The sequence below is a fragment of the Xanthobacter tagetidis genome, from assembly GCF_003667445.1.
GTDB lineage: Bacteria > Pseudomonadota > Alphaproteobacteria > Rhizobiales > Xanthobacteraceae > Xanthobacter > Xanthobacter tagetidis.
This window is the reverse complement of the sequence record NZ_RCTF01000021.1, coordinates 1-100,943: the sequence shown is the minus strand read 5'-3', so window position 1 is coordinate 100,943 and position 100,943 is coordinate 1. Positions and strand designations below refer to the sequence as shown.

Annotated in this window: 96 protein-coding genes, 1 tRNA gene, 1 pseudogene and 1 riboswitch; of the genes and pseudogenes, 49 read left to right on the top strand and 49 right to left on the bottom strand. The window is 69.7% G+C overall.

Annotated elements, in window-relative coordinates; genetic code table 11:
- The first annotated feature begins 424 nt into the window (after positions 1-424).
- Positions 425-523, top strand: a riboswitch (TPP riboswitch).
- The 4 genes from thiO to D9R14_RS20015 all read left to right on the top strand — a co-directional run bounded on the left by thiO (position 512) and on the right by D9R14_RS20015 (position 3,416).
- Positions 512-1,723, top strand: coding sequence for a glycine oxidase ThiO (thiO, locus tag D9R14_RS20030; RefSeq protein WP_121625132.1), 1,212 nt, complete (start codon positions 512-514; stop codon positions 1,721-1,723). (Overlaps the previous riboswitch by 12 nt.)
- Before the next feature lie 5 nt (positions 1,724-1,728).
- The gene (gene thiS, locus D9R14_RS20025; protein WP_245420912.1) at positions 1,729-1,950 is read left to right on the top strand and encodes a sulfur carrier protein ThiS; all 222 of its coding nucleotides are present in this window, start codon (positions 1,729-1,731) and stop codon (positions 1,948-1,950) included.
- Positions 1,951-2,001: 51 nt separating this feature from the next.
- Positions 2,002-2,781 (top strand): thiazole synthase, encoded by a 780-nt coding sequence (locus D9R14_RS20020; protein WP_121625124.1) that lies wholly within the window; start codon positions 2,002-2,004, stop codon positions 2,779-2,781.
- Between the two features lie 8 nt (positions 2,782-2,789).
- Complete coding sequence (locus tag D9R14_RS20015) at positions 2,790-3,416, top strand: thiamine phosphate synthase (protein WP_121625123.1); 627 nt, start codon at positions 2,790-2,792, stop codon at positions 3,414-3,416.
- Here D9R14_RS20015 and D9R14_RS20010 read toward each other — a convergent pair.
- Entirely contained in the window at positions 3,406-3,900 is a 495-nt protein-coding gene (locus D9R14_RS20010) for a GDSL-type esterase/lipase family protein (protein WP_245420911.1), read from the bottom strand. The two genes, D9R14_RS20015 and D9R14_RS20010, sit on opposite strands and share 11 nt — an antisense overlap.
- A 119-nt stretch (positions 3,901-4,019) precedes the next feature.
- Entirely contained in the window at positions 4,020-5,207 is a 1,188-nt protein-coding gene (gene zapE / locus D9R14_RS20005) for a cell division protein ZapE (RefSeq protein ID WP_121625121.1), read from the bottom strand.
- Between the two features lie 279 nt (positions 5,208-5,486).
- Between zapE and D9R14_RS20000 the strand changes: the two genes are divergently transcribed.
- The 4 genes from D9R14_RS20000 to D9R14_RS19985 are packed head-to-tail and all read left to right on the top strand — an operon-like array spanning position 5,487 to position 8,412.
- Complete coding sequence (locus D9R14_RS20000) at positions 5,487-5,651, top strand: Flp family type IVb pilin (RefSeq protein ID WP_121625120.1); 165 nt, start codon at positions 5,487-5,489, stop codon at positions 5,649-5,651.
- A gap of 10 nt (positions 5,652-5,661) precedes the next feature.
- Positions 5,662-6,147: an A24 family peptidase gene (locus D9R14_RS19995; protein ID WP_121625119.1), complete on the top strand. Its 486-nt coding sequence runs from the start codon at positions 5,662-5,664 to the stop codon at positions 6,145-6,147.
- Between the two features lie 55 nt (positions 6,148-6,202).
- Positions 6,203-7,573, top strand: coding sequence for a leucyl aminopeptidase family protein (locus D9R14_RS19990; protein ID WP_121625118.1), 1,371 nt, complete (start codon positions 6,203-6,205; stop codon positions 7,571-7,573).
- The gene (locus D9R14_RS19985; protein WP_121625117.1) at positions 7,570-8,412 is read left to right on the top strand and encodes a C40 family peptidase; all 843 of its coding nucleotides are present in this window, start codon (positions 7,570-7,572) and stop codon (positions 8,410-8,412) included. The genes D9R14_RS19990 and D9R14_RS19985 overlap by 4 nt, the downstream gene beginning before the upstream one ends.
- A 25-nt stretch (positions 8,413-8,437) precedes the next feature.
- On the opposite strand, the gene D9R14_RS19980 is transcribed toward D9R14_RS19985, so the two are convergent.
- Positions 8,438-10,066, bottom strand: coding sequence for a sensor domain-containing diguanylate cyclase (locus D9R14_RS19980; RefSeq protein ID WP_121625116.1), 1,629 nt, complete (start codon positions 10,064-10,066; stop codon positions 8,438-8,440).
- A gap of 116 nt (positions 10,067-10,182) precedes the next feature.
- Between D9R14_RS19980 and D9R14_RS19975 the strand changes: the two genes are divergently transcribed.
- The gene (locus D9R14_RS19975) at positions 10,183-10,893 is read left to right on the top strand and encodes a YggS family pyridoxal phosphate-dependent enzyme (RefSeq protein ID WP_121625115.1); all 711 of its coding nucleotides are present in this window, start codon (positions 10,183-10,185) and stop codon (positions 10,891-10,893) included.
- Between the two features lie 342 nt (positions 10,894-11,235).
- Positions 11,236-11,311: transfer RNA gene (locus D9R14_RS19970), tRNA-Glu, on the top strand.
- Between the two features lie 83 nt (positions 11,312-11,394).
- On the opposite strand, the gene D9R14_RS19965 is transcribed toward D9R14_RS19970, so the two are convergent.
- The gene (locus tag D9R14_RS19965) at positions 11,395-12,879 is read right to left on the bottom strand and encodes an ATP-binding protein (protein ID WP_121625114.1); all 1,485 of its coding nucleotides are present in this window, start codon (positions 12,877-12,879) and stop codon (positions 11,395-11,397) included.
- Positions 12,876-13,595 carry a response regulator gene (locus D9R14_RS19960; protein ID WP_121625113.1) on the bottom strand — a complete coding sequence of 240 codons (720 nt, stop codon included), beginning with the start codon at positions 13,593-13,595 and terminating at the stop codon, positions 12,876-12,878. The genes D9R14_RS19965 and D9R14_RS19960 overlap by 4 nt, the downstream gene beginning before the upstream one ends.
- A 380-nt stretch (positions 13,596-13,975) precedes the next feature.
- Here D9R14_RS19960 and D9R14_RS19955 point away from each other — a divergent pair, with 380 nt between their 5' ends.
- Positions 13,976-14,233 carry a hypothetical protein gene (locus tag D9R14_RS19955; protein ID WP_121625112.1) on the top strand — a complete coding sequence of 86 codons (258 nt, stop codon included), beginning with the start codon at positions 13,976-13,978 and terminating at the stop codon, positions 14,231-14,233.
- A 112-nt stretch (positions 14,234-14,345) separates the two neighbouring features.
- On the opposite strand, the gene soxA is transcribed toward D9R14_RS19955, so the two are convergent.
- The 15 genes from soxA to D9R14_RS19880 all read right to left on the bottom strand — a co-directional run bounded on the left by soxA (position 14,346) and on the right by D9R14_RS19880 (position 28,437).
- The gene (gene soxA, locus D9R14_RS19950; protein WP_245420910.1) at positions 14,346-15,140 is read right to left on the bottom strand and encodes a sulfur oxidation c-type cytochrome SoxA; all 795 of its coding nucleotides are present in this window, start codon (positions 15,138-15,140) and stop codon (positions 14,346-14,348) included.
- Entirely contained in the window at positions 15,127-15,447 is a 321-nt protein-coding gene (soxZ, locus tag D9R14_RS19945) for a thiosulfate oxidation carrier complex protein SoxZ (protein WP_121625110.1), read from the bottom strand. Before soxZ ends, soxA begins: the two co-directional genes overlap by 14 nt.
- A complete protein-coding gene (locus D9R14_RS19940; RefSeq protein WP_184759552.1) occupies positions 15,444-15,914 on the bottom strand; it encodes a SoxY-related AACIE arm protein in 471 nt (156 codons plus the stop codon). Before D9R14_RS19940 ends, soxZ begins: the two co-directional genes overlap by 4 nt.
- Positions 15,915-15,950: 36 nt before the next feature.
- The gene (soxX, locus tag D9R14_RS19935) at positions 15,951-16,406 is read right to left on the bottom strand and encodes a sulfur oxidation c-type cytochrome SoxX (protein WP_121625109.1); all 456 of its coding nucleotides are present in this window, start codon (positions 16,404-16,406) and stop codon (positions 15,951-15,953) included.
- Positions 16,403-17,710, bottom strand: a complete 1,308-nt coding sequence (locus tag D9R14_RS19930) for an NAD(P)/FAD-dependent oxidoreductase (protein WP_121625108.1) — start codon at positions 17,708-17,710, stop codon at positions 16,403-16,405. Before D9R14_RS19930 ends, soxX begins: the two co-directional genes overlap by 4 nt.
- Positions 17,661-17,972, bottom strand: a complete 312-nt coding sequence (locus D9R14_RS19925) for a c-type cytochrome (RefSeq protein ID WP_245420908.1) — start codon at positions 17,970-17,972, stop codon at positions 17,661-17,663. The genes D9R14_RS19930 and D9R14_RS19925 overlap by 50 nt, the downstream gene beginning before the upstream one ends.
- Positions 17,969-20,161, bottom strand: a complete 2,193-nt coding sequence (locus D9R14_RS19920; protein WP_121625106.1) for a xanthine dehydrogenase family protein molybdopterin-binding subunit — start codon at positions 20,159-20,161, stop codon at positions 17,969-17,971. The genes D9R14_RS19925 and D9R14_RS19920 overlap by 4 nt, the downstream gene beginning before the upstream one ends.
- An 11-nt stretch (positions 20,162-20,172) precedes the next feature.
- Positions 20,173-20,634: a (2Fe-2S)-binding protein gene (locus tag D9R14_RS19915; RefSeq protein WP_121625105.1), complete on the bottom strand. Its 462-nt coding sequence runs from the start codon at positions 20,632-20,634 to the stop codon at positions 20,173-20,175.
- Between the two features lie 211 nt (positions 20,635-20,845).
- On the bottom strand, positions 20,846-23,560 hold the full coding sequence (locus D9R14_RS19910; RefSeq protein WP_121625104.1) for a bifunctional diguanylate cyclase/phosphodiesterase: 2,715 nt from the start codon (positions 23,558-23,560) through the stop codon (positions 20,846-20,848).
- A gap of 28 nt (positions 23,561-23,588) precedes the next feature.
- A complete protein-coding gene (locus D9R14_RS19905) occupies positions 23,589-24,689 on the bottom strand; it encodes a TRAP transporter substrate-binding protein (protein WP_121625103.1) in 1,101 nt (366 codons plus the stop codon).
- Positions 24,690-24,817: 128 nt separating this feature from the next.
- The gene (locus D9R14_RS19900) at positions 24,818-25,690 is read right to left on the bottom strand and encodes an amidohydrolase family protein (RefSeq protein ID WP_121625129.1); all 873 of its coding nucleotides are present in this window, start codon (positions 25,688-25,690) and stop codon (positions 24,818-24,820) included.
- Positions 25,691-25,716: 26 nt separating this feature from the next.
- Entirely contained in the window at positions 25,717-26,103 is a 387-nt protein-coding gene (locus D9R14_RS19895) for a RidA family protein (protein ID WP_121625102.1), read from the bottom strand.
- A 7-nt stretch (positions 26,104-26,110) separates the two neighbouring features.
- Complete coding sequence (gene hpaH / locus D9R14_RS19890; protein ID WP_121625101.1) at positions 26,111-26,944, bottom strand: 2-oxo-hept-4-ene-1,7-dioate hydratase; 834 nt, start codon at positions 26,942-26,944, stop codon at positions 26,111-26,113.
- Entirely contained in the window at positions 26,941-27,804 is an 864-nt protein-coding gene (locus D9R14_RS19885; protein WP_121625100.1) for a fumarylacetoacetate hydrolase family protein, read from the bottom strand. The genes hpaH and D9R14_RS19885 overlap by 4 nt, the downstream gene beginning before the upstream one ends.
- 21 nt (positions 27,805-27,825) lie before the next feature.
- Positions 27,826-28,437, bottom strand: coding sequence for a flavin reductase family protein (locus D9R14_RS19880; RefSeq protein WP_121625099.1), 612 nt, complete (start codon positions 28,435-28,437; stop codon positions 27,826-27,828).
- Positions 28,438-28,752: 315 nt separating this feature from the next.
- On the opposite strand from D9R14_RS19880, the gene D9R14_RS19875 reads away from it, so the two are divergent.
- From D9R14_RS19875 to D9R14_RS19865, 3 genes are all read left to right on the top strand, one after another.
- On the top strand, positions 28,753-29,727 hold the full coding sequence (locus tag D9R14_RS19875) for a Bug family tripartite tricarboxylate transporter substrate binding protein (protein ID WP_121625098.1): 975 nt from the start codon (positions 28,753-28,755) through the stop codon (positions 29,725-29,727).
- Between the two features lie 109 nt (positions 29,728-29,836).
- Complete coding sequence (locus D9R14_RS19870; RefSeq protein ID WP_121625097.1) at positions 29,837-30,286, top strand: tripartite tricarboxylate transporter TctB family protein; 450 nt, start codon at positions 29,837-29,839, stop codon at positions 30,284-30,286.
- Between the two features lie 37 nt (positions 30,287-30,323).
- The gene (locus D9R14_RS19865) at positions 30,324-31,835 is read left to right on the top strand and encodes a tripartite tricarboxylate transporter permease (protein ID WP_121625096.1); all 1,512 of its coding nucleotides are present in this window, start codon (positions 30,324-30,326) and stop codon (positions 31,833-31,835) included.
- A 6-nt stretch (positions 31,836-31,841) separates the two neighbouring features.
- Here D9R14_RS19865 and D9R14_RS19860 read toward each other — a convergent pair whose 3' ends face one another.
- On the bottom strand, positions 31,842-32,690 hold the full coding sequence (locus D9R14_RS19860) for an IclR family transcriptional regulator (RefSeq protein WP_121625095.1): 849 nt from the start codon (positions 32,688-32,690) through the stop codon (positions 31,842-31,844).
- A gap of 90 nt (positions 32,691-32,780) precedes the next feature.
- Between D9R14_RS19860 and hpaI the strand changes: the two genes are divergently transcribed.
- Positions 32,781-33,560: a 4-hydroxy-2-oxoheptanedioate aldolase gene (hpaI, locus tag D9R14_RS19855; RefSeq protein WP_121625094.1), complete on the top strand. Its 780-nt coding sequence runs from the start codon at positions 32,781-32,783 to the stop codon at positions 33,558-33,560.
- Positions 33,561-33,569: 9 nt separating this feature from the next.
- On the opposite strand, the gene D9R14_RS19850 is transcribed toward hpaI, so the two are convergent.
- The 6 genes from D9R14_RS19850 to D9R14_RS19825 form a co-directional block, all read right to left on the bottom strand.
- Positions 33,570-34,760: an alpha-hydroxy acid oxidase gene (locus D9R14_RS19850; RefSeq protein WP_121625093.1), complete on the bottom strand. Its 1,191-nt coding sequence runs from the start codon at positions 34,758-34,760 to the stop codon at positions 33,570-33,572.
- A complete protein-coding gene (locus D9R14_RS19845) occupies positions 34,760-35,767 on the bottom strand; it encodes a Bug family tripartite tricarboxylate transporter substrate binding protein (RefSeq protein ID WP_210210882.1) in 1,008 nt (335 codons plus the stop codon). Before D9R14_RS19845 ends, D9R14_RS19850 begins: the two co-directional genes overlap by 1 nt.
- Before the next feature lie 147 nt (positions 35,768-35,914).
- Positions 35,915-37,081 carry a mandelate racemase/muconate lactonizing enzyme family protein gene (locus D9R14_RS19840; protein WP_121625092.1) on the bottom strand — a complete coding sequence of 389 codons (1,167 nt, stop codon included), beginning with the start codon at positions 37,079-37,081 and terminating at the stop codon, positions 35,915-35,917.
- The gene (locus tag D9R14_RS19835; protein ID WP_121625091.1) at positions 37,078-38,070 is read right to left on the bottom strand and encodes an NAD(P)-dependent oxidoreductase; all 993 of its coding nucleotides are present in this window, start codon (positions 38,068-38,070) and stop codon (positions 37,078-37,080) included. Before D9R14_RS19835 ends, D9R14_RS19840 begins: the two co-directional genes overlap by 4 nt.
- Positions 38,067-39,674 (bottom strand): AMP-binding protein, encoded by a 1,608-nt coding sequence (locus D9R14_RS19830; protein ID WP_121625090.1) that lies wholly within the window; start codon positions 39,672-39,674, stop codon positions 38,067-38,069. Before D9R14_RS19830 ends, D9R14_RS19835 begins: the two co-directional genes overlap by 4 nt.
- Complete coding sequence (locus D9R14_RS19825; RefSeq protein ID WP_121625089.1) at positions 39,671-40,450, bottom strand: enoyl-CoA hydratase/isomerase family protein; 780 nt, start codon at positions 40,448-40,450, stop codon at positions 39,671-39,673. The genes D9R14_RS19830 and D9R14_RS19825 overlap by 4 nt, the downstream gene beginning before the upstream one ends.
- A 102-nt stretch (positions 40,451-40,552) precedes the next feature.
- Here D9R14_RS19825 and D9R14_RS19820 point away from each other — a divergent pair, with 102 nt between their 5' ends.
- From D9R14_RS19820 to D9R14_RS19755, 14 genes and pseudogenes are all read left to right on the top strand, one after another.
- Positions 40,553-41,482: a LysR family transcriptional regulator gene (locus D9R14_RS19820; protein ID WP_121625088.1), complete on the top strand. Its 930-nt coding sequence runs from the start codon at positions 40,553-40,555 to the stop codon at positions 41,480-41,482.
- A 138-nt stretch (positions 41,483-41,620) separates the two neighbouring features.
- Positions 41,621-43,483: a putative bifunctional diguanylate cyclase/phosphodiesterase gene (locus tag D9R14_RS19815; RefSeq protein ID WP_121625087.1), complete on the top strand. Its 1,863-nt coding sequence runs from the start codon at positions 41,621-41,623 to the stop codon at positions 43,481-43,483.
- Between the two features lie 361 nt (positions 43,484-43,844).
- Positions 43,845-44,147, top strand: coding sequence for an urease subunit gamma (locus D9R14_RS19810; protein ID WP_121625086.1), 303 nt, complete (start codon positions 43,845-43,847; stop codon positions 44,145-44,147).
- 20 nt (positions 44,148-44,167) lie between these two features.
- Positions 44,168-44,578 (top strand): urease subunit beta, encoded by a 411-nt coding sequence (locus tag D9R14_RS19805; protein WP_121625085.1) that lies wholly within the window; start codon positions 44,168-44,170, stop codon positions 44,576-44,578.
- Positions 44,579-44,611: 33 nt separating this feature from the next.
- Entirely contained in the window at positions 44,612-46,330 is a 1,719-nt protein-coding gene (locus D9R14_RS19800; RefSeq protein WP_121625084.1) for an urease subunit alpha, read from the top strand.
- 58 nt (positions 46,331-46,388) lie between these two features.
- Positions 46,389-46,772, top strand: coding sequence for a fluoride efflux transporter FluC (locus D9R14_RS19795; protein WP_121625083.1), 384 nt, complete (start codon positions 46,389-46,391; stop codon positions 46,770-46,772).
- A 10-nt stretch (positions 46,773-46,782) separates the two neighbouring features.
- A complete protein-coding gene (locus D9R14_RS19790) occupies positions 46,783-47,166 on the top strand; it encodes a CrcB family protein (RefSeq protein WP_121625082.1) in 384 nt (127 codons plus the stop codon).
- Between the two features lie 22 nt (positions 47,167-47,188).
- Positions 47,189-47,878: pseudogene (locus D9R14_RS19785) on the top strand (urease accessory protein UreE); the annotation flags it as partial.
- A gap of 164 nt (positions 47,879-48,042) precedes the next feature.
- Positions 48,043-48,723 (top strand): urease accessory protein UreF, encoded by a 681-nt coding sequence (locus tag D9R14_RS19780; protein WP_121625080.1) that lies wholly within the window; start codon positions 48,043-48,045, stop codon positions 48,721-48,723.
- Between the two features lie 27 nt (positions 48,724-48,750).
- Positions 48,751-49,398 carry an urease accessory protein UreG gene (gene ureG / locus D9R14_RS19775; protein ID WP_121625079.1) on the top strand — a complete coding sequence of 216 codons (648 nt, stop codon included), beginning with the start codon at positions 48,751-48,753 and terminating at the stop codon, positions 49,396-49,398.
- Between the two features lie 4 nt (positions 49,399-49,402).
- A complete protein-coding gene (locus tag D9R14_RS19770) occupies positions 49,403-50,338 on the top strand; it encodes an urease accessory protein UreD (RefSeq protein ID WP_121625078.1) in 936 nt (311 codons plus the stop codon).
- A gap of 79 nt (positions 50,339-50,417) precedes the next feature.
- On the top strand, positions 50,418-51,440 hold the full coding sequence (yut, locus tag D9R14_RS19765) for an urea transporter (protein WP_121625077.1): 1,023 nt from the start codon (positions 50,418-50,420) through the stop codon (positions 51,438-51,440).
- 108 nt (positions 51,441-51,548) lie between these two features.
- Positions 51,549-52,790 carry an ammonium transporter gene (locus D9R14_RS19760; protein WP_121625076.1) on the top strand — a complete coding sequence of 414 codons (1,242 nt, stop codon included), beginning with the start codon at positions 51,549-51,551 and terminating at the stop codon, positions 52,788-52,790.
- A 185-nt stretch (positions 52,791-52,975) separates the two neighbouring features.
- Positions 52,976-54,202: an ArsB/NhaD family transporter gene (locus tag D9R14_RS19755; protein WP_121625075.1), complete on the top strand. Its 1,227-nt coding sequence runs from the start codon at positions 52,976-52,978 to the stop codon at positions 54,200-54,202.
- 12 nt (positions 54,203-54,214) lie between these two features.
- On the opposite strand, the gene arsB is transcribed toward D9R14_RS19755, so the two are convergent.
- From arsB to D9R14_RS19730, 5 genes are all read right to left on the bottom strand, one after another.
- Positions 54,215-55,276: an ACR3 family arsenite efflux transporter gene (gene arsB, locus D9R14_RS19750; RefSeq protein WP_121625074.1), complete on the bottom strand. Its 1,062-nt coding sequence runs from the start codon at positions 55,274-55,276 to the stop codon at positions 54,215-54,217.
- Positions 55,277-55,293: 17 nt separating this feature from the next.
- On the bottom strand, positions 55,294-55,716 hold the full coding sequence (arsC, locus tag D9R14_RS19745; RefSeq protein WP_121625073.1) for an arsenate reductase (glutaredoxin): 423 nt from the start codon (positions 55,714-55,716) through the stop codon (positions 55,294-55,296).
- 8 nt (positions 55,717-55,724) lie between these two features.
- The gene (locus tag D9R14_RS19740; RefSeq protein ID WP_121625072.1) at positions 55,725-56,264 is read right to left on the bottom strand and encodes an arsenate reductase ArsC; all 540 of its coding nucleotides are present in this window, start codon (positions 56,262-56,264) and stop codon (positions 55,725-55,727) included.
- A complete protein-coding gene (locus D9R14_RS19735; RefSeq protein ID WP_121625071.1) occupies positions 56,257-56,643 on the bottom strand; it encodes an ArsR/SmtB family transcription factor in 387 nt (128 codons plus the stop codon). The genes D9R14_RS19740 and D9R14_RS19735 overlap by 8 nt, the downstream gene beginning before the upstream one ends.
- A gap of 102 nt (positions 56,644-56,745) precedes the next feature.
- Positions 56,746-57,735 (bottom strand): LacI family DNA-binding transcriptional regulator, encoded by a 990-nt coding sequence (locus tag D9R14_RS19730; RefSeq protein ID WP_245420906.1) that lies wholly within the window; start codon positions 57,733-57,735, stop codon positions 56,746-56,748.
- Positions 57,736-58,510: 775 nt separating this feature from the next.
- On the opposite strand from D9R14_RS19730, the gene D9R14_RS19725 reads away from it, so the two are divergent.
- The 10 genes from D9R14_RS19725 to D9R14_RS19680 all read left to right on the top strand — a co-directional run bounded on the left by D9R14_RS19725 (position 58,511) and on the right by D9R14_RS19680 (position 69,675).
- The gene (locus D9R14_RS19725; RefSeq protein WP_121625070.1) at positions 58,511-59,302 is read left to right on the top strand and encodes an SDR family oxidoreductase; all 792 of its coding nucleotides are present in this window, start codon (positions 58,511-58,513) and stop codon (positions 59,300-59,302) included.
- A 72-nt stretch (positions 59,303-59,374) separates the two neighbouring features.
- The gene (locus tag D9R14_RS19720; RefSeq protein ID WP_121625069.1) at positions 59,375-60,574 is read left to right on the top strand and encodes a CaiB/BaiF CoA transferase family protein; all 1,200 of its coding nucleotides are present in this window, start codon (positions 59,375-59,377) and stop codon (positions 60,572-60,574) included.
- A 5-nt stretch (positions 60,575-60,579) separates the two neighbouring features.
- Positions 60,580-61,725, top strand: a complete 1,146-nt coding sequence (locus D9R14_RS19715; RefSeq protein WP_121625068.1) for an extracellular solute-binding protein — start codon at positions 60,580-60,582, stop codon at positions 61,723-61,725.
- Between the two features lie 9 nt (positions 61,726-61,734).
- Positions 61,735-62,505, top strand: coding sequence for an enoyl-CoA hydratase/isomerase family protein (locus D9R14_RS19710; protein ID WP_121625067.1), 771 nt, complete (start codon positions 61,735-61,737; stop codon positions 62,503-62,505).
- Between the two features lie 48 nt (positions 62,506-62,553).
- Positions 62,554-63,729, top strand: a complete 1,176-nt coding sequence (locus D9R14_RS19705) for a fumarylacetoacetate hydrolase family protein (RefSeq protein ID WP_121625066.1) — start codon at positions 62,554-62,556, stop codon at positions 63,727-63,729.
- A gap of 28 nt (positions 63,730-63,757) precedes the next feature.
- A complete protein-coding gene (locus D9R14_RS19700; protein ID WP_121625065.1) occupies positions 63,758-65,353 on the top strand; it encodes an aldehyde dehydrogenase (NADP(+)) in 1,596 nt (531 codons plus the stop codon).
- 48 nt (positions 65,354-65,401) lie between these two features.
- Positions 65,402-66,634, top strand: coding sequence for an extracellular solute-binding protein (locus tag D9R14_RS19695; RefSeq protein ID WP_121625064.1), 1,233 nt, complete (start codon positions 65,402-65,404; stop codon positions 66,632-66,634).
- A gap of 60 nt (positions 66,635-66,694) precedes the next feature.
- Complete coding sequence (locus tag D9R14_RS19690; protein WP_245420905.1) at positions 66,695-67,636, top strand: carbohydrate ABC transporter permease; 942 nt, start codon at positions 66,695-66,697, stop codon at positions 67,634-67,636.
- 5 nt (positions 67,637-67,641) lie between these two features.
- Positions 67,642-68,463, top strand: a complete 822-nt coding sequence (locus D9R14_RS19685; RefSeq protein WP_121625063.1) for a carbohydrate ABC transporter permease — start codon at positions 67,642-67,644, stop codon at positions 68,461-68,463.
- Between the two features lie 42 nt (positions 68,464-68,505).
- Positions 68,506-69,675: an ABC transporter ATP-binding protein gene (locus tag D9R14_RS19680; RefSeq protein ID WP_121625062.1), complete on the top strand. Its 1,170-nt coding sequence runs from the start codon at positions 68,506-68,508 to the stop codon at positions 69,673-69,675.
- Positions 69,676-69,790: 115 nt separating this feature from the next.
- On the opposite strand, the gene D9R14_RS19675 is transcribed toward D9R14_RS19680, so the two are convergent.
- The 6 genes from D9R14_RS19675 to D9R14_RS19650 form a co-directional block, all read right to left on the bottom strand.
- On the bottom strand, positions 69,791-70,495 hold the full coding sequence (locus D9R14_RS19675) for an ABC transporter ATP-binding protein (protein ID WP_121625061.1): 705 nt from the start codon (positions 70,493-70,495) through the stop codon (positions 69,791-69,793).
- Positions 70,488-71,273 carry an ABC transporter ATP-binding protein gene (locus D9R14_RS19670; RefSeq protein WP_121625060.1) on the bottom strand — a complete coding sequence of 262 codons (786 nt, stop codon included), beginning with the start codon at positions 71,271-71,273 and terminating at the stop codon, positions 70,488-70,490. Before D9R14_RS19670 ends, D9R14_RS19675 begins: the two co-directional genes overlap by 8 nt.
- Complete coding sequence (locus D9R14_RS19665) at positions 71,270-72,220, bottom strand: branched-chain amino acid ABC transporter permease (protein WP_184759550.1); 951 nt, start codon at positions 72,218-72,220, stop codon at positions 71,270-71,272. Before D9R14_RS19665 ends, D9R14_RS19670 begins: the two co-directional genes overlap by 4 nt.
- A 2-nt stretch (positions 72,221-72,222) precedes the next feature.
- Positions 72,223-73,098: a branched-chain amino acid ABC transporter permease gene (locus D9R14_RS19660; protein WP_121625059.1), complete on the bottom strand. Its 876-nt coding sequence runs from the start codon at positions 73,096-73,098 to the stop codon at positions 72,223-72,225.
- Positions 73,099-73,161: 63 nt separating this feature from the next.
- On the bottom strand, positions 73,162-74,310 hold the full coding sequence (locus D9R14_RS19655; protein ID WP_121625058.1) for an ABC transporter substrate-binding protein: 1,149 nt from the start codon (positions 74,308-74,310) through the stop codon (positions 73,162-73,164).
- Positions 74,311-74,390: 80 nt separating this feature from the next.
- A complete protein-coding gene (locus D9R14_RS19650; protein WP_121625057.1) occupies positions 74,391-75,767 on the bottom strand; it encodes an enoyl-CoA hydratase/isomerase family protein in 1,377 nt (458 codons plus the stop codon).
- A 399-nt stretch (positions 75,768-76,166) separates the two neighbouring features.
- On the opposite strand from D9R14_RS19650, the gene D9R14_RS19645 reads away from it, so the two are divergent.
- From D9R14_RS19645 to D9R14_RS19620, 6 genes are all read left to right on the top strand, one after another.
- Entirely contained in the window at positions 76,167-76,580 is a 414-nt protein-coding gene (locus tag D9R14_RS19645; RefSeq protein ID WP_121625056.1) for a thioesterase family protein, read from the top strand.
- A 3-nt stretch (positions 76,581-76,583) separates the two neighbouring features.
- Entirely contained in the window at positions 76,584-78,725 is a 2,142-nt protein-coding gene (locus D9R14_RS19640; RefSeq protein ID WP_121625055.1) for a thiamine pyrophosphate-dependent enzyme, read from the top strand.
- Positions 78,722-80,272, top strand: coding sequence for an indolepyruvate oxidoreductase subunit beta family protein (locus D9R14_RS19635; RefSeq protein ID WP_170168689.1), 1,551 nt, complete (start codon positions 78,722-78,724; stop codon positions 80,270-80,272). The genes D9R14_RS19640 and D9R14_RS19635 overlap by 4 nt, the downstream gene beginning before the upstream one ends.
- 46 nt (positions 80,273-80,318) lie before the next feature.
- Positions 80,319-81,977: an AMP-binding protein gene (locus D9R14_RS19630; protein WP_245420904.1), complete on the top strand. Its 1,659-nt coding sequence runs from the start codon at positions 80,319-80,321 to the stop codon at positions 81,975-81,977.
- A gap of 36 nt (positions 81,978-82,013) precedes the next feature.
- Positions 82,014-83,072, top strand: coding sequence for a winged helix-turn-helix transcriptional regulator (locus D9R14_RS19625; protein ID WP_147453077.1), 1,059 nt, complete (start codon positions 82,014-82,016; stop codon positions 83,070-83,072).
- 419 nt (positions 83,073-83,491) lie between these two features.
- The gene (locus tag D9R14_RS19620; RefSeq protein ID WP_121625051.1) at positions 83,492-84,892 is read left to right on the top strand and encodes a site-specific integrase; all 1,401 of its coding nucleotides are present in this window, start codon (positions 83,492-83,494) and stop codon (positions 84,890-84,892) included.
- Between the two features lie 22 nt (positions 84,893-84,914).
- Here the strand turns inward: D9R14_RS19620 and D9R14_RS19615 are convergent, their stop codons facing one another.
- From D9R14_RS19615 to D9R14_RS19580, 10 genes are all read right to left on the bottom strand, one after another.
- Positions 84,915-85,205: a helix-turn-helix domain-containing protein gene (locus D9R14_RS19615; protein ID WP_121625050.1), complete on the bottom strand. Its 291-nt coding sequence runs from the start codon at positions 85,203-85,205 to the stop codon at positions 84,915-84,917.
- 2 nt (positions 85,206-85,207) lie between these two features.
- A complete protein-coding gene (locus tag D9R14_RS23210) occupies positions 85,208-85,372 on the bottom strand; it encodes a hypothetical protein (protein WP_170168688.1) in 165 nt (54 codons plus the stop codon).
- A 1,206-nt stretch (positions 85,373-86,578) separates the two neighbouring features.
- Positions 86,579-88,321 carry an AICE element replication initiation protein gene (locus tag D9R14_RS19610; protein WP_121625049.1) on the bottom strand — a complete coding sequence of 581 codons (1,743 nt, stop codon included), beginning with the start codon at positions 88,319-88,321 and terminating at the stop codon, positions 86,579-86,581.
- Between the two features lie 70 nt (positions 88,322-88,391).
- On the bottom strand, positions 88,392-90,281 hold the full coding sequence (locus D9R14_RS19605; RefSeq protein WP_121625048.1) for a phage tail tape measure protein: 1,890 nt from the start codon (positions 90,279-90,281) through the stop codon (positions 88,392-88,394).
- Positions 90,282-90,357: 76 nt separating this feature from the next.
- On the bottom strand, positions 90,358-90,714 hold the full coding sequence (locus tag D9R14_RS19600) for a phage tail assembly protein (RefSeq protein WP_121625047.1): 357 nt from the start codon (positions 90,712-90,714) through the stop codon (positions 90,358-90,360).
- Positions 90,715-90,782: 68 nt separating this feature from the next.
- A complete protein-coding gene (locus D9R14_RS19595) occupies positions 90,783-91,655 on the bottom strand; it encodes a hypothetical protein (RefSeq protein ID WP_147453076.1) in 873 nt (290 codons plus the stop codon).
- A complete protein-coding gene (locus tag D9R14_RS19590; protein WP_121625045.1) occupies positions 91,652-91,867 on the bottom strand; it encodes a helix-turn-helix transcriptional regulator in 216 nt (71 codons plus the stop codon). Before D9R14_RS19590 ends, D9R14_RS19595 begins: the two co-directional genes overlap by 4 nt.
- A gap of 129 nt (positions 91,868-91,996) precedes the next feature.
- Complete coding sequence (locus tag D9R14_RS22975) at positions 91,997-92,869, bottom strand: hypothetical protein (RefSeq protein WP_147453075.1); 873 nt, start codon at positions 92,867-92,869, stop codon at positions 91,997-91,999.
- Positions 92,860-93,189, bottom strand: a complete 330-nt coding sequence (locus D9R14_RS22970) for a type II toxin-antitoxin system HicB family antitoxin (RefSeq protein ID WP_147453074.1) — start codon at positions 93,187-93,189, stop codon at positions 92,860-92,862. Before D9R14_RS22970 ends, D9R14_RS22975 begins: the two co-directional genes overlap by 10 nt.
- 11 nt (positions 93,190-93,200) lie before the next feature.
- Complete coding sequence (locus D9R14_RS19580; RefSeq protein ID WP_121625043.1) at positions 93,201-93,467, bottom strand: helix-turn-helix domain-containing protein; 267 nt, start codon at positions 93,465-93,467, stop codon at positions 93,201-93,203.
- 88 nt (positions 93,468-93,555) lie between these two features.
- On the opposite strand from D9R14_RS19580, the gene D9R14_RS19575 reads away from it, so the two are divergent.
- Genes D9R14_RS19575 through D9R14_RS19560 form a run of 4 tightly spaced genes read left to right on the top strand, consistent with a single transcriptional unit; the run spans position 93,556 to position 95,258 of the window.
- Positions 93,556-93,924 carry a hypothetical protein gene (locus D9R14_RS19575; protein WP_121625042.1) on the top strand — a complete coding sequence of 123 codons (369 nt, stop codon included), beginning with the start codon at positions 93,556-93,558 and terminating at the stop codon, positions 93,922-93,924.
- A gap of 15 nt (positions 93,925-93,939) precedes the next feature.
- Positions 93,940-94,263 carry a hypothetical protein gene (locus D9R14_RS19570; RefSeq protein ID WP_121625041.1) on the top strand — a complete coding sequence of 108 codons (324 nt, stop codon included), beginning with the start codon at positions 93,940-93,942 and terminating at the stop codon, positions 94,261-94,263.
- Between the two features lie 30 nt (positions 94,264-94,293).
- Positions 94,294-94,581, top strand: coding sequence for a hypothetical protein (locus tag D9R14_RS19565; RefSeq protein WP_121625040.1), 288 nt, complete (start codon positions 94,294-94,296; stop codon positions 94,579-94,581).
- Positions 94,578-95,258, top strand: coding sequence for a hypothetical protein (locus D9R14_RS19560; protein WP_121625039.1), 681 nt, complete (start codon positions 94,578-94,580; stop codon positions 95,256-95,258). The genes D9R14_RS19565 and D9R14_RS19560 overlap by 4 nt, the downstream gene beginning before the upstream one ends.
- Before the next feature lie 201 nt (positions 95,259-95,459).
- Here D9R14_RS19560 and D9R14_RS19555 read toward each other — a convergent pair.
- On the bottom strand, positions 95,460-100,943 hold a 5,484-nt coding region (locus D9R14_RS19555), incomplete at its 5' end, for a cadherin-like domain-containing protein (protein ID WP_121625038.1).

Here is a 100,943-nt window from a genome sequence, read left to right as displayed (position 1 = left end):
GGGGGGAATGGAGATGACCACGCTCTGGCCCCCCTAACAGCCGTCATGCCACGGCTTGTCCGGGGCATCCACCGGGCCGCCGGCGCGGCGCCAGGAAAACGAAGCGCGGGGCGAGCCGTTGGGTGGATCCCCCGGACAAGCCGGGGGATGACGGTGGTGAAACAAGCCGGAGGCGTGACGGGGGGGAATGGAGATGACCACGCTCTGGCCCCCCCAACCGCCGTCATGCCCCGGCTTGTCCGGGGCATCCACCGGGCCGCCTGCGTGGCGCCCGGAAAACGAAGCGCGGGGCGAGCCGCTGGGTGGATCCCCCGGACAAGCCGGGGGATGACGGCGGCAAGAGCAGGCCGGCGACGCGATGATCCATTCCCGCGGCCAAAGCCGGCTCAGGGCCTTGCGCGCGAGGGCCGGGTATGGATAATACCGGAACGGCCTGGGGTGCCGTGCATGTGCACGGCTGAGATCATACCCATCGAACCTGTCTGGATCATACCAGCGTAGGGAGATGCCGATGAGCGCGAGCTTATCGACCTTCGCTTCGTCTTCACCTGTATCCGCTTCGCCTGAAAGCCCCGCGCGCACGAGCGGCTCGCGGCCGCGCGTCGCCATCGTCGGCGGCGGTGTCATCGGCCTCGCCATCGCCTGGCGGCTCGCCAAGGCCGGCTGCCCGGTGGACGTGTTCGAGGCCGGCGCCGCCGGCGGCGGCGCGAGCCATGCCGCCGCCGGCATGCTCGCCGCCTGCGCCGAGGCGGAGCCGGGCGAGGATGTGCTCCTCGCGCTCAACCGGGCGAGCCAGGCGCTCTGGCCCGGCTTCGCGGCCGACCTGGAGCAGGCAGCCGGCATCCCGGTCGACCTGCGCACCGAGGGCACGCTCTCCATCGCGCTGACCGCCGACGATCTCGGCCGGCTGCGGCACCTGCACGCGCTCCAGACGTCGCTCGGCCTGCCGGTGGAGTGGCTCGGCGGCGCCGAGGTGCGCCGTCGCGAGCCCTATCTCGCCACCAAGGTGGCTGGCGCCATCCTCACCCCGGAAGACCACCAGGTGGACAACCGCAAGGTCGCCGCGGCGCTGGAGGCGGCGGCGCAGGCGGCCGGCGCGCGGCTGCACGAAGGCCGCCCGGTGGAGCGCATCGAGACCGCCGCGGGCCGCGTCACCGGCGTGGTGGCGGGCGGCACGTTGCATGCGGCGGACGTGGCGGTGCTCGCCGCCGGCGCCTGGAGCCGCGGCATCGGCATCGACCCCGCGGCCCCCCTGCCTGTGCGCCCCATCAAGGGCCAGATGCTGGCGCTGCAGATGGACCCGGCGGCGCCCCTGCTCAATCACGTTCTGTGGGCGCCCGGCGCCTATCTGGTGCCGCGCCGCGACGGGCGCCTCATCATCGGCGCCACCACGGAGGAGAAGGGCTTCGACACCACCCTCACCGCCGGCGGCCTGCTGGCGCTGCTCACCAATGCCTGGCGCGCGCTGCCGGCGCTGGAGGAACTGCCGATCATCGAGCAGTGGGTGGGCTTCCGCCCCGGCAGCCGCGACGACGCGCCCATCCTCGGCCCGAGCGCGGAAGTAGAGGGGCTGATCTACGCCACCGGCCACCACCGCAACGGCATCCTGCTGCTGCCGGTGACCACCGAGGCCATCGTCGGGCAGATTCTCGACGGCCGTATGGACGCGGTGGCGGCGCCCTTCACCGCTGCCCGCTTCGCGCCGCGCGCGGCGGCGGAGTGAGCGCCATGACGCTCGCCATGACGCTCGCCCTCACCGTCAACGGCGCGCCGGAGCGGCACCAGGTCGCCACCGTCGCCGAGCTGCTGCGCGAGAAGGGCGTGGAGGACGCCCGCAAGGGCATCGCGGTGGCGCTCAACGGCGCCGTTGTGCCGCGTCGCGCCTGGGGCGACACGCCCCTTGCGGCCGGCGACCAGGTGGAAATCATCGAGGCGAAGCAGGGGGGCTGATCCCCCGCCCCGGGGAGGGGGCGCTTCGCCGGAAAACAAACGAGAACAGCCATGACCGCGTTCAACGATCCTCTCGTCATCGCCGGGCGCAGCTTCGCCTCGCGCCTGTTCCTCGGCACCGCGGGCTATCCGAACCAGAAGGTGTTCCTGGATGCGCTGGAGGCCTCCGGCTCGGAAATGGCCACCGCCTCCATCCGCCGCATCAGCCTCAAGGGCTACGAGGAGAGCCTGACCGACCTGCTCTCCGGCCGCGTGCACATATTGCCCAACACCGCCGGCTGCCAGACCGCCAAGGACGCGGTGCTCACCGCCGAGCTGGCGCGCGAGGCGCTGGAGACCGACTGGGTGAAGCTGGAGGTGATCGGCGACCGGGAGCTGCTCTATCCCAACGTGGAAGAGCTGCTGAAGGCCACCGAGGAGCTGGTGAACCGCGGCTTCGTGGTGCTGCCCTATTGCAACGACGATCCGGTCACCTGCCAGAAGCTCGCGGACCTTGGCGCCGCCACCGTGATGCCGCTTGGCTCCATGATCGGCACCGGGCTCGGCATCGCCAACCCGCACATGATCGAACTGATCTGTGCGCGCTCGCCGGTGCCGGTGGTGCTGGACGCGGGGCTGGGCACCGCCTCCGACGCCGCGCTCGCCATGGAGCTGGGCTGCGCGGCGGTGCTGCTCAACACGGCTGTCTCCAAGGCCCACGATCCGGTGCGCATGGCCTTGGCCTTCCGCCACGCGGTGGAGGGCGGGCGGCTTGCCCGGCTGTCGGGCCGCATCCCCAAGAAATTGCACGCCGAAGCGTCGAGCCCCGAATTCGGCCTCGTCGGCAGCTGAGGCGGGGGATGCTCGCCGCCCCGCCGGTGCTGCTCATCACCGACCGGTCGCAGGCGAAGCGCGGCCTCGCGGATGTGGTGGCGGAGGCCTGCGCCGGCGGCTGCCGCTGGATCAGCCTGCGCGAGAAGGACCTGCCGGAGGCGGAACAGATCGCGCTGTTCGCCCGCATCGCCGCGGCCGCCCGGCCGTTCGGCGCGCGGGCGACGCTGCACGGGCCGGCGGCCCTTGCCCAGGCGGCGGGGGCGGACGGGGTTCACCTTGCGGGCGGCGGCGATCCGGCGGCGGCGCGCGCGCTGCTCGGGCCGCGCGCGCTGGTGGGCCTCTCGCTCCACACGCTCGGGGAGGCGGCGCGGGCCGATCCGGCCGCGCTCGACTATGTCACCGCGAGCCCGGTGTTCCTCACCGCCTCGAAGCCCGGCTACGGCCCGGCGCTGGGGGTGGAGGGCCTCGCCGCGTTCGCGCGGGCCTGCCGCGTGCCGGTGCTGGCGCTCGGCGGGGTCGGCGCCGCCGAGGCCGGCAGTTGCCGGAGCGCCGGGGCGGCGGGGCTCGCCCTCATGGGCGGCGTTATGCGGGCGGATGACCCGGCGGCGGCCTTTCGCGCGGCGGCGCAAGCGTTCGGTGCCACTACTTCTTGAGATAGGCCGCCACCTGCGACACCAGCTGGGCGGCGAGCGCGCGATAGCCATCCGCCGTCAAATGCTGGCCATCCGCCTGGCGCGGGAGACCGGCGAACATCTGGTTGGGCACCATCACCACCGGGATGTTACGGGCGGCGAGGGTCGCCTTGATGGCGGCGATGTTGGCGGCGGTCTCGGCTTCGGAGACGCCCTTCAGCCGGTCGTTGCCGCCGGGCTGGAGGATGACGAGCACCGTGTCGGAGGTCAGCGCGCCGGGCAGGCGCGCGCGCATGCCCGTGGTGGTGTCGCCGTTCACGCCGGCATTGGCCAAGCGGACCGAATAGCCTTGGGCGCGCAGCATGGCCTGGAGCTGGGAGGGAAAATCCGCGCCGCGCGCGACGCCCTTCCCATAGGTCTGGCTCGCGCCCAGGGCGACGACGGTCGCCGCCACGGCGCCGCCTGCGGCAGAGCCGACGAGCAGCGACGCAAGCGCTGCCGACACAATCAGGGCCCTCACTCTCCTGCCAAGCATGTCTTCGTCCCCCCAGAGCGTTGATCGATCCTGACACCAATGGCGCCCGCGATCAAAGACTGGATTGGGGCGAAAAGCCGTGCGGCACCTTACGTTTCGACAAGGCCCGTGGTGTTGCCGGAGGCGGTCGAATCGCCCCGGCCGTGGGGCTTCGCCAGGTATTCGTCGGAGCGCATCTCGTGCAGGCGCGAGACCGTGCGGGCGAACTCGAACGCCTCCGCCCCGTCGGTGCCGAGATAGAGGCCCTCGGGCTCGGCGGCGGCCGAGGCGACGAGCTTCACATTGGCGTCGTAGAGCGTGTCGATCAGCGAGATGAAGCGCTTGGCCTCGTTGCGCTGGTCCGGCCCGAGGATCGGGACGTGCTCCAGCACCACGGTGTGGAACATGCGCGCCAAGGCGAGATAGTCCGGGTTCGGGCCGAGCGGCGCCTCGCACAGGTTGGCGAACGAGAAGCGCGCCGCGCCGTTGGCCATGGCGGGGATGGCGAGGTGGCGGCCCTTCAGAACGATCTCGCTCGGCACCCCGCCGGCCGGCCCCGCGAGCCGCTTCCAGGCGGCGTTGACCGCCGCGTCCGCTTCCGGTCCGAGCGGGGTGTGCCAGGTGGAGACGCCCTCCAGCTTCTCCATGCGGTAGTCGGTGCGCGAATCGAGGCTCAGCACCTCCATGCGCTGCTTGATCTCGGCGATGAAGGGCAAAAACAGCGCCCGGTTGAGCCCGCCCGCATAGAGGTCGTCCGGGGCGACGTTGGAGGTCGCCACCACCACCACGCCGTCGGCGAACAGCTTCTCGAACAGCCGGCCGAGGATCATGGCGTCGGCGATGTCGGTGACGTGGAACTCGTCGAAGCACAGCACCTTCGCCTCGTCGGCGAGCTGGGCGGCCACCGGGGCGATGGGGTCGGCGGTCTTGCGCTCGCCCTTCTTCTGCGCCTCGCGCTCGCGGAAGATGCGCTCGTGCACGTCGCCCATGAATTCGTGGAAATGGGCGCGCCTCTTGCCCTTGGCCGGCAGCGCCGCGAAGAACAGGTCCATGACCATGGTCTTGCCGCGGCCGACCTTGCCGTAGACGTAGAGCCCCTTCGGCGGCACCGGGGCGCGGCGATGGAACAGCCAGCCGAGCGCGGAGGACTTCTGCGCCATGGCGCGCTGGCGCAGCTCCAGCTCCAGCCGGGCGAAGGCGGCCACCACCTCGGCCTGCGCCGGATCGGGGGAGATCTCGCCCGCCGCCAGCTTCTGCGCATAGAGCTCCGATACCCGCGCCGTGGTCTCCGACCCCATCAACCCGCCTCCGCTGCCGGCGCGCCTGCGCCTCGCCCCGGCCGAGCGGCGGGAGCGTCCATCCAGGGGCCGGTATAGTCCCCCGGCGGCGTGCGCATCAATGCGCGCCGGCGCGCCGGGTTCCGCGGCGGGCGCAAGACGGACCGTTAACCCTTACCGCAGAGGCCCCGCCGCCGACGGTATCGAAATGACGCCGCTTTACTTCCCCGCAACGGCCGCCCCCTAGCGTTGCCGTGTCGCGGCGCTTCCGTCGCGTGCAGGACAACCGGATCGGACGCGATGAAGCTCCTTATTGCCCGCTTCATTCGGGAGGAAGACGGCTCGACCGCCCTGGAATACGGGCTCATCGCCGCCGGCCTCTCCATCGCCATCGTCACCGTGCTGGCGCAGGTGGCGACCACCTTCTCCCGGCTCAAGGCGACCGCCGCCATCGCCGGCCAGTAGGACGCGGCGCGTGACGGCCCCGGCGCTCCAGGAACTCATCCTCGTCGGCCTCTATCCCACGGTGCTGTGCGCCGTGATCGGCACCGACATCGCCCGGCGCGTCATTCCCAACCTGCTGGTGGCGGCGCTGCTGCTCGGCTTCGCCGCCATGGCGCTGGTCGCGCCGCTGCCGGACCTCTCGCTGCGCCTGCTGGTGGCGGGGGCGGTGACGGCGCTCGGCTTCTCGCTGTTCTCGCAGGGCCTCGTCGGGGCCGGCGACGTCAAGCTCGCCGGCGCCCTCATGCTGTGGCTCGATCCGGTGCAGCTCCCCTTGTTCGCGCTCTTCGCCGGGCTGATCGGCGGCGGCCTCTCCCTCGCCCTCGCGGTCAGGCTGCAGCGCCGGGCGGCGGGCGGCCCGGCGGCCGCGCCGGTGGAGGCGAGCCTGCCCTATGCGGTGGCGCTCGCCGGCGCGGGACTGCTGCTGCATCCCTATTCCAGCCTGATGCTCGGCGCCTGAAGCGCTTCTCCAACCGCGCGCCGGCATGCTACCTCGCAAGGCGAGGAGCAACCACATGCGTGAAGTGATCGTGAGCGCGCCGGCCGAGAGCCGGCCCATCTGGTGCGTCACCCGGAAGAGCCTGCCCCAGGCCGATCTGCCCGAGCCGGGACGGCGCTTCGCCGAGAGCGCCGGCTTCGAGGGCGCCGCCGGCAAGCACCTCCTGGTGCCAGGTGCCGACGGAATGCTGGCCGGCGTTCTGTTCGGCCTTGCCGAGGGCGGCGACCCGTTCGCGCCCGGCGCGTTGCCCGCGATCCTGCCCGCCGGCACCTACCGGCTCGAAGGCGCGCTGGACAATCCGCGGCTCGCCGCGCTGGGCTTCGCGCTCGGCGCCTACCGCTTCGCGCGCTACCGCAAGACGCCGGAGCGCAATGTGCGCCTCGCCGTCCCGGCCGGCATCGACGCCGACGATCTCGCGCGCACCCTCGCCGCCGTGGCGCTGGTGCGCGACCTCATCAACACCCCCACCAACGACCTCGGCCCGGCCGAGATCGAGGATGCCGCCCGCGCGCTCGCCGCCGAGCACGGCGCAGCGGTGCGGGTGATCCGCGGCGAGGACCTGCTGGCGCAGAACTTCCCGCTGATCCATGCGGTGGGCCGCGCCTCCGCCTCCGCGCCGCGGCTGATCGAGATCACCGCCGGCGACCAAAGCCTGCCCAAGGTCACGCTGGTGGGCAAGGGCGTCGCCTTCGACACCGGCGGCCTCGACATCAAGCCCTCCTCGGCCATGCTGCTGATGAAGAAGGACATGGGCGGGGCGGCCTCGGCGCTCGGCCTTGCCCATCTCCTGCTGGCGCGCGGCGCCCGGGTGCGGCTGAAGGTGCTGATCCCGGCAGTGGAGAATTCCATCTCGGCGAGCGCCTTCCGGCCCGGCGACGTGCTCGCGAGCCGCAAGGGCCTCTCGGTGGAGGTGGGCAACACCGATGCGGAAGGCCGCCTGGTGCTGGCCGACGCGCTGACGCTCGCCTGCGAGGAGGAGCCGGACCTCCTGATCGACTTCGCCACCCTCACCGGCGCCGCGCGGGTGGCGCTCGGCCCGCAGCTTCCCGCCGCCTTCACCGCCGACGACGCGCTCGCCGCCGACCTCGCGCGCCACGCGAAGGCGGAGGCCGACCCGCTGTGGCGCCTGCCGCTGTGGCAGCCATATGCGTCGATGCTCGATTCGAAGATCGCCGACACCAACAACGTCTCCTCCGGCGGGCTCGCCGGCGCCATCACCGCCGCCTTGTTCCTGGAGAAGTTCGCCGCCCCCGCCGGCTCCTGGCTGCACCTCGACCTGTTCGCCTGGAACGCCTCGACCCGCCCCGGCCGGCCCGAGGGCGGCGAGGCGCAGACCATCCGCGCCCTCGACGCGCTGATCGCCGAGCGCTACGGCGCGGCGCGATGAGCGCCGGCCTCGATCCGCGCGTCACCCCGGCGCGCCCCGACCTCGCCTGGGACGGCCTGCGCGACCGCGTGGCCGCGCCGCGCTACGTGGCGGGCGAGTTGAAGCGCGTCGGCGTGCCGGTGGCGCCGCTGCGCCGGCATCCGGCCGGCGATGCCCCGCTCGACACCGAGGCGCTGTTCGGCGAGAGCGTGCGGGTGCTGGAGGAGGATGCCGAAGGCTGGGCCTGGGTGCAGCTCCTGGCCGACGGCTATGTGGGCTACCTGCCGGCCGAGGCGCTGGCGCCGCTGGGCGGGGCGCCCACCCACGCCGTGCGCGCGCTGCGCACCTTCCTCTTCCCCGGCCCGGACATCAAGCTGCCGCCGCTCGGCGCCTTGCCCTTCGGCGCCCAGGTTTGCGCGACCGGCGCGCGCGACCGGTTCCTCGCCACCGCCGGCGGCTTCGTGTTCGCCGGCCACCTCGCGCCGCTCGACCATCACGAGGTGGACCCGGTCGAGGTGGCGGCGCGCTTCCTCGGCACGCCCTATCTGTGGGGCGGGCGCTCCAGCCTCGGGCTGGACTGCTCGGGCCTGGTGCAGACCGCGCTCAATGCCTGCGGCATCGCCGCCCCGCGCGACAGCGACATGCAGGAGCGCGCGCTGGGCGCACCGGTGGCGACGGACGGCCCGTTCCGGCGCGGCGACCTCCTGTTCTGGCCCGGCCATGTGGCGCTGGTGGAGGCGCCCGACAGCCTGATCCACGCGAATGCCTTCCACATGGCGGTGGCGCGCGAGCCGCTCGCACCGGCTCTGGCGCGCATCGCGGCGGCGGGCACGGAATTGAGGTCCGCGCAGCGCCTGTGACCTCGCGCGGCCGGAGCCGGACGGCTCAGCCGCCGGCGGCGACGACGCAGTTCCGCCCGCGCCACTTGGCCTCGTAGAGCGCCGCATCGGCGCTCGCCACCAGCGCGTCGGGACCGCCGCCATTGGGCAGCACGCTGGCGACGCCGAGGCTGATGGTCAGCCTTCGGTTCGCCGCCTGCCGGTTCTCGATGCCCAGCGCCTCGACCTGGGCCCGCGCCTGCTCGGCGAAGGCGATGCCTTCCTCCACCTCCGCGCCCGGCAGCAGCACCACGAACTCCTCGCCGCCATAGCGGGCGATGAAGTAGCCCGAGCCGGTGGCCACGGCCGCGAAGGTGCGCGCCACCGCCCGCAGCGCGTCGTCGCCCGCCAGGTGCCCGTAGGTGTCGTTGAACGCCTTGAAGCTGTCCACGTCCGCCATCACCAACGTGAGCGGGCTGCCATGGTCGCGCGCCGCCACCCAGTCCTGGGAAAACTGGACGTCGAAGGTGCGGCGGTTCGGAAGATCGGTGAGGCCGTCCGTGCGCGCCAGCGCCGTGAGCCGGTCATTCAGTCCGCGCAGTTCGCGGTTGCGCTCCGACAGGCGCCGCGCCATCTGGTCGACCGCCTGCACCAGCGGCTCGAACTCGGCGACCCCCACGTCGGCGACGGTCTCCGCCTCCTCCTGCCCCACCGCCTTTACCGCGCTGGTGAGCCGTTCGATCGGTGCGATGATGAGCCGTTCGGCCGCGAACCAGGCAAGCGCGAGAAAGCAGGCCAGCGCCACCAAATGGGCGATGGCGGTGGCCAGGATCTTCTGATCGATCGGCGCGACGATGCGCTCGGCATCGACCCCGACCGCCACATGCACGTTGGTGCCCTCGAAGCGCATGAAGGCGAAGATGCGGTCGCGCCCGTCATAGCCGGCAACGCGCACCACCCCCTCGTCGATATCCGCCACCGAGCGCGTCAGCGGGTGGCTGGGGAAGCGTCGTCCGACGATTTCGGCGCCGATCGGATAGCGCGAGATCACCGCCCCGTCATTGCCGATCACGTCCACCACGGTTCCGGACCCGAGAGCGGTGCGGGCGGCGATGCGGGAGAACCATTGCAGGTCGATGCTCACCACCCCGACCGCCACCGGCTCGCCGGTCGAATCGCGCTCGGCCCGCGCGAGGAAGAGGGCGTCGCGGCCGGTCAGGCGGGACACGGTCAGTTCGCTCATCACCATGTCGACTGAGCCCAGCGCGGCCGTCAACCAGCGCTGGTCCTGGATCACGGTACCCACGGCCGCCGGCGCGCTGGCGCACGCCACGCGTCCGTCCGGCAGGATGATATCGAGCCCGGCGATGCCGATGATCTCCTGGGCGAGGAGCGCGAGCTGCCGGTTGCAGGAGGCAGGGTTCTCCAGCAGGGCCGCGCTCTGGCGCGAGACCACGTCGAGCACCGCCTTGGCCGAGGCGAGGCCTTCCTGCTGCGCCAAAGCGGCGCGGTGGGCGAGATCGCGGACCTTGTCCTCGGCGGCGGCGATCTGGTTGTGGCGGTCGGTCAGCAGCGACAGGATGCGCTCGGCCGAGAGCGGCACGGCGGCAAGGCAGATCAAGGCGAGGATGCGCAGCCGAATGCTGGTGCGGCGCCCGTCCATCACCGTCGCGAGACCCTGCGTGCCCCCACCCATCGACCGGACCGCCCTCCTCTGCCAGCTTCGTCTTCGCCCGCCGATTCCTTACTAACCTCTTATTGATCCAATGGGGAGATCGGTCCATCACCGCCCTTTGGCAGCGGAGGAATGCGATGACGGACCCTGGTAACGACGCTGTCGCGCAGGGCACTGCGGCGAGCGCGGAACGTCTTGCAGCGGTGCGGCGCGAGATCGCCGATGCCTGCCGCCTCGCCGGGCGTGATCCGGCCAAGATTTGTCTGGTGGCGGTTTCCAAAACCTTCCCGGCGGCCGACATCGTGCCGGTCATCGCCGCCGGCCAGCGCACGTTCGGCGAAAACCGGGTGCAGGAGGCGCAGGCCAAATGGCCGCAGCTGCGCGAGACCTGCCCGGACGCGCGGCTGCACCTCATCGGCCCGCTGCAATCCAACAAGGCGCGCGACGCGGTGGCGCTGTTCGACGCCATCCACACCGTGGACCGGCCCAAGATCGCCGCCGCTCTGGCGGCCGAGATGGACCGCCTGGGGCGGCGCCCCGAGCTGTTCGTGCAGGTGAACACCGGCGCCGAGCCGCAGAAGGCCGGCGTGCTGCCGGAGGCGGCGGATGCCTTCATCGCCCAGTGCCGCAATGAATTCGGGCTCGCGATCACCGGCCTGATGTGCATCCCGCCCGCCGATGCGGTGGCGGCGCCGCACTTCGCGCTGCTGGCCGAGATCGCGGCCCGCAACGCCCTCGCCGGCCTCTCCATGGGCATGAGCGCCGACTTCGAGGCCGCCATCCTGCAGGGCGCGACCCATGTGCGCGTCGGCAGCGCCATCTTCGGCCACCGCCCCACGGCGGCGTGAGCGGGCGGCGGGAGCGGGCGGCGGGAGCGGGTGGCGGGAGCGGGTGGCGGGAGACGGCGCGGGGCGGCCTGGAAGGGGATTCGGCGGGACCGGGCCGGACTGCGCCAGGACCGGCCGGGACCAGGAGGGACCAGACGGGACTGGCGAGACCAGGCGGCACCACTGGCGAGGACTTTTTGCGCGGGACCAGGTCCGGCGCACCGCTCCCTGCGTCCCGCCTCGCCCCTCCGCCGCAGGTTTTCCGCCTTCCGGGACCAATCCACCGCAATGACGGTGGACCAGCGCCAGGGAAGGCTTGAACTCCCCCCCAATCGCCGCTATGAAGGCCGCCTTCCGCCAGATGCTCCCATCGTCTAGCGGTCTAGGACGTCGCCCTCTCACGGCGAAAACAGGGGTTCGAGTCCCCTTGGGAGCGCCATTCTTTTCAATGGCTTAGCCCCGCCCATCGCGGGGCTTTTGCGTTTCTGGGCGGGATCTTGGCCAGCCCGCCGCCGCTCCGGCCTAGCGCCCCGGCGCCGGCGCGAGCACCAGCGGGGGCGGCGCGGGGTCCTGGTCCGCCGCCGCGCAGATCGAGGCGGCGGCTTCCGAGGCCGGAAGGGTGAGCCGCACCGACAGGCCGCGGGCAAGGTTGGTGAGGATGACGTCGCCGCCATGGTGCCGGGCGATGGTGCGGGCGATGGCGAGGCCGAGACCGACGCCGCCGGTCTCCCGGTTGCGGGAATTCTCCAGCCGGTAGAACGGCGCGAACACCTGTTCGCGGAACGTCTCCGGAATGCCCGGTCCGTCGTCCTCGACCACGATGTCCACGTTCTGCGCGCCGGCCTCGATCCGCACCCGGGCGCATTCGCCGTAGCGGGCCGCGTTCTCGACCAGGTTGCGGCAGGCCCGGCGCAGCGCCGCCGGCCGGCAGCGGTAGCCGATCTTCGGCGCCTCGGTGAAGGCCACGGCGTGGCCAAGCTCCGCGAGGTCCTCGCACAGGCTCTCCACCAGCGCTGTGAGGTCGACAGTGCGGGTCGCCTCGGCGGTGCCCTCCTCGCGCATGAAGGCGAGGGTCGCCTCGGTCATGGACTGGATCTCGGCGATGGTGGACAGCATCTTGTCCCGCAGCTCGTCGTCGGCGACGAACTCGGCGCGCAGGCGCAGGGAGGTCAGCGGCGTGCGCAGATCGTGGCCGATCGCGGCCAGCATGCGCGTGCGGTCGTCCACGAACCGCACCAGGCGTTCCTGCATCCGGTTGAAGGCCTGGGCGGTGCGCCGCACGTCGTCGGGCCCGGTCTCCGGCAAAGGCTCCACCGGCTGGCCCCGCCCGAACGCCTCCGCCGCCCGCGCCAGGCGCCGCAGCGGCTGGGTGATGCCGCGCGCGGCAAACACGGCGATCCCCGTCAGCAGCAGCGCCGTCAGGCCGAGCGAGGTGAGCGACTGGGCGTTCCAGAACCCCTCCCCGGCCGGCTTGGCGAAGGCGGAATTGAGCCAAGTGCCGTTCTCCATCCGCACGGCAAGGCCCATTCCGGTGCCGCCGTCGAGGTATTGGAACTTGGCCGGACGATCGAGCGGCCAGGCCTCGGGGCGCACGGTGAGCCAGTCCGGCGAGCCGGTCGCGGCCGGCTGCGCCGGCGGATCGATGCGCGGCTCCGCCATCGGCCCGTAGCCGGGGAACACCACGCGCGGCAGCGGGCGGACCAGGTGCTCCCAGGCCTCCTTGCGCCAGGCGGCGGGATCGGCCGGCCCCTCGGACGAGACCCAATAGCGCGAACTCGTGGTGTTGCTGGCGGCGAGGATGTCGTCCTGCAGGTCCGGTGGCGTCGCCTCCAGCACCCGCACGAGGGAGGCGCAGCGGCTCAGCATCTCGCCCTTGGAGGCCTTGCGCATCACCTGGCCGTGCTCGTCCCAGGAGATGAGGAACACCGCCGCCTGCGACAGCACCAGCGAGAGCAGCGTGAAGGCGATGAAGCGCGCGGCGAGGCTGCCGCTCCACAGGCGGGTCATGCGCGTTCGACCTCCGCCTCGAGGCTGTAGCCGCCGCCCCAATGGGTCTTGATGAGGCTCGGCGTCTTGGGGTCGGCCTCCACTTTCTTGCGCAGGCGGCTGACCTGGTTGTCGATGCTGCGGTCGAACGGCTCCGCGCTGCGGCCCACCGTGAGGTCGAGAAGCTGGTCGCGCGAGAGCACGATGCCGGGATGATCCAGGAAGGCGCAGAGCAGGCGGAACTCCGCAGTGCTCAGCGGCACCGCCACGCCGTCCTCCGCGGTCAGCTCGCGCCGCCCGGCGTCCAGCGTCCAGCGGTGGAAGCGCAACGTCTTCGCAGCGAGGCGCCCCTTCTGCGGCGGCAGGCTGTTGACCCGCCGCAGCACCGCCTTGATGCGGGCGAGCAGCTCGCGCGGGTTGAACGGCTTGCCGAGATAGTCGTCCGCGCCGACCTCCAGACCGACGATGCGGTCAGTCTCCTCGGTCATGGCGGTCAACAGGATCACCGGCAGCTCGGTGGTGCTGCGCAGGTAGCGGCACAAAGAGAGGCCGTCTTCGCCGGGCATCATCACGTCCAGCACCACGAGGTCCGGCGCGCTCTTCTCCATGAGGCGGCGCAGCGCCGCGGCGCTGTCTGCCAGGCTGATGCGGTAGCCGTGCTGCGTCAGGTACTTGCCGACCAAGTCGCGGATGTCGCGGTGGTCGTCGACAACGGCGATGTGGGGTGAAGTGTCCATGCGTTGCGCTCCAGCGCGGACCATAGCGAAGACCCCGGCCCACCCCAGCCGAAAAAGTGTATCAGAATATCTCCGCGGCTTCCGGAGCGACAGTCGGCCACGATTTCGCGAGGTCCGGCGCCCCGCAGCGCCAGCGGTGCCATGGCTCGGGCGGCGCGGCGGCGCCGCGAAGACGGCCGCGACCCGGCGGGGATTCGCGCAGGCCCGGCGCGGCGATTTCGTATCAAGCTGTTCGGAAACCGGCCTGCCGCGACATTTGCCAACATTTATGGGGGTTTCGGGCGATAGTTTTGCGACAGGACGTCCCTATCTTCCTCGTCATCGCCGGCCGGGATGAAGTCTGACCCGGTCATCGACTGATGAATAAAAGGATAGATCACATGCGTTATACTGTCATTGCTGCGATTTCGGCCGCTCTTCTTTCCACGACCGCCTTCGCCCCGAGCGCCTTCGCCCAGGATACCTCTTCCAAGCAGCAGCAGACCCACCGGGCCTATGCACCGGTCGTGACCCCCACCACCCAGGCCCCCGCCTTCCCGGGCGAGCAGATCGACCGGCAGCGCAATCCCGCCTCGAGCATCTCGGAGGCGGATCGCCTGTTCCTGCTGCAGGGTGATCGCGGCCTCGGCAACGGCTGACGCCGCTTCGGCGCGCCCTCGGGCCGGAGCCGCCCCCTCCGCCCGAAGTCGCGCCGGACGCCCGGCCGCTCCCCCCTTCCGGGGCGGGAGCGGCCGGGTATTTGCGCGCGGCTCAGGGGCGCACGCCCGGCGTCTCCACCGGCAGCCCGGCGCCGCGCTCGGCAAGATAGGCCTCCAGGGCGATGAACTCGGGCGCGCCGGGTGCGAACGGCTCCGCCCGCACTCCGCTCATGCAGGCGCGCATCCGCCGCTGGAGCGAGCCGAGGCCCTGCCATTCCAGGCGGTAGATGGGATAGGCGCCGGCCTGCCCCTGGGTGATGGGGCTGCTGCCCAGCCGGTTCGCCCACAGCGCATCGTGGCATTCGGCACAGGACAGCCGGAGCTGGCCCATGCGGGTCTCGTAGAGGCGCCGCCCCTCTTTCCGCACCGCTGCCATGGGCGGATCCTGCGGCGGCGCAAGCGGCAGGCCGCGCGACTGGAAGCCGACGAAGGCCGCAAGGGCGAGCAGGCCGGGCTCCTCGGAGGCGAGCTGCGGCGCGTCCTGGTGGCGGGTGCGGCAGGCATTGATGCGGCCGGACAAATCGAGCGCGGCGCCCGATGCGGCGTCGAACGCAGGATAGCGTGCGGCGACGCCCCGCATGCTGTGTTCCGCCGCGCCATGGCAGTCCGCGCAGGCGCGTTGCGCGCTGCCCGCAGGCGCCTGCCAGAGCTGCGCGCCGTCCAGCACGAACAGCATGCCGGGATTGGCGGTGTCGTCCGCCTGCAGCCCTTGCGTCTGCGGCCCCGCGAAGGTGATGCCCGACCGCCGCTCGGCCGGCGTGATCGGCACGGGCTCGGCGGCGGCCGGCGCCGCCAGCGCCAGAGCCAGGACCACGGCGCGGGCGCGCACCACCTCAGTCCACCGCAATCTCGGCCGTGGCCGCATGGACCGCCCCGCCGTCCTCGATCCAGGTGAAGGTCAGCGTGCTGCTCTCGATCGCCACGGTGGAGAAGGCGACATAGGGATTGGCCCCGACCGCGGGATGGAAATCGGCCGCGAACACCTCCTCGCCCCCATAGGTGCAGGTGAAGCGGTGGATGATGCGGCGCGGGATCGCCGCCCCGTCCGGGCCATTGCGGTAGCCGGTCTCCATGGGGTGGGCGATCATGGCGCGGATCTCCACCACGTCGCCGCGCCGCGCGGTCTTCGGCACGTTCACCAGGGTGCGGGTCATGTCAGGTCCTCGATACAGGCGGCGAGCGTCACGATCACGCTGGCGCGGCTCGCCCAGAAGGTGCCGTCGCTCATCTGCGCCACCGCCAGCACCGTCTGCGAGGTGGCGAGGCGGATGCGCGTCGCCACCCGCGCCTGTCCGGCCCGCGGCCCGAGATGGAACACCGCCACCTCGGCCTGCGGGTTCTTCTCGTTGAACAGGGCGATGCGGGTGACGTGGTCGCTGGCGGCCATGGGGCTGTCGACGCTCACCGTGACGCCGACCGCGTTGCCGTTCTCCACCAGCGGGGGGATGTCGAGGCGCACCCGCCCATCGTGCACCGGCGCGCCGCCGGTGAAGGCGGCCAGCGCCGCCTCAAGGCTCGGGCGCGCCAGCGCCGCGCGGGGACGCGACAGGACGAGGAGGCTCGCGGCCCCGAGGGCGAGAACCCCGCGGCGCGGCAGGGACGACGGCACGCCTGAGGGCATGGGGCGCCGTTCGGAGATGGGGCGGTGCGGCACGGCTCAGCCTCCCAGGCTGGAGAGATAGGCGACGATGTCCTCCACCTCGGCAGCGGTGAGGACGGGCCGGTCGCGCCAGGCGGCGGCGACCCGCGGCGCGTCCGGGACCTGGTGGAAGGACGGCATCGGCGAGTTGGGGTTGAGGGCGCGCATGTCCACCACGCGCAGGCGGATCTGCGCGGCGGAAAGGCGCGCCCCTACCCCGTCCAGGGATGGGCCGATGTCGCCGGCGAAATGCGGCGCGGCGAACGGGCCGGCATGGCACAGCGCGCACAGGCTGCGGCTCCGCTCGCCCATCAGCGCGGCACCGCGCGCGGCGTCGCCCGGCTGACCGGTGAGGGAAGCGGCGATGGTGTCGCCGAGCACCGCATAGCGCAGCGCGGGCGCCGGCGCGCCGGTCTGTGCCGCCGCCTCGGCGGCGAGGACGGCGAGCAGCGCTGCGGCGAGGGTCATCCTCATGCGTAGACCCTCCGGGTCAGGGTCTCGAACCAGGCCGCAGCATAGGCCGCCTCGGCCGCCCGCACGGCCTCGGGCGCCCCGAGGGGGCTGGTGCCGCCCGCGCCCGCCACCTCCGCGAGCAGGCCGTCGCGCGGGCGGTAGACGCCGGCGATGGAGATCGCCGCGTCCGGCGCCACGAGGCTGTAGCAGGTGTTGACGAGCTTCGGCTCGGCGGACGCGCGTCCGGCCAGGAGGTCGGCCACGGCGGCGGCGCAAACCAGCGCCTGGCCGTTGGCGGTGAAGGCCGACTTGGGCATGGCCCCGCCGATCGCCGCGTCGCCGATCACATGGATTTCCGGCACCAGCCGCGATTCGAAGGTCACGGGATCGACCGGGCACCAGCCGCTCGCATCCGCCACGCCCGCCGCCGCCGCGATCGGGCCGGCGCGCTGGGGCGGGATGACGTTGGCCACGTCCGCGCGGTGCCGGCCGAACTCCGTCACCAGCGTGCGCGCGGCGGCATCCACCTCGATCACCCGGCCGCCGAAGGAGAGCGAGACCCATTCGATCATGCCGGGATAGCGCGCGGCCCACGCTTCCTCGAACAGCCGCTGCTTGGAGAAGGCGTCCTTGGCGTCGAGGATGAGGACCTTGGCGCGCGGCTTGTGCGTCTTCAGGAAGTGGGCGATCAGGCTCGCCCGCTCATAGGGCCCGGGCGGGCAGCGGAAGGGATTGGGCGGCGCGGCGATGACGACCACGCCGCCATCCGGCATGGCCGCGAGCTGCCGCCGCAGCGCCAGCGTCTGGGACCCCGCCTTCCAGGCGTGGGGCATGGCCTCGGCCGCTGCGGCGTCGTAGCCGGCGATGGCGTCGAGGCGCACCTCGATGCCGGGCGCCAGCACCAGGCGGTCGTAGGCGAGCTGCGTGCCGTCGTCGAGGCGCACCCGTCGGGCGTCCGCGTCCACCGCCACGGCGGCGCGGGGGGCGTGGGCGAGGCCGGGCACCCGTGCCAAGGCGGCGACCTCGAAGGTCTGGCGCCGCAGGTCCCGAAGCCCAGCGATCACGGCATTGGAGAACGGGCAGGCGACGTAATCGGCCGACGGCTCGACCAGGGTGACGGCGATGCCGCCGGCCCCGGCCAGCGCACGGGCGCAGCTCGCGCCGGCGAACCCGCCGCCCACCACCACCACCCGGGCCGGCGCCGCCGCGCGAACCGCCGGGGCGGCGAGGGCCGCCGGCGCAAGAGCGGCGGCACCGAGGCCGGCGAGCACCGCCCTACGGCTGGGCCGCGGCGAGCCAGTCCGCGATGGCGCGGGTCTCGTCATCGGAAAATCCCTTGGCGATGCGGTCCATGACGGTCGCGGGCCGGGCGCCGTCGCGGAACGCGCGCATGTCCGCCACGATGGTATCGGCGCTCCGCCCGCGAAGGCTCGGCACCGCGCCCTGCGGCGCGGGGGGATGGCAGCCGCCGCAGGCGAGAGCGCCGGGCGGCGGCGCGGCGGCGGGCGCGGGTGCGGCGAGGCCGATCACGCCGAGGACCACGGCGCCTGCCACCCCCAATGCCCGCCCGCCGCGTCCCCCGCTCATGCGAGGGAATGGTGCTTCAGCGGCAGGTCGCGGATGCGCTTGCCGGTGGCGGCGAAGATGGCGTTGAGCACCGCGGGCGCGGCGACCGCGATGGTCGGCTCGCCCACCCCGCCCCAGAAGCCGCCGGACGGCAGGATGATGGTCTCCACCGCCGGCATGGCGCCCATGCGCATGACCTCGTAGGTGTCGAAATTCTCCTGCTCCATGCGCCCGTCCTTCACGGTGCATTCGCCGTAGAGGCAGGCGGAGAGGCCGTAGACGAACGAGCCCTCCACCTGGCGCTCCACCTGGGCCGGGTTGACCACGTGGCCGGGGTCGGTGGCGGCGACGATGCGGTGGATCGTCAGCGTTCCGTCCGCGGCCACCGAAACCTCGGCGGCGGCCGCCACATAGCTGCCGAAGCCCATGATGTGGGCAAGCCCGCGGTGGACGCCTTCGGCCGGCTTGGTGTCCCAGCCGATGCGCGCGGCCACCGCCTCCAGCACCGCGCGGTGCTTCGGGCGGTCGGCCATCAGCCGGCGGCGGAAGGCGAGTGGATCGACGCCGGCCGCATGCGCCAGTTCGTCCATGAAGCATTCCACGTAGATCGCGTTCTGGTTGAGGTTCACGCCCCGCCAGAAGCCAGGCGGCACGGGCGGATTGCGCATGGCGTGGTCGACCAGCAAGTTGGGCACCGCATAGCCGAGATGGCCCTCGGGGTTCGTGGCGGTGAGACCCTGGAACACCACCGGGTCCATACCGCCCTGCATGCCCTCCGGCCGGACGGCGGCGAGGATGGACTGGCCGGAAATCCGCATGTGGAGCGCGACCAGATTGCCCTGCGCGTCGAGCCCCCCGGTCATGCGCGCCTGGGTGATGGGATGGTAGGCGCCGTGGAGCATGTCCTCTTCCCGGCTCCACAGCAGCTTCACCGGCACGCCGGGCATCTGCTTGGCGATGAGCACCGACTGGCGGGCATAGTCCTGGAAGTTGCCGCGCCGCCCGAAGCCGCCGCCGAGATGCAGCTTGTGGATCTCGCACCGCTGCACCGGCAGGCCGGAGGCCTCGGCCGCCACGGCGAGGCTCGATTCCCCGTTCTGGGTGGGCACCCACACCTCGCAGCGCTCCGCCGTGACCAGCGCGGTGGCGTTCATCGGCTCCATGGTGGCGTGGTTCTGGTAGGGCACGGCATAGTCGGCGGTGACGACGCGCGCCGCTCCCGCCAGCGCCGCCTTCGCGTCGCCCTGGCGGTTGCCCACGAACGCCTCCGGCGCGTCGAGGCCGGCCTTCAGCAAAGCGGCGATGTCGGCGCTGGAGAGGGCACGGTTCGGCCCCTCGTCCCAGGTGATCGGCAAAGCGTCGAGCGCGGTCTTGGCCTGCCACCAGGTATCGGCCACCACCGCCACCGCGGTGTCGTCCACCCGCACCACGTGGCGCACGCCGGGCATGGAGCGCACCTTGGCCGCATCATAGGCCACGAGCCGGCCGCCGAAGACCGGGCAGGCCTTCACCGCCGCGTTCAGCATGCCGGGAAAAGAGAGGTCGGCACCGTACACCTGCCGGCCATTCAGCTTGTCCGCCGTGTCGAGGCGCGCCAAAGGCTTGCCGATGATGGTCCAGTCCTTCGGCTCCTTCAGCACGACGGCGGACGGCGGCGGCATCCGCGCGGCGGCGTCCGCCACCTTGCCGTAGGTGGTGGTGCGGCCGGAGGGCGCGTGGGAGATGACGCTCTTCTCGGCCCGGCATTCGCCGGGGGGGACGCCCCACGCCTGCGCGGCGGCGGCGATCAGCATGGTGCGGGCCGCGGCGCCCCCCTCGCGGACATATTGGTGGGAATCGCGGATGCCGCGGCTGCCGCCGGTGGAATAGGAGCCCCACACCCGGTTGCGGGCGAGGTTGGCGCCCGGGCTGGGATATTCCGTCGTCACCTTGGACCAGTCGCAGCCCAGTTCCTCGGCCACGAGCTGCGCGAGCCCGGTCAGCGTGCCCTGGCCCATCTCCGAGCGGGCGATGCGGATCACCACCGTCTCGTCCGGGCGGATCACCACCCAGGCGTTCACCTCCGGCGCGGCGGCCGGAGCGGCCTGGGCGCGCGCCGCGCCGAGCGGCACGTGGAAGCCGAGGGAGAAGCCGCCCACCGCGGCGGCGCTGCCGACCACGAAGGCGCGGCGGGAGAGGCGGGAGCGCGGGATATCAGCGTGTGCGGTCATGGGTCGCCTCCTCAGCCGGCCTGCGTCTCGCCAGCGGCCTGCTTGATGGCCGCGCGCACGCGGTTGTAGGTGCCGCATCGACAGATGTTGGTGATCTCGGCGCTGATGTCGGCGTCGGTGGGCGACGGCGTCTGCTCCAGCAGCGCCGCCGCAGCCATGATCATGCCGCTCTGGCAATAGCCGCACTGGGGCACGTCGAGCGCGAGCCACGCCTTCTGCAGGGGGTGGCTGGAATCCGGCGACAGCCCCTCGATGGTGACGATCTTCTGGCTCTCCTCCACCGCGCCGACCGGCAGCACGCAGGAGCGCGTGGCGACGCCGTCCACATGCACGGTGCAAGCGCCGCACTGGGCGATGCCGCAGCCGAACTTGGTGCCGGTGAGGCCGACCTGCTCGCGGATCACCCACAGGAGCGGCGTATCGGGGTCCACCTCGACGGTGCGGACCTGGCCGTTGATGGTCAATCGCGCCATGTGCTTCTCCTGGCCGTATGCGGAAACGTCCGCCGCAGCGGACCCAGGGGAAGCTAGGCATCACATGTCGCAGACCTTTGCCCAGGCGGCACGGGTTTGTCGCAGAGTGTGCCAAAAGCGGGTTGCTGCGACGAAACACGACGATTGGCGCGCGTCTTTCTCCGTCCAGCGGAGCATTTCTCGGCATCGCCCGACCGCGCCGAGGGAGCGTTCAGGACCCCGGGGCGGGCAATCCTGCAGGCGTGCAGCCCGTGAAGGCCGGCGGGGCCGCGGCGGCCGCCGCGAGCGCCGCGGCCTCGCGGGCGGAGCACGGCCTGCCGAGCAGGAAGCCCTGGGCTTCGGTGCAGCGCGCCCGGCGCACCATCTCCCACTGCCCCTGCGTCTCGATGCCCTCGGCGGTGGTGGCCATGCCCAGCCGGGCGGCCAGCGCGGCGATGGCCTCGATGATCGCCTCGCTGGAGGATTGCGACCCGGCGTCGTGGACGAAGGACCGGTCGATCTTGATCTTGTCGAGCGGCAGCAGGCGCAGGCGCGCGAGGCTGGAATAGCCGGTTCCGAAATCGTCCAGCACGATCCGCACCCCTGCCTGTCTCAGGCCGTGGAGGATCTCGAAATTGGGCTGGTCTTGGGCGAACAGCGCGGTCTCCGTGATCTCGAGCTCGATCCGTCCCGGCGCCACGCCGGTGTCGGCCAGCGCGTCGCGCACGGTCGCGACGATGTCGCCGACGCCGATCTGGATCGGCGAAAGGTTGATGGCGAACCGCAGATGCTCGGGAAATCCCGCCGCGTCGGCCATGGCGCGCCGCATGGCCCAGGCGCCGATCTCGACGATGGCGCGCGATTCCTCCGCGAGCGGCACGAAGGCGGCGGGATCGATCAGCCCGCGGCGGGGATGGTTCCAGCGCAGCAGGGCCTCGAAGCCGCAGAGCCGGCCGGATGCCACCGCGAAGATCGGCTGGTAGGCGAGCTCCAGTTGCCCCTTGGCCAGCGCCTGGCTGAGGTCCAGCTCCATCTCCAGCCGGGCGCGCAGGTGGACATCCATCGCCGCCTCGAAGACACAATGGGTTCCGCGACCGCGCGCCTTCGCCTGGTAGAGGGCGAGGTCGGCGTGCTTCAGCAGCGTGTCGGCGTCCGCGCCGGCCCCGGGTGCGACCGAGATGCCGACGCTCACGCTGATGGAAATGGCGTGACCAAGAACGGCATAGGGCTCTGCCAGCACCTCGATGATGCGGCGGCTCAATTCCTCCGCCGCCTCCGGCTGTCGCGGGGCAAGGCTGATGACCGCGAACTCGTCGCCGCTGAGCCGGGCCACCAATTGCGGAGAGGCGACGCAGGCGATGAGCCGCTCGGCCGCCGCGCGCAGCAGCGCGTCGCCCACCGGATGGCCGAGCGTGTCGTTCACGTCCTTGAATCGGTCGAGGTCGAGATAAAGCAGCGCCAGCTGGCCGCCCTGATCGAACGCGCTGTCCAGGGCGTCCGCGACCCGCTCGCGGAACAGGACCCGGTTGGGCAGGCCCGTGAGGTCGTCATGGTGCGCCAAAAAGCGGATGCGACTTTCGCGCTCCCTGAGCGCGATGTTCTGGCGCCGCGCCTCCGCCGCCGCTTCGGTGGCCCTCGCATTGGCCTGCGCCAGGTCGGCGAGCGCCGTCTTCAGCTCCGTCACGTCGGTGCGGATGCCGACGATGCCGCCGTCGGCCGTCAGCCGCTCGGTCATCAGAACCCAGCGGCCGTCCGGCAGCAGGCGCTCGATGCCGCCGGTGCCGTTGCGGTGCCAATGGAGGCGCTCGGCGACGAACGCCTCCACGTCTGCCGCCGCCTCGGGATACTGGCCGACTTCTATCCCCTTGCGCAGGATATCCTCGAAGCGCTCGCCCGGCGTCAGGAAGTGGGCGATGCGCGAGAACAGGTCGCGGTAGCGCTGGTTGCAGGTGACGAGGCGGTCGTGCTCGTCCCACATGGCGAACCCGTCCGACATGGCCTCGACCGCATTGGCGAGGATGGCTGCCGACCGCGCGCGCTCCTCTTCGGTCCGCTCGCGCTGCCCGAGCGCAAGAACGAGGGCTCCAGCGAACGCCGCAACGAGCAGGCCGCCGATCACCGAGGCCACCACCACGCGCGCGCTGTCGCGCCGCCAGGGCGCGAGCACCCCGTCGAGCGGGGTCGTCAGAACCACCCTCAGATTGCCATGGAGCGAGGCGCGCACCACCGCCAGCAGATCGCCACCTCCGGGCATGGCAGCGACGAAGGCAGTTCCGTCCGGCTCGCGCATGCCGACTGCGTGGCTGCGGACCACGCCGGTCTCCACCTCGTCGTGCGGGAGCGAGCCGACGAGCTGGCCGTTGGGTCGCTCGACCTGGATGCGCACGCCGGGATCGACCCCGGTCTCCGCCAGAAGCTGCATCAGAGTCGGGACGGGAACTTCCGCTACGGCAAACACCTCGTTCCAGCCGGGGACCGTGCGCATGAGGTAGATCGACCAGTCCCCCGTGACCGGATTTCGGACCGGCCCGATGAGCGCGGCGGCCTCCCGCCCGCGCGGCCGTTCGGCGACGGGAAGGGTGCGGCGCCCGCCGCGCGCCCGCGCCGAGGCGAGGATGGTGCCGTCGGGCGCGACCAGCATCAAATCGCGGAACGCCAGGGTCTGGAAGTTGAGCCCGCGCAGCAGTTCCGCGGCAAGGGGACCCTGGGGCGACGCCTTGGCGGCGGCGAGCAGGGTCGGCAGGCTGGCGAGCGCGCCGTGCACCTGGAGCAGCTGGCGGTTCAGCGCATTCTCGACCGCACGCGCCGAGCGCTCCAGCGCCGCGTCCGCGGCGTGCCGCGTCGCGTCTTCCCAGCGGGCCACGAGGGCTGCCGTCGCGGCAGCCAGCACGGCCAGGATCAGGATCGTCCCGGCGACAACGGTCAGCTTGAGACGGTGCCAGATCATCGCGCGATATGAACCGGGAAACGCAAACTCACTCGGACTTGACACGCACTGAGTGCACCTTGGCAAGGTAGGCATTCCAGGCGGCCGCGCAAGCCGCCCCGCAGCGATCAACCCACTGCGGCAGCACGAATTCCTCGATCAGCCGGTGCCGACGCGCTTCATCCGCCGGCGATGCCGGTACCAGGGTCATCGGGCGAGCCGGCGGGTCGCCGCAGGTCGCCGCGCCCGTGTTGCAGGCAATGCCGCGTCCGGTGTCGATGTCGGCCTGAGCCCAGATCCTTTGCTCAAGCTGGGCGACACCGGTGCGGATGATCTGCCTGAGGTCTTCCGGCAGCGCCTGCCAGGCTGAGATATTGGCGCCGAAGAACGACAAGCCCCAGCTGATCGCCATGCCATGAACATGGCTGGTCACGTCCGGCAGGCCGATCTCGTAGCCGCTGAGGGTGCCGGTCACGGCGCAGTCGACCACATTGTCGCGCAGCGCCTGCACCGTCTCCGCGAAGGGCAGAACGACGGGTATGGCGCCGAGCGCCGTCATCAGGCTTGACTGGCCGACCGAGGAGGTACGAATCCTGCGCCCCCTCATGTCGTCCAGGCTGGAGAACGGCGCTTTGCAGAACAGCACCTGGGCCGGATACACGTAGATCCCCAGCAGCTCGATGTCGTAGCGCTCGCGCAGCACGGTCGCGAGGTGCCCCCGGTAGGCCTCGACGGTGCGGCGCAATGTCGGCATGTCGGGGCTCAGCACGGGAAGGTCGACCGCGTTGAGTTCCGGCTCGTCGCCTGCGACCACCGCCAGCAGCGCGCTGCCGAAGGGCACGACGCCGAGCCGCATGAGCTGGAGCATCTCCTGCCCGCGCAGACCGCCGCCGTCGAGCGGCGTGATGTCCGCGACGATACGCCCGCCCGAGCGCTCGGTGATCTCCTTCTTCCAGAACGGCTGCTCGAAGTCGGTGAACTGGGTCACGCGGGCAAGGCCGCCGACGATCTGCAGCCGCACGGTGTCGGCCGGCGCAGGCTGTCCATGGGCGAGCGTGCCGGCCAGCGCGGTCCAGGCCAATGCGACCGCCGCCACGACCCACGCACGGCGCGCCGCAACGCGGCGCGGCTTGTAGTCCCGAAACGGCATGACCGACTCTTCTACGCGACGCCCTGCCCCGCCAGCGAGATTGACGCCAGTGCGGCCTCAAGCGCAAGCCGCGCCGATCGGTCGCGGCGCTTTGCCAGATGACGCTGCGGCAGAAGAGCGGCGCCGGCTCAGGCCGGGAAGCCGAACAGCCGGGCCGGGTTCTCCACCAGGATCTTCCTGCGCTCGCCCTCGGACTGCGTGAAGCTGTACAGTAGTTCCAGCAGGGCGCCCTCGTTGGGCGGCTGCTTCACGGACACCGGGTGCGGCCAGTCGCTGCCCCAGATGATCCGGTCGGGCGCCGCCTCGATATAGGCGCGGGCGACGGGGATGAGGTCCGCCCAGGGCGGACCGGCCTTGGAGATCTTCTCGCCGAGCGAGAGCATGACGTAGAAATTGCCGCGCCGGAGCAGCTCCAGCACCTTGAGGACGCTCGGGTCCTCAAGGCCGCGGGCGACGTCGGGGCGGCCCATGTGGTCGATCACCACCGGGACATCGAGGTTCTCGAACGGCGCGATCTGCGCGGCGACGCCCGAGGCCTCCGGCTGCACCTTCACGTACCAGCCGAGTTCCCGCGTCTTCGCCAAGGCGGCCGTGAACTCCGCCTCGGAGAGGCTCGGCCCGAGGCCCTGGCGGGAGAAGCGCGCGCCGCGGATGCCGGCGGCATCGAGGTCGGCCAGCGCGTCATCGCTCGCAGCCGTGAACACCGCCGCATTGGCGCAGCCGCGATAGTTCGGGCCGGCCGCCTTCAGGGCGTCCACCACGACGCTGTGGTCGGGGCCGTAGGTGGTCGCCTGCACGATCACGCCGCGGGTGATGCCCAGCGTGCGGTGCATGTGGAGCCCGGCCGCGATGGTCGCGGTCGGCATCTCGTAGACCGCGCCGGGGCGCACCGGATAGCGCGCGGGATCGCCGAACACGTGGAACTGGCTGTCGCACGCATCGGCGGGCGGCGGCGTGTGAGGCGGGCGCGGATTGGGATCGAACGGAAGATAGTCGGGCACCAAAGCCTCCTTGCGCGGATGGCGCCTCAGGCGCCGATCACCGCCATGAAATCGAGCTGGATCAGCATGCCGTTGCCCAGCTCCACGGCCTGCATGGCCTGCCGCGCCGGCCGGCGCGCGGGATCGGGGAACATGGCGAGCCATTCCGTGTTGAGCGGCGCGCGGTTGGCGCGGTCCACCATCCACACGGTGATCTTGACGATGTCGTCCACCGTGCCGCCGCCCGCCTCCACGATGGTGCGCATGTGCGCGAACATCAGCGCGCACTGCTGTTCGAGCGTCGGCGCCACCTTTCCGGTCGCGGGGTCAAGCCCGTAGACGATGCCGGAGGTGAGGATGTTGCCCACCCGCGCCGCGGCGGGGATGGGGTTGGCGTGGCCGAAGGCGTCCACATAGATCGAAGTGCGTGCCATGGAAGCCTCACGCGAAATGGCAGGTGACCTGGCCGAGCGGGCCGTAGTCGGCATGGAAGGTGTCGCCCTTGCGCACGTCCACGGGGCGGATGAACGAGCCGGCAAGCACCACGTGCCCGGGCTCCAGCGCCACGTCGAACGCGGCGAGGCGGTCCACCAGCCAGGCGACGCCGTTGGCCGGATGGTTGAGCACGCCGGCGGAAACGCCGGTCTCCTCGATCTCGCCGTTGCGGTAGAGCAGGCCGGCCACCCAGCGCAGGTCCACGTCGAGCGGACGGACCGGACGGCCGCCGGTGACGATGCCGCAATTGGCGGCGTTGTCGGCGATGGTGTCGAATACCTTGCGGGTGGCGCCGGTCTCGGGGTCGACCCGCTGGATGCGCGCGTCGAGAATCTCGATGGCGGGCACAACGAAATCGGTGGCGTTGAGCACGTCGAAGACGGTGCAGCCGCGGCCGGCGAGCCGGCTTTTCAGGACGAAGGCCAGCTCCATCTCGATGCGCGGCTGGATCAGCGCGTCGAAGCGGACCGTGCCGCCCTCGGGCACGAACATGTCGTCCAGCAGCACGCCATAGTCCGGCTCGGCGATCTTCACTGCCGCCTGCATGGCCTTGGAGGTGAGGCCGATCTTGTGGCCGCGCACTATGCGGCCCTGGGACGCCTTCAGCTCCATCCAGGCGTGCTGGATGGCATAGGCGTCGGGGATGGTGATCTGCGGCCAGTCGAGGCTGAACTGGCGGATCTGGACCCGCGTCTCCTCCGCCACATCGAGGCGCCGGGCGGCGGCGGCGATGTCGGAGCAGGCGAGGGTGAGCGCCGGGCGGGTTGCGGCGGAGGTCATGGGCGCACCTCGTCGACGACGCCGTTGGCGAGGGTGCCGATGCCCGGAACCTCGATCTCCACCACGTCGCCGGGAACGAGCCAGCGCGGCGGATCGAAGCGTACGCCGGCTCCGGTGGGCGTGCCGGTGAGCACCACGTCGCCCGGCATCAGGGTCGCGAAGGTGGAGAGATAGGCGATGATCGCGTCGAACGGGAACATCAGCCGGTCGGTGGTGTCGTGCTGGCGCACCTCGCCGTTCACCCGCGTGGTGAGTTCCAGCGTGGCGAGAGGGTCGAGCTCGTCGGTGGTGACGATCCAAGGCCCCATGCTGCCGGAGCGGTCGAAGTTCTTGCCCTGGGTGACGTTGAACTTGCCGTGGCGCAGCCAGTCGCGGATCGTCCCCTCATTGGCCAGTGTGAGGCCGAAGATATGGCCTGCCGCAGCCTCGCGGGAGATATGACGGCCGCTCTTGCCGATCACGAAGGCGATCTCGCCCTCATAGTCGAGCTGGGTGGAGACGAAGGGGCGCTCCACCGGCACGCCGTGGCCCACGAAGGAGGTGGCGCAGCGCACGAATAGGCTCGGATACTTGGGCGCCTCGGAGCCGTCCTTGTATTCGGCGTTGCGGTCGGCGTAGTTCACGCCGATGCACCAGATTTTCTGCGGCGCGATCACCGGCGGCTCCAGCACCACATCGGCGAGGGCGAAGTCGGGCACCGCGCCGGCCGCGGCAGCGCGGGCGCGCTCCAGGCCGTCCGTGCGGATCAGGTCGAGCAGGGTCGGGCAATCGGGCAGCCGCCGGGCGAGGTCGATCACGCCGGCCGGCGTCACGATGCCGTAGCCGGGCGTTCCGGCGGCGGAATAGCTGGCGAGTTTCATCGGGTCTTCCTTCCGCCCGCGTCAGGATTTCGGGGTCTGGCCGATCGCGGCGAGGGTGACGATCTCGCCCAAAGTGGCGTAGTTCGGCCCGGCAATGCGGCAGATGGGATTGAGGGCGCGCGTGTCGATCTTGCCGGCGCGGACGAGGCCCTCGCGCAGATGGATCAGCACCACCTCGCCGACGATCAGCCGGCTCCTGGTCTCACCGAACTCCATGCAGTGGCGGAACTTGCATTCCAGGGCGATCGGCGCGGCGGCGAGGCGCGGCGGCGCCACCTTCTCGCTCGGCAGGGTTTCGAGACCCAGCACCTCCGCCTCGCTGACATGAGGCGGGTGCTCGACCGCGCTGCCGTGCACCGCGCCGGTGAGCGGCTGGTCGGCGATGTGCACCACATATTCCTCGGTGCGCAGGATGTTGACGGCGGTGTCCTTGTAGACCCCCGCCTTGTGACCGATGCTCACCGCCAGCATGGGGGGCTTGGGGGACACGAAAGTGAAGGCGCTGAAGGGCGCGAGGTTCACCGAGCCGGTCGCCGACAAGGTGGTGATCCAGGCGATGGGCCGCGGCACCACGATCCCGGTCAGCAGCTTGTAGGATTCCTCCGCTCCGAGCTCTTCCGGCCGGATCTGCATGGACGTACCCGCACTTGGACAACTGCATCCGGCCATAGGTCCGCGCGGCGGGCGCGGCAAGCCGGAGCGGCGGAAACTTCCATCATTTGGAAGTAGACGGTCGGCTCACGGCCCTGCCCACCGCCCCGAGGCCTTGGGTCAGTCGTCCTGCCCATCTCATCGCCGTTCCGCTTTCCATTATATGGAAGTTCCCGCAGGCGCCGATTGCCGCCCTGCCACCGAGGGCCTAAGTGCGGCTTAAGCAAGGACGCATCCGCGCGCCGCCGGCCCGGCATGGGCGAGCGACCGCAGAGAGCCGAACAAGGGAGGGAGATCATGCTTCGACATCTCATCCGCGCCTGCGCGGTGGCGACGCTCGCGGTGGCGGTGGCCGCCCCGGCCGTGGCGCAGAGCTGGCCCGACAAGACCGTCCGCCTCGTGGTGCCCTACCCGCCCGGCGGCAACGTGGACGGCGCAGCGCGCATCATCGCCGCCAAGCTCCAGGACGCCTTCGGCAAGCCGTTCGTGGTGGAGAACAAGCCCGGCGCCGGCGGCATGATCGCGGGCGAGACCGTGGCCCGCGCCGCGCCGGACGGCTACACCTTGTTCGTCGCGGCCAACGGACCGCTGCTGTTCAGCCCCATCATCTTCGGCCGCACGCCCTATGTGTGGTCGAAGGATTTCGAGACCATCAGCTCCATCTCCTTCACCCCCATGGTGCTGCAGGTCTACCCGTCGGTCCCGGCGAAGACGGTGGCGGACTTCATCGCCCTGGCGAAGACGAGCGACCCCAAGCTCATCATGGCCTCGCCGGGCGCCGGCACCACCAACCACCTCGCGAGCGAGCTGCTGCAGAAGCTGGCTGGCGCCAAGTGGACCACCGTGCACTACAAGGGCAACGCCCCCGCCACCACGGACGTGCTCGCCGGGCGGGTCCAGTTCAACTTCGACCAGGTCTCGGTCGCCCTGCCCTACGTCAAGGACGGAAAGACCCGGGCGCTGGCGGTGACCTCCGCCACCCGCGTGCCCCAGCTTCCCGACGTCCCGACCTTCCAGGAGGCCGGCTTTGCCGACTTCGAGGCCACCACCTTCACCGGGCTGTTCGCGCCCGCCAAGACCCCGGCCGCGGTGGTGAACGCGCTCGCCGACGCCCTGGCCAAGATCCTGGCCGAGCCCGAGGTGGTCGAGCGCTTCGCCACCATGGGCTCGGAGGCGCGCGCCATGAAGCCCGAGGCCTTCCACGCCTACGTCGCCAAGCTCGACGCGCGCTGGACCCAGGTCATCAAGGACGCCAACATCAAGGCGGAGTGATCGCGTGGGCGGAGCCCGGACCGCAAGCCGGAGCGGCCGCCCCGAAAGAGGCGGGATCGGTGCTGCACCGCCGGTCCCGCCTCACTCTTCGGACGTGGAAGGAAGCCCCATGGTGGCGAACGTGAGAGATGTCCTCGCCGGCCTCTTCTTCGTGGCCGTCGGCGTGGCGGTTTTCCTTTTGTCCCGCGGCTACGGCATCGGCACGCCGGCGCATCTCGGTCCCGGCGTCTTCCCCATGCTGCTCTCCGGGCTGCTGGTGGCGCTCGGCATCGCCATCGCGCTGGTCGCGGTGAGGGACAAGGTGGCGGCGGCCGTCGGCCTCTCCTGGCGCCCGCTGCTGCTCGTCACCGCCGCCGTGGGCGTGTTCGGCTTCGGCCTCGACACGCTCGGCCTGTTCGCGTCCGTGGCGCTCATGGTGCTGGTGAGCCGTGCGGCGCGCTCCGGCCAGTCGGTCATGGAGAGCCTCGTCATGGCTCTGGTGCTCGGGGCCGCGGCCTCGTTCCTGTTCTATTACCTGCTCGGCCTGCCGGTGCCGCTCTGGCCGGCCTTCGCCGCGTGAATGCGCCGGCGCCGCACGAGCCAAGGCTGGACCCGTCATGAGCTTTCTCGACAATCTGGCGCTGGGCTTCTCGGTCGCCCTCAGCCTGCAGAACCTCGCTTACTGCCTGCTCGGCACCGTGCTCGGCACGGCCATCGGCGTGCTGCCGGGCCTCGGGCCGGTGGCCACCATCTCCATGCTGATGCCGCTGACCTTCGGGCTCGATCCCACGACGGCGCTCATCCTGCTCGCCGGCATCTATTACGGCGCGCAATATGGCGGCTCCACCACGGCCATCCTGGTGAACCTGCCGGGCGAGACCAGTTCCGTCGTCACCGCCATCGACGGCTACCAGATGGCCCGGCAGGGCCGCGCCCGCGAGGCGCTGGTGGTGGCGGCGCTCGGCTCGTTCTTCGCCGGCACGGTGGGCACGCTGGCCATCGCCGGCTTCGCCCCGGCCCTGTCCGAGCTGGCGCTCGGCTTCGGCGCGCCGGAATACTTCTCGCTCATGGTGCTCGGCCTCATCGCCGCCGTGGTGCTGGCGCACGGCTCGGTGCTGAAGGCGGTGGCCATGGTGGTGCTCGGGCTGGTGCTCGGCCTCGTCGGCACGGATGTGAACAGCGGCGTGCTGCGCTTCACCTTCGGCATCTCCGATCTGTTCGACGGCCTCGATTTCGTCGCCGTCGCCATGGGCCTGTTCGGCATCGCCGAGGTGATCTCGAACCTGGAGCGCAAGGACGAGGCGCGCGCCGCCGTGACGCTCGGCGGCAAGGGATCGTTCCTGCTCTCGCGGGAGGATTTCCGTGCCGCCTGGCCGGCGGTGGTGCGCGGCACCGGGCTCGGCGCCATCCTCGGCATCCTGCCCGGCGGCGGCGCCATCCTCGGATCGTTCGCGAGCTACATGCTGGAGAAGCGCATCGCGCGCGATCCCTCGCGCTTCGGCAAGGGCGCCATCGAGGGCGTCGCGGGGCCGGAGAGCGCCAACAATGCCGGAGCGCAGACCTCGTTCATCCCCATGCTCACGCTGGGCCTGCCCTCCAACGCAGTGATGGCGATGATGATCGGCGCGCTCATCATCCACAACATCCAGCCCGGCCCGCAGGTGATGAACGCCAATCCCAGCCTGTTCTGGGGGCTGATCGCCAGCATGTGGATCGGCAACCTGCTGCTGGTCATCCTCAATCTGCCGCTGGTGGGCGTGTGGGTGCAGATGCTGAGGATCCCCTACCGGGTGCTCTATCCGGCCATCCTCGTCTTGTGCGCCATCGGCGTCTACAGCGTCTCGAACTCGACCGCTCTGGTCTATGTGATGGCGGCGTTCGGGGTGCTCGGCTACGTGCTCGCCAAGCTCCAGTGCGAGCCGGCTCCGCTGCTGCTCGGCTTCGTCCTCGGCCCGCTGATGGAGGAGAACTTGCGACGCGCGCTGACCATCTCCGGGGGCGATGCGAGCGTGTTCTTCACCCAGCCCGTGTCCCTGGCGCTGCTGCTGCTCGCGGCCGGCCTGCTGGTGGTGATGGCGATGCCGCGCGCCTCCCGCCTGCGCGACGCCGCGTTCGAGGAAGAGACCTGAGCGGCGTCAGCGCCGGCGGGCCATGGCGGCGAGCGCCTCCGACAGTTCCGCGGCGCCGCGGCGGAACAGGGTGACCAGCGGGCCGATGCGGCTCGCCGGCAGGCGCCGGCGGATGGCGATGGTGCTGATCGCGCACGCCGGATTGCCCACCGCATCATGAACCGGAAAGGCCAGCGCCCGGGTGCTGCGCACGATCGCCGGATCGGCATAGACGAAGCCCTGCTCCCGCGCCTTGGCGAGGCGCGCGGCAAGCGTCTCCAGCGTGGTGTTGTAGGGCTCGAACCGCGCGGCATTGGCGGCGAGGATCGCGCTCGCCTTCGCGGCCGGCAGAGCGGACAGGATCGCCATGCCGCCGACGCTGACCCCGAGTGGGCGGCGCGAGCCGACGCCGATCGACAGCACCTGCACCGGATAGGTGCCGATGCGCCGGTCCGCGCACACGGAATCGAAGCCCGAGCGGACGGTGAGGAACACGGCGTCCCCCACCTCGCCGCACAGGCGCGTGAGGATCGGCTCGGCGATCTCCTGCAAGCCCACGCGCGAGCGGATCGAGAGGCCGAGCAGCGCCACCTCGGCGCCGACCACGTAGCGCCGCTCCGCGCGCAGGCGCTCGACCGCGCCCTCCTCCATCAGCACCTGGAGGATGCGGTAGGCGGTCGGCGGGGTGAGGCCGAGATCCTGGGCGATCTCGGTGAGGCGCATGCCGCCGGCACCGGCATTGGCCAGCAGGCGCAGCACCCCGAACGCGCGGTGAATGCTCTGCGCGCCGGTGACGGTCCTGGTCGGCGCCCGGCCGGCGCTGCGCGGCTCGCGTTCGAGACCGGCGGCGGGAGCCGTGTCAGCGGTTTTTTCCATATGGTGGAATTTGCCGCGGCTCGACCTTGTCTTCAAGACCTACGCGCCTCCCATGGGCGGGAGAGCCAGAGAGCTGACAGGAAGCGCGCCATGGACCTGCCGTCGAACCCCTTCAAGCATGCCATCGCCGCAGGCAAGCGGCAGGTCGGCCTGTGGTGCACCCTCTCCAATCCCTATGCGGCAGAAGTGGTGGCCGGTGCCGGCTTCGACTGGCTGCTGCTCGACACCGAGCATTCCCCCAACGAGATCGACACCGTGCTCGGCCAACTCCAGGCGGTGGCGCCCTACGCGACCGCGCCCGTGGTCCGGCCGGCCTGGAACGACCCGGTGCTCATCAAGCGCTATCTCGACATCGGCGCGCAGACGCTGCTGCTGCCCTACGTCCAGAACCGGGCCGAGGCCGAGCACGCGGTGGCGGCCACGCGCTACCCGCCCGAGGGCATCCGCGGCGTCGGCGGCACCTCCCGCGCGACGCGCTTCGGGCGCGTGAAGGACTATCCCGCGCGCGCCGCGCAGGAGCTGTGCCTGCTGGTGCAGGTGGAGACAAAGACCGCGATCGACGACCTGGAGAATATCGCCGCCGTCGATGGCGTGGACGGCATCTTCATCGGCCCGGCGGACCTTGCCGCCAGCATCGGCCATCTGGGCGCGCCGTCCCATCCGGAGGTGGTGGAGATGGTGTGCGACGCCATCCGCCGCATCCGCGCTGCCGGCAAGCCGGCCGGCGTGCTCACCACCGAACCGCATCTCATCGACCGCTACCTGGAGGCGGGCGCGGTGTTCATCGCCGTGGGCGTCGACATGGGCCTGCTGGCGCGGGCGACCGACCAGCTCGCGGCGCGCTACGGGGCGAACGGCGTGGGGGCCTGACCTCCGCCGTTACGGGGACGGAGCCACCGGGGCCAGCACAGATTCGTCGAGGCTGCGGACGTCCCTGACGCCGAGCAGCGCGAGGTCGCGGGCGATCTCGGACCGCAGGATTTCGTGGACCCTGAGCGCGCCCGCCGCGCCCGCGACCGCCGCGCCGTAGAGGAAGGGCCGGCCCAGGAACACGAGCCGCGCACCGAGCGCGAGCGCCTTGATGACATCGGTGCCGCGCCGGAAGCCGCTGTCGATCATCACCGGAAATGCCGCGGGCACGCTCTTCACCACGTCCGCCAGGGCGAGGATCGACGGCACGGCGCCATCGAGCTGACGCCCGCCATGGTTCGACACGATGATGCCGTCCGCGCCGCAGGCCACCGCCGCGTGGGCATCGGCCGGGTGGAGGATGCCCTTCACCACGAGCCGCCCAGCCCAGCGCGCGCGGATCCAGGCCATGTGCTCCCAGGTGAAGAGGTCGCGGCCGCCGCGGAAGCCCTGCTTGGGCTCGGTGGTGATCGCCGGCCCCACCTCCTCGTAGAGGTTGGCGAAGCGCGGCACGCCGGACGTGGCGAGAGTGCGCGCCAGCACCTCGATGAGCCAGCGGGGATGGGCGAGGCCGTCGAGCGCCAGCCGCAGCGAAGGCCGGAATGGAATGGAAAAGCCGTTGCGGATGTTGTTCTCGCGGTTGCCCGCCACCGGCGTGTCGCAGGTCACCACCAGCACCTCGATGCCGGCGCGCTCCAGCCGGGCGAGGATGCGGCCGAGCCGGTCCGTGTCGCCCGGCAGGTAGCCTTGGTACCAGGTGCCCGGCACCTGCCGCTCCAGGTCCTCCAGCGGAAAGGTGGAGACGCCGCTGAGGATGAAGGGCATGCCGGCCGCGCGGGCGGCGCGGGCGAGTTCCAGGTCGCAGTCGCGGCGGCAGATGGCGGCGACGCCCATGGGCGCGATACCGATGGGGGACGCATAGCGCCGCCCCCACAGTTCCACCTCCTGGCGGATGTTGGACACGCCCGCAAAGCCGCGCGGGCGCAGCATCAGGCGATCGAACGCGGCGCGGTTGGCGCGCAGCGTCACCTCGTCCTCGACGCCGCCCGAGACGAAGGCGTGAACGAGGCGCGGGAGGCGGCGCGCCGCCGCCCGCTCCATGTCGGCGACGCTCAGGAAGCGGGCGAGCGCCCGCTCCCCCGCCGCGCCGGAGGCTGGCATCACTGGATCTTCAGGCCGGAGGCCTTGACGATCTTCTCGTACTTGGCGAGTTCGGACTTGATGAAGGCGCCGTACTGGGCGCCGCTCATGCCGTCCGGCTCCAGGCCCATGGCGGCGAGCTTCTCCTTGATCTCCGGCAGCGCCACGATGCGGCGCAGCTCGGTGGAGATCTTGTCCGCCACCGGGGCCGGGATGCCGGCCGGACCGACGATGCCGTACCAGGTCCCGGTCTCGAAGCCGGGCAGGATGGTCTCGGCGATGGTCGGCACCTCCGGCAGCGCGCCCGAGCGCACCAAAGAGGAGACGGCGAGCGCCTTCAGCTTGCCCTGCTTCACGTAGGGAACGAGCGTGACCATGTTGTCGAACTGGGCATCGGTGATGCCGGCGAGGAGGTCGGTTGTGGCCGGCGCCGAGCCCTTGTAGGGGACGTGCGCCAGGTCGAGCTTGGCCTCGCCCGCGAGGTAGACGCCGCCCATGTGCTGGGCGGTGCCGTTGCCGCCGTTGCCGACGTTCACCTTGCCGGGGTTGGCCTTCACGTAGGCGACGAACTCCTTGATATCCTTGACCGGAAGGTCCGGCTTCACCACCAGAAGCAGGGGCGCCTTCACCAGCAGCGTCAGCGGCGTGAACTCGGCCGGATTGTAGGACAGGTTCGGATAGACCCACGGATTGACCGACATGAATCCGGCCGCCGAGAGCAGCAGCGTGTAGCCGTCGGGGTCGGACTTGGCGACGAAGTCGGCGCCGATGTTGCCGCCGGCGCCCGGCTTGTTCTCGACCACCACCGGCTGGCCCCAGGCCTCCTGCATCTTCTGGCCGACGAGGCGGGCGAGGGCGTCGCTGGCGCCGCCGGCGGCGAACGGGACGATGATCCGGATCGTCTTCTCCGGATACTTGGTCTGCGCCGCCGCCGGGGTGGCGAAAAGCGCTGCGGCGCCGAGCATGGCGAGCGGAAGGGCGAGGACTGTCCGGCGGAGCCAGGGCCGGACGGCGGTGCGGTCTGTCATTGCGATCTCCTTGTGTTTCCTGTTGATTTTTTGGTTTCTTGGTCTTGGTCCTGGTGCAATCCCGGGCCGGTCCCGGCGATCGGCGCCTGGTCCCGGCCAGATCCCGCGAAATCCCGCCCTATCCCGCCAAATCCGGTCCCGGCCGGATCAGGCGATGGCGTGGCGCTCGGCGAACGCTTCCCGCACGGTCACGCCGAGGCCCGGGCGGTCGGGGATGTCGAGCATCCCGTCGACCACCGTGAATGTCTCCTCGGCCAAATCGTGCAGCAGCGGATTGGCGCCGAGCGAGTATTCGAGAATCCACCCCGCCGGCGAGGCGGCGGAGACATGGAGGCCGGCGGCGAAGGCGAGCGCGCCGGTCCACAGATGCGGCGCGAGCCGCAGGTTGAAGGCCGAGGCGATGGCGCCGATGCGCATGGCCTCGGTTATGCCGCCGCAGATGGCGAGGTCGGGCTGGAACACGTCGGCGGCCCGCAGCTCGGCCAGGTCGCGGAAGTCGAAGCGGTTGAACTCGCTCTCGCCCGCGGCGATCGGCACCGAACTGGACACCCGCACCTCGGCCATGCCGCGCTTGTCGTCGGCGGTCACCGGCTCCTCGAACCACATCAGGTTCTGGTCCTCCACCATCCGGCAGAAGCGCTTGGCCTGCGCCACCGTGTAGGTGCCGTGGGCATCGCAGGCGAGGCCGATGTCCGGGCCGAGCGCTTGGCGGGCGGCGCGCACCCGGCGGGCGGAGTTCACCGGGTCGCCGTCGATCACGCCGACCCGCATCTTCACCGCCTTGAAGCCGCCGCGCTCCACATAGCCCATGAGCTGGCGCCCGATGCCGTCCTCGTCCGCCCAGCCGCCCGAGGCATAGGCCGGCATGCGCGCGGCCTTGCGCCCGCCGAGCAGCCGCCACACCGGCGCGCCGAGGCTCTTGCCGAGGATGTCCCACAGAGCGAGGTCGACGCCGCTGATGGCGGAGACCGAGACGCCGCGCCGCCCGAGGATCGGGAACACATGCCCCTCGGCCAGCGCGTAATGGGCGCGGCAGCCGTTGTACATCACCTCCCACAGCCGGGAGATGTCGCGCGGGTCCTCGCCCACCAGAGCGGGGGCATACTTGTTGTTGATGAGCGCCACCAAGGCATGACTGTTGCCCTCGCTGCCCACCTCCTCCTTCGCCTCGCCATAACCGACAAGGCCGCACGCGGTCTCGATGCGCACCAGCACGCAGTCGAACGAGGCGACCCGGCCGAAGTCGGAGACGTGCTGCTGCTCGTAGGGGATGGGCACATGCACCCAGCGGGCGAGGACGGACTTGATCTTCATCTCGGTCCCAATTCTTGCAGGCGGGCGCGGATGGCCACTTCCGCCTCAGGGTTGAACAGATGGCGGGGCAGTTCGCCCCTGAGGAGCTGGAGCGCCTGGTCGACCGCCCCCTCCCCCATGCGCCGCATGGCGTCGTCGGTGAGGCCCGCGAGGTGGGCGGAGAGGATCACGTGCGGCATGGCGAGGAGCGGCGAGGCGGCCGGCAGCGGCTGCTCGGCGAACACGTCGAGTGCCGCGCCGGCGAGCGGCCCGTCGGTGAGCGCCGCGATCAGCGCCGCCTCGTCCACCACCGGCCCGCGCGCCACGTTGACGAGGTAGCTGCCCGGCTTCATGCGCCCGAACAGGCCCGCGCCGACAAGGCCGCGCGTGCTCTCGTTCAGGGGGCAGGCGAGCACCACCACATCGGAGCGGGCGAACAGGTCCTCCAGCGTCTCCGGCTCCACATGATCGGGCATCGGCGCGTCCGAGCGCCGGGCGCCGAGCACCTTCGCGCCGAGGCCGAAATGGCAGATGCGCGCCACCTCGCGGCCGATGGCGCCGAGGCCGACGATGCCGATGGTGCGGCCCGCGACTTCGTGCGTGCCGTCGGTGAGGGCGCGGGCGGCAGCCCAGCCCTCGGCGCGCAGCGTCGCGTCGATGCGGCGCAGCCGGTGGGTCAGCGCGATGATCTGGCCGACCGCATATTCCGCCACCGAGACAGCGTTGACGCCGGGCACGTTGGCGACCGCGATGCCCAGCCGGCTCGCCTCCTCGACTGGGATCATGTCGACCCCGGCGCCGTGGCGAATGGCGCCGCGCAGCCGCGCGCCGGCCAGCGCCTCCGGCGGCAGCGGCGCGCGCACGATGACGATGTCCGCATCCAGCGCCGCGCGGGCCAGCGTCTGCGCGTCGGTGGCGGGTGCGAGGCGCACGTCCGCGTGGGCCGCGAGCCGCGCCTGCGGCTCCGGATGCATGGGATTGGTGAGCAGGACCAGCGGCCGGGCGCTCATGCCAGCTCCTTCAGGAGCGCGCCGCGGATCACCTTGCCCGACGCCGTCATGGGCAGGGCGTCGCGGAAGGCGATGCGCTGGGGCACCTTGTAGGGCGCCATGTTGTCCCGGCACCAGGCGGCAAGCGCCTCGGCGGTGAGGCCCGCCCCCTCGCCGCGGCGGATCACCACCGCGTTCACCACCTCGCCCTTGGTGGGATGCGGCACGCCGAGCACGGCGGCCCGCTCCACCTGAGGGTGGCGCATGAGGATGATCTCCACGTCCTCCGGGAAGACGCTGTAGCCGGAGACCTTGATGAGTTCCTTGTAGCGCCCGAGCCAGGAGAGGTAGCCGTCCGCGTCGAGGGTGCCGATGTCGCCGGTATGGACCCAGCCGTCGCGCAGGGTCTCGCGCGTCTTCTCGGGCTGGCGCCAGTAGCCGAGGAAATTGCCGGGGCTCTTCAGCAGGATTTCGCCCTCGGCGCCCGGCGGCATGTCGCGGCCGGTGGCGGGATCGACGATGCGGCAGCCCACGCCGGGCATGAGCGTGCCCACCGGCCCCCATTTCACCGCGTCGCGCGGCATCATGGCGTCGAAGGTGTGGGTCTCGGTCATGCCGTAGCCGGATTCGCTCACGGTGCAGCCGCCGGTGAAGGCGGCCCAGCGCGCCGACATCTCGGGCGTCGCGCGCACGCCGAAGCTGGTGGCGGTGGTGATGCGCAGCGAGGAAAGATCCCAGCGCTCCCCCTCATGGCCCATGCAGGCCACCAGCATGGGGGAGATGCTCTTCCAGTAGGTGACCTTGTGGCGCGCGATGGAGGCCATGGCGGCCGCCGCATCGAACCGGAAATGCAGCACCAGCGTCGCGCCCGAGATCAGCGGGATGTCGAAGCCGCAGAGCATGCCGGAGATGTGGTAGAGCGGCGGGATCGACAGGTGCACGTCGTCCGCCCGCATGTCCATGAAGGCCACCGCGCCGGCGCTTTTGAAGACGACGCTGCGGTGGCCGATCATCGCCCCCTTGGGCCGGCCCGTGGTGCCGGAGGTGTAGATGATCATCGCCACGTCGTCCGGCGCGATGGACGGTGCCGGGGGCGCGTCCGCCTCGGCCGCGATCAGCGCGAGGAAGTCCTGCTCCGGCGGGATCGCCCGCGCTGCGGCCTGGAGCTGCGGCGGCACCGGGTAGGTCGGCGCGTCGGGCAGAAGGTCCGCGTGGTTCACCAGCAGCACCTGGCCGACCGGCGTCTCGGCGGCGACCGCCGCGACCACCGGCAGCAGGTCGTCGGCGGCGATGAGCGCCTTCGGCTCCAGATCGGCGATCTGGTAGGCGAGTTCGTGCGCCTTGTAGAGCGGGCTGCACGGGCAGACGATGGCGCCGAGGCGCTGGATGCCGAAATGCGCGACGATGTATTGCGGGCAGTTCTGCATGAACAGCACCACCCGGTCGCCCTTGCCGACGCCGCGGCGCGCGAGCAGCGCCGCGCAGCCCTCGATCAGCCGGTGCAGCGCGCCGTAGGTGATCGTCTGCCCGTACCAGACGATGGCCGGCTTGTCCGGCTGGGCCGCGGCATGGGCCGCGATGCAAGCGTGCAGCAGATGGTCGTCGGGGCGTGGGGCGCGGGTCATCGCGCGCGCTCCGCGAGGCGCGCGGCGAGCACGCGCTGGGGCACGCCGGCGGCGAAGCATTCGGCCTGGGCGCGCGCGCCGGCCGCGCAGGCGGCGTCGAAGCCGGCCTGCGTCATCTCCCGGAAGCGCCGCTTGGAGAGGCGGAAGGCAAGCTCGGGCAGGTCCGCCATCTCGCGGGCGATGCGGCGGGCCGTCGGCAGCACCTCCTCGGGCGCGACCAGCTCGTGCACGAGCCCGAGCGCCTGCGCCTCGGCGCCGCCGATCAGCGCGCCGCGCAGGGAGAGGTCCACGTTCCTCGACAGGCCGAGATGGAGCGTCATGAGATAGGACCCGACGATGCTGGCGATGCCGGCCTTCACCTCCGGCTGGCCCATGCGCACGCCGGCATGGGCGACGCGGATGTCGGCGCACAGCGCCACCTGGAAGCCGGCGCCCGCCGCCGCCCCGTTCAGCGCCGCGACGCACGGCTTCTCCAGGTCGCGGATGGACTGGAACATGGCCTTCTGCGCCGCCTGCCACGCCGGCACGCGCGCGGCGTCCAGCGCCGCCGCCTCGCGCAGGTCCTGGCCGGCGCAGAAGCTGCGCCCGGTGCCGGTGAGGACCACGGCCGCGACGGCCGCGTCCGCCGCCAGCGCCCGCAGGGCGGCGGTGAAGTCGCGCCGCACCGCGTCGTCGAGGGCGTTGCTCGCTTCCGGCCGATCGATCGCGAGGGTGGCGATCCCCCCGTCGACCGCGACCGCCACCGTGCTGGTCACATTCTTCTCATTCTGCCGCATGGGCACGTTTCCTCTGGGCCGTGAGTTTTACGATGGCCCGGGGGCACGTGAAGTGTCAGGATTGCGATTTCAGATGTCGAAAAATCAGAATTCCGGTGACCGATGGACCTTAAGCGGTGGCAGTATTTCAGTGCGGTTGCGCGCGTGGGCAGCCTCGCCAAGGCGGCCCAGCTTCTGGAGATCGCCCCCTCCGCCTTGAGCCGGCAGATCGCCCTCCTGGAGGAGGAGTGCGGCGGCATGCTGTTCCACCGCACCGGACGCGGCGTGGTGCTGACGCGGCTCGGCGAGATGGTGGAGCCGAAGGCGCGCGCGCTGCTCGACCAGGCCGAGCGGCTCGCCATGGAGGCGCGAGAATCCGCCAACGTGCCGACCGGCATCGTCAAGCTGGGCGTGCTGCATTCGGTGGGGCGCCCGCTGGTGAGCGAATTGTTCGAGCACCTGCGCGAGAGCGCCCCCGGCGTGCACCTGCACGTGATCGAGGCGTTCTCCGGCCTGATGGACGAATACCGCAACGTGGGCCGCATCGATCTGACCGTGCTCAACCGCTACAAGCGCGCGGACATCCGCGAGGAGCAGCTCGGCCGCTTCGACATGCACCTCGTGGGGCCGGCGGGCGACCCGGTGACGAGCGCGCGCACCATCGACTTCCGCAACCTCGACGGCCTGCCCTTCGTGCTGCCGGGCCTGCCGAGCGAACTGCGCATCCGCCTCGACCAGCACGCGCGCCGGTTCGGCTTCACGCTCGACATCCGGATCGAGGTGGAGACCATCATCACCATGAAGGACGTGTGCGCGCGCAGCCGGCTCTACACCATCCTGCCCACCTATGCGGTGGCCGAGGAGGTGAGCCGGGGCGAACTGTCGGTGAGCCGCATCGTGCGCCCCGAGATCCGGCGCCTGCTGTGCCTCGGCGTGACCTCGGTGCGGCCCATGAGCCTCGCCATGAAGGAGGTGTCGAAGGCGCTGCGCGTCATCAGCCGGCGCCTGATGGCGGATGGCACCTGGCCCACCTCCATCGACCAGCCCCCGTAGGGCCGGCGGACCCCAGAAGGTCCACCTAGCGGAACGCAGCCCAGGGTTGTCAATCGCGGCGGCGGGGATTTATTATTCTCATCCATCGTGCTGCGGCGGGTGGGGGCCGTCTCGCGACAGAAGCTGGGAGCCAATCCCATGAGATGCCCGGTCCTACCCCCGAGCGAGGCGGAACGCCTTGTCGCCCTGCGCCATTACGGTTTCGCCGACGAGCGCCCCTTGCCCGAACTCGAACCGGTGGTTCGGATCGCCGCGCGCATGTTCGACGCCAAGTTCGCATTGGTGAACATGATCGGCCACGACCACGTGTTCTTTGCCGCGAGCACCGGCATCGACGAGGTGGACATGAGCCGCGACGTGTCGTTCTGCGCCCATGCGATCCTGCAGCAGGGCGTCATGGTCGTGCCCGATGCCCGTACCGACGAGCGCTTCCACGACAATCCCCTGGTTACCGGCGACGATGGCATCCGGTTCTATGCCGGCATCCCGCTGCGGTCACTGGACGGGCACGCGCTCGGCGTGCTGTGCGTCATCGATTCCAAGGCGTCCCGCATCTTCACCGCCGAGGACGAGGCGCGCCTCGTCGAGCTGGCCCGCATGGCGGAGGACCGGCTCGAGCTGCGGCGCATCGACGTCTGCGCCAGCGAGGCGCCGCTGCCGGAGAACCGCCCCGACCCCGCCGCCTTCGGTCCGCCCCGGACGGCGGGCATCGATCCCCTGACCGGCCTCGACGACCGCGCGCAATTCTACCGAAAGGTCGAGCAGGCGCTGCTGCACGGCACGGCGGCGGCGGTCATCCTCGTGGACCTCGACGGCTTCAAGGACATCAACAGCATCCTCGGGCCGGACCTGGGCGACGAGATTCTCCAGCTGGCCGCACATCGGCTGCGAGACGGCGCCGACGCTGACGCCCTCGCTGTCGCCCGGCTCGGCGGGGACGAGTTCGCGGTCCTCGCCCCCCTGGCGCAGGACGCCGCGGCCCTGGCGCTGGCGGCGCGCCTCCAGGAGGCCATCGCCATCGCCGTCCCGCTCACCGGCCAGGAAGTCCGCGTCACCGCGAGCTGCGGCGTCGCGCTGTCGCCGGCGCACACTGTGGAGCCGGTCACGCTCATCGGCAATGCCGACCTGGCGCTGAACCAGGCCAAGGCGGGGGGCGCCGGAGGGCGCGCGGTCTATACGCCGGACCTGCGCTCGGCGGCGATGGAGCGGCGCGTCTATTGCCTGGACCTGCACCGGGCGGCGGCGCGCGGCGAGTTCGTGCTCTTCTACCAGCCGCAGGTGCGGCTGGCCGATGGCGCGCTGACCGGCGCCGAAGCGCTGATCCGCTGGATCCACCCCACCCGCGGGCTGCTGACCCCGGCCGCCTTCCTGCCGCAGCTTGAGAAGGGACGCCTCGTGGGCGCCGTGGGCACCTGGGTGATCGACGAGGCCTGCGCCCAGGCCGCGCGCTGGATGCGCAGCGGCGCCGGGGATTTCCGCATGGCGGTGAACATCTTCGGCGCCCAGTTCCACGCCGGCGACCTTGTCCGCGACGTGAGCCAGGCGCTCGGACGGCACGGGCTCGCGCCCGAGGCCCTGGAGCTGGAACTCACCGAGAACATCGTGCTGTCGGGCGACGACGCGGTGCTGGAGGCCCTGCACCGGCTCAGGGCGATGGGCATCGGCATCGCCTTCGACGACTTCGGCACCGGCTATGCATCGCTCAGCATGCTGACCCAGTATCCCCTGACCCGCATCAAGATCGACCGGAGCTTCGTCGGCCGGATGCTCCAGTCGCCGCGGGAGGCCGCAGTCGCCGGCGCCATCATCGGCATCGGGCGCGAGCTTGGCCTCTCCATCACCGCCGAGGGCATCGAAACAGAGGACCAGCGGGCGCACCTCGCGGCAAGGCGGTGCGCGGAAGGCCAAGGCTACCTGTTCGGCAGGCCGATGCCGGCGGGCGCCTTCGAGGCCGCCTTCGCGCTTGAAGCCCCGGCCGAGCGGCGCGCCAGCAGCGGCTGAACCGGCCTCGGCGCGGGGTGGCGGCGCTGGCCCTGCAACTCCTGGCGGCGCCCCGCCGCCGCGGCAATCGCGTCAAAGTATGAAGCAATGATGAAATCATCATACGCTATTACTTGTGGACGCAGGATAATCATATCCCAGACGGGGTATGGATTTTCCCGGCCGATGGGCTCATTCCAACGATGATTGCGACATTTGATGTGTCGCAACGCGTGAATATCGCTTAAATGATTGAAAAATGGGTGGGATGAACCCACTGGGAGGACATCCAGACGGTGCCCTGTTATACTACGTCAGCTTTCGGCGACATGCGCGCGCAAGGCGCGTACCGCAACCGCAGGTAAACAAGAGGAGGCGGCCGGTGCATTTTACCCCCCGAGAGATCGATAAGCTTATGATCTACATGCTCGCCCAGGTCGCGCAGAAGCGGAAGGACCAGGGCCTGAAGCTGAATCATCCTGAGACGGTGTCGCTGATCTCCGTCGCTGCGCTGGACGGCGCCCGCGCGGGCAAGACCGTGGAGGAGGTGATGGAGATCGCCAGCAAGACCATCACCCGCGACGACGTCATGGACGGCGTCGCCGAGATGATCCCCTACGTGCAGGTGGAGGCGGTGTTCACCGACGGCAGCCGCCTCGTCACCGTGCACGACCCGATCAAGTAGACCAGCGGGAGCGGCGCACCATGAACAGCGATTCGAAGAAGACCCCGGTCGGCGGCCTCGTTCTCGCGGCGGGCGACATCGAGCTGAACGCCGGCTATCCGACGACGACCCTCAAGGTCCGCAACACTGGCGACCGTCCCATCCAGGTGGGCTCGCACTTCCATTTCTTCGAGGTGAACGCCGCGCTGGAGTTCGACCGCGAGCAGGCGTTCGGCAAGCGCCTCGACATTCCCGCGACCACCGCGCTCAGGTTTGAGCCGGGCGACGAGAAGGAAGTCGTGCTCGTGCCCTTCCAGGGCAAGCAGCGGGTGCTCGGCTTCAACGGTCTCGTCAACGGGTGGGTCGGCGACGAGAACTACAACGACTATCGCCCGCGCCTGGCGGATGCTCTGGAGCGCGCCAAGCGCTACGGGTTCAAGAGCAAGTCGTGACGCGCCGCAATAATCAGGGAATGGAGCGTTGAGATGGCGAAGATCTCGAGGCAGCAATATTCGGACCTCTACGGCCCCACGACGGGTGACAAGATCCGCCTCGCGGACACCGATCTCTACATCGAGATCGAGCAGGACCTGCGGGTCTATGGCGAAGAGGCGGTCTATGGCGGCGGCAAGACGCTGCGCGACGGCATGGGCTATGACAACGAGCTGACCAGCGCGGCCGGCGCGCCCGATCTCGTCATCACCAACGTCACGATCGTCGATGCCCGCCAGGGCATCATCAAGGCCGATCTCGGCATCAAGAACGGGCTGATCTGCGCCATCGGCAAGGCCGGCAACCCGTCCACCATGTCGGGCGTCACCCCCGGCCTCGCGCTCGGCCCGGGCACCGACGCCATCTCCGGCGAGCACCTCATCCTCACCGCCGGCGGCATCGACGCCCACGTGCACTTCATCTCGCCGCAGCAGGCCGAGGCCGCGCTCTCCAACGGCGTGACTACGCTGTTCGGCGGCGGCATCGGCCCGAGCGACGGCACCAACGGCACCACCATCACGCCCGGCACGTGGAACATCGAGATGATGCTCCGCTCGTTCGATGCGTGGCCGGTGAATGCGGGCGTGCTCGGCAAGGGCAACGGCTCCGCCGCGCTGCCGCTGGAGGAGCAGATCCGCGCCGGCGCCATGGGGCTCAAGATCCACGAGGACTGGGGATCGACCCCGGCCGCGATCCGCGCCGCTTTGACGGTGGCGGACAATTACGACATCCAGGTCTGCATCCACACCGACACGCTCAACGAGTCCGGCTTCGTGGAGAACACCATCGCCGCCTTCGAGGGGCGCACGATCCACACCTACCACACGGAAGGCGCCGGCGGCGGCCATGCCCCCGACATCATCCGCGTGGCAGCGCTCTCGAACGTCATCCCCTCCTCGACCAATCCGACCCTGCCCTACGGGATCAACTCGCAGGCCGAATTGTTCGACATGACCATGATCTGCCACAACCTCAGCCCGAAGATCCCGACCGACGTGGCGTTCGCCGAGAGCCGCGTGCGGGCCGAGACCATCGCGGCCGAGAACGTGCTGCACGATCTCGGGGCGATCTCGATCCTCTCCAGCGACAGCCAGGCCATGGGCCGCGTCGGCGAGAACTGGGTGCGCACCATCCAGACCGCCGACCTCATGAAGCAGCGCATGGGCGCCTATGAGGGCGACAGCTCGGGCAACGACAACGAGCGCGTCCTGCGCTTCGTCGCCAAGGTCACGATCAACCCGGCGATCGCCCAGGGCGTCAGCCACGTGATCGGCTCGGTGGAGGTGGGCAAGATGGCCGACCTCGTGCTGTGGGAGCCGGCCTTCTTCGGCGCCAAGCCGAAGATGGTCATCAAGGGCGGCATGATCTCGTGGGCGCTCATGGGCGATCCCAACGCCTCCCTGCCGACGCCCCAGCCGGTGATCTACCGGCCGATGTTCGGCGCCATGGGCTCGGCGCTGCCCAAGACCCGGGTGACGTTCACCTCCCATGCGGGCGTTGAGGACGGCATCGTCGAGCGCTACCAGCTCAAGTCCCAGGTCGTCCCGGTCTACGGCACGCGCACCATCACCAAGAGCTCCATGGTGCGCAACACCGCCATGCCGGTGATCGAGGTCAATCCGGAGACCTTCGCCGTGACCGTGGACGGCAAGCACGCCACGATCGAGCCGGCCAAGCGCCTGCCGCTCGGCCAGCTCTATTTCTTCAGCTGAGCCACAATTGACCGCGGAGGGGTCCGCCCCTCCGCATCCGTCCGGGCGGCATCAGACGATGGAAACAAGCGACATCCTGTGGATCGGCGTGGGCGGGGGGACCGGCTCCCTGCTACGCTGGCAGGTCGGCCGCTTCGTCGACCGGTATATCGCCTCGCCGTTCAAGGCCGGGACCTTCCTCATCAATGTCTCCGGCGCATTCGTGCTCGCCTACATCTCGGCGTTGCTGGCCATCGGCTGGGAGCATCGCTACGGCGATGTCATCTCGTCGCTGGTGCTTACCGGCCTGCTCGGCGGCTACACCACCTTCAGCACCATGCAGCTCGATGCGGTCCAGATGGCATCGGCGCGGCGGCATGCTCTCGCCGTGGTCTATCTCGCCGCCTCGGTCGGCGCCGGCCTCCTGGCCGCCGCCGCCGGCGTCGCGCTGGCGCGGGCCTAGGGAGGAGAGCATGGGGCATCCGGCAGTCCTGGTGTTCGTCGGCGGCGGGCTCGGCGCCATGGGCCGCGAGATGTTCATGCTGTTGTTCGGGCGCTACAGCACGGCGTTTCCGGTCGACATCTTCGCCGCCAACATGCTCGCCGCGTTCCTGCTCGGCCTGGTCTTCGGCCTCCATGCGGCGCGCCGGGTGCCGGATCACGTGGCGCTGCTGATCTCGACCGGCTTCTGCGGTGGCATGTCCACCTTCTCCAGCTTCATCTTCGGCGCCTATTCGGAAATGCACCGGCCGGGCCAGCTCGGCCTGTCGCTGCTCTACATTCTCGCAAGTCTCGTCATCGGCTACGGCCTCACCTGGCTCGGCCTTCAGGCTGCCGCGCGCCTGCGCCGCGCGTGACGCCGGCCCCTCGGAGGAATTCATGATTCTTGTCGAAACCACGCTCGGAAACCTCAGCGATCCGCTGTGGCAGCAGCGCGCGCGCGGCGCCGCGGTGGACCTTCTGGTGCTGGAGCAGTGGGAGGCGCCGAAGAACCGGCTGCGCAAGGCGAGCGAGGGCGGCGTCGAGCTGGCCATCTCCCTGCCGCGCTCGGAGCACCTGCACGACGGCGACGTGCTGCATTATGACGAGGCGGCCGGGATCATCGTCGCCGCGCGCATCGCGCTGAAGGACGTGCTGGTGATCGAACTGGAGGGCCTTGAAAAGCTCTCGCCCACCGAGATTCTGCGCACCTGCTTTGAGCTCGGCCACGGCCTCGGCAACCAGCACTGGCCGGCGGTCATCAAGGGCTCCACCGTCTATGTGCCGCTCTCGGTGGACCAGAAGGTGATGGCCTCAGTGATGCGCACCCATGCCTTCGAGCACGTGAAGACCCGCTTCGCCCCCGGCGAGGAGATCGCCGCGAAGCTCGACGCCCGCGAGGTGCGCCTGCTGTTCGCCGGCGCCGACGCGACGCCGCACCACCATCACGGAGCCCATGGGTCCGCCGCCACACAGGCGGATGCGCACAGCCACGCGCATTCCCATTCTCACTCTCATTCTCATTCGCACGGCCATGAGCACGGGCACGCGCATTCGCACGTCCACGATCATGTGCATGCGCATGACCATGACCACACCCATGGCCACGACCACGACCACGATCACCACCACCACGATCACGATCACGACCATGCCCATGGCCACTCGCATGGCCATTCGCATTCCCACGGGCCTGCCAAGTCGCCGGTGAAGGGATGACGGCCCCAAGCGGGAAGCGCGGCGCCTCCTCCGGCATGGTGCATCTGGCGCGCCTGCTGCAGTTCTCGGATTCGACCCTCCCCATCGGCTCCTTCGCCTTCTCGAACGGCCTCGAATCCGCGCTCCAGACCGGCATCGTCCGCGATCCGGACAGCCTTCTCGCCTATGTGGAGCTGATCCTGCGCCAGAGCGCCCGGATGGACGGCATCGCCCTCCTTCACGCGCACCGCGCGGCGCTGGCCGGCGACGACGGCGCGATCGTCGAGATCGACCGCGAGCTCTACTGCCGGCGCGTGGGCGAGGAGCAGCAGATGATGCTCACCCGCGTCGGCAAGAAATTCGCCGAGCTGGTGCTGAAGATCATGCCCTCCCCCGGCCTCGCGCGCTGGCTCGACGCCATCAGGGCGGAGCAGACCCCCGGCTGCCTGCCGGTGGGCCAGGCGCTGGCGCTGGCGCACATGGGGGTCGACGAAATCGAGGCGTTCGTGATGCACCAGTACGGCATCGCCTCCATGATCCTCAGCGCCGCGCTGCGGCTGATGCGGATCGACCATCTCGACACCCAGCGCATCCTGTCCACGGCGCAGGGGCGCGTCGCGGACGACTATCAGGCGGTGCGCGACCTCGCGCTCGACGAGATGGCGTCCTTCGCCCCCGTCTTCGACGTGCTCGTCGCGCACCACACCACCACCCATGTCCGCCTGTTCATGAACTGAGCGCGGCATCGGCAAAGGAAACGTCTTATGAAGAAGATCACCCGCATCGGCATCGGCGGCCCGGTCGGCTCCGGCAAGACGGCGGTCATCGAGACCATCACGCCGCGCCTCATCGACCTCGGCATCAAGCCGCTCATCATCACCAACGACGTGGTGACGACCGAGGACGCCAAGCAGGTGCGCCGCACCCTGAAGGGCGTGCTGGTGGAGGAGAAGATCGTCGGCGTGGAGACCGGCGCCTGCCCGCACACCGCGGTGCGCGAGGACCCCTCCATGAACATCGCCGCGGTGGAGGAACTGGAGGAGAAGTATCCCGACAGCGACGTGATCCTGATCGAATCCGGTGGCGACAACCTCACGCTCACCTTCAGCCCGGCGCTGGCCGACTTCTACATCTACGTGATCGACGTCGCCGCCGGCGACAAGATCCCGCGCAAGAACGGCGCCGGGGTGTGCCAGTCGGACATCCTCGTCATCAACAAGAAGGACCTCGCCCCCTATGTGGGCGCGAGCCTGGAGGTGATGGACCGCGACTCGAAGCTGATGCGCGGCAAGAAGCCCTTCATCTTCACCAACTGCAAGACCGGCGAGGGCATCGACGACCTGATCCGCCTGATCCTCGACATGGCGCTGTTCGACGTGAAGGTCACGCCGCCCGCCAAGGCGGATGCCTGACACCATGGCGCTCCACGAGCACCTCGCCCGCCTGGATGCGGCCCGCGAACTGACCGGCTACCAGACCGAGCCGGCGCAGATGCGCGCCGCCGCGCCGGGCAAGGTGGGCGAGCTGCGGCTCGGCTTCCTGCTGCGCAATGGTCGCTCCGTGCTCGCCGACCTTTACCGCGTGACGCCGCTTCTGGTGCAGCAGGCGCTCTATTGGGACGAGGCGATGCCGGAGCTGCCGATCTGCTCCATCATCTCCATCGGCGGCGGCATCCTCCAGGGCGACCGCTACAAGATCGACATCCATGTGGGCGCCGGGGCATGCGCGCACGTCACCACGCAGAGCGCCAACCGGGTCCACCAGATGGACGCGAACTACGCCTCGCAGCACCAGACGGTGACGCTGGAGGCCGGCGCCTATCTCGAATACCTGCCCGACTTCACCATCCCCTACCGCAGTTCCCGCTTCATCAACCAGACCGACATCGTCATCGCCGAGGACGCGACGCTGCTCTATGGCGAGATGATGCTGGCAGGGCGCAAGCACCACCATGCGGATGAGCGCTTCGGCCTCGACCTCCTGTCGGTCGCCGTGGCGGTGCGCCGGCCGGACGGGCGCAAGCTGTTCGCCGAGAAGATCCTGATCGAGAAGGACGACCAGACCATCGACCTGCCGGCGGTGATGCGCGGCTACGACGCTTTCGCCAACATCATGTGCCTCGCGCCGCCGGACGTCGCCGCGCGCATCAAGGACCGCTTCGAGACCCATTTCCCGCCCGACGCGCCGCGCGCGATCTCCGGGGTGAGCCGCCTGCCGAATGGGGCCGGCCTGATGCTGCGCGCCGTGGGCATGGAGACCTACGACGTGCGCCAGGAGGTGCGCCGGTTCTGGAGCATCGTGCGCGAGGAGGCGCGCGGACGCGCGCTGCCGCAGCCGTCGCTGTGGCGCTGACCGGGATTTTTGACCTTGCGCATTCTCTTCATGTGAAACGGGAGCACCTTCGCTCAAAACCGCTCTAAGGGGGGCGACCATGTCAGAGCCGAAAGCCAACTTCGCAATCCAAGCGCTGCGCGGCACGAGCCAGGTCTTCTTCATGGAGAACGCGCTCACCGGCGTCCTGTTCTTCGCCGCGATGGCCTTTGCCTCCTACGCCTCCGGCGTGTGGGCAACCACCATCGGCGCGGCGCTCGGCGTGGTGGTGGCGACCGCCACCGCGCGGGTGATGGAGTGCGACGACGCCTCGGCCTCCTCCGGCCTCTACGGCTTCAACGGCGTGCTGGTGGGGGCGGCGCTGCCCACCTTCATCGCCGCCTCGCCGCAGCTGTGGGTCTATGTGGTGGTGGGCGCGGCGGCGAGCACGGTGTTCACCGCCGCCTTCAGCGCGACGCTGACCGCCAAGTGGGATATCCCCGGCTCCACCGGCCCGTTCGTACTCACCGGCTGGCTGATGGTCGCCGGCGCCTATTCGTTCGGCGGGCTCCATGTGACCGGCGACGCGCCGAAGCTCGCCACCGACTATGTGCAGGGCGTCGCCGCCATCCCGGCGCCGATGGAGCTGGTAGAGATCTTCTTCCGCAACATCGCCCAGGTCTATCTGCTCGGGAGCTGGATCAGCGGCGTCATCATCCTCGCCGGCATCCTCGTCGCTTCCGTGCCGGCCGGCATCGCCGCCATAGGAGGATCGCTGGTGGCCATGGCGGTTTCCATCGGCATGGGTGCCGACCCGGCGGTGGTGAGCCAGGGGCTCTACGGCTTCAGCCCGGTGCTGACCGCCATGGCGGTGGGCGTGATCTTCCTCAAGCCGCATCCCCGGGTCATCGCCTATGCTCTGCTGGCGACGGTGGTGACGGTGTTCGTGCAGGGCGCGCTGGACGTGATGGTGGCGCCCGCGGGCATCCCCTCCTTCACCGCGCCCTACGTGCTGACCATGTATCTGTTCATCGCGCCGAAGAAGCTCCTGGCGCCGCATCCGCACCGGCCGGTTTCCGGCCATATGGTCCACGACGCCACGGCCGGCACGGCCGCGGCGCCCGCGCAGCCCTCCGCGCACTGACGCGCCGGACGGGGCGGGCGCGCCCCGCTCCGTCCGGCCTCCCGCACCCGGTCATCCGCACCCGGTCATCCGCACCGCCGCACGGCGGCCTTCAGGAAGGAAACGCCCATGCCAAGCATCAGTGCCGGCAATACTGCCTTCATCCTCCTGTGCACCGCGCTGGTGTGCATGATGACCCCGGCTCTGGCCCTGTTCTACGGCGGCCTGGTCAAGCAGCGCGACATGCTGTCGATCATGATTCAGAACTTCGTCTGCATGGGCGTGGTCGGGCTGATCTGGGTGTTCGGCGGTTTCAGCCTCGCCTTCGGCCCCGACATCGGCGGCGTCATCGGCAACATCGCGCCCTATTTCGGCATGTACGGCGTGGGCGTCGCGCCCAACCCGGCGATGGGGCCGACCATCCCCTTCATCATGGTGTTCGCCTACCAGATGATGTTCGCCATCATCACCCCGGCGCTGATGACCGGCGCGTTCGTGGGGCGCTTCCGCTTCGGCGCCTACCTCGCCTTCGTCGCCTTGTGGACCATCCTGGTCTACCTGCCGGCGGCGCACTGGGTCTGGGGCGGCGGCTTCCTGGCCAAGCTGGGCGTCGTCGACTTCGCCGGCGGCATCGTCATCCACACCGCCGCCGGCTTCTCGGCGCTGGTGACGGCGGCGTTTCTCGGCAAGCGCAAGCTGGCGCCGGGCGAGAGCGAATCCGAGCCCGCGAGCCTTCCGCTGGTGGCGCTCGGCGCCGGCCTGCTCTGGTTCGGCTGGTTCGGCTTCAATGCCGGTGGCGCCTATGCGGCCGACGCGCTCGCGGCCTACGCCTTCACCAACACCATGCTGGCCGGCTCCATCGCCATGCTGGTGTGGATGTTCTGGGAGTGGCGCGAGAAGGGCCGGCCGTCCTTCTCGGGCGTGCTGGTGGGCGCGGTGGCGGGCCTTGCCACCATCACCCCCGCCTCCGGCTATGTGGAGCCCATGGCAGCGCTCGCCATCGGCGCCATCGGCGCCACCGTGTGCTACCACGCCAAGCACGTGCAGAGCTGGCTGAAGATCGACGATTCGCTCGAGGTCTGGCGCGCCCACGGCGTCGGCGGCATGACCGGCGCGCTGCTGATCGGCGTGCTGGCGAGCGCGCAGATCAACCAGGTGTCCGCCGGCGCGCACCAGCTCGGCGTCCAGGCGCTCGCGGTCGCCGTCGTCGCGGCCTATGCCTGCCTCGTCACCTTCATCCTGCTCAAGGTGCTGGACGGGATGGGCGTGCTCCGGGTGTCCGAAGCGCTGCAGGAGAAGGGCCTCGACACCGCGATGTACGGCGAGCAGGCCTTCAACTTCTGGAACATGGATCGCAGCGGCAGGGCCTGATCCCCGGCTTGGGCCGCGGCCTTGGCCGCCCCCGGATGGCCATGGGCGCCCAAGGCCTGACCTTCGACCTCTGGCGCCCCTCGGCGGCGGAGACCTGATCGCCATCATGCGGCAGCGGCCTGCATCCGGAAGCCTCCGGGGGCAGGCCGCTTGCGCGGTTCAATCCCTCTCCCGTCGCGGCGCCCATGGACCTGACCCTCACGATCTTCGTCCTCGTCTATGTCGCCATGGGGGTCGGCCACCTGCCCTTCTTCCGGCTCGACCGGACCGGCGCGGCGCTGGTCGGGGCGATGCTGCTCATCGCCCTCGGCATCATCGCGCCGGCGGCGGCCTGGCAGTCGATCGACTACAACGCCCTCGGCCTGCTGGCCGGCCTCATGATCATCTCCGCCGCATTCTCGGTCTCCGGCTTCTATGACTATGCGGCGCGGGCGGTCGGCGCCGCCAAGGTCGGCCCGCAGGCGCTGCTCGCCATCGTCATCGCCGTCTCCGCCGGCCTGTCGGCGCTGCTCACCAACGACGTGGTGGTGGTGGCGATGACGCCGATCTTCTGCCAGATCTGCCTCGCGCGGCGGCTCAACCCGGTGCCATTCCTGCTCGCCTTCTGCTTCGCCGCCAATGTGGGCTCTTCGGCCACCCTGATCGGCAGCCCGCAGAACATGATCGCCGCCGAGACGCTGCACCTCTCCTTCCTCGGCTTCATGAAGCTCGCGGCGCTGCCCTCGCTGGTCGGCCTGCCGGTGATCTGGGGCGTCCTGGTGCTGTTCTACAGGGGCCGCTGGGAGCTCGCCGGGACCGGCGCGACGCGCGTCGCCCCGCCGCAACCGCTCGACGTCGGCGAGACCGTGAAGGCGTTCGTCGTGACCGCCGCCGTGATCGTCGGCTTCGTGGCGACCGACTGGCCGCACATGCTGATCGCGCTTCTGGGCGCGAGCATCCTGCTGGTGAGCCGGCGCGTGGAATCGCAGAAGCTCATCGGCCTCGTGGACGGCGACCTGCTGGTGATGCTGATCGGCCTGTTCATCGTCAACGCGGCGGTCGCCGCCACCGGGCTGCCGCAGGAGCTGATCGGGTGGCTGCGCTCGGTCGGCTTCAACCTGCACGACCCGATGTCGATGCTCATCATCATGTCGGTGGTGTCCAACATCGTCGGCAACAACCCCGCCGTGATGCTGGCCGCCCCCTTCCTGACCGGCGCGGCGCAGCCCGAGGCGCTGGGCGCGGCCATCGCACTCGGCACCGGGTTCTCGTCCAACGCCGTGATCTTCGGCAGCCTCGCCGGCATCATCGTCGCCGAGCAGGGCAAGAAGAACGGCATCACCATCGGCTTCGCCGAGTTCGCCAAAGCGGGCGTGCCCACCTCGCTGCTGTGCCTGCTGCTGGCGGCCGGCTGGATCCTCTATCTGCAATGAGGCGCGGCGCGCTCAGGGCCGCGAGCGCGCGCCCTCGGCGCGGCGGGCCGGCGCGCCGGCCTCGTACCAGTCCTTCGAGCGGTTGACGATCCACACCACCGACAGCATCACCGGCACCTCGATCAGCACGCCCACCACGGTGGCGAGCGCGGCACCCGAGCTGAAGCCGAACAAAGCGATGGCCGCCGCCACCGCCAGCTCGAAGAAGTTCGAGGCACCGATGAGGGCCGAGGGGCCGGCGACGCAATGCGCCTCGCCCGCCATCCGGTTCAGCACATAGGCCAGGCCGGCATTGAAATAGACCTGGATCAGGATCGGCACCGCCAGGAGCGCGATCACCAGCGGCTGGGCGATGATCGCCTCGCCCTGGAAGCCAAACAGCAGCACCAAGGTCGCCAGCAGCGCCCCGAGCGAGAGCGGCCCCAGCCGGGCGAGCACCGCGTCGAGCGCCGCCTGCCCGCCGCGCGCCAGCAGCCCGCGGCGCAGCGCTTGCGCCGCGATCACCGGGATGACGATGTAGAGCCCCACGGACAGAACCAGCGTGCCCCACGGCACCGTGATGGCGGAAAGCCCCAGCAGCAAGGCGACGATAGGGGCGAAGGCCACCACCATGATGGCGTCGTTGAGCGCCACCTGCGACAGGGTGAAGTGCGGCTCGCCCTTGGTCAGGTTCGACCACACGAACACCATGGCGGTGCACGGCGCGGCGGCGAGGATGATGAGGCCGGCGATGTAGCTGTCGATCTCACCCGCCGGCAAGAGGGGGCGGAACAGCCAGCCGATGAACACCCAGCCGAGGAGCGCCATGGAGAACGGCTTCACCGCCCAGTTGACGAACAAGGTGACGCCGATGCCACGCCAGTGCCGGCCCACCTCGCCAAGCGCGGCGAAGTCGATGCGCAGCAGCATGGGCACGATCATCAGCCAGATCAGCACCGCCACCGGCAGGTTGACCTGCGCGATCTCCACGGCACCGATGGCGTGGAACACCGCCGGCATCAGGTGGCCGAGCGCCACGCCGACGACGATGCACAGGCCGACCCACACGGTGAGATACCGTTCGAAAAGGGACATCACAGCGCTCCGAGGGTTCAGCCGGTGATCTGGCGGCCGGCATCGTCCACCACCTGTTCGCCGTCCTCCTTCGCGAATGGGCCCTGCTGCGGCGGCAGCAGGTCGAGGACCCGTTCGGACGGACGGCACAGGCGCACGCCCAGGGGCGACACGACGATGGGCCGGTTGATGAGGATGGGATGGGCCATCATCGCATCGAGCAGCGCGTCGTCGGAGAGCGCCGGATCGTCGAGGCCGAGCTCAGCATAGGGCGTACCCTTCTCGCGCAGCGCGGCGCGCACCGTGAGGCCGGCGCGGGTGATGAGGTCGGCCAGCACGGCGCGCGCCGGGGGCGTCTTCAGATACTCGACCACGCGCGGCTCGATGCCGGCATTGCGGATCATGGCCAGCGTGTTGCGCGAGGTGCCGCACGCCGGGTTGTGATAGATGACGACGTCCATGGCCGCGCTCACGCCACGTCCGGGCGGCGCGACGTCGCCCCGTCCAGCTGGCCGATCTCGCGCAGCCGGCTGCCGAGGGCGAGCCGGTCGAGCTTGGCGATGGGCAGCGCCGCAAACACCGAGATGCGGTTCTTGAGATAGCGGAAGGCGGCGTTGAAGGCGGCCTCCTTCTCCACGTCGCTGCCGTGCACCGCCGCGGGGTCCTCGATGCCCCAATGGGCGGTCATGGGCTGCCCGGGCCAGACCGGGCAGGCTTCGCCCGCCGCGCTGTCGCAGACCGTGAAGACGAAATCCATCACCGGCGCCCCCGCCTCGGCGAATTCCAGCCAGCTCTTCGACCGGAAGCCCTCGGCCGGATATCCGAAGCCCTTGAGGGTTTCGATCGCGAGCGGGTTCACCTGGCCCTTGGGGGCGCTGCCGGCGGAGAAGGCGCGGAACCGTCCCGCGCCGTCCTTCGCCAGGATGCCCTCTGCAAGGATCGAGCGGGCGGAATTGCCGGTGCACAGGAACAGCACGTTGTAGACGGGCGCGGCGGCGGGATCAGGCATTGGTGGCCTCTGGCTCAGGCTTTGACTTGGAACTGGAATCGCAGGCGCAGGCGAGCGCGGCCACGGCCGGCGCGCAGACTTCCGGATGCCCGTCGCAGCAGTCGCGCATCAGGAAGGCGACGAGCCCGGACAGCGTCGGATAGACCGCGCTGTAGATGATCGAACGCCCCTCGCGCCGCGAGCGCACGAGGCCCGCCTGTTCGAGGTGGGCGAGATGGAACGACAGGCGCGACGAGGACGCGCCGCCGAGCGCCTCGCCGACCGCGCCGGCGGGCATGCCCTCGGGGCCGGCGCGCACCAGCAGCCGCACGATGGCAAGCCGCGTTTCCTGGGAGAGCGCCGCGAAGGCGGCGAGGGCTTCGGCCTCGGTGACAGACATTTCAATATCTCATTACTTATTGAGATAATATCCCGCAACCCCGCTCCCCGCAAGCCCTGCCGGGCGACTTCCTCCGGGCCGCCGCGATCCCGCCCGGCGCGCTCAGGTGCTGCCGCGTGCCAGAAGCTGGAAGCCCACATCCACCATGCGCGCCGCCACCTCCTCGCCCTGCATGCGCCGCAGCAGCAGGCGCGCCGCCTCCATGCCGATGGTCCGGCTGGCGATGGCGATGGTGGTGAGGCCGGGCACCAGGTGGGCGGCGATGTCGTAATTGCCGAAGCCGGTGATGGCGAGGTCCTGCGGCACGCGCACGCCGAGCGCCGCGCACTTCAGCAGCGCGCCGGAGGCGAGCACGTCGCTGGCGAACACCACGGCGTCGGTTTCCGGATGGTCGCGGCGCACGCGCTCCAGAAGCTCCACGCCGGCCTCCATGACCATGGGCCCGGACGTGGTGGTGACGACGCGCGGCTCGACGCCGGGAAAATGCCGCCCGTGCGCATCGAGGAAGCCTTTCAGGCGGTCCTTGGCGCGGTGGTCGCCGGGCTTGATCATGCCGGCGAAGGTCAGCCGGCGATAGCCGCGCGCCACCAGGTGGTCGACCACCTCCATCATGGCCGCCGCGTTCGAGAAGCCGACCAGCAGGTCGATGGGGCGCGGCGTCCAGCTCCAGCTTTCCACAACCGGCACGCCGGTGCGCTTGAGGATATCGGTCGCCTCCTGGGTGTGCTTCGTGCCGATGATGAAGAAGCCGTCCGGCCGCCGCCCCGCGAGCGAGCGCACCAGCGCCTCCTCCCGCGCGGTGGTGTAGTCGGTGTGGCCGAGGAACACCTGGTAGCCCTCCGGCAGCAGCACGTCGGTCAGGCCCTGGATGGTCTCGGCGAAGATCGAGGTGGAGATGGTGGGGATGATCGCCGCCACCGTCATGGAGCGGTTCGAGGCGAGGTGGCTCGCGGCGTAGTTCTGTACGTAGCGCGTCTCGCGCACCGCCTTCTCGATCCGCGCCAGCGTCTCCGGCCCGACGCTGCGCGGGTCGCGCAAGGCGCGGGACACGGTCTGGGTGGAGACCTCCGCCGCCTGCGCCACGTCCGCCATGGTGACGGCGCGCGTGGCGGACCTGCGCCGGGAAACCGCTCTTGGCGCCGGCCCTCGCCCGTTCTCTGACACGTCCACCAAACCCCTTCCCGGTGCGAAACCCATGCGCGCCGCGCCGCCCGGGCGTGCTGCGGCGCAGCAGCGGCGGCAACGGAGATGTTAGCGGTGGCGTTATCGCTAATCCAGAGGCGCCAGGGGGCGTCTGCCTTCAAGCTTGGCGCGAACCCGCCCCCTCTCCCGCGTGCGGGGGAGAGTTGGGGAGGAGGAAGGCACGGCGGGGAAGACTGGTGAAGGGGGCCGGGAGGGTGCAGAATTCACCGGCGTCCGGCGTGCGCACAGGCCTGCCCCCTCCCTGCCCTCCCCCGCAAGCGGGAGAGGGTTCGGCGCCGCCGGCCGGTCGCGGTCCCCCGAAAATTCAATCCGAAGCACCGCCCCCATCGCGCGCCCCTTTCCCCGCGCGCCTGCTTGCCGTGGTGGCGCGCTCTCCCGGCGGGGAGAGGGTTGGGGGGACGGCACGCGACGTCTGACGCCACGATGTCCCTCCGCCGGCGGCGCCCCTCACCCCAACCCTCTCCCCCCAGGAGAGGGAGTTCAGGCGGCGCCTCCGCTTCGAACGGAGCCTTTCCCACCGCTCGCCTCTTGCGCTCCGTTCGGCCTGCATGTTATCGCTCACGTTAGCGGTCACTCTGCATCAATCAGACGCCCGGCACGGCCGGGAAGAGCCGCAGGACGCGCGGGCGGAATGCCGCCGCGCCGGGGAGAGGAAGATGCGGCCATGACGGCCACCGGCACGCTCAAAGGCAAGACCGCCTGGATCACCGGCGGCGGCAGCGGCATCGGCGAGGCGACCGCGCGGGCGCTGGCCGAGGCGGGCGCGCACGTGATCGTCTCCGGCCGCCGCGCGGCGGAACTCGACCGCGTGGCCGCCGGCATCCGCACGGCGGGCGGCCACGCCGACGCCCTTCCCCTCGACGTCGCCGACGCACAGGCCGTCGCCCGCGCCGGCGCCGAGATCGCCACAACGCACGGCACCTTGGACATCATGGTCGCGAGCGCCGGCATCAACGTGCCCAACCGCGCCTTCGCCGACCTCGACATCCCATCCTGGGACAGGATCGTCGCCGTCAATCTCAGCGGCGTGATGTATGCCGTCTCCGCCGTGCTGCCGAGCATGCGCAGCGCGGGCGGCGGGCTGGTGGTAATCGTCTCGTCCTGGGTCGGACGCCATGCGGTGAAGCTCGGCGGCCCGGCCTACAACGCCACCAAGCACGGCCTCGTCGCGCTCGGCCACTCGCTCAACATGGAGGAGTGCGCCAACGGCATCCGCGCCTGCGTGGTGATGCCGGGCGAGGTCGCGACCGACATCCTGGCGAAGCGCCCGGCGCCGCCGCCGCCCGAGGAACTGGCGCGCCTCCTCGACCCTTCCGACGTGGCGCGGATGATCCGCGCGGTGTGCGAGATGCCGCCGCGCGCCTGCGTCAACGAGATCCTCATCAGCCCCACCTGGAACCGCAATTTCATCGCCCCAAGCGAGGCCGCGACGGACACCCCGCGCACCGCCCCCTGAGGCGCCCCCTTCAAGAGATCACATCCTTGCCGGGGCGGACCCCAAGGATGACGAGGCCAAGGATTACGAGGCATGGACAGCAAGCGTAACGTTCTTTCCGGGTATCGCGTGCTCGACTGCTCGATCGCCATGGCCGGGCCGTTCGCCGCCCAGCGGCTGGGCGACCTCGGCGCCGACGTGGTGAAGGTCGAGCCGGTCACCGGCGAGTGGCAGCGCCATGTGGCGGCGGGCGGCGCGGGCGGCAACCGCATCAACGTCTCGTTCCTCTCGCTCAACCGCAACAAGCGCTCGCTGGCGGTGGACCTGAAGTCGCCCGAGGGCAAGGCGGTGCTGCTCGACCTCGTGAAGAGCGCCGACGTGTTCCTCCAGAACTACCGGCCCGGCGTCGCCAAGCGGCTCGGCGTCGACTACGAGACGCTGTCGGCGATCAACCCCAAGCTCGTCTACTGCTCGATTTCCGGCTATGGCGAGAGCGGCCCCTATACCCAGCGTCCGGGCCAGGACCTGCTGCTCCAGGGCATGTCCGGCGCCATGCTCTCGGCCGGCCGCGCCGGCGAGCCGCCGACCCCGGCGGGGCAGTATCTGGTGGATGCCGTCACCGCCTACACCGCGTTCGAGGGCGTGCTCGCAGCGCTCCTCCACCGCGAGCGCACCGGCGAGGGGCAGCTGGTGCAGGTCAACATGCTCGACGCCATCACCACGCTGCAGATGCAGGAACTGTCCGTGTTCACGGTGGCCGGCAAGCCGCAGGTGCGCTCCGCCGAGCCGCATGCCCACGTCTATATCCGCGCGCCCTACGGCGTGTTCGCGACCGCGGACGGCTTCATCGTCCTCGCCTTCCCTTCGCTCAAGCTCTTGGGCGAGCTGATCGGCGAGCCCGCTTTCCTCGCCATGAGCGACGAGGTGGACAGCTGGACGCAGCGCGACGACATCTTCGCGAAGACCCGCGCCAAGCTCACCGGCAAGACCAGCGCCGAATGGCTCGACATCTTCCGCGCCGCGGACGTGTGGGCGGGCCCGGTCTATGGCTACGAGGACCTGGTGAGCGACCCGCAGGTGGCCCACAACGGCACCTTCGTCACCTACGACCACCCAACCGAAGGCCGAGTGACGACGCCGGGCTTCCCGATCAGATTCTCCAAGACCCCCTCGCAGGTGGCGCGCGGCGCCCCGCTCGCCGGCGAGCACTCGCGCCAGGTTCTGGCGGAGGCGGGCTATTCGGAGGCGGACATCGCCCGCCTACTGGCCGCCGGCGCGGTGGCGGAGAGCTGAGCGCCATGGACTATCGCGGCCTCACCTGGGACCATCCGCGCGGCTTCAACGCGCTCGCCGCCGCGGCGGCGCGGCTCGACCCCGCGGGCGGCCTCTCCGTGACCTGGGAGAAGCAGCCGCTGGAGGGGTTCGAGGCCCATCCCATCGACGACCTGTGCGCCCGCTACGACCTCGTCGTCCTGGACCATCCCCATGTGGGCGAGGCGGTGGCCAAGGGCTGCCTGGTGCCGCTGCAGGACCTGTTCTCGCCCGAGGAGATCGCGGCGCTGGAGCGCGACAGCATCGGCCCCAGCCTGTCGAGCTACCGCTTCGCGGGCGTGCACTGGGCACTGCCGCTGGACGCGGCGACGCAGGTGATGGCGCGCCGGGCCGACCTCGTGGACGGCCCCGCCCCCGCCACCTGGGACGACGTCATCGCCCTTTCGGAGCGCGCGCCGGTGGCGCTCTCGCTCGCCGGCCCGCACGCCTGCCTCACCTTCCTCTCCATCGCCGCGGCGATGGGCGAGCCGCCGGCGGTGGCGGACCCGGACGTGCTGGTCTCGGACCAGACCGGCGAAACGGTGCTCGACCTAATGGCGCGCCTCGCCGCCCGCTCGCCGATGGTGGTGCGCGACAAGAACCCCATCGGCATCCTCGGCCACATGGCGGCGCACGACGACGTGGCGCTGTGCCCGCTGATCTACGGCTATGTGAACTACGCCGCCCCGCGCGACGGCGCTGCCCGGCCCATCGCCTTCTCCGACGCCCCGCGCGCGGCGGCGGGCGGCCGGCCCGGCTCGACGCTGGGCGGCACCGGCATCGGCGTCTCGCGCCGCTGCGCCGTGACCCCGGCGCTGCTCGACCATCTGCGCTGGCTGCTGGGGGCGAACGCGCAGGTCGGCTTCATCCCGGCCCACGACGGCCAGCCGAGCCGGCGCGAGGCCTGGCACGACGCCGAGGTGAACGCGCGCTGGGGCGGCTTCTATGCCGCGACCGCGCAGACCCTGGAGGCGGCCTATGTGCGGCCGCGCCATGATGGCTACATCGCCTTCCAGGCCGACGCGTCGCGCCTCATCCGCGACGGCCTCGCCGAAGGCCGCTCCCACCGCGACATCCTCGGGGACCTCGCCGCGCGCTATGCCCGCAGCCGCGTCCCCGGCACCGAACGATAGGCGAGCCCCATGACCGACGAAGTCACCTTCACCCTCGACGGCCACGTCGCCACACTCACGCTCAACCGGCCGCAGAAGCTCAATTCGGTGACGCCGGAGATGGCGAGCGCGCTGGTCGCGGCGGTGGCGCGGATCAACGCCGACGACGCCATCCGCTGCGTGGTGCTCACCGGCGCCGGGCCGAAGGCGTTCTGCTGCGGCTCAGACATCCGCGAACTGGACCGCTACGACACCGCCTGGAACTTCCGCAACCGCGAGGACTATTGCGACGCCATCCGCCGGCTGCGCAAGCCCGCTATCGCCGCGGTGAACGGCTACGCCTTCGGCGGCGGGCTTGAGACCGCCATGAGCTGCGACATCCGCATCTGCTCGGACAACGCCCAGTTCGCCGCGCCGGAGATCAAGCTCGGCTGGATCGGCGGCGGTGGCGTCGCGGCCTTCCTCTCCCACGCCATCGGCGCCTCGAACGCCGCGCTCATGATCCTCACCGGCGATCCCGTCGACGCGCAGAAGGCGCTCGCCTGGGGCCTCGTCAGCGAAGTGCTGCCGCAGGACCGGCTGCTGCCCCGCGCCCAGGAGCTGGCGGCGATCATCGCGAGCCGCGCGCCCATCGCGGCGGAGACGGCGAAGCTCAACCTCGCCGCGGCCCATACCCTGCCGGTCGAGCAGGCCATTGCATATGAGCGGGATTTGCAGACCATCTGCTTTGCGACCGAGGACGCCGCAGAGGGCCGCGCCGCCTTCAAGGAAAAACGGCCCCCGGCGTTCCGGCGCAAGTGAAGCCAATCCCCTGAGAACAAGAACGATCCGAGGAGGAAACATCCGGCCATGACCGACCCTGCCCTCACCCTCGATCCCGCCGCCGCGCTTCCCAAGCGCGGCCTTCTCGTCGGCCGCGCCTTCCGGCCCGGCATCGGCCCAAGCGTCGTCACCGTGCGCGGCGGCGAGGTGATCGACATCACCTGCTCCGCCGCCCCCACCGTGCGCGACCTGTGCGAAAGCACCGACCCCGCGGCGCTCGCCCGCGACCTGCCGGGCGTGCCGATCGGCGCCGTGGCGGACCTGCTGGCCAATTCCGATGAGGCCCTGCGCGGCGCGCCGTCGCCCCGCCTGCTCTCGCCCATCGACCTCCAGGCCGTGAAGGCCTCCGGAGTCACCTTCGTCATCAGCCTGCTGGAGCGGGTGATCGAGGAGCAGGCCCGCGGCGCGCCGGACAAGGCGCTGGCTATCCGCGCCGACATCGACCGCCTGATCGGCACCGACCTCTCGCAGCTCAAGCCGGGCTCGCCGGCGGCCATGGAGGTGAAGGAGGCGCTGATCGCGCGGGGCATGTGGTCCCAGTATCTGGAAGTGGGAATCGGGCCGGACGCGGAGATCTTCACCAAAGGCCAGCCGCTCTCCTCGGTCGGCACCGGCGCCCATGTGGGCATCCTGCCGTCCTCGGTCTGGAACAATCCGGAGCCGGAGATCGCCATCGTCGTCACCAGCCGCGGCGCCATCGTCGGCGCGACGCTCGGCAACGACGTGAACCTGCGCGACGTGGAGGGCCGCTCGGCCCTGCTGCTCGGCCGCGCCAAGGACAACAATGCGAGCTGCTCGATCGGCCCGTTCGTGCGCCTGTTCGACGCCGGCTTCTCGCTGGACGACGTGCGCACCGCCGAGCTGAGCCTGACCGTGGACGGCCCGGACGGCTACCGCCTGACCGGCGCAAGCTCCATGCGCCAGATCAGCCGCGATCCGGAAGAGCTGGCCGCCGCCACCATCGGCGCGAGCCACCATTACCCGGACGGCTTCGTGCTGATGCTCGGCACCATGTTCGCCCCGGTGGAGGACCGCGACCGGCCGGGCGAGGGCTTCACCCACAAGGTCGGCGACGCGGTGACCATCGCGACGCCCAGCCTCGGCGCCCTGTCCAACCGTGTGCGCCATTGTTCGGACTGTGCGCCATGGACATTCGGCGCCGCCGACCTCATGCGAAACCTCGCGGGACGCGGGCTCCTGTGAGCCGCCCCGCCACCAGATGGAGGTTCCCATGACCGCCGAAGTCACCGGACAGATGCTGATCGGCGCGAGCGCCGTGCGCGGCAGCCGCAGCGAGATCTTCGCCGTCGATCCCGGCACGGGCGAGACGCTCGCGCCCGGCTTTGCGGGCGGCTCCGCGCAGGACGTGGCCCGCGCCTGCACCCTCGCGGGCGAGGCGTTCGACGTCTACCGCGAGACCACGCCGGAAGCCCGCGCCCAGTTCCTGGAAACCGTCGCCGAGGCGATCCTCGGCCTCGGCGACGGCCTCATCGTGCGCGCCATGGCCGAGAGCGGCCTGCCGCGCGGGCGGCTCGAAGGCGAGCGCGGCCGCACGGTGGGCCAGTTGCGCCTGTTCGCGAAGCTGCTGCGCGAGGGCTCGTTCATCGAGGCGCGCATCGATCCGGCGCTGCCGGAGCGCCAGCCGCTGCCGCGCGCCGATCTGCGCCAGCGCCACATCGCGCTGGGGCCAGTGGTGGTGTTCGGCGCCAGCAACTTCCCCCTCGCCTTCTCGGTGGCGGGCGGCGACACCGCCTCCGCGCTCGCCGCCGGCTGCCCGGTGGTGGTCAAGGGCCATTCCGCCCATCCCGGCACGTCCGAGCTGGTGGGGCGCGCGGTGCAGCAGGCGGTCAACGCCTGCGGCCTGCCGGAAGGCGTGTTCTCTCTGCTGTTCGGGTCGGGCAGCGAGGTGGGCATCGCCCTCGTCACCGATCCGCGCATCAAGGCGGTGGGCTTCACCGGCTCGCGCCGGGGCGGGCTGGCGCTGGTCGCCGCCGCGCAGGCGCGGCCCGAGCCGATCCCGGTCTATGCGGAGATGGCCTCCATCAACCCGGTGGTGCTCCTGCCGGCGGCGCTTTCGGCCCGTGCCGAGGCGCTGGGCAAGGAGTTCGTCGGCTCGCTCACGCTCGGCGCCGGGCAGTTCTGCACCAATCCCGGCCTCGTCTTCGCGCTGGCCGGCCCCGACCTCGACCGGTTCGTCGCGGCCGCCGGCGCGGCGCTGCAGGCGAGCGCGGCTGCGACCATGCTCACCCCCGGCATCCATGCGGCCTATGAGGCGGGCGTCGCCCAGCTCGAAGCCAATGCCAACGCGCAGGCCCTCGCCCGCGGCACGGTCGGTGCTGGCCCGCACCAGGGCTGCGCCGCTCTGTTCCTCACTGAGGCGGCGGCGCTCGCCGGCGACCATGCGCTCACCGAGGAGGTGTTCGGCGCCTCGTCCCTGGTGGTGCGGTGCCGCGACCTCGACGAGGTGCGCGCCACCATCGCGCAGCTCGAAGGCCAGCTCACCGCCACCATCCATGCCGACGCGGCGGACGCCGAGGCCGCCCGCGCGCTGATCCCGACGCTGGAGCGCAAGGCCGGCCGCATCCTGTTCAACGGCTGGCCCACCGGCGTCGAGGTGTGCGACGCCATGGTCCATGGCGGCCCGTTCCCGGCCACCTCGGACAGCCGCACCACCTCGGTCGGCACGCTCGCCATCCGCCGCTTCCTGCGGCCGGTCTGCTACCAGGACGTGCCCGACGCCCTCCTGCCCGACGCCCTGAAGCGGGCCAACCCGCTGGGCGTGCCGCGCCGCATCGACGGCACGTTCCAGGGCGCAGCTCCGGGCTGAACTCACCCCATCCCCGCGCACACCCCAAGAACAAGACTGGAGGACGCCATGACCCTGAATCGCCTTCTGACCCCGCTCGCGGCCGCCGGAGCCCTGCTCCTGGCCGCGGGCGCGGCATCCGCCCAGACCAAGAGCGTGGTCACCTTCGCCGCCTCGCATTTCGCCGAGGTCGGCCGCGGCGACCGCCTGAAGGCCTGGGTGGAGAAGTTCAACAAGGAGAATCCGGACGTGGAGGTGAAGCCCATCACCATCCCGTTCTCCTCCTTCGCCACCACCATCTTCACCCAGATGGGCGGAGGCGGCGGGCCGGACATCATCCGCTTCGACCTGCCGGAATTCTATGCCGCGGTCGCGGCGAAGTCGGTGCTGCCGTGGGACGGCGTCATCAATGATGCCGACTACAAGTTCACCAGCGCCGACAAGTTCATGTTCGTCGGCGGCAAGCGCTACGGCATCGCCTTCGACACCGCGAACTACGCCATGGTGTTCAACGCCGCGCTGGTGCCCGGCGGCAAGGCGCCGGCGAACTTCGACGAATTCCTGGCCGCCGCCAAGGCCGCCACGAAGGACGGGAACTACGGCTTCGCGTTCCGCGCCACCATGGCCGAGCGCGGCGGCATGTGGTATGATTTGACCAATTTCGTCTATGGCTTCGGCGGCCGCTGGTCCAAGCCCGACGGCACGCCCACCTTCAACAGCCCCGAGGTGATCGCCGGCATCACGGCCTACAAGCAGGTCTACGACGCGGGCGTGACCCCGAAGGGCACCGACGCCGCCACCTACCGGCGGATGTTCTGGGAAGGCAAGATCGCCATGGAGATCGACAATGGCGGCGTCGCCACCATTCTCACCTCCGAGGGCAAGGCGCACCCGATCGGCGCCGCCCACTCGCCGTTCCCGCACCGCGAGCAGGGCATGATCCTCGCGCCCGCCACCATCAACGCAAACACCAAGGTGAAGGACGCGGCGGTGAAGTTCCTGCGCTGGGCGCTCCAGCCCCAGCAGCAGCAGGAGCTGCAGACCCTGCTCGGCGCCGCCAACGTCGCCACCGTGGTGCCGCGCACCGCCGCCGAGCTCGACGCCATGCCGTGGCTGAAGGTCTATGACGCGCAAACCCCCTACAGCGTGCCCGCTCTGCCGCAGGGCCTGGAGACCAAGGCGCCGGAGATCCAGCAGATCGTGGTGGCTCAGGTGCTCAAGGTGCTCCAGGGCGGCATGGCGCCGAAGGCGGCCATGGACGAGACCCAGCGCCTCGTCACCACCCGCGTGCTCGGCCAGTGAGCTGACAGAGACCTCGCCGGGGGCGGCCCGCACCGCCCCCGCTTTCCCCTTGGAAGCTTGATGATGACGCGCCCCGCCCAGAGCCAGCCCCAGGCCGCCGACCAAGCCGCAGCGCCGGACCGCAGCCGGTGGACCGCCGCGGTGTTCGTCGCGCCTGTCGTGCTCTATCTGCTCGCGTTCCAGTTCTACCCGCTGGCGCAGCAATTCTACCTCAGCCTGACCGACACCTCGCTGCTGAACCCCTCGCGCCAGACCTTCGTGGGTCTGGAGAACTACCGCGACATCCTGAGCGACCCCGAGTTCCACCAGGCGCTCCGGGTCACGGTGGTCTACACGCTGGTCTGCGTCGCCGGATCGATCCTGCTCGGCCTCGGCGCGGCGCTGCTGCTCGACCGGCCGTTCCGCGGCCGCGGCATCGCCCGCGCGCTCGTCACCATCCCCTGGGCCGCGCCGCCGGTGGCCGCCGCCCTCATCTTCGTGTGGCTCTACAACGCCCAATACGGCCTCGTCAGCCGCGCCTCGCAGGCGCTCGGCCTATCGGCGGGCGGCTTCAACTGGCTGGACGAGCCCTCCTTCGCGCTGCCGGCCATCCTCGTCACCACCCTGTGGCAGATCTTCCCGTTCTCGGCGGTGGTCATCCTCGCCGCGCTCCAGGGCGTGCCCTCGGAGCTGCGCGAGGCGGCGGTGATCGACGGGGCGGACCGCCTCAGCGTGTTCAAGGCGGTGGTGTGGCCCACCATCCGCCCCACCGTGGCGCTGCTCGCCCTGCTCATCACCGTGTGGTCGCTGCGCCGCTTCGACGTGATCTGGATCATGACCCAGGGCGGTCCGCTGGGCGAGACCAACACGCTGGTCATCGACCTCTACCGGCGCGCCTTCGTCTATCTCGACCTCGGCCGCGCCGCGGCGGTCGGCATCGTCGGCCTCGCCGTCGCGGTGCTCGTTACCCTGGTCTATTTCTGGGCTTCCCGGCGCGCGGAAGCCGCGAGCGGGAGGCGGTGAGCGCCATGGCCAGGTTCCGTCCCTTCCACGCCATCGCGGTGCTGGCCCTGCTCGGGGTCGCCGCGTTCCCGCTCTACTGGATGTTCGTCACCTCGCTGACGCCGTCAGCGCGCCTGTTCGGCGCCGCGCCGCAGATGCTGCCGGACCTCGCCCAGCTGCCGGTCTATCTGGACGCGCTCACCACCACCTCGCTGAGGCACTGGCTGTTCAACTCCATGGTGGTGGCGGTGGGCACCACCGTGCTCTCCCTCCTGCTCGCCGTGCTGCCGGCCTACGCGCTCTCGCGCCTCAAGTTCCCCGGCCTGCTGCTGCTCGGCTTCGTGCTGTTCCTGACCCAGATGCTGCCCGAGGCGATGCTGGTGGTGCCGCTCTACGACATCTTCGCGCGCCTGGGGCTGCTGAACACCCTGCTCGGCCTGATCCTCGCCAACACCGCCTTCACGGTGCCGGTGGTGACGTGGATCCTGAAGGGCGCCATCGACGCCGTGCCGGGCGAGATCGAGGAGGCGGCGCACATCGACGGCTGCTCGCGCCTCGGCATCGTGCTGACCGTGGTGGTGCCGCTGATCGCCCCGACGCTCGCGGCGGCGGCGGTGATCGCCTTCTTCCACGGCTGGAACGAATACGTGTTCGCCCAGACCTTCATCAGCGACGACCAGCTGCGCACCGCCTCGGTGGGGCTCGCGAGCTTCGTGGGCGAGCTGTCGACCCCGGTCCACACGGTGATGGCGGTGGGCTTCATCTACACCCTGCCCGCAGTGGTCTTCTATCTCTTCGTCCAGCGCTACGTGGTCGCCGGCATGACGTCCGGCGGCGTCAAGGGCTGACGCGCGCGCGTCTGCGCACCACACTTTCGAGGAACACGCCCCATGGCGCTCAAGCTCGCGAACGTCACCAAGTCCTTCGAGGCCCACAAGGTGATCGACAATGTCGACATCGAGGTGGGCGACGACGAATTCCTGGTGCTGCTCGGTCCCTCTGGCTGCGGCAAGTCCACCATCCTGCGCATGATCGCGGGCCTGGAGACCCTCACCAGCGGCGAGATCCACCTCGCCGGCAACCGCGTGGACCGGCTGCCGCCCAGCGAGCGCGACATGGCGTTCGTGTTCCAGTCCTATGCGCTCTACCCGCACATGACGGTGCGGCGGAACATCGCCTTCCCGCTCATCATGCGCCGGCACCGCTGGTGGTTCCACCTGCCGGTGATCGGCGGCCTCGCCAAGCGCCGCATCGAGCGCAGCCCCGAGGTGCGCGAGAAGGTGGAGCGCACGGCGGAGATGCTGGCGCTGACCAAGATGCTCGACCGCTATCCGCGCACGCTCTCCGGCGGCCAGCGCCAGCGCGTGGCGCTCGGGCGCGCCATGGTGCGCCAGCCCTCCGCCTTCCTGATGGATGAGCCCTTGTCCAACCTCGACGCCAAGCTCAGGACCGCGATGCGCGCGGAGATCACCCAGCTGCACCAGCGCGTCGGCGGCACCTTCGTCTATGTGACGCACGACCAGATCGAGGCGATGACCATGGGCACCCGCATCGCCCTTCTGCGCGACGGCACGCTCCAGCAGTTCGGCACGCCGCGCGAGATCTACGAGACGCCGGCCAACACCTATGTGGCGCGCTTCATCGGCACCCCGCCCATGAACCTGATCGCGGCGGAGGTGGCGGACGGCGCGCTCAAGGTGGGCGCGGTCGACCTGCCTCTGCCCGCTGGGTCGGTCCATCCTGCCTCCGGGAAGGTCTGGCTCGGCCTGCGCCCCGGCGCGATGCGGCTGACGGCGCCGGGCACGCCGGGCGCGCTCGCGGGCACGGTGAGCCTGGTCGAGCATATCGGCGCGGAATCGGTCATCGGCGTCGCGCTCGACGGCGTGAACACCGCCCATGACGACGACGGCGGCCTTACCCGCGAAGTGATGGTGACGCTGCCCGGCTATGCCGACACGCGGGCCGGCGCGGCGGTAGGCGTCGCCTTCGACCTTGCGGCCTTCTCGCTGTTCGACCGCGAGAGCGGCGCGCGGGTCGGCGGAGACGCCGCGCGCGGCTGATCGTGCGGCGCGCCCGGCCGCCGGGAAACCCCCAGGCGGCGCGGCGCTTCGTCGGCAGCCCCTGCGGCGGCGGAAAACCACGGCGGATCCGTGGCTTCAAGGGTCCGGCGGCGGGCTACATGCCGAGATAGGAGGAGGCCACTTCGGGGTCGGTCAGCAGATCGCTGGCGCGCCCCGCGATTTCGATGCTTCCCGTTTCCAGCACATAGCCGCGATCGGCGATGGAGAGCGCAGCCGAAACGTTCTGCTCGACCAGCAGGATGGTAAGCCCGCTCCGCTTCAGCTCGACGATGGTCGCCATCACCTGATCGATGAGCAGCGGCGCAAGGCCCATGCTGGGCTCGTCCAGAAGGAGCAGGCGCGGGCTGCCCATCAGCGCCCGGCCGATGGCGAGCATCTGCTGCTGCCCGCCCGAAAGCCCGCCGGCAACCGAAGCGCGTCGCTCCGCCAGCACCGGGAACAGGGCGAAGACCCGCGCCAGGTCCCGAGCGATGGCGGCCCCATCGGACCGCCGCCAGGCGCCCAGCCGCAGGTTGTCCTCCACCGAGAGCGCGGTGAAGATCTGCCGGCCCTCCGGAACCTGAGCGATGCCCCGTTCCACCCGCCGGTGCGGGGGCACGAGATCGAGCCGCTCGCCCTCGAAGCGGATCTCGCCGCCGGTGAGCGGGCAGATGCCGGAAATGGCGCGCAGCAGCGTGGTCTTGCCGGCGCCGTTGGCGCCGAGCAGTGTCACGATTTCTCCCTGTTCTACCGTCAGGCAGACCGAGTGGAGCACTTCGACGCGGCCATAGGCGCAGCAGACGCGATCGATCTCAAGCAACGTGGGCCTCCCGTGTTCCGTGCTGGCCGAGATAGGCCGCCTGAACCCGGCTGTCGCCGCGCACGACCGATGGCGGGCCGAGGCACAGCGACCGGCCCTGCTCCAGCACCAGGATGCGGTCGGAGATGCGCATCACGAGCTTCATGTCGTGCTCGACCAGAACCACGGTGATGCCGGCTCCGGCGATCTTGCGGATGATCTCCGAGATCTGGGCGGTCTCGGTGCCGTTGCAGCCGGCCGCCGGCTCGTCGAGCAGCAGCAGCTCCGGCTCGCTCGCGAGCGCGCGGGCGATCTCCAGGCGCTTGAGCGCGCCGTATGACAGGCCGCCGGCGGACCGCTCGGCGAGGTCGGCCAAGCCGACGAAATCAAGCTTCTCCCGGGCCTCCGCCGCGCTCCGCGCGTTCTCCCGGCCGACGCAGCGAAGGCCCAATATGTGCGACAGGGCGCTGGTGCGCTCGTGCCGATGGCGGCCGGCCATGACGTTCTCCAGCGCGCTCATGCCGAAGAACACCTGGAGGTTCTGGAACGTCCGGCACAAGCCGCGGCGGGCGAGCATTTCGGGAGGGCGCCCCGTCACGTCCTCGTCCTTGAGCATCACCCGGCCCTGCGACGGCAGATAGAGCCCCGATATGATGTTGAAGAAGGTGGTCTTGCCGGCGCCGTTGGGGCCGATGATGGAGAGGATCTCGCCCCTCTCCACCGCCAGCGAGACGCCGCTCACGGCCTTGATGCCTCCGAACGAGATGGAGATGTCCTCGGCTCGCAGCAGGATGCTCATGCGGTGCGCTCCCGGAAACGCGCGGTGAGCGCCGGCACGAGGCCCTGGCGCAGCGCGATCATGCAGGCCATCATCACGAGACCGAGGATCATGTGCTCGTAGTCGTGGAACACGGTGAGCGCCTGGGGCAGGATGACGAGGATGGCGGCCCCCGCCACCGGGCCGAGCACCGCTCCGGTGCCACCCAGCACCACCATTGTGATCAGCTCGATGGAGCGCAGGAAGCCGGAGGTGGAATCGGGCGTGATGTGCCCGTTGACGAAAGCGAGCAGCGAGCCCGCCACTGCGGCATAGGCCGCCGAGAGTACGAAGACGAACAGCTTCTGCCGCGCCACGTCGATGCCCACCACCCGCGCGGCGACCTCGCTGTCGCGGATCGCGCGCAGTGCGCGGCCGGTCGGGCTGAAGGTCAGATTGATGGCGAGCACCATGCCGATGACCAACGCCACGCCGCAGACATAGTACCAGGTCTGCACGCCGCGCACCGGCGCATCGAACAAGACCAGGCGCGGCACGCCCATGCCGTCCGGTCCGCCCGTCCACTGCGCCTCGTTGGTGAGCACCATCGAGATCAGCAGGCCGCAGCCCAGCGTCGCCACGGCCAGATAATAGCCCTTCAGCTTCAGGATCGGCCGGCCCATCAGATAGGCCAGCAGGCAGGAGAGCGCGACGCCGGCAAGGGCGGATGGAATGGCCGGCACACCGAGATGCGTCGGGCCGATCGCGACCGCATAGGCGCCGACGCCCATGAAGCCGGCATGGCCGAGGCTGACCTGCCCGGCAAGCCCCAGCAAGAGGTTGAGGCCCATGGCGGCGAGCGCGAACACGAACACCATGCTTGCCACCCGCAGATAGTAGGTGGACGGCAATACATAAGGCAGCGCCAGCATCGCCGCGAGCATCAGGAATGCCGGCAGGTAGCGAGAGCGCAGCATGCGGTTCAGCATCGTCATACCCTCTCGAGCGCGGCGCCGCCGAGCAGCCCCCGAGGGCGCAGCAGCAGCACGGCCAGCAGGATCACGAAAGCGATGGCGTCCTTGTATTGCGAGGAGATCAGGCCGGCGCCGAACGATTCCGCAAGGCCCAGCAGCAGCCCGCCCAGCACCGCGCCCGGGGGGTTGCCGATGCCGCCCAGCATGACGGCGGCGAAGCCCTTGAGTGCCAGGATGGTGCCGGCATCGTAGCTGGTCAGGGTGATCGGCGTGACGAGGATGCCCACCACCGCCCCCAGCAGGGAGGAAATGAGGAACGTCGCGGCCACGATCACCGGCACGTTGATGCCAACCAGCGTCGCGGCCATGGGATTGTTGGACGCCGCCAGGATCGCCCGGCCGAACAGCGTGCGGGTCATGAACAGCCAGAGGCCCACCAGCACCACCAGCATGCCGGCGAGCACCACGAGGCTCTGCGGCAGCACCGCCGCCCCGCCGATCACGATCGGCTCTGCGCCGAACCACGGCGGCAGCGAATGGAAGCGCTTGTCGAAAACGATCTGTGCGAGGCCGCGCAGGAAGATCGACGCGCCGATGGTGATGATGATGAGCGCGATCGGATCCGCGCCGCGCGCCGGAGCGATGGCGAAGCGATGCAGGGCCAGGCCGGCCACCATCGAGATGAGCACCGCGAGGATCATCGCCACGGGGAGCGGCAGTCCCGCCGCGGCGAGGAACACCGTCGACATCGCGCCCAGCATGACGAACTCGCCCTGGGCCAGATTGACCACGTGCGAGGCATTGTAGATCAGCGTGAACCCGAGAGCGACCGATGCGTAGACCGCGCCGACCGTCAGGCCCGAAAAGGTAAACTGAAGTAGTTCGGTGGTCATGGCACTCGCCCGCATCGGGAAGAGGAGGCTCCGGAGCGGATCGCTCCGGAGCCGGCGCGCGCGTCAGGGAACGGCGACCCAGTCGCCCTTGCGGATCTCCACCATCCGGAAGCCCGACAGATCGAGGCCCATATGGTCCTGCGGCGACATGTTGTAGATGCCGTCGACGCCCACGAAGCCCTTGGTCTTCTCGATCTCGTCGCGGATCGCCGCGGGCTTATTGCTCGGCGCGCGCTTCATGGCCTCGGCGACGATCATGAAGCCGTCATAGGCGAAGCCGCCGAACCCGGAGACCGGCTGCCCGGTCTTCTTCTCGTAGGCCTTGGTGTAGTCGAGAACGACTGGCCGCTGGGGATCGTCCGCGGCGAGCTTCTCGCCGAGCAGCAGGGCGGCGGCCGGCAGGCGCACGCCTTCCGCGCCCTCGCCGGCGAGGGCGATGAACTCCTTGGAGGCGACGCCATGGCTCACATAGAGCGGCACGGCGATGGCGAGCTGCTTGTAGTTGCGCACGCCGATGGCGGGACCCTGCCCGATGCCGGGGATGATGATGGCCTGCACGCCGGCCTTGTTCTTGATGTTGGTGAGCTGGGGCGTCATGTCCGCATCGCGCGGACCGTAGGTCTCCTCGTGCACCACCTCGATGCCGAACTTCGGCGCGGCGGCCACGCACTGGTCGCGCATGGATTTGCCGAAGCCGTCGGTTCCGGACAGAAATGCCACCTTGGAGAGCTTGCGCGCGTTGAGATCGGTGAAGATCTTCTCGCAGGCCATAAGGTCGGTGTGGGGCGTCTTGAAGACCCACTTCCGCACCGGCTTGATCACCTGGATCGCCCCCGCGAAGGACATGAAGGGGATCTCGGCATCCTCGAACACCGGCGCCATGGCCATGGTGGTGCCGGTGGTCGACCCGCCGATTACCACCGCGACCTTGTCCTCTTCCGCAAGGCGCGTGGCGAAGGTGCGGGCGGCGTTGGCGTCGCCTCCGTCGTCATAGAGCACGAGCTTCAGCTTGTTGCCCTTGATGCCGCCCTTGGCGTTGATGTCCTCGACCAGCATTTCCAGCGTGCGCTTTTGCGGATCGCCGAGCAGCGAGGCCGGCCCGGTGGACGACACCACCGAGCCGATGCGGATCTCCTCCGCGCGAGCGCCCGACCAGCCGCCCGCAACGAGCGTGGCCGCGATGGCGACGCTCCCAAGAATTCGTCCAACCATGGCGTTCCTCTCCTGTTTTGACGCGCCGGGCCGGGGGACCCGACGCGGCCCGGTTGACCCGGACCGTTTCTCTGCCGCCTTCAGGCGGCGCGCTTATCAGCGTTCCAGAAGCGTTCGAGATTGGAGATCAGCGCCGGCGAGAAATGGCAGTGCGCCTGCTCGCGGGCGTAGACGGCCATGTAGGCGCGGAAATGGTCCAGCGGCTCATGGGCGATGCGGAAGGCGCGCCGGTTGCTCGCCGCGCTCACCACGCCCGAATTGGTCAGCTGGTCCAGCACGTGGGTCAGCGCCTCTTCGAGCGCCTCCGGCGCGACGATCTCGTCGCAGATCATGCGCCCTTCGGGGCTGTCGCAATCAAGCCGGCGCTCGTACATCACCGCCTGGCGGGCCGTGCGATCGCCGACGAACCGGGGCAGGCGCATGTTGGCGACGCCGGGGATGATGCCCTCCTTGCGGGCGGGCAGCGTCATATAGGCGTCGCTCGCGGCGAGGACATAGTCGCAGGCGAGCAGATACTGGCAGCCGCCGCCGATGGCGAACTTCTCCACCGCGGCCACCCACGCCTTCTCCCGCGTGTTGCCGAACACTTCCTCCGGGCTTCCGTCGCCCGCAAGTCCTCTGAAGATCTTGTTGATAAATCCGAGGTCGCGCACCAGATACCAGAGGTAAGAAATCTTGCCCTGATAGAGCTGCGTCAGGTTGATGCCGGTGCAGAACACGCCCTGGCCGTCATACTTGCCGCCAGTGATCGGCGCACCGCGCAGCACGCAGATGTCGCTGTCCGGATCGAGCAGCGCGAGATCGACGGCGATCTCCACATTGTCGACTGTGCTGTCGTCCTCCGCATTCAGATAGCGCGGGTTCTTCATGGAGACGATCGCCGCCCGGCCATGCCTCTCGATCACCGCGGTGCCGAAATCGATCCGCCCGTCCTTGCGCAGGCGATCGAGCGCCTCCAGGGATTCGGCGCGCGGGCGCAGCATCGCGTGGCAGAGGTGCATGCCGGAAGCCGGCGCGCCGAGAAACTGGTTGAACAGCAGGCCCTGGTCGAACTCGTGGCCTTCCTTGTCCTTCTGCGTGCGCGCCGCCTCGGCCTGAACCTGGGCCTCGGTCGGCACCAGGCCGGGCACCAGCGCGGCGGCGCCATAGGCGAGTTCCTCCACCCGCACGAAGCGCGAGCGGCCGCCCGTGAGGCGCTCATACAGCTCCGCGCCGTGGCGGGTCAGGAAGCCGGCGCGGGCAGCGCGCGATGCGGCGAGGATGCGATCCGCGAGCGCCTGGTCGCCCACGGCGCGCCGGCCCTTTGCGGGCAAAGCGGACAGCAGATCGAACCCTTCCCGCCACCAGGCCGCATGGGTCGCGACGTCCTGCTCGAACACTCCGCCCAAGGCGGGCGCACCGTCGAACCACGCCGGTTCCTGCGACCCTGCCCAACCGGCAGATCGACCCTGCTCCATGATCCGCTCCCCAATTACTGATTTCCGTACCGCGCCGCTGCCCGCTCCCGCGCCTTCGATGGCGGAAGCCCGGCGGCGAACAAAAGCCTACATAAGTAGTTCATGAAAACAAGTGGATTTATACGCTGCATCGCAACATTTCACCCGCCAGCGATCCGTTTTTGCGATGGATCAATGCATTGGGCGAAAAAGCCCGATTATCCGCTGCCCGGCGCAAAATTCATTTATATATTTGTTTTAAAATGTTTTTTTCTAATTCACTCCCGCTCATGAACGCCTCGATCATGATCCCGGAGCGGAAAATTTTCGAAACGCCCCACGGTCAGATGCGCATCGTACTTGCTTTTATGAACCATTATGGTCATGGTGGATGCAAGGAAACGCTCCGGAGAAGGCGGAATGATTGCGGCAGGCGCTCGCGCCCGGCGCCGCGTCGTCGTGGACGATGCGCGCGCCATCACCTTCATGGGCCCGGCCCTGCGGGTCTACGGCACCCCGAACATGCTCCACGACGTGGAAATGGCTTGCCGGGACCTTCTTTTGGAGGTCGTCGCGTCGGGCCAGGACAGCGTGGGCGTGGAGGTCCATCTGGCCCATCGCGGCGCGGCCGTTCTGGGTGCCGAGGTCGAGATCGACGTCGCCATCTCGTCCGCCGAAGGCCGGCTGGTCTCCTTCGAAGCAACGGTGCGCTCAGGTGGCGAGGCCATCGGCACGGCACAGCACCTGCGCAGCGTGGTGGAGGTCGCACGGCTTGAGGCGCGGGTGCGCGACCTGCAGGCCGACCTCGCTACCGTCCAGTCCAGCGGGAGCTGATCCATGCCCGAACGGTCATTTCACGAAGAAGTCGCCCAGCTGAAGCTCGGCGAAGGCGAGTATTTCGAGGGCGAAGGCATCCTCGCGGTCACCAAGGCGCTCCTTCAATCGGGCGTGTCCTATGTCGGCGGCTATCAGGGCGCCCCCATCTCGGCCCTCGTGGACGTGCTGAGCGACGCGGGCGACCTTCTTGACGAGCTGGGCGTCCATCTCGACACCTGCGCCAACGAGGCCGGCGCGGCGGCGATGCTGAGCGCCTCCGTCAACTATCCCGTGCGTGGCGCCGTCACCTTCAAGTCGGTCGTGGGCACCAACGTCGCCTCCGACGCGCTCTCCAACCTGTGCTCGGCGGGGGTGACGGGCGGCGCGCTGATCATCGTCGGCGAGGACTACGGCGAGGGCTCCTCCATCATCCAGGAGCGCTCGCACGCCTTCGCCATGAAGTCGCAGTTCTGGCTGCTCGACCCGCGCCCCGAGCTTGGCAACATCGTCGATCTGGTGGAGCTTGGCTTCGAGCTGTCCGAGGCCAGCAACACCCCCGTGATGATGGAGCTGCGCATCCGCGCCTGCCACATGACCGGCCGCTTCCGCGCGCGGGACAACGTGCGCCCGCGCCTGTCCACGCGGACCGTGATCGAGACGCCGGTCTTCCACAAGGACCGCATCTCCCTGCCGCCCGCCACCTACGTCCAGGAGCGTCACAAGATCGACGTGCGCTGGCCTGCGGCGGTCGCCTACATCGCCGAACACAAGATCAACGAGCGCGTCGGCGGCGACATCGAGGAGGTCGGCTTCATCCTCCAGGGCGGCATGTACAACCATGTGATCGCCGCCTTGCGGGCGCTCGGCCTCGCCGATTCCACCGGCGCCTCGCGCATTCCGCTGCTCGTGCTCAATTGCGTCTACCCGCTGGTGCCGCAGGAGATTTCGGATTTCGCTGCGGGCAAGAAGGCGGTTCTGGTGATCGAGGAGGGGCAGCCCAACTTCATCGAGCAGCAAATCAAGGCGCTGCTCGCCGACGCCGAGGTCGCGACCCGCGTGCACGGCAAGAATGTCCTGCCCGAGGCGGGCGAATACGTCGCGGCCGTGCTCATGGACGGCATCGCCAAGTTCCTGTCGCGCGCCCGCGCCACGGGCGTCGACGCCCTCGATGCGGCGCAGAAGGTCCGCCGCATCGAGGAGAGCCGGCGCAAGGCGCTCGACATCCTCGGCGCGCCGGTTCCCGCCCGTCCGCCGGGCTTCTGCACCGGCTGCCCGGAGCGGCCGGTATTCAGCGCCATCAAGCTGGTTCAGGAACAGGTGGGGCAGGTCCACGTCAGCGCCGACATCGGCTGCCACAGCTTCGCGACGCTGGAGCCGTTCAAGGTGGGCAACACCATCCTCGGCTACGGCCTCGGCCTCGCCTCGTCGAGCGGGCTCTCGTCCATGATGCGCAATCCCGTCATCTCCATCATGGGCGACGGCGGCTTCTGGCATCAGGGCCTGACCACCGGCATCGCGAACCACGTCTTCAACAGGGACGAGGGCGTGCTGGTGATCCTCAAGAACGGCTATGCCTCCGCCACCGGCCATCAGCACATCCCGTCCACCGGCACCAACTCGCGCGACGAGGCGAGCGGCATGGCCATCGAGGCAGCGCTGAAGGGCGTCGGTGTGAAGTGGGTGCGCACCGTGGGCAGCTATCGCGTGGGCGCCGTGGTGAACGCGCTCAAGGATGCCATCCTCGCCCGCGGCAAGGGCCTGCGCGTCATCATCGCCGAGGGCGAGTGCATGCTCGCCCGCCAGCGCCGGGAGAAGCCGGTGATCGCCGCGAGGGCCAAGGCCGGCGAACGGGTCGTGCGCACACGCTACGGCGTCGACGAGGCGACCTGCACCGGAGACCATTCCTGCATCCGCCTGTCCGGTTGCCCGACGCTCACGGTGAAGCAGTCGTCCGATCCGCTGCGCACCGCCCCGGTCGCCCACGTCACCAACGGCTGCGTCGGCTGCGGCAATTGCGGAGAGGTGGCACACGCCGCCGTGCTGTGCCCCTCCTTCTACAAAGCGGAGATCATCCAGAACCCGACCCGCATGGACCGGATTCTGGCGGCCGTGCGCGGCGCCGTGATCGGCTTCTTCCTCTCGCGCCAAGGAACGCCCGCGTGATCGCCCGCAGCACCGACGACATCCCGCGCAACCGCGCCATCCTGGTGGCCGCGCTCGGCGGCGAGGGCGGCGGCGTTCTGGCCGACTGGATCGCCACCGCCATCCGCCGCGCCGGCCTCCTGTGCCAGACCACGTCCATTCCGGGAGTCGCCCAGCGCACGGGCGCCACCACCTATTATCTCGAATATTGCGAGATCCCCATCGACGAGCTCGGGGATCGCCGGGTGGTGTTCGCCCTGACCCCGGTCCCCGGCGACGTGGACGTGATGGTCGCTTCCGAGCTGGTGGAGGCCGCCCGCGCGGTGCAGAACGGCTATGTCACCGCCGACCGCACCACGCTCATCGCTTCCAGCCATCGGGTCTATGCCACGTCCGAGAAGATCGCCATGGAGGACGGGCGCTTCGACCCGGCGCGGGCGCTGAAGGCGGCTCACGACCTGTCGCACCGGGCCGTGATCTTCGACATGGAGCGCGCCGCGGAAGAGGCCGGCACCGTCATCAATGCGGTCCTGCTCGGGGCGCTCGCAGGATCGCGGGCGCTTCCCATCGATCCGGCCCATTTCGAAGCCGCGATCGAGGCCGGCGGAAAGGGCGTGGCCGCCAGCAAGCGCGGGTTCATGCTTGGCCTCGCCGCAGCGCGCGGCGAGGCGATCGGCGCGGCCGCGGCACCGGCCGAGCCCTTGCGGCCCGGCACAGGCGCCGCACCGCTGGCGGGCTTCCCTGTGGAGACGCGCTTCGTTATCGGCCATGGGCATGCGCGGGCGTGCGACTACCAGGACGCCGCCTATGGAGAGACTTATCTGGAGCGGGTTCGCGACCTGCTGGCCCTCGACCGCGCGCTCAATGGCGCAACCCGCGGCTGGCGCCTCACCATCGAGGGAGCGCGCAACCTCGCCTTGCGCATGACATATGAGGACGTGATCCGCGTCGCCGACCTGAAGACCCGGGCGGAACGCTTCGCCACAGTGCGGGCGGAAACGCGCGCGCAGGCGGACCAGCTGCTTCACGTCACCGAATACCTGAAGCCCGGCCTGGAAGAGGTCTGCGCGGTGCTGCCGCCCCGGCTTGGCGACCGGCTGCTGGCCTGGGCGCGCCGGCGCGGCATCGAGCACCGGCTGCATGTGGGGCTCCACGTGCGCAGCGATACGGTGTCCGGCTTCCTGCTGATGCGGCTGCTGGCGAGAATGCGTCGGCTGCGGCGCGGATCGTGGCGCTTCGCCCAGGAGAGCGCCCTCACCGCACGCTGGTACGAGGCCGTGTTGGCGGCCGCCCGGATCGACTACGATTTCGGGGTTGCGGTCGCCGATGCGGCGACGCTGGTGAAGGGCTACAGCGGCACCTATCGGCGCGGCCTGCGCAATTTCGACCTGCTGTTCGACGAGGTCGTGAAACCCGCCATCGCGGCTGGACGATCCGCGGCGCCTGAGGTGGCGGAAGCGCGCCGTGCCGCAGTGGCGGACCCGGACAGCGATGCGCTCGACGCGGTGATCGCGCGGCACCGCGCGGAGCGCGACACGGCGCGTCTGCCGCACGCCATGCCGGCCTGAACCCAAAGATTGCTATCCAAGGATTACGACCTAAGGGAGGAAAGACGTGGTCGCGCTTTCTGAGGTCCAGGGGGAAACCCGTCCCCCGCTGCTGGAAATGACCATCGGCGTCGCGCTGCGCCAGGCGGCGGAGCGATTTGCGGACAATCCGGCCATCTGCAGCGTGTTCCAGGGCCAGAGGAGCCTGACATATGCGGCGCTCGATGCCCTGAGCGACCAGGTGGCGGGCGCCCTTATCGCTCATGGAGTAAAAGCGGGCGACAGGGTCGCGATCTGGAGCGCCAACCGCTGGGAATGGCTGGTGGCGCACCACGGGGCGGTGCGCGCCGGCGCGATCCTGGTGCCGGTCAACCCCGCATTCCGCGCCGAAGAGGCGCGCTACATTCTCGCCGATTCCGGGGCCAGCATCCTGTTCTGTCCGCCGTCGTTCCGCGGCTATTCCTGCCTTTCCGCCTTGGAGTCCATCTCACACCAGCTTCCGGACCTGCGCACGGTGGTGGTCTTCGGCGAAGAGCCTGCCCCCGCCGCCATGACAAGATGGCAAGATTTTCTCGCCACCGCCGCGGCGATATCGCAGGACGACATCCGCGCCCGCGAGACGCAGGTGTCGTTCACTGCGCCGTGCCATCTACAATACACCTCCGGCACAACGGGCCGCCCCAAGGGCGCGCTGCTGACGCACCATGGCATTCTGAACAACGGGCACTGCGTGGGACTGCGCCAGCGGCTCGCGCCGCACGACAGCATCTGCCTGCCTGTGCCGTTCTTCCACTGCTTCGGCATCGTGCTCGGCGCACTCGCGGCGGTGACGCATGGCTGCGAGATCGTGCTGCCGGGCGAGAGCTTTGACCCGCTGGAGACCCTCAAGGCGGTGGAGGCGCGGCGGTGCACCTCCCTCTACGGCGTGCCGATGATGTTCATCGCCATGCTCGGCCAGCCCGACCTCGCCGCGCTCGACCTGTCCTCGCTGCGCACCGGAGCGATCGGCGCGGCACCCTGCCCGCTGCCGACCATGAACGCCATCATCTCCACGCTCAACATGCGGGAGATCACGGTGGTCTACGGCATGACGGAGACCTCCCCCATCTCGTTCCAGTCGCGCGCCGACGATAGCGTCGAGGTGCGTGTCTCGACGGTCGGTGCGATCCAGCCGCACCTGGAGGCGAAGGTGGTGGACCCGACGTCCGGCGCCACCGTGCCGCTCGGCGAGCGGGGCGAACTGTGCGTCCGCGGCTATTCCGTGATGCGCGGCTACTGGAACCGGCCGGACGCCACCGCCGAGGCGATCGACGCCGACGGCTGGATGCATTCCGGCGACCTCGCCGTGATGCGGCCGGACGGATACACCCAGATCGTCGGCCGGCTGAAGGACACCATCATCCGCGGCGGCGAAAACATCTATCCCCGCGAGGTGGAGGAGTATCTCCTCACTTTGCCGGAGGTGAGCGACGCCTACGTCTTCGGCGTGCCGTCGCAGGTCTATGGCGAGGAGGTCTGCGCCTGGGTGCGCCTGAAGCCGGGCTCGGCGGCGGTCGCGCCGCAGATCCAGGACCAGTGCCGAGGCCGCATCGCAACCTACAAGATTCCGCGCGTGGTGCGCATCGTGGCCGAGTTTCCCGCGACCGCCAGCGGCAAGGTGCAGAAGTTCCGCATGCGGGAGATGGAGCTGGAGCAGCGGGCTTTGGAGGAACGGCGGCCGGCATGATAGTGCTGGCCGCTCAAAAATGGAGCGCCGCGTCCGTTGAGCACCAAGCCAAACGCACCCTCCGAGCGCACGCCTTTTGCGGGACCGATGCTCAAGGGCCCTGATGCGCCGGCTTCGCTCCGCGCCGCGGCGGCGGCTTCCCGCCCGGACAAGTTCGCCCCGCCGGGGTGCGAGCGGGATTCGGAAATCTCCGACACGCTGCAGATTCTCGTCGATCCCTGGCGCTTCCTGATCATTCGCGAGGCCTTCTTCGGGGCCGAGCGGTTCAACGAGTTCGCCGCCCGACTGTGCATGCCGCGCGCGACGCTGACCAAGGCGCTAACCAACCTCGTCAGCAGCGGGCTGCTGGAGAGCGTTTCGCTGGGCTCCGGCGGGTCGTGGAAGCGCTACTTGCTGACGGACAGCGGGAGAGACCTGTTCCCGGCCTTGCTCGGGCTCATGTGGTATGGCGACAAGTGGCTGTGGGACGGCATTCCGCCGCTTGCCCTCTTCCACGAGCCCTCGCGCACCTGGTTCTCTCCGCTTCTGGTCTGGGAGCACGATCACTCGCCCCTCAACCCGCGCACCGTGAAATTCGAGATCGACCCAGGTTACTGGCGCGCGCGAGACGAGCCCCTCGCCCGCACCTATCGCATGGATCGGGCGCGGCAGGCCCGGGGACTAAGGCCCTGTTCCATGGAGCGGACCCTTGCCGTCGTGGGGGACCGGTGGACATTTATGATCTTCCAGGAATTCTTCCACGGGAACAGCCGCTTCGACGAATTCACCCACAATCTCGGAATCGCCTCGAACGTGCTGGCCTCGCGGCTGGAAAATCTCGTCTCGCACGGCTTCCTCGAAAAGCAGGGCGACGGCGGCGCCTACCGCCTGACCCCCAAGGGGCGCGACACCTACTGCCCCATGGTGCTGCTGAAGACCTGGGGCGACCGCTGGCTGCGGCAAGGCAGGGGCACGACCTCGCGCTTTGTCTCCGTGAGCACCGGCGAAACGACCCGGGCCATCGTCATCGTACCGGCCACCGGAGAGCCGGTCGACCCCGCAGATGTGCGCCTGGTTCCGCTCTATCTGCCTGAAGTTTCAGGCGAATCGTCCTGAGAACAGAATACGCCTCTGAAGATACGACCCTTCTTCTCTCGATCGCAGGACGGTGCGGTCGCACAAGCCAGCCTACATCAGGACGCCTACAGGCCTGCCTACATGCCGACAGGATTCAAGCGGACGAGATGGGATCAGGCTGGACTCCAGGAGCGCATATCGCTTTGATTTAACAGCCATACTGAACATTTTCGGATGTGCCAGGAAGGCGATTTGGTGTCCCGGAAGGGATTCGAACCCCTGACCTGCGGTTTAGGAAACTAAGTCGGGTCGATTTCTCACGATATACAGAAACGCCCGACAATGCACAAACCGTTCAAAACACTGGATTATTGATCTACCCTGATATCTGCTGCTATCCACCATTTTCATGCGCGGTGGCGACACGGTGGCGACACGGAATCAGGGGGAAAACGCTTATGGATGAACGATTCCGCATCACAAAACGCGCCGTTGATGCCCTCCCACAGGTCCAGAAGGCGCGCGTTTTCTATGATGCGGAGCTGAAAGGCTTCGGCATTCGCGTCATGCCATCCGGCGCCAAGACCTTTGTCGTGGAGTACCGGCCGAGCGATGGTGGACGCAGCGTGGCGAAGCGCCGCCACAAGCTCGGTGCCTATGGTGAGATCACGCCTGATCAGGCGCGTGACATGGCTCGCGACGTCCTCGCTGAGGTGCGCCTCGGCGGCGATCCCGCCGGCGCGAGGGCGGAAGAGCGCGCCGCGCCCACCGTGGCCGAGATGACGGCGCGGTGGCTGGCCGAAGAGGTGCGGTTGAAGAAGAAGCCGAAGACTGCGGTCGGATATGCCGCGCTCGTGCGAAACCACATCGTCCCGGCCATGGGCGCGCGCAAGGCGGCCGCTGTCACGGAAGCCGACGTGGCGCGGCTCCACCGTCGCGTGGGCACCACCGCCCGCGTGGGGGCCAACAGGACCGTTGCGGCGCTCTCGGCCGCGTTCTCATGGGCTCAGCGGGCCAGGATGGTCCCGAAAGGGCACAACCCCTGCCAGGGGCTCGCCAAGTTCCGGGAGACCCGCCGCGAGGCCTTCCTGACTGACGCGCAGCTTGAGGGCCTTGGCGCCGCCATCCGTGAGGCTGAGACAGACGGCATCCCATGGGAACCGGACCCAAGCGGCAAGGTGAAGCATGCGCCGAAGGAAGAGAACCGTCGCATACGGATCAGCCCGTTCGCAGCCGCGGCGCTGCGCCTGCTGATATTCACCGGGGCGCGACTTGGGGAAGTCCTCACTCTTCGATGGGAGCACGTCGATATCGCGCGCGGCGTGCTGCTGCTACCGGACAGCAAGACGGGGCGCAAAACGGTCATCCTCAACGCGCCAGCGCTCGCGGTTCTTGCCAACTTGCCGCGCCTCGGGCCGTTCGTCATCCCCGGCGACGATCCGAAGAGGCCGCGCGCGGATCTGAAGAAGCCGTGGGCGCTGGTGGCGCGCCGGGCGGGATTTATCGATGCGGTGGAGAAGCTGGGCGAGGACGGCAAGCCGCTGAAGGACCGTGCCGGCCGGCCATTGATGGAAGAGCGCGCCACCGTGCGGCTTCACGACCTTCGCCATACCCATGCCAGCGTCGGCGCAGGCGCGGGGCTGGGGCTACACATGATCGGGAAGCTTCTCGGCCACACCCAGGCCGCCACGACGCAGCGCTATGCGCATCTGGCGGACGATCCCTTGCGGCAGGCCTCTGAGACCATCGGCGCGCGCCTGGCCGCGGCCATGGGCGAGCCGGCGCGAGCGCAAGGGGAGGCCCAGGTCGTGCCCTTGCCGAAGGCCGCGCCAGGGCGCCGGAAGGCCCCGCGGGGCTGACCCGCACCGCGGCAGGCAGCAATCACCCCGCTGAAAGCGCCCGCTCTACCGCCTCCGGCTCGCGCTCGATCACCTTCAGCAGGACGCGTGTGCTGGGATCGGGCCGCTTGCGCGCCTGCTCCCAATCGCGCACCGCGCCGGCCGAGAAGCCGAAGCGGGCGGCGAAGGCCGCCTGAGACAGCCCCAGCCGCTTGCGGTTGCCCTTCGCGTCAATATCGGCCGGAACGAAGGCGCGCGCGGGCATGGCCTCGCCCTTGGCGATGGCCAGCGCCTCGTTGGTGCTCTCGATGAGGTCGCGTCCGAACGCCGCCATGGTCAGTTCTCCCTTCTTTCGTTCCGCAGCCCGGCGACCTGCCGCGCCGCGCCCGCACGATAGGCGGCCGCGATCTGCGGCAGCACCTTGGACAGTTCGTCGCGCTCGGCCTTGGAAAGGCTCCCGCGCGCCCCCTTGTCCACCAGCGCCAGGAGGAAGACGGGCACATCGGACGCATGCGCCGCAAGCCTGATGATGCGGCCTATCCCTAATCGTTTTCCCACCCCCTGTTTTCTCCGCTTCGCGCCGCACCGGCGATGGACGCCGCAGGCGCGGCGCGCAGGGAAGCGCAACAGAACGCGCAGCAGATCAGGGCCGCGCGGATCAACGGTCGGAAAGGCAGTCCGCGCGAGTGAAGCGTCCGCCGCCGCGGCCGGCGAGATGGCGGCCGGCGGGGCGGTGGTGATCCGTGCGGCCGAGGGGCACCGAGCGAGCGAGCACCCGCGGGAGCATGGCGGCCCGGCAACACATCTCGGGAAGGGCCGGCCTTACCCCAGGTGGGCGCGGGCGAAGGAGCCACCACCGCACCCGGGGAGTTCGGCAGCGCGGCGCCGCATCTCGGGAAGGGCCGGTGCTGCGCCACCATGTGGGCGCGCGCATGGTGATCGGGGCGGTGGTGGAGGCCGGAGCCGGCGGCAGGCGCAGCGCCAGGCGGCGCACGGCGAGGCAAATCCGGTGTCCCACGCGGGCGATGGTGAACCCGGAAGCCCACCGCAACGGCATTATGGCACCGAAAATGGGCGGTCTGCGACGACCTGCGACGACCTGCGACGACCTGCGACGGCTCCATTCAACGACTTACCACGGGCAACCCATTGATATTACAGAAGCGACGACGGCTCGACGACCTGCGACGGCTTTTTGCCAATCTTTTAAATGCGACATGCGTGCGCGCGCTGGCGCGAGCGCGTCTATGTGCGACACCTCTCTTCGTACCTTCTTAGATTCACGTATTAATAAAAGGCCGTCGCAGCCGTCGCAAGTCGTCGAAAGTCAATGAAATCAGTTGGTTGCCGAGGGGTTCGGAGCCGTCGCATGCCGTCGCAAGCCGTCGCATTTACCGCTGGGCGGTGCCGAGAGCGCAACCCAAGGATGCGAAAACGGTATTTCAGGGGGGGAAGGACAACGGTCGAGTCCCGACCGTTGACACCGTTGACCCAGTTTGAGCGAGGTGTGTCTAGCGGATTTTCGGGCTGCTGCCGCCGCGTGCCACCCTCCCCCCGGGGGGAAGGACCCGTGCACCGCCAGGGGCGGGCCGTGGGCGGGCGCGCGCTCTGCGCCCGCTACTCCCCCCAGCCGCCCGCCAATCACACCCACCGGCGGGCACGGGAATGGAAGTGAGAAGGGCCGCGGGTGAGGAAGGAAGGGGCGGATCACGTCGCGGGCGGCGGGGGGACGATGGCAACGGTGCGCTCGCGGCCGTGCCGGCGCTCGATCGTGAAGCCGCGGGCACGCAGCAGCGGCGCCGCACGGTCGAGGCGCGTACCCATGCCCTGCGAGGTCATAGGCCAGATCCTCGAACGGCGCACCTGCTCCGGGACGCGTTCATTGAGCGCCGCGAGCAAAGCAGTAGGCGTGCCTTCCCAACCGCCATAGGGGTGCTCGCTGGTGACGAAATCCACGATCGCCTTCGCGACGGGATCGGCCTCGAATGCCGCGCCCTCGGCCTCGGCTCGGCCCGCCTCCATTGCTTCGACAAAGGTTCCTGGCTCCCAACCCAGCCCCACTTCGGCCGCGGTCATGAAGAGCGCGAAATCCGCCATGCGCGGCAGGGAAGCAAGCGTGGTGGTCGGCAGGTGGCGCAGGGCAGCGCTCACGGCATCCAGCAGCGCGGCGAGGATGCGCGGCCGCGCCGCGCGAAATGCAGCGTCCATCTCGCGTTCCGTGCGCCTGGCCGCTTCGGGGATTGGCGCGAGCCGGATCGGCATGGCCCGGCTCATGAGGTCGGCTTGCTGACCGAAGTGTCCGCCAATCCCGTTCAAAATGATCGGCCGCGCACCGGTCAAGAAGACCTGTTCAACATTCGTGTGGAGAGCGCGCGCCGAGGATGCGGCGCCGGAGGCGATGCGGCAGAGTTCATCAGACAACTCGTGCGGCATCGACGATACATTATCCAGCACTAGAACGAATTCATTCGAGGCGGTGGCGAACAAACCTCGCAGATCCTTTGGCGCCGCCCGCACCATCGCCACGCTCGGATCAACCAGCGCACGCATGATGGTCGCGAGGCGGCTTTTGCCGGTCCCGGCTTCGCCGGAGAGAATGGCGATCGGGAACGGCCCGCGGCCGCTAAGCGCGCCCACCAACCACGCCACCATCAACACGAAGTCGGCATCGGTCGCCGCATTCGTGAGGGCGCGCAGGTCGCGCAGCCCAGTGTCCGACGGCTCCGGCTCCGGCAGCGCCAGCATGCCTGGGCTGCGGACGAACTTGACAGGCGGGCGCTCCACCACCTGCCATCCCAGCGCCGTGATTTCGATCGCGCGCCAGGAAGCGTCGCACAGGTCGATATAGATGGCGCCATCGTCGAGGTTCGCCACGCGCCGATGAACGTCGTGACACGGGCCGCGCTGCGCCTCGACATCGCAAATCGACGCGACATCGCGACGCGTGCCGCTTGCGGGCACGGCGCCGGTAACGGCCAGAAGGCGTGCGGAGAGAAAGCGGTCGAAGGCCTTGGATTCTACGGGCCAATGTTCAGCGTGTCCGTCCATCTCAATGGTGGCATACCCTGTGCAGTCGGGTCCGTGCCAAAAGCTCGCGCCCTCAACGATTTCTCCCACCACGTCGGAGTTGGACGCCCGGCGGCGCTTGGGGCGCGGCGCCTCGGCCTCTTCATCCCCGGCGGAGGCGGCACCTTCGCGGCGCTGGCGGCGGCGGCGCCTGGGGGCGCGGTCGCCGTTATTGTCGTTCGCGGGCGCGGTGGGCGCCTCCGGCGCGGCGGGTGCGCCGTCCGGGCCATTGTCGTTCAGCGGCGGCGCGGGTGCGGTGGAGGCGCCATCCCCGCGCACGAGCGCGGCGATGCGCTCCTCGGGGGATTGCACCGGCGCCGCGGTGGGCGCGGTGCTGCCAGACGGGGCGTCCGGCGGTGGAGAGGTGGCGGCTTTCTTCGCCATCAAAATCGGTCCTTCTCGCGGTGGATGGGCGCGCACGGATGCGGCCCGCGGCTGATGCGGGCCTGCGGCCTCACGCGAGGCCAGTGTTGCGATACATCCGGTCACCCTCGAAGCGGACGATGCGGCGCGCGTCGGAGCCGGTGAGCGCGCGGCTCTGCTTGCCAGGGCCGGCGGGTGCGGGCGCCGCCCCACCGCCGGGGCCGACATAGTTCGGGGCGATGGTGGGGGAGATGGTGACGGAGAGGCGGGCCTTCAGGTCCGCGATGAAGCGGTCAGCCGCCGCGAGCGCCACGGAGGCCTGGCGCTCGATGCCGGCGGCGAAGGCCTGCATGGCCGCGGCGCCGGCATCGCCCGCCGCCAGCGCGGCCGCGTCCATGCGGGCCGCCCCCTCAACCGTGCCCATGCCCATGGCACCGCCACCGCCCGGGAGATCGCCGTTTCGCACCGCCTCAACGCCCGGGGCCGTGAACCCACGATAGAGGTCGCGCCGGTCCGCCGCCTCGCGGCGCTGCTGCTCCAGCGCCTTGATCTGCTCGGCGATGAACAGGCGGCCCACGGGGTTCGCGGCCAGCGTCTTGCGCTTCTTGCCGAGCTCGGCCTCGAGCGCGTCCAGATCCTCCTGCGCCTGGCGCTCTTTCTTGCGGAAGGGATCGACGCGCTCGGCTTCCATCCTCTCGATCTTCGCCCGCGCCGGCTTGCGCACGTTCTCGTCCCAGGCCTTGCCCGGCCCGGCGCCGAACAGGTCCTCGGCCGCGTCGTTCGCCTGCTTCAGGCCTTCGGAGAGCGCGCGGATGGCCAGGTTGAGATCTTCCAGGAACCCGCTCGCGCCCGCGTCGTAGGCGAGCTTTCCGGAGGAGACCAGGAAGGCGTTCCAGGCGTTGGAGAGACGTTGAATGGACGCCTCCGCGTCGCCTGTGACCTTCGCGAGATCACCGGCGATGGTGCCATTCGCGGCCTTCACGCGCGCGACGGCGGACTTGTATTCCTCCCAGTGCTCGATCATCGCCACGATGAAGCGGCGCGAGTCCGATTCGGCGAAGATGGAGGAGAGGAAAGCATTGCGGCGAAGATCATTCATGTTCTTCGTCGCCTTCATCAGCGCTTGCACGATGGCTTCGGCGCCGTTCTCACCGCGCTTCTGCGCCACCTCCATGATCTTCAACAGATCAAGATTGTGCTTCTTCGCGGCCTTGAGCACCGTGGGCGAGAGGATCTTCTCGAATGCATCCGCCACGCCAACCGCCGCGCTTTCCGCCGTGCCGGACACCTTGCGCGAGATTTGCAACATGGCCCCGATGCGCTCGACACCATCGGCGCCGGCGAAGCCCAGCTTGGCCGCCGACGCGAGGACGCGGGGGAGATGTTCGGCCATGTTTTTTATCTCAAACATGCCGAGCTTGCCGCTCACGGCGAGGGCGTCGAAGGAGCGCCCCATGGCGGCGGCCTCCACCTTGAGCGAGGTCGCCATGGCCGCGGCGCTGCGGCCCACCTCCTCGACCTGCGCGCCGGTGGCCTGCGCGGTGGCCGCGACGGAGGGCAGGAAGGCCATGGCCTCCTGCAAATTGAAGCCGGCCTGGACCAGCACATCGAGGCCCTTCACCAGGTCCTCGCGCGGCAGCGCCACCGCCTGCGCGAGCGCCTGAAGCGCCAGCCCGGCGCGCTCGATTTCGGCGGTGGATGCCTCCGCAGTGATGCGCACGCGGGTGAGCGCGCGGTCGGCCTCGGCATACTCTTGAACGGCACGCGAAACGCCGCGCACCGCACCATAGCCTGCCGCGGCCGTGGCGATGGAGGCCATGCGGCCGCTGATGCCGGCGACGATGCCGCCACCACCGCCGCGCCGGCCCACCGCACCGCGGGCCTTAGTATCCAAGGTCTTGAGCGAACCCTCGACCTTCTTCGCGGGGCCGGAGATTTGATCGATGAGGCGCAAGGTCAAGGTCGAAGTCAAATTTGCCATGCGAGACTCCCTTGCCGCCCCAGGGCGGCGTGTGTTTCGGGATGGGAGGCGATGCAAAATCGCCGCGCGGGCGCCCTCAGGCGGCCGCCGGGGCCGGGCCGATGTCAGGCAGCAGGAAATGGGCAGCCTTCATGATCCGCTCGGCATCGCACCAACTCAGAGCGGCGAACTCCACGCGCGCGAGGCCGGCCATCGCGCAGACCAGCGCCATCTCATCGGCTTCGCCGGCGCTCCAGGCGCCCACCTCGGCGAGCGTGGCCTCGCGCAGGGTGATGGCGGCGATGAAGCGCGGGCGGTTGATGGGGTTGGCGAGTCGCAGGTGTACCGCGGTCGCCGCGCCGTCCCCGCCGCCGGGCGTGTGGGCGCGCAGGGTGAGGAGCGACAGTCCGCCATCGCGGCGGCGCTTGGGGCTTGGTGCAGAGGTGTTCGGCATGGTGACGGTTCCCTGAGTGTTGAAGGTGAGCGCACCGCAGCGAGCGGCGGCGATGGGCGATGACCTGATCAATGGCAAGTCGTTGCGCGCGGCGGGCTGCGGCGGGATTTGGCGATGGCGCGGACTTCGGCGGAGCGATCCGCCGCCGTGGCGGCATGATCGAGAAGCGCCGCGAGGCGGTCGGCGCGATCATCGAGGAGCAGGTTGGCGATGCGGTCGAACGCGACGACCAGTTCTGCGACGGCCGCGCTGGTTTCGCCCATCTCGGCCACCGCCTCAGCCACGCGGGGGCCGTGGTGTTGAGCAAACGCGGCCACGAGCCGGATGTCGTCGCCGGTGACGCCAGCGGCGAGGGCAGCGGCCACGGCATCGGCCGGAGCGGCGCCGCCGCCCGCCGCCTGGGGCTCCGCCGGCTGCGCCGTGCCCTCCGTATCCGGCGGCGCGCCTTCCTCGTCATCGGGCGCGCGGTCGTGCTCAATGTCGCGCTGCTGAAGCATGGCGATGCACATGAGAGCGAGAAGCCGAAGGCCAGCCTCCATCGCGTCGACGGGTTCGCCCGGGCGGCGCCAGATTCGGCCGGCCACCGCTGCGCCCCAGCCGAAGCCGGCGCGGCAGCCGTTCCCGTCCTCCCACGTCCCAGTCAGCGCCGCGACGCGCACCTCGCCTGGCGCGAAGCGCGTGTCGGCGGTGGTCTCAGCGCCCTCCGGCCAGCAGCGGGATTCCAGCGGCGCCGCGAGCGAATAGCGCCCGTCCTCGCCGTGCCTCATGGGCGCGAGCGCGGCGAGGAATTCGGCGCCCATCGGGAACAACGCCTGCCGCAGGAGATGCTCGGCGCGCGCCGTCCAGCGGACGCGCCCATCATGGGTATCCTTCACCAGCTTGAGGAAGCGAGCCATTTCAAGCTCAGAGAGAAGGAAGGGGTGACCGGGGCGCTTCATCACGCGGCCTCCCCGAGGGTGACGGTGTCGGAGGTCGAGCGGCACGCGGCGCGCGCGGCCCAGGCGTCGAGATCGGCGCGGCGATAGCGCACCGCGCGCCCACCGAAGCGCAACATGATCGGGCCGCCGCCGGTCACGGCGAGCTTGGCAAGGTAAGACACCGACAGGCCGAGATATTCGGCCGCCTGGGCTCGGGTCAGGTAGTGGTCGTGCATGGATATGCCTCCGAAAATCCCTTCCGGAAATCAGGAAGGGCAGGAGGCATTTTGGCTGCCGCTGAACGGGAGCCGTGAGGCCACGGATTTGGGCGCCGGGCGCAAATCCGTGGCCTCACGGCCCATGCCCTACGGCTCGAAGCGGCTCCAGAAAGAAATCGGCGGGCCAGGCGGGCGCTCCAACATCTCGCGCCTTACGGTCCGCAACACTCGCGCCAGGCCACGGGCGGACATATTCTGATATCGCTGAAATCGACCTTCAGCGGCGACTAATGCGCGCTCCCCCGCACGATCGACACCCAGCGCAGAAATCGCCCCTTCCGGCTCGGCTCGGCGCGCCGCTATGACTTGGAATCCGCGCTCGACAAGAAGATGTACTATGTGCTTGCCCCAATTGAAGAACGGGGTAAATCGACACCCATCATTTAAATCATCGCTATCAAGGCGCGCATTGCTCGGCAGGAAAAGAGAAATTCCAAACTCTTTTGCAATCAATGTTGATCCATATACGAAATCAAGGAGGAGGTCATCTGGCGGCTCTCCTCGATTTGGTCGTTCAATCTGCGATAAATACTCCCTCGCCACTTCTTCTACACGTCGAGGATACGCCAGAACTTCCCCCATGGAACTCCCGGATGGTGGCGGAGCCATCGAAGAGATCAAACCAGATGCAACCATTTCCGCCACCCCGTCCTTGGATAAGGCATCTACCTGCGTTGCAGGAACAGCAAGTCGCTCCATCACCTGAGCGACTTTCTTATGTGGGTTCGCCATGTCGGCGATCATCGCCTCGACGAAAAACGCCACCCCAATGTGTAATTCAACCCTCAATCCCAGTGTCGCCTCTACACCGAGCACAGCGGCGGCCTGTTTTGCCTCGGCCTCCGTGATCACGTAATGGCGCGCGAATATCGGCGGAAACTCTGCATCGCCAGCCAGATATGCCTCGCCGCCGTCGGCCATTTTCGCCAAATGAACTGTCGGTTCGCCTTTCACCGCCACCCCCTCGCCTTGTCCTGCCAATAGGACGCCGACGGCGCGGCGAAGCGGATGCCGCCCCACCATGCCAGGCCCGGCGAGCGGGTGAAGCGCGCCGCGATCAGCACTTCGCCCGGGGCGGGGCTGGTGGGCTTGGGCAGCTTCTTGGGCGGGATGTTCGCGCACCAGGTGGCGAGCGCGTCCGCGGCCATGCGCAGCGCTTCCCTTCGGCCTCGGCCGGAGGTGAGGCAGCCGGGGCAGTCTCGGAAATCGACGCTCCACCAGGGGCCTTCCCGCTCCAGCCGGGCGAAGTAATGGGGCCGCGCGCCCTCGATCCATGACATTCGGCGGCTCCTCAATCCTCGGCCGCGCTTGCCGCGCCGGCGCCGAGGCGCACGCCCGGGCCACCGGAGGACGACGCCTCACCTTCGGCGATGAAGGTGACGCCGCCGGCTTCCATCGCCTTCTGAATGTCCGCCAGCGTTCGCGCATAGGGGCTGCGCTTTCCCACCTCGAAATCCGCGATGGTCTTTTTCGCCACGGACGATTGGGCGGACAGATCGTCCTGCGTCCAACCCAGGAGTGCGCGTCCAGCTCGGCACTGCTCGCTTGAAAGCACCATTTTAGAGCAACCTAACCTGTTTAGAGTTGACACTTTCAGGGTAACGCTATATCACAATAGACATTAACGGATTGGAAACGAGTGCGCCATGGCCAAGATCGACACCGCGAAAGTGATGCGCCGGGCCTGGGGCCTCTTTCGCACCTCCATGCAGCGCTTCAGCCGCGCCGTCTTCGCCGGCTTCCTGCGGCAGGCCTGGGCCGAGGCGAAGGATGCGCCGGTCACGCCCTATGCCTACATGCAGCGGTGGGCGGCGGTGCCCTTCGGCGCCTCGCGCACGCAAGCCATCCGCATCATCACCTCTGCCCTGGAGTGCGCCCGCGTGCGGGCCGCGCGCTACAGCCGCGCCGGCGAGCCCTGCAACTGGAGCGCCGCAAAGCACCGCAGCGCCGACATCATGCGCGTCGCGGGCCTCGAGGCGCTGCTCGCGGCCGAAACCGCCGGCCGCGGCGCCTGAGCGGGAGGCGGCGCCATGCCCCATACCATCGACCGCCGCCGGCTGATGCGCCGCGCCTGGCACCTCTTCCGCAGCCAGTTCGGCGGCGTGGGCTGCATCTACCGCCGCCTGCCGCGCCACGCCATGAGCCTCGCCATGCGCGAGGCGTGGCGCGAGGAAAAGGCGATCGCGGCCGCCGCCGCCCTGCCGCCTGCGGCCCTCATCGCCCGCATCGCGACGATCCGCGCGGCGCACCACTACCGCGTCCACTATGGCAGCAGCCCGCGCCACGACCGCGAGGCGGCCAAACTGACGGCCCAACTGCGCACCCTTGAAGCCGCCGCGGGCATGGCCGCCTGAGGCACCCTATCCACCGAAGGAGAGCACCCCATGCGCAAGACCACCGCCGCAGCCCGCGGCGAACGCCCCCGCACGCTCAATGCGCAGCTGCGCATGGGCGATGCCGGCCGGATCGAGCGCCTCGCGCGCACCGACCTGGAAGCCGAACTGTACTATCTGCGCCTGCATCTGGAAGGCCTCGAACTGGCGGTGCGCGGCCTGGACGATGAGGGCGGGAACCCGCGCAGCCTCATGCCGCTGGTGCAGTCGGCGCAGGACCGGTGCGCCGGCATCCTGGCCGCCATCGGCGCCGCCGCCAGCGAGGCGGGCGCACCATGAGCACGGCGACCTTGCGCACCGAGCGCACCGATCCCTTCCTCGCCGCGCTCGACGCCTTCGAGGAGGCCCGCGGCCGCCTTCTGGCGGTGGGCAAGGCGCAGGCCGAGGCCGAGCAGCGCCTCGGCATCGGCTCCACCGCGCCCGAACTCCAGGTGATCGACGCGCAGGCCGGCGCGGCGGTGGAAGCCGACATCGCCTGCCTTGCCGCCGCCATCGGCACCCAGCCCACCACCGCCGCCGGCGCGCGGGCGCTGCTCGATCTCGCCGCGCGCGAGCGGCCGAACCTCGATGCCGAGGATCTGGCGGTGGCGTGCGCGCATGTGCGGCCGTTCATCGGCGCGCCGGATGCCGGCGCACCACCGCCGGGCCCCTCGCCCGCCTTCGTGAGGCTCGCCCGCGAGCGCGAAGCGCTGCGCCACGCCACCGAGGCCACCGCAGCCGCCGCGGCGGTGGTGGATGGCCCGAACCAGGACGCCGCAGGCGAGGCCGCCGACGCCGCGCTGAGGGCGCTGTGGGCGGCCGACAACCGGCTGATGGCCACACCGGCGGTGGTGCCCGCCGATCTCGGCGTCAAGGCCCGCTACCTCGCCGAGCAGCTCGAGGCGTTCGGCCAGCTGGAGCCGCGCCACTGCCGCGCCATCGTCGCCGATCTGCTGCGCATGTGGCCCCGCCGCTGATAGGCCCGCACACCCTGACGGCAACGCCTTCGCATTCGGGTGGCGTCGAAGCCCGCATGGGGCCGCTTCCGCCGAATCGCGCCCATCACGCCAGAGGCCGGCGCGGCCGGTCATCGTTCGCGGTTGCTCCACTTCAGGCCGGGAAGCACGGCTGGGGCTCCATCCAAAGGCGCTCCAACCGGTACCGCGGCGCCAACCGCGTCACACGATGAACATATCGTTGACGCTGGCGTGCGCTCCCTGCAGCAGGTTGCCAAACGCCGGATCATGGCCAAACCTGTGCAATAGGTCGTCTACCGTTGGCGAATGATCACCGAACGCCACCTCTCCGATCCATTGACCGATGGCGGCGCGCAGATCGGCCGGGGCCGGGGAGGTCCCGGGAAAGGACTGCCAATCGTCGAAGAAATCTTGCAACGCCAGCAATGCGTCGGCCCGCGTGGACCGCAGGCCCGACGGCGCCGAGGCGCCGAGCGCGGAGGCAAGCGCCGCCTCCATTTCCGGGTCTTCCGCGGAGAAGAGCTCAGCAATAACTTCCGTTTCGTCGCCGGACTCCAAGTCGGTCGCGCCCGCCGACGCCGGCGCAAAGCGAGCGCCCACATAGGAGCCGGTAGCGCCCGAAGCGTAGCTGAAGCTGCCCGCTGCATAGACGTGGTGACCATCCACCGTCTCGTCGCGCGCCTGCGCCTCCACCGAGATCGCGGTGATACCCAGGTTGGCGAGCGTCAGCAGTTCGTCGCCTTGGCTCCCGCCATCGCCGTTCCCGTCGCGCCAGAGGCGCAGATCGGCGAAGGCGGCATCCCCGGCATCCAGCATCCCGTCGAGATTGGTGTCGAGCGAGCGCAGGGCATCCACGGAGGAGCCGAAGCCGAAGCCCTTGAAGGCTTCCGAGACCACCTCCGTGCCGTTCTCGATGGCTCCGGAGCCATCGAGGTCCATCACCAGCACACCATCCGCTGGGGAGGCCCAGCCAAGCAGCTCCGCCGTCCCGTCGCCGTCGAGATCGAAGCTCACGCCCGTTCCGGGCGCTGAGAAATAGGTCCCGTCTCCGTCGAGGTCGAGCACGATCGGATCCGGATCCTGCGGCAGCTGCGCCCACTCGGTGGTGAAACCCTTGAACTCGAGGATGGTCGAGACGTTGACCACATAGAGGCTGTAGCCGCCGCCCGAAGAGGACGGGCCGAACTCAAGGTCCTGGGAAGAGTCATTGAAAAGCCCCGAACCCACCAGAGCGCTCGACCCGGTTCCAAGATTGACCTGGACCAGGCTGGAGCCGCTGCGGAGATATATTTCATCTCCACCGGGACTTAGCGCAAAATTATAGAATGGCGTACCAACCCCACGATAATCTCCCGTGGAGTCTTCGGCATAATTTACCGTGAGAACAGCATTCTGCGGCCACCCAACGACGGTCTTATTTGTGGCCGGGTCAAAATCCACCTCAAAGGTGGCGCCCGGCGTCGAGGCAACGAAACCCGAAGCTCCAGTTTCAATGTCGTAGGACCACACGCCAGCCGGCGCACTTTGTCCGTTAGACATCAAGACCTTGCCGTCCGGCGTTATGGCGATCCCGGCATCCAATACTGGGCCTCCGGCCCCGCCAGGAAGAGTGAAGAGCACACTTCGCGCTCCGGTTGCCACATCTATGCCAACCAACTTTCCGGCGTCCGTTACAACATAGACCTTGCCGTCATAATATTCGATGTCACCCGTCCCATAACAATAACCTCCCATTCCGGACGTATATCCCGTGAAATCGGAGGCAATCTGCGTAACGGCCCCATTCGGCGCAACCTTATACAGTTTGGAAACGGGCGCCTTCTCGGCCACATAGACATAGCCCGTCTCCGAATCGACCGTGATGCCGCTGGCATAGACCGGTAAAGTCGTGAATGTGGATGCGGTATAAGTCGTCGGGGCGGTCGCCGTTACGGTGTCGTCGGCACCTAAGACGGAGATGGAAATGGTCTGCTCGGTGCCATCCGCGGTCAGAACCGTGAAATTATCCGACCACGGATAGCCGTCACCGCGCAGCATCTGCACTGCCTGCGACGCATTGCTCAGGAAATATGTCCACTGCCCTTGTTCATTGATGTTCAGCATGCCGTAGGTGCCGGCAATGCCCGACTGCGCCTGGAAGGCGGATTCGCCTGCGTCCAGATCCGCAATGGTCAGCGCTCCGCTGACGGAGGTGGTTCGATCCTCGACCACCGCGCCCGATGTCTGTCCGCCGACAACCGGCGCGTCGTTCACCGGCGTGAAGGTCACCGCCACAGTGGCGCTGTCAAAGCCGCCCTTTCCGTCGGCGATCATGTAGGCGAAGGAGGCGGCGCCGTTGAAATCCGTATAAGGCGTGAAGGTGATCTGGCCCGCGTCCAGTGAGACGCTGCCGCCCACCGCGCCGCCCACGGACACGAGCGTGAGCGTGTCGCCGTCCACGTCGCTGTCGTTGGCGAGAAGGTCGGCGGCGGCGATGACAAGCGGGGTGTCTTCGGCAGTGGAGAGGCTGTCGGCGACGGCTACGGGAACATCGTTGACGCCTTGGACCTCGATCACCACGTCGTGGGAGAACGAGCCGCCGTGCCCGTCATCCACCGTCACGGTGAAGGTCTCGAACGCGCTCTCGCCCTCCGCCAACGCGGCAAAGAGGGTCCGGTTGGCGCTGTAGCTCCACTCCACCCTGTCGGGGCCGTCCGCCACCACGACGATGTCCGCCTGGAGCGTGCCGAGCGTGCCGGCCGCGGGCAAAACGCTCGCCGTATGGGTGTCGCCTCCGTCCGCATCATCGAAGGTGAAGGCGCCGGATTTGGCCAACGGCGTCGCGGCGAGGGAGCGGGCGGACAGCAGTGTCACCTCGCCGGTGGCGAGGTCCTTCATGAAGACGTCGTAGGTGCCGTTGGTATCGCCCGCCACCAGATTGCTGGCATAGGACCGGAACAGCACCTTGGCGCAGTCCGCCGAGAACTGATGGCCGTAGCTCGTGCCATTGCCCGGCGTGCCGGAGCTGGAAGAACTGACCAGCGTCACCGCGCCGGACTCCAGATCCTTCACGAAGACGTCGGCCGCCCCGTTGATGTCGCCTGCCACCAAGTTGCTGGCAGAGGAGTAAAATAGAACCTTAGTGCCGTCCGCCGAGAACTGATGGCTGTAGCTCGTTTGATTGCCCGGCGTGCCAGAGCTGGAAGAACTCACTAGCGTCACCACGCCGGTCTCAAGGTCCTTCACAAAGATGTCGGCGGCCCCGTTGATGTCGCCTGCCACCAGATTGCTGGCATCGGACTGGAACAGCACCTTGGTGCCGTCCGCCGAGTACTGATAGCCATAGCTTGTTCCATTGCCCGGCGTGCCGGAGCTGGACGAACTCACCAGCGTCACCGCTCCGGTCTCCAGATTCTTCACGAAGACGTCGGCGACCCCGTTGATGTCGCCGGCCACCAGATTGTTGGCATAGGAGTAAAATAGAACCTTCGTACCGTCCGCCGAGAACTGATGGCCGTAGCTCGTGCCATTGCCCGGCGTGCCGGAGCTGGAAGAACTGACCAGCGTCACCGCGCCGGTCTCCAGATTCTTCACGAAGACGTCGGCGACCCCGTTGATGTCGCCGGCCACCAGATTGTTGGCATAGGAGTAAAATAGAACCTTAGTACCGTCCGCCGAGAACTGATAGCCGGAGCTCGTGCCATTGCCCGGCGTGCCGGAGCTGGAAGAACTGACCAGCGTCACCGCGCCGGTCTCCAGATTCTTCACGAAGACGTCGGCGACCCCGTTGATGTCGCCGGCCACCAGATTATTGGCATAGGAGTAAAATAGAACCTTAGTACCGTCCGCCGAGAACTGATAGCCGGAGCTTTCGCCATTGCCCGGCGTGCCGGAACTGGAAGAACTGACCAGCGTCACCGCGCCGGTCTCAAGGTCCTTCACAAAGACGTCGGCGGCCCCGTTGATGTCGCCTGCCACCAGATTGCTCGCATAGGAGTAAAATAGAACCTTAGTGCCGTCCGCCGAGAATTGATGGCCATTGCTCCATCCATTGCCCGGCGTGCCGGAGCTGGAAGAACTGACCAGCGTCACCGCGCCGGTCTCCAGGTCCTTCACGAAGACGTCTTCAGTTCCGTTGGCGTCGCCTTCCACCAGATTGCTGGCAGTGGACTGGAACAGCACCTTGGTGCCGTTCGGCGAGAACCGGGCGGAGGAGCTGAAACCATTGCCGACAGCCGCTGCTTCGGCAGTGATACCCCCCAGCACAGGGGCGGAGACGAGGCGGGGCGCGCTGTTCTCCGCCACGTCTGTCACCGTGATCGCCACCGCCTTGCTGGTGGTGTCGGTGCCATCGCTGACCTCGACGACGAGGTCGTAGACATTGTCGCCGCCCGCATCCGCCGGCGCCTCGACGTCGGGGGCCGCCTTGAAGGCGACCTTGCCGTCCGCGTCCACCGTGAACAAGTCCGCATCCGCGCCCGAGAGCGCGTAGGTGAGCCCATCGTCTTCCGCATCGCTCGCCGCTATCTGGTAGACGGCGCCGGTGCCGTTCTCCGCGAAGGTCGCCGTGGCGCCTGAAGCGACGACTGGCGCATCGTTCACCGGCGTGACGGTCACCCCCACCGTCGCCGTGTCGGTCCCGCCCTTCCCGTCCGACACCGTGTAGCTGAACGAGGCGTCTCCGTTGAAGTCGGCATCCGGCGTGAAGGTGATCTCGCCGTCATCGAGCGCAACGGTTCCTCCGACCGCGCCGCCGACGCCCGTCACCGAGAGGGTGTCGCCGTCCAGGTCGCTGTCGTTTGCCAGCAGGTCGGCGACGGCGATGACCAGCGGCGTGTCCTCCGCCGTGGTCGCCGTATCGGCGGTGGCGATGGGCGCGTCGTTCACCGGCGTGACGGTGACGTTCACGGTCGCCGTGTCGGTCCCGCCTTTGCCGTCCGAGACGGTGTAGGTGAAGGAGGCGTCGCCGTTGAAGTTCGCATCCGGCGTGAAGGTGACCTCGCCGTCATCCAGCGCAACGGTTCCTCCGACCGCGCCGCCGACGCCGGTCACCGAGAGCGTGTCGCCATCTATGTCCGCGTCGTTCGCCAGCAGGTCCGCGGCGGCGATGACCAGCGGCGTATCCTCGGCCGTGGTCGCCGTATCGGCGGCCGCCACCGGCGCGTCGTTCACCGGCGTCACGGTGACGTTCACGGTCGCCGTGTCAGTCCCGCCCTTGCCGTCCGACACCGTGTAGGTGAAGGAGGCGTCGCCGTTGAAGTTCGCATCCGGCGTGAAGGTGACCTCGCCGTCATCCAGCGCAACGGTTCCTCCGACCGCGCCGCCGACGCCGGTCACCGAGAGCGTGTCGCCATCTATGTCCGCGTCGTTCGCCAGCAGGTCCGCGGCGGCGATGACCAGCGGCGTATCCTCGGCCGTGGTCGCCGTATCGGCGGCCGCCACCGGCGCGTCGTTCACCGGCGTCACGGTGACGTTCACGGTCGCCGTGTCAGTCCCGCCCTTTCCGTCCGACACCGTGTAGGTGAAGGAGGCGTCGCCGTTGAAGTCCGCATCCGGTGTGAAGGTGATCTCGCCGTCATCGAGCGCAACGGTGCCGCCGACCGCCCCTCCGACGCCCGTCACGGAGAGCGTGTCGCCATCTATGTCCGCGTCGTTCGCCAGCAGGTCCGCGGCGGCGATGACCAGCGGCGTGTCCTCCGCCGTGGT

Excerpts from the sequence above, each read along its gene's own strand:
- D9R14_RS19905 (WP_121625103.1), bottom strand. The coding sequence starts at position 24,689 with ATGCCGTTTCGGGACTACAAGCCGCGCCGCGTTGCGGCGCGCCGTGCG.
- D9R14_RS19870 (WP_121625097.1), top strand. The coding sequence starts at position 29,837 with ATGGTGGCGAACGTGAGAGATGTCCTCGCCGGCCTCTTCTTCGTGGCC.
- D9R14_RS19930 (WP_121625108.1), bottom strand. The coding sequence starts at position 17,710 with ATGACGAGACCCGCGCCATCGCGGACTGGCTCGCCGCGGCCCAGCCGT.
- D9R14_RS19575 (WP_121625042.1), top strand. The coding sequence starts at position 93,556 with ATGGCCAAGATCGACACCGCGAAAGTGATGCGCCGGGCCTGGGGCCTC.
- D9R14_RS19790 (WP_121625082.1), top strand. The coding sequence starts at position 46,783 with ATGGGGCATCCGGCAGTCCTGGTGTTCGTCGGCGGCGGGCTCGGCGCC.
- D9R14_RS22970 (WP_147453074.1), bottom strand. The coding sequence starts at position 93,189 with ATGTCATGGATCGAGGGCGCGCGGCCCCATTACTTCGCCCGGCTGGAG.
- hpaI (WP_121625094.1), top strand. The coding sequence starts at position 32,781 with ATGGACCTGCCGTCGAACCCCTTCAAGCATGCCATCGCCGCAGGCAAG.
- D9R14_RS19730 (WP_245420906.1), bottom strand. The coding sequence starts at position 57,735 with ATGGCGGACGTGGCGCAGGCGGCGGAGGTCTCCACCCAGACCGTGTCC.
- D9R14_RS19590 (WP_121625045.1), bottom strand. The coding sequence starts at position 91,867 with ATGCACGACCACTACCTGACCCGAGCCCAGGCGGCCGAATATCTCGGC.
- D9R14_RS19620 (WP_121625051.1), top strand. The coding sequence starts at position 83,492 with ATGGATGAACGATTCCGCATCACAAAACGCGCCGTTGATGCCCTCCCA.
- D9R14_RS19940 (WP_184759552.1), bottom strand. The coding sequence starts at position 15,914 with ATGCCCTCAGGCGTGCCGTCGTCCCTGCCGCGCCGCGGGGTTCTCGCC.
- D9R14_RS19760 (WP_121625076.1), top strand. The coding sequence starts at position 51,549 with ATGCCAAGCATCAGTGCCGGCAATACTGCCTTCATCCTCCTGTGCACC.
- D9R14_RS19645 (WP_121625056.1), top strand. The coding sequence starts at position 76,167 with ATGATTGCGGCAGGCGCTCGCGCCCGGCGCCGCGTCGTCGTGGACGAT.
- zapE (WP_121625121.1), bottom strand. The coding sequence starts at position 5,207 with ATGGGGTCGGAGACCACGGCGCGGGTATCGGAGCTCTATGCGCAGAAG.
- D9R14_RS20015 (WP_121625123.1), top strand. The coding sequence starts at position 2,790 with ATGCTCGCCGCCCCGCCGGTGCTGCTCATCACCGACCGGTCGCAGGCG.
- D9R14_RS19695 (WP_121625064.1), top strand. The coding sequence starts at position 65,402 with ATGACCCTGAATCGCCTTCTGACCCCGCTCGCGGCCGCCGGAGCCCTG.
- D9R14_RS19700 (WP_121625065.1), top strand. The coding sequence starts at position 63,758 with ATGACCGCCGAAGTCACCGGACAGATGCTGATCGGCGCGAGCGCCGTG.
- D9R14_RS19980 (WP_121625116.1), bottom strand. The coding sequence starts at position 10,066 with ATGGGTGGGGGCACGCAGGGTCTCGCGACGGTGATGGACGGGCGCCGC.
- soxX (WP_121625109.1), bottom strand. The coding sequence starts at position 16,406 with ATGAGGATGACCCTCGCCGCAGCGCTGCTCGCCGTCCTCGCCGCCGAG.
- D9R14_RS19580 (WP_121625043.1), bottom strand. The coding sequence starts at position 93,467 with ATGGTGCTTTCAAGCGAGCAGTGCCGAGCTGGACGCGCACTCCTGGGT.
- D9R14_RS19725 (WP_121625070.1), top strand. The coding sequence starts at position 58,511 with ATGACGGCCACCGGCACGCTCAAAGGCAAGACCGCCTGGATCACCGGC.
- D9R14_RS19815 (WP_121625087.1), top strand. The coding sequence starts at position 41,621 with ATGAGATGCCCGGTCCTACCCCCGAGCGAGGCGGAACGCCTTGTCGCC.
- D9R14_RS19975 (WP_121625115.1), top strand. The coding sequence starts at position 10,183 with ATGACGGACCCTGGTAACGACGCTGTCGCGCAGGGCACTGCGGCGAGC.
- D9R14_RS19615 (WP_121625050.1), bottom strand. The coding sequence starts at position 85,205 with ATGGCGGCGTTCGGACGCGACCTCATCGAGAGCACCAACGAGGCGCTG.
- arsC (WP_121625073.1), bottom strand. The coding sequence starts at position 55,716 with ATGGACGTCGTCATCTATCACAACCCGGCGTGCGGCACCTCGCGCAAC.
- thiO (WP_121625132.1), top strand. The coding sequence starts at position 512 with ATGAGCGCGAGCTTATCGACCTTCGCTTCGTCTTCACCTGTATCCGCT.
- thiS (WP_245420912.1), top strand. The coding sequence starts at position 1,729 with ATGACGCTCGCCATGACGCTCGCCCTCACCGTCAACGGCGCGCCGGAG.
- D9R14_RS19670 (WP_121625060.1), bottom strand. The coding sequence starts at position 71,273 with ATGAGCATCCTGCTGCGAGCCGAGGACATCTCCATCTCGTTCGGAGGC.
- D9R14_RS19925 (WP_245420908.1), bottom strand. The coding sequence starts at position 17,972 with ATGAGCGGGGGACGCGGCGGGCGGGCATTGGGGGTGGCAGGCGCCGTG.
- D9R14_RS19735 (WP_121625071.1), bottom strand. The coding sequence starts at position 56,643 with ATGTCTGTCACCGAGGCCGAAGCCCTCGCCGCCTTCGCGGCGCTCTCC.
- D9R14_RS19840 (WP_121625092.1), bottom strand. The coding sequence starts at position 37,081 with ATGAAGATCAAGTCCGTCCTCGCCCGCTGGGTGCATGTGCCCATCCCC.
- D9R14_RS19875 (WP_121625098.1), top strand. The coding sequence starts at position 28,753 with ATGCTTCGACATCTCATCCGCGCCTGCGCGGTGGCGACGCTCGCGGTG.
- D9R14_RS19650 (WP_121625057.1), bottom strand. The coding sequence starts at position 75,767 with ATGGAGCAGGGTCGATCTGCCGGTTGGGCAGGGTCGCAGGAACCGGCG.
- D9R14_RS19665 (WP_184759550.1), bottom strand. The coding sequence starts at position 72,220 with ATGCTGAACCGCATGCTGCGCTCTCGCTACCTGCCGGCATTCCTGATG.
- D9R14_RS19915 (WP_121625105.1), bottom strand. The coding sequence starts at position 20,634 with ATGGCGCGATTGACCATCAACGGCCAGGTCCGCACCGTCGAGGTGGAC.
- D9R14_RS19560 (WP_121625039.1), top strand. The coding sequence starts at position 94,578 with ATGAGCACGGCGACCTTGCGCACCGAGCGCACCGATCCCTTCCTCGCC.
- D9R14_RS19780 (WP_121625080.1), top strand. The coding sequence starts at position 48,043 with ATGGTGCATCTGGCGCGCCTGCTGCAGTTCTCGGATTCGACCCTCCCC.
- D9R14_RS19820 (WP_121625088.1), top strand. The coding sequence starts at position 40,553 with ATGGACCTTAAGCGGTGGCAGTATTTCAGTGCGGTTGCGCGCGTGGGC.
- D9R14_RS19985 (WP_121625117.1), top strand. The coding sequence starts at position 7,570 with ATGAGCGCCGGCCTCGATCCGCGCGTCACCCCGGCGCGCCCCGACCTC.
- D9R14_RS19865 (WP_121625096.1), top strand. The coding sequence starts at position 30,324 with ATGAGCTTTCTCGACAATCTGGCGCTGGGCTTCTCGGTCGCCCTCAGC.
- D9R14_RS19605 (WP_121625048.1), bottom strand. The coding sequence starts at position 90,281 with ATGGCAAATTTGACTTCGACCTTGACCTTGCGCCTCATCGATCAAATC.
- D9R14_RS19895 (WP_121625102.1), bottom strand. The coding sequence starts at position 26,103 with ATGGCACGCACTTCGATCTATGTGGACGCCTTCGGCCACGCCAACCCC.
- yut (WP_121625077.1), top strand. The coding sequence starts at position 50,418 with ATGTCAGAGCCGAAAGCCAACTTCGCAATCCAAGCGCTGCGCGGCACG.
- D9R14_RS19770 (WP_121625078.1), top strand. The coding sequence starts at position 49,403 with ATGGCGCTCCACGAGCACCTCGCCCGCCTGGATGCGGCCCGCGAACTG.
- D9R14_RS19885 (WP_121625100.1), bottom strand. The coding sequence starts at position 27,804 with ATGAAACTCGCCAGCTATTCCGCCGCCGGAACGCCCGGCTACGGCATC.
- D9R14_RS19685 (WP_121625063.1), top strand. The coding sequence starts at position 67,642 with ATGGCCAGGTTCCGTCCCTTCCACGCCATCGCGGTGCTGGCCCTGCTC.
- D9R14_RS19805 (WP_121625085.1), top strand. The coding sequence starts at position 44,168 with ATGAACAGCGATTCGAAGAAGACCCCGGTCGGCGGCCTCGTTCTCGCG.
- D9R14_RS19860 (WP_121625095.1), bottom strand. The coding sequence starts at position 32,690 with ATGGAAAAAACCGCTGACACGGCTCCCGCCGCCGGTCTCGAACGCGAG.
- D9R14_RS20000 (WP_121625120.1), top strand. The coding sequence starts at position 5,487 with ATGAAGCTCCTTATTGCCCGCTTCATTCGGGAGGAAGACGGCTCGACC.
- D9R14_RS19830 (WP_121625090.1), bottom strand. The coding sequence starts at position 39,674 with ATGACCCGCGCCCCACGCCCCGACGACCATCTGCTGCACGCTTGCATC.
- D9R14_RS19880 (WP_121625099.1), bottom strand. The coding sequence starts at position 28,437 with ATGCAGATCCGGCCGGAAGAGCTCGGAGCGGAGGAATCCTACAAGCTG.
- D9R14_RS19610 (WP_121625049.1), bottom strand. The coding sequence starts at position 88,321 with ATGGCGAAGAAAGCCGCCACCTCTCCACCGCCGGACGCCCCGTCTGGC.
- D9R14_RS19920 (WP_121625106.1), bottom strand. The coding sequence starts at position 20,161 with ATGACCGCACACGCTGATATCCCGCGCTCCCGCCTCTCCCGCCGCGCC.
- D9R14_RS19910 (WP_121625104.1), bottom strand. The coding sequence starts at position 23,560 with ATGATCTGGCACCGTCTCAAGCTGACCGTTGTCGCCGGGACGATCCTG.
- D9R14_RS19710 (WP_121625067.1), top strand. The coding sequence starts at position 61,735 with ATGACCGACGAAGTCACCTTCACCCTCGACGGCCACGTCGCCACACTC.
- D9R14_RS19845 (WP_210210882.1), bottom strand. The coding sequence starts at position 35,767 with ATGACAGACCGCACCGCCGTCCGGCCCTGGCTCCGCCGGACAGTCCTC.
- arsB (WP_121625074.1), bottom strand. The coding sequence starts at position 55,276 with ATGTCCCTTTTCGAACGGTATCTCACCGTGTGGGTCGGCCTGTGCATC.
- soxZ (WP_121625110.1), bottom strand. The coding sequence starts at position 15,447 with ATGACCCGCACCCTGGTGAACGTGCCGAAGACCGCGCGGCGCGGCGAC.
- hpaH (WP_121625101.1), bottom strand. The coding sequence starts at position 26,944 with ATGACCTCCGCCGCAACCCGCCCGGCGCTCACCCTCGCCTGCTCCGAC.
- D9R14_RS19680 (WP_121625062.1), top strand. The coding sequence starts at position 68,506 with ATGGCGCTCAAGCTCGCGAACGTCACCAAGTCCTTCGAGGCCCACAAG.
- D9R14_RS19565 (WP_121625040.1), top strand. The coding sequence starts at position 94,294 with ATGCGCAAGACCACCGCCGCAGCCCGCGGCGAACGCCCCCGCACGCTC.
- D9R14_RS19720 (WP_121625069.1), top strand. The coding sequence starts at position 59,375 with ATGGACAGCAAGCGTAACGTTCTTTCCGGGTATCGCGTGCTCGACTGC.
- D9R14_RS19640 (WP_121625055.1), top strand. The coding sequence starts at position 76,584 with ATGCCCGAACGGTCATTTCACGAAGAAGTCGCCCAGCTGAAGCTCGGC.
- D9R14_RS19655 (WP_121625058.1), bottom strand. The coding sequence starts at position 74,310 with ATGGTTGGACGAATTCTTGGGAGCGTCGCCATCGCGGCCACGCTCGTT.
- D9R14_RS19690 (WP_245420905.1), top strand. The coding sequence starts at position 66,695 with ATGATGACGCGCCCCGCCCAGAGCCAGCCCCAGGCCGCCGACCAAGCC.
- D9R14_RS19850 (WP_121625093.1), bottom strand. The coding sequence starts at position 34,760 with ATGCCAGCCTCCGGCGCGGCGGGGGAGCGGGCGCTCGCCCGCTTCCTG.
- D9R14_RS19715 (WP_121625068.1), top strand. The coding sequence starts at position 60,580 with ATGGACTATCGCGGCCTCACCTGGGACCATCCGCGCGGCTTCAACGCG.
- D9R14_RS19705 (WP_121625066.1), top strand. The coding sequence starts at position 62,554 with ATGACCGACCCTGCCCTCACCCTCGATCCCGCCGCCGCGCTTCCCAAG.
- D9R14_RS19955 (WP_121625112.1), top strand. The coding sequence starts at position 13,976 with ATGCGTTATACTGTCATTGCTGCGATTTCGGCCGCTCTTCTTTCCACG.
- D9R14_RS19740 (WP_121625072.1), bottom strand. The coding sequence starts at position 56,264 with ATGCCTGATCCCGCCGCCGCGCCCGTCTACAACGTGCTGTTCCTGTGC.
- D9R14_RS19660 (WP_121625059.1), bottom strand. The coding sequence starts at position 73,098 with ATGACCACCGAACTACTTCAGTTTACCTTTTCGGGCCTGACGGTCGGC.
- D9R14_RS19960 (WP_121625113.1), bottom strand. The coding sequence starts at position 13,595 with ATGGACACTTCACCCCACATCGCCGTTGTCGACGACCACCGCGACATC.
- D9R14_RS20020 (WP_121625124.1), top strand. The coding sequence starts at position 2,002 with ATGACCGCGTTCAACGATCCTCTCGTCATCGCCGGGCGCAGCTTCGCC.
- ureG (WP_121625079.1), top strand. The coding sequence starts at position 48,751 with ATGAAGAAGATCACCCGCATCGGCATCGGCGGCCCGGTCGGCTCCGGC.
- D9R14_RS19990 (WP_121625118.1), top strand. The coding sequence starts at position 6,203 with ATGCGTGAAGTGATCGTGAGCGCGCCGGCCGAGAGCCGGCCCATCTGG.
- D9R14_RS19800 (WP_121625084.1), top strand. The coding sequence starts at position 44,612 with ATGGCGAAGATCTCGAGGCAGCAATATTCGGACCTCTACGGCCCCACG.
- D9R14_RS19755 (WP_121625075.1), top strand. The coding sequence starts at position 52,976 with ATGGACCTGACCCTCACGATCTTCGTCCTCGTCTATGTCGCCATGGGG.
- D9R14_RS19600 (WP_121625047.1), bottom strand. The coding sequence starts at position 90,714 with ATGCCGAACACCTCTGCACCAAGCCCCAAGCGCCGCCGCGATGGCGGA.
- D9R14_RS19825 (WP_121625089.1), bottom strand. The coding sequence starts at position 40,450 with ATGCGGCAGAATGAGAAGAATGTGACCAGCACGGTGGCGGTCGCGGTC.
- D9R14_RS19965 (WP_121625114.1), bottom strand. The coding sequence starts at position 12,879 with ATGACCCGCCTGTGGAGCGGCAGCCTCGCCGCGCGCTTCATCGCCTTC.
- D9R14_RS19795 (WP_121625083.1), top strand. The coding sequence starts at position 46,389 with ATGGAAACAAGCGACATCCTGTGGATCGGCGTGGGCGGGGGGACCGGC.
- D9R14_RS19835 (WP_121625091.1), bottom strand. The coding sequence starts at position 38,070 with ATGAGCGCCCGGCCGCTGGTCCTGCTCACCAATCCCATGCATCCGGAG.
- D9R14_RS19570 (WP_121625041.1), top strand. The coding sequence starts at position 93,940 with ATGCCCCATACCATCGACCGCCGCCGGCTGATGCGCCGCGCCTGGCAC.